The 112045-nt window shown below is 71.0% G+C and carries 114 protein-coding genes and 1 tRNA gene (2 of these 115 only partly in view); 76 read left to right on the top strand and 39 right to left on the bottom strand.

The features are described from left to right. The 7 genes from HS041_RS22510 to HS041_RS22480 form a co-directional block, all read left to right on the top strand. Positions 1–70, top strand: partial view of a hypothetical protein gene (locus tag HS041_RS22510; protein ID WP_196442795.1) — the 3' end only. It extends 317 nt beyond the left edge of the window; only the last 70 of its 387 coding nucleotides appear in the window; its start codon lies off the left edge, out of view; the stop codon is at positions 68–70. Positions 71–181: 111 nt separating this feature from the next. Beyond that, entirely contained in the window at positions 182–322 is a 141-nt protein-coding gene (locus HS041_RS22505; RefSeq protein ID WP_196442794.1) for a hypothetical protein, read from the top strand. An 88-nt stretch (positions 323–410) separates the two neighbouring features. Next, positions 411–2249, top strand: a complete 1839-nt coding sequence (locus tag HS041_RS22500; RefSeq protein WP_230879633.1) for a UvrD-helicase domain-containing protein — start codon at positions 411–413, stop codon at positions 2247–2249. 2 nt (positions 2250–2251) lie between these two features. After that, on the top strand, positions 2252–2731 hold the full coding sequence (locus HS041_RS22495; RefSeq protein ID WP_196442792.1) for a hypothetical protein: 480 nt from the start codon (positions 2252–2254) through the stop codon (positions 2729–2731). Beyond that, complete coding sequence (locus HS041_RS22490; protein WP_196442791.1) at positions 2728–3498, top strand: hypothetical protein; 771 nt, start codon at positions 2728–2730, stop codon at positions 3496–3498. The genes HS041_RS22495 and HS041_RS22490 overlap by 4 nt, the downstream gene beginning before the upstream one ends. Before the next feature lie 105 nt (positions 3499–3603). Continuing rightward, positions 3604–4221, top strand: a complete 618-nt coding sequence (locus tag HS041_RS22485) for a hypothetical protein (protein WP_196442790.1) — start codon at positions 3604–3606, stop codon at positions 4219–4221. Positions 4222–4308: 87 nt separating this feature from the next. Then, positions 4309–6984: a phage/plasmid primase, P4 family gene (locus HS041_RS22480; RefSeq protein ID WP_230879556.1), complete on the top strand. Its 2676-nt coding sequence runs from the start codon at positions 4309–4311 to the stop codon at positions 6982–6984. A 193-nt stretch (positions 6985–7177) separates the two neighbouring features. Here the strand turns inward: HS041_RS22480 and HS041_RS22475 are convergent, their stop codons facing one another. Beyond that, positions 7178–7354 (bottom strand): hypothetical protein, encoded by a 177-nt coding sequence (locus HS041_RS22475; protein WP_196442789.1) that lies wholly within the window; start codon positions 7352–7354, stop codon positions 7178–7180. Between the two features lie 199 nt (positions 7355–7553). Between HS041_RS22475 and HS041_RS22470 the strand changes: the two genes are divergently transcribed. From HS041_RS22470 to HS041_RS22430, 9 genes are all read left to right on the top strand, one after another. Next, complete coding sequence (locus HS041_RS22470; protein ID WP_196442788.1) at positions 7554–8246, top strand: hypothetical protein; 693 nt, start codon at positions 7554–7556, stop codon at positions 8244–8246. Next, positions 8243–8677: a hypothetical protein gene (locus HS041_RS22465; protein ID WP_196442787.1), complete on the top strand. Its 435-nt coding sequence runs from the start codon at positions 8243–8245 to the stop codon at positions 8675–8677. The genes HS041_RS22470 and HS041_RS22465 overlap by 4 nt, the downstream gene beginning before the upstream one ends. Before the next feature lie 118 nt (positions 8678–8795). After that, the gene (locus HS041_RS22460) at positions 8796–9278 is read left to right on the top strand and encodes a hypothetical protein (RefSeq protein WP_196442786.1); all 483 of its coding nucleotides are present in this window, start codon (positions 8796–8798) and stop codon (positions 9276–9278) included. Continuing rightward, the gene (locus tag HS041_RS22455) at positions 9275–10549 is read left to right on the top strand and encodes a PBSX family phage terminase large subunit (RefSeq protein ID WP_307845418.1); all 1275 of its coding nucleotides are present in this window, start codon (positions 9275–9277) and stop codon (positions 10547–10549) included. The genes HS041_RS22460 and HS041_RS22455 overlap by 4 nt, the downstream gene beginning before the upstream one ends. Before the next feature lie 86 nt (positions 10550–10635). Then, positions 10636–10908 carry a hypothetical protein gene (locus HS041_RS22450; RefSeq protein ID WP_196442785.1) on the top strand — a complete coding sequence of 91 codons (273 nt, stop codon included), beginning with the start codon at positions 10636–10638 and terminating at the stop codon, positions 10906–10908. Further along, complete coding sequence (locus HS041_RS22445; protein WP_196442784.1) at positions 10908–11339, top strand: hypothetical protein; 432 nt, start codon at positions 10908–10910, stop codon at positions 11337–11339. The genes HS041_RS22450 and HS041_RS22445 overlap by 1 nt, the downstream gene beginning before the upstream one ends. Positions 11340–11352: 13 nt before the next feature. Beyond that, positions 11353–12915 carry a hypothetical protein gene (locus tag HS041_RS22440; RefSeq protein WP_196442783.1) on the top strand — a complete coding sequence of 521 codons (1563 nt, stop codon included), beginning with the start codon at positions 11353–11355 and terminating at the stop codon, positions 12913–12915. Positions 12916–12982: 67 nt separating this feature from the next. After that, on the top strand, positions 12983–13219 hold the full coding sequence (locus HS041_RS22435) for a hypothetical protein (RefSeq protein ID WP_196442782.1): 237 nt from the start codon (positions 12983–12985) through the stop codon (positions 13217–13219). Positions 13220–13237: 18 nt separating this feature from the next. Continuing rightward, a complete protein-coding gene (locus HS041_RS22430) occupies positions 13238–14437 on the top strand; it encodes a phage minor capsid protein (RefSeq protein WP_196442781.1) in 1200 nt (399 codons plus the stop codon). Here the strand turns inward: HS041_RS22430 and HS041_RS22425 are convergent. After that, positions 14434–14793 carry a DUF732 domain-containing protein gene (locus tag HS041_RS22425; RefSeq protein ID WP_196442780.1) on the bottom strand — a complete coding sequence of 120 codons (360 nt, stop codon included), beginning with the start codon at positions 14791–14793 and terminating at the stop codon, positions 14434–14436. The genes HS041_RS22430 and HS041_RS22425 overlap by 4 nt on opposite strands. A gap of 190 nt (positions 14794–14983) precedes the next feature. On the opposite strand from HS041_RS22425, the gene HS041_RS22420 reads away from it, so the two are divergent. The 22 genes from HS041_RS22420 (at position 14984) to HS041_RS22315 (ending at position 30605) form a co-directional block, all read left to right on the top strand. Continuing rightward, positions 14984–15568 (top strand): hypothetical protein, encoded by a 585-nt coding sequence (locus HS041_RS22420; protein WP_196442779.1) that lies wholly within the window; start codon positions 14984–14986, stop codon positions 15566–15568. A 55-nt stretch (positions 15569–15623) separates the two neighbouring features. Beyond that, entirely contained in the window at positions 15624–16841 is a 1218-nt protein-coding gene (locus HS041_RS22415) for an SU10 major capsid protein (protein ID WP_196442778.1), read from the top strand. A gap of 42 nt (positions 16842–16883) precedes the next feature. Continuing rightward, positions 16884–17189 carry a hypothetical protein gene (locus tag HS041_RS22410; protein ID WP_196442777.1) on the top strand — a complete coding sequence of 102 codons (306 nt, stop codon included), beginning with the start codon at positions 16884–16886 and terminating at the stop codon, positions 17187–17189. A gap of 3 nt (positions 17190–17192) precedes the next feature. Continuing rightward, positions 17193–17543, top strand: coding sequence for a hypothetical protein (locus HS041_RS22405; protein WP_196442776.1), 351 nt, complete (start codon positions 17193–17195; stop codon positions 17541–17543). 80 nt (positions 17544–17623) lie between these two features. Then, positions 17624–19312, top strand: coding sequence for a hypothetical protein (locus HS041_RS22400; RefSeq protein WP_196442775.1), 1689 nt, complete (start codon positions 17624–17626; stop codon positions 19310–19312). A 9-nt stretch (positions 19313–19321) separates the two neighbouring features. Beyond that, a complete protein-coding gene (locus HS041_RS22395) occupies positions 19322–19714 on the top strand; it encodes a hypothetical protein (RefSeq protein WP_196442774.1) in 393 nt (130 codons plus the stop codon). Continuing rightward, entirely contained in the window at positions 19714–20031 is a 318-nt protein-coding gene (locus tag HS041_RS22390; RefSeq protein WP_196442773.1) for a hypothetical protein, read from the top strand. The genes HS041_RS22395 and HS041_RS22390 overlap by 1 nt, the downstream gene beginning before the upstream one ends. After that, entirely contained in the window at positions 20028–20375 is a 348-nt protein-coding gene (locus HS041_RS22385; protein WP_196442772.1) for a minor capsid protein, read from the top strand. Before HS041_RS22390 ends, HS041_RS22385 begins: the two co-directional genes overlap by 4 nt. Next, positions 20372–20785, top strand: coding sequence for a minor capsid protein (locus tag HS041_RS22380; RefSeq protein WP_196442771.1), 414 nt, complete (start codon positions 20372–20374; stop codon positions 20783–20785). Before HS041_RS22385 ends, HS041_RS22380 begins: the two co-directional genes overlap by 4 nt. Then, positions 20782–21240, top strand: a complete 459-nt coding sequence (locus tag HS041_RS22375) for a phage tail tube protein (RefSeq protein WP_196442770.1) — start codon at positions 20782–20784, stop codon at positions 21238–21240. Before HS041_RS22380 ends, HS041_RS22375 begins: the two co-directional genes overlap by 4 nt. Before the next feature lie 3 nt (positions 21241–21243). Beyond that, on the top strand, positions 21244–21768 hold the full coding sequence (locus HS041_RS22370) for a hypothetical protein (RefSeq protein WP_196442769.1): 525 nt from the start codon (positions 21244–21246) through the stop codon (positions 21766–21768). A 152-nt stretch (positions 21769–21920) separates the two neighbouring features. Then, the gene (locus HS041_RS22365; protein WP_196442768.1) at positions 21921–23999 is read left to right on the top strand and encodes a phage tail protein; all 2079 of its coding nucleotides are present in this window, start codon (positions 21921–21923) and stop codon (positions 23997–23999) included. 3 nt (positions 24000–24002) lie between these two features. After that, positions 24003–24242 carry a hypothetical protein gene (locus tag HS041_RS22360; protein WP_196442767.1) on the top strand — a complete coding sequence of 80 codons (240 nt, stop codon included), beginning with the start codon at positions 24003–24005 and terminating at the stop codon, positions 24240–24242. 9 nt (positions 24243–24251) lie between these two features. Beyond that, on the top strand, positions 24252–24725 hold the full coding sequence (locus HS041_RS22355; RefSeq protein ID WP_196442766.1) for a hypothetical protein: 474 nt from the start codon (positions 24252–24254) through the stop codon (positions 24723–24725). Between the two features lie 65 nt (positions 24726–24790). Further along, a complete protein-coding gene (locus HS041_RS22350; protein ID WP_196442765.1) occupies positions 24791–25246 on the top strand; it encodes a hypothetical protein in 456 nt (151 codons plus the stop codon). Position 25247: 1 nt separating this feature from the next. After that, entirely contained in the window at positions 25248–25454 is a 207-nt protein-coding gene (locus HS041_RS22345; RefSeq protein ID WP_196442764.1) for a hypothetical protein, read from the top strand. A gap of 3 nt (positions 25455–25457) precedes the next feature. After that, positions 25458–26165, top strand: coding sequence for a hypothetical protein (locus tag HS041_RS22340; protein ID WP_196442763.1), 708 nt, complete (start codon positions 25458–25460; stop codon positions 26163–26165). A 10-nt stretch (positions 26166–26175) separates the two neighbouring features. Beyond that, positions 26176–27246, top strand: coding sequence for a hypothetical protein (locus HS041_RS22335; protein WP_196442762.1), 1071 nt, complete (start codon positions 26176–26178; stop codon positions 27244–27246). 141 nt (positions 27247–27387) lie between these two features. Beyond that, positions 27388–29079, top strand: coding sequence for a hypothetical protein (locus tag HS041_RS22330; RefSeq protein WP_196442761.1), 1692 nt, complete (start codon positions 27388–27390; stop codon positions 29077–29079). Then, on the top strand, positions 29080–29493 hold the full coding sequence (locus HS041_RS22325) for a hypothetical protein (RefSeq protein WP_196442760.1): 414 nt from the start codon (positions 29080–29082) through the stop codon (positions 29491–29493). Between the two features lie 85 nt (positions 29494–29578). Beyond that, the gene (locus tag HS041_RS22320) at positions 29579–29818 is read left to right on the top strand and encodes a hypothetical protein (protein ID WP_196442759.1); all 240 of its coding nucleotides are present in this window, start codon (positions 29579–29581) and stop codon (positions 29816–29818) included. 7 nt (positions 29819–29825) lie between these two features. Continuing rightward, the gene (locus HS041_RS22315; protein WP_196442758.1) at positions 29826–30605 is read left to right on the top strand and encodes a peptidoglycan recognition protein family protein; all 780 of its coding nucleotides are present in this window, start codon (positions 29826–29828) and stop codon (positions 30603–30605) included. A gap of 1 nt (position 30606) precedes the next feature. On the opposite strand, the gene HS041_RS22310 is transcribed toward HS041_RS22315, so the two are convergent. After that, the gene (locus HS041_RS22310) at positions 30607–30945 is read right to left on the bottom strand and encodes a winged helix-turn-helix domain-containing protein (protein ID WP_230879555.1); all 339 of its coding nucleotides are present in this window, start codon (positions 30943–30945) and stop codon (positions 30607–30609) included. A gap of 35 nt (positions 30946–30980) precedes the next feature. Between HS041_RS22310 and HS041_RS22305 the strand changes: the two genes are divergently transcribed. After that, a complete protein-coding gene (locus tag HS041_RS22305) occupies positions 30981–31232 on the top strand; it encodes a hypothetical protein (RefSeq protein WP_196442757.1) in 252 nt (83 codons plus the stop codon). A gap of 109 nt (positions 31233–31341) precedes the next feature. Here the strand turns inward: HS041_RS22305 and HS041_RS22300 are convergent, their stop codons facing one another. The 4 genes from HS041_RS22300 to HS041_RS22285 all read right to left on the bottom strand — a co-directional run bounded on the left by HS041_RS22300 (position 31342) and on the right by HS041_RS22285 (position 35538). Continuing rightward, positions 31342–31824 carry a hypothetical protein gene (locus tag HS041_RS22300; RefSeq protein ID WP_196442756.1) on the bottom strand — a complete coding sequence of 161 codons (483 nt, stop codon included), beginning with the start codon at positions 31822–31824 and terminating at the stop codon, positions 31342–31344. 544 nt (positions 31825–32368) lie between these two features. Further along, positions 32369–34195: an FtsK/SpoIIIE domain-containing protein gene (locus HS041_RS22295; RefSeq protein WP_196442755.1), complete on the bottom strand. Its 1827-nt coding sequence runs from the start codon at positions 34193–34195 to the stop codon at positions 32369–32371. Beyond that, positions 34192–35211: a hypothetical protein gene (locus HS041_RS22290; RefSeq protein WP_196442754.1), complete on the bottom strand. Its 1020-nt coding sequence runs from the start codon at positions 35209–35211 to the stop codon at positions 34192–34194. Before HS041_RS22290 ends, HS041_RS22295 begins: the two co-directional genes overlap by 4 nt. 84 nt (positions 35212–35295) lie before the next feature. Then, positions 35296–35538, bottom strand: a complete 243-nt coding sequence (locus HS041_RS22285; RefSeq protein ID WP_196442753.1) for a hypothetical protein — start codon at positions 35536–35538, stop codon at positions 35296–35298. 206 nt (positions 35539–35744) lie between these two features. Here HS041_RS22285 and HS041_RS22280 point away from each other — a divergent pair, with 206 nt between their 5' ends. After that, entirely contained in the window at positions 35745–35999 is a 255-nt protein-coding gene (locus HS041_RS22280) for a winged helix-turn-helix domain-containing protein (protein ID WP_196442752.1), read from the top strand. Between the two features lie 302 nt (positions 36000–36301). Here the strand turns inward: HS041_RS22280 and HS041_RS22275 are convergent, their stop codons facing one another. Beyond that, positions 36302–37993 (bottom strand): serine/threonine-protein kinase, encoded by a 1692-nt coding sequence (locus HS041_RS22275; protein WP_196442751.1) that lies wholly within the window; start codon positions 37991–37993, stop codon positions 36302–36304. A 191-nt stretch (positions 37994–38184) separates the two neighbouring features. Between HS041_RS22275 and HS041_RS22270 the strand changes: the two genes are divergently transcribed. The 7 genes from HS041_RS22270 to HS041_RS22240 all read left to right on the top strand — a co-directional run bounded on the left by HS041_RS22270 (position 38185) and on the right by HS041_RS22240 (position 45632). After that, entirely contained in the window at positions 38185–39339 is a 1155-nt protein-coding gene (locus HS041_RS22270; protein WP_196442750.1) for a CaiB/BaiF CoA transferase family protein, read from the top strand. A 13-nt stretch (positions 39340–39352) separates the two neighbouring features. Beyond that, a complete protein-coding gene (locus HS041_RS22265) occupies positions 39353–40519 on the top strand; it encodes a cytochrome P450 (RefSeq protein ID WP_196442749.1) in 1167 nt (388 codons plus the stop codon). Between the two features lie 139 nt (positions 40520–40658). Further along, entirely contained in the window at positions 40659–43004 is a 2346-nt protein-coding gene (locus HS041_RS22260; protein WP_196442748.1) for a hypothetical protein, read from the top strand. A 100-nt stretch (positions 43005–43104) separates the two neighbouring features. Next, complete coding sequence (locus tag HS041_RS22255; RefSeq protein ID WP_196442747.1) at positions 43105–43950, top strand: ABC transporter ATP-binding protein; 846 nt, start codon at positions 43105–43107, stop codon at positions 43948–43950. Beyond that, positions 43947–44780 carry an ABC transporter permease gene (locus tag HS041_RS22250; RefSeq protein WP_196442746.1) on the top strand — a complete coding sequence of 278 codons (834 nt, stop codon included), beginning with the start codon at positions 43947–43949 and terminating at the stop codon, positions 44778–44780. The genes HS041_RS22255 and HS041_RS22250 overlap by 4 nt, the downstream gene beginning before the upstream one ends. Before the next feature lie 25 nt (positions 44781–44805). Then, positions 44806–45045: a helix-turn-helix transcriptional regulator gene (locus HS041_RS22245; RefSeq protein WP_196442745.1), complete on the top strand. Its 240-nt coding sequence runs from the start codon at positions 44806–44808 to the stop codon at positions 45043–45045. Continuing rightward, positions 45042–45632: a hypothetical protein gene (locus tag HS041_RS22240; protein ID WP_196442744.1), complete on the top strand. Its 591-nt coding sequence runs from the start codon at positions 45042–45044 to the stop codon at positions 45630–45632. Before HS041_RS22245 ends, HS041_RS22240 begins: the two co-directional genes overlap by 4 nt. A gap of 94 nt (positions 45633–45726) precedes the next feature. On the opposite strand, the gene HS041_RS22235 is transcribed toward HS041_RS22240, so the two are convergent. Continuing rightward, the gene (locus HS041_RS22235; RefSeq protein ID WP_196442743.1) at positions 45727–46194 is read right to left on the bottom strand and encodes a GyrI-like domain-containing protein; all 468 of its coding nucleotides are present in this window, start codon (positions 46192–46194) and stop codon (positions 45727–45729) included. 134 nt (positions 46195–46328) lie between these two features. On the opposite strand from HS041_RS22235, the gene HS041_RS22230 reads away from it, so the two are divergent. From HS041_RS22230 to HS041_RS22215, 4 genes are all read left to right on the top strand, one after another. Then, positions 46329–47768, top strand: coding sequence for a GuaB1 family IMP dehydrogenase-related protein (locus HS041_RS22230; RefSeq protein ID WP_196442742.1), 1440 nt, complete (start codon positions 46329–46331; stop codon positions 47766–47768). Positions 47769–47857: 89 nt separating this feature from the next. Further along, entirely contained in the window at positions 47858–48472 is a 615-nt protein-coding gene (locus HS041_RS22225; RefSeq protein WP_196442741.1) for a YflT domain-containing protein, read from the top strand. Between the two features lie 180 nt (positions 48473–48652). Continuing rightward, complete coding sequence (locus HS041_RS22220; RefSeq protein ID WP_196442740.1) at positions 48653–49087, top strand: hypothetical protein; 435 nt, start codon at positions 48653–48655, stop codon at positions 49085–49087. A gap of 203 nt (positions 49088–49290) precedes the next feature. Continuing rightward, positions 49291–49698, top strand: coding sequence for a VOC family protein (locus tag HS041_RS22215; protein ID WP_196442739.1), 408 nt, complete (start codon positions 49291–49293; stop codon positions 49696–49698). 44 nt (positions 49699–49742) lie between these two features. Here HS041_RS22215 and HS041_RS22210 read toward each other — a convergent pair whose 3' ends face one another. The 5 genes from HS041_RS22210 to HS041_RS38575 form a co-directional block, all read right to left on the bottom strand. Further along, entirely contained in the window at positions 49743–50738 is a 996-nt protein-coding gene (locus HS041_RS22210) for a LacI family DNA-binding transcriptional regulator (protein ID WP_196442738.1), read from the bottom strand. Positions 50739–50877: 139 nt separating this feature from the next. Beyond that, complete coding sequence (locus tag HS041_RS22205; protein WP_196442737.1) at positions 50878–51834, bottom strand: carbohydrate ABC transporter permease; 957 nt, start codon at positions 51832–51834, stop codon at positions 50878–50880. After that, positions 51831–52805 (bottom strand): carbohydrate ABC transporter permease, encoded by a 975-nt coding sequence (locus HS041_RS22200; protein WP_196443495.1) that lies wholly within the window; start codon positions 52803–52805, stop codon positions 51831–51833. Before HS041_RS22200 ends, HS041_RS22205 begins: the two co-directional genes overlap by 4 nt. 115 nt (positions 52806–52920) lie before the next feature. Continuing rightward, positions 52921–54279, bottom strand: a complete 1359-nt coding sequence (locus HS041_RS22195; protein WP_196442736.1) for an ABC transporter substrate-binding protein — start codon at positions 54277–54279, stop codon at positions 52921–52923. A 332-nt stretch (positions 54280–54611) separates the two neighbouring features. Next, positions 54612–57422 carry a glycosyl hydrolase gene (locus tag HS041_RS38575; RefSeq protein ID WP_307845417.1) on the bottom strand — a complete coding sequence of 937 codons (2811 nt, stop codon included), beginning with the start codon at positions 57420–57422 and terminating at the stop codon, positions 54612–54614. 340 nt (positions 57423–57762) lie between these two features. Between HS041_RS38575 and HS041_RS22180 the strand changes: the two genes are divergently transcribed. Beyond that, positions 57763–59100 carry a GH1 family beta-glucosidase gene (locus tag HS041_RS22180; RefSeq protein ID WP_374058874.1) on the top strand — a complete coding sequence of 446 codons (1338 nt, stop codon included), beginning with the start codon at positions 57763–57765 and terminating at the stop codon, positions 59098–59100. Between the two features lie 52 nt (positions 59101–59152). Here HS041_RS22180 and HS041_RS22175 read toward each other — a convergent pair whose 3' ends face one another. After that, positions 59153–59920 (bottom strand): SDR family NAD(P)-dependent oxidoreductase, encoded by a 768-nt coding sequence (locus HS041_RS22175; protein ID WP_196442734.1) that lies wholly within the window; start codon positions 59918–59920, stop codon positions 59153–59155. Positions 59921–60059: 139 nt separating this feature from the next. Between HS041_RS22175 and HS041_RS22170 the strand changes: the two genes are divergently transcribed. Both HS041_RS22170 and HS041_RS22165 read left to right on the top strand, forming a co-directional pair. Further along, positions 60060–60434, top strand: coding sequence for an FKBP-type peptidyl-prolyl cis-trans isomerase (locus HS041_RS22170; RefSeq protein WP_196442733.1), 375 nt, complete (start codon positions 60060–60062; stop codon positions 60432–60434). Between the two features lie 158 nt (positions 60435–60592). Further along, the gene (locus HS041_RS22165; protein WP_196442732.1) at positions 60593–62116 is read left to right on the top strand and encodes an ATP-dependent DNA ligase; all 1524 of its coding nucleotides are present in this window, start codon (positions 60593–60595) and stop codon (positions 62114–62116) included. 30 nt (positions 62117–62146) lie between these two features. Here the strand turns inward: HS041_RS22165 and HS041_RS22160 are convergent, their stop codons facing one another. Further along, complete coding sequence (locus tag HS041_RS22160; RefSeq protein ID WP_230879553.1) at positions 62147–62785, bottom strand: DUF1707 and DUF4870 domain-containing protein; 639 nt, start codon at positions 62783–62785, stop codon at positions 62147–62149. A gap of 144 nt (positions 62786–62929) precedes the next feature. Here HS041_RS22160 and HS041_RS22155 point away from each other — a divergent pair, with 144 nt between their 5' ends. After that, positions 62930–63268: a hypothetical protein gene (locus tag HS041_RS22155; RefSeq protein WP_196442731.1), complete on the top strand. Its 339-nt coding sequence runs from the start codon at positions 62930–62932 to the stop codon at positions 63266–63268. 26 nt (positions 63269–63294) lie between these two features. On the opposite strand, the gene HS041_RS22150 is transcribed toward HS041_RS22155, so the two are convergent. Beyond that, complete coding sequence (locus tag HS041_RS22150) at positions 63295–64422, bottom strand: DUF4192 domain-containing protein (RefSeq protein WP_196442730.1); 1128 nt, start codon at positions 64420–64422, stop codon at positions 63295–63297. A gap of 407 nt (positions 64423–64829) precedes the next feature. On the opposite strand from HS041_RS22150, the gene HS041_RS22145 reads away from it, so the two are divergent. Next, positions 64830–66377, top strand: coding sequence for an AfsR/SARP family transcriptional regulator (locus tag HS041_RS22145; protein WP_196442729.1), 1548 nt, complete (start codon positions 64830–64832; stop codon positions 66375–66377). A gap of 52 nt (positions 66378–66429) precedes the next feature. Here HS041_RS22145 and HS041_RS22140 read toward each other — a convergent pair whose 3' ends face one another. From HS041_RS22140 to HS041_RS22115, 6 genes are all read right to left on the bottom strand, one after another. After that, complete coding sequence (locus HS041_RS22140; protein WP_230879552.1) at positions 66430–67305, bottom strand: NAD(P)-dependent oxidoreductase; 876 nt, start codon at positions 67303–67305, stop codon at positions 66430–66432. Between the two features lie 236 nt (positions 67306–67541). Further along, the gene (locus HS041_RS40125) at positions 67542–68981 is read right to left on the bottom strand and encodes an ankyrin repeat domain-containing protein (RefSeq protein ID WP_196442727.1); all 1440 of its coding nucleotides are present in this window, start codon (positions 68979–68981) and stop codon (positions 67542–67544) included. Positions 68982–69267: 286 nt separating this feature from the next. Then, the gene (locus HS041_RS22130; RefSeq protein ID WP_196442726.1) at positions 69268–70095 is read right to left on the bottom strand and encodes an EI24 domain-containing protein; all 828 of its coding nucleotides are present in this window, start codon (positions 70093–70095) and stop codon (positions 69268–69270) included. 80 nt (positions 70096–70175) lie between these two features. After that, on the bottom strand, positions 70176–70769 hold the full coding sequence (locus HS041_RS22125; RefSeq protein WP_196442725.1) for a Maf family protein: 594 nt from the start codon (positions 70767–70769) through the stop codon (positions 70176–70178). A gap of 134 nt (positions 70770–70903) precedes the next feature. After that, positions 70904–71755 (bottom strand): hypothetical protein, encoded by an 852-nt coding sequence (locus tag HS041_RS22120; RefSeq protein WP_196442724.1) that lies wholly within the window; start codon positions 71753–71755, stop codon positions 70904–70906. Positions 71756–71985: 230 nt separating this feature from the next. Then, on the bottom strand, positions 71986–72684 hold the full coding sequence (locus tag HS041_RS22115) for an aminoacyl-tRNA hydrolase (RefSeq protein WP_196442723.1): 699 nt from the start codon (positions 72682–72684) through the stop codon (positions 71986–71988). A 696-nt stretch (positions 72685–73380) separates the two neighbouring features. On the opposite strand from HS041_RS22115, the gene HS041_RS22110 reads away from it, so the two are divergent. The 5 genes from HS041_RS22110 to HS041_RS22090 all read left to right on the top strand — a co-directional run bounded on the left by HS041_RS22110 (position 73381) and on the right by HS041_RS22090 (position 79927). Beyond that, entirely contained in the window at positions 73381–75084 is a 1704-nt protein-coding gene (locus tag HS041_RS22110; RefSeq protein ID WP_307845416.1) for an ABC transporter family substrate-binding protein, read from the top strand. A gap of 140 nt (positions 75085–75224) precedes the next feature. Continuing rightward, positions 75225–76733 carry an ABC transporter permease gene (locus tag HS041_RS22105; protein WP_196442721.1) on the top strand — a complete coding sequence of 503 codons (1509 nt, stop codon included), beginning with the start codon at positions 75225–75227 and terminating at the stop codon, positions 76731–76733. 16 nt (positions 76734–76749) lie between these two features. Then, positions 76750–77733, top strand: a complete 984-nt coding sequence (locus tag HS041_RS22100; RefSeq protein ID WP_196442720.1) for an ABC transporter permease — start codon at positions 76750–76752, stop codon at positions 77731–77733. After that, positions 77733–78896, top strand: a complete 1164-nt coding sequence (locus HS041_RS22095; RefSeq protein ID WP_196442719.1) for an ABC transporter ATP-binding protein — start codon at positions 77733–77735, stop codon at positions 78894–78896. The genes HS041_RS22100 and HS041_RS22095 overlap by 1 nt, the downstream gene beginning before the upstream one ends. Continuing rightward, complete coding sequence (locus HS041_RS22090; RefSeq protein WP_196442718.1) at positions 78893–79927, top strand: ABC transporter ATP-binding protein; 1035 nt, start codon at positions 78893–78895, stop codon at positions 79925–79927. Before HS041_RS22095 ends, HS041_RS22090 begins: the two co-directional genes overlap by 4 nt. A gap of 73 nt (positions 79928–80000) precedes the next feature. Here the strand turns inward: HS041_RS22090 and HS041_RS22085 are convergent, their stop codons facing one another. Further along, a complete protein-coding gene (locus tag HS041_RS22085) occupies positions 80001–80603 on the bottom strand; it encodes a TetR/AcrR family transcriptional regulator (protein WP_230879551.1) in 603 nt (200 codons plus the stop codon). A 191-nt stretch (positions 80604–80794) separates the two neighbouring features. Here HS041_RS22085 and HS041_RS22080 point away from each other — a divergent pair, with 191 nt between their 5' ends. The 3 genes from HS041_RS22080 (at position 80795) to HS041_RS22070 (ending at position 86162) form a co-directional block, all read left to right on the top strand. Then, positions 80795–81187: a DUF3224 domain-containing protein gene (locus HS041_RS22080; RefSeq protein ID WP_196442717.1), complete on the top strand. Its 393-nt coding sequence runs from the start codon at positions 80795–80797 to the stop codon at positions 81185–81187. 105 nt (positions 81188–81292) lie between these two features. Then, complete coding sequence (locus HS041_RS22075; RefSeq protein WP_196442716.1) at positions 81293–84601, top strand: AfsR/SARP family transcriptional regulator; 3309 nt, start codon at positions 81293–81295, stop codon at positions 84599–84601. Between the two features lie 31 nt (positions 84602–84632). Continuing rightward, entirely contained in the window at positions 84633–86162 is a 1530-nt protein-coding gene (locus HS041_RS22070; RefSeq protein WP_196442715.1) for an MFS transporter, read from the top strand. Between the two features lie 73 nt (positions 86163–86235). On the opposite strand, the gene HS041_RS22065 is transcribed toward HS041_RS22070, so the two are convergent. Both HS041_RS22065 and HS041_RS22060 read right to left on the bottom strand, forming a co-directional pair. Then, positions 86236–86973, bottom strand: coding sequence for a maleylpyruvate isomerase family mycothiol-dependent enzyme (locus tag HS041_RS22065; protein ID WP_196442714.1), 738 nt, complete (start codon positions 86971–86973; stop codon positions 86236–86238). Between the two features lie 179 nt (positions 86974–87152). After that, positions 87153–87887, bottom strand: coding sequence for an NAD(P)-dependent oxidoreductase (locus tag HS041_RS22060; RefSeq protein ID WP_196442713.1), 735 nt, complete (start codon positions 87885–87887; stop codon positions 87153–87155). 105 nt (positions 87888–87992) lie between these two features. Between HS041_RS22060 and HS041_RS22055 the strand changes: the two genes are divergently transcribed. Together HS041_RS22055 and HS041_RS22050 are read left to right on the top strand one after the other, a co-directional pair. Continuing rightward, a complete protein-coding gene (locus HS041_RS22055) occupies positions 87993–88673 on the top strand; it encodes a TetR/AcrR family transcriptional regulator (RefSeq protein WP_196442712.1) in 681 nt (226 codons plus the stop codon). 707 nt (positions 88674–89380) lie between these two features. Beyond that, entirely contained in the window at positions 89381–90076 is a 696-nt protein-coding gene (locus HS041_RS22050; protein WP_196442711.1) for a hypothetical protein, read from the top strand. Between the two features lie 60 nt (positions 90077–90136). On the opposite strand, the gene HS041_RS39805 is transcribed toward HS041_RS22050, so the two are convergent. The 4 genes from HS041_RS39805 to HS041_RS22030 form a co-directional block, all read right to left on the bottom strand. Next, a complete protein-coding gene (locus HS041_RS39805; protein WP_196442710.1) occupies positions 90137–91192 on the bottom strand; it encodes a transposase domain-containing protein in 1056 nt (351 codons plus the stop codon). Between the two features lie 276 nt (positions 91193–91468). Next, positions 91469–91541: transfer RNA gene (locus HS041_RS22040), tRNA-Ala, on the bottom strand. An 82-nt stretch (positions 91542–91623) separates the two neighbouring features. Continuing rightward, positions 91624–93135, bottom strand: coding sequence for a vWA domain-containing protein (locus HS041_RS22035; RefSeq protein WP_196442709.1), 1512 nt, complete (start codon positions 93133–93135; stop codon positions 91624–91626). Positions 93136–93235: 100 nt separating this feature from the next. Then, the gene (locus tag HS041_RS22030) at positions 93236–93769 is read right to left on the bottom strand and encodes a TIGR03086 family metal-binding protein (RefSeq protein WP_196442708.1); all 534 of its coding nucleotides are present in this window, start codon (positions 93767–93769) and stop codon (positions 93236–93238) included. A gap of 64 nt (positions 93770–93833) precedes the next feature. On the opposite strand from HS041_RS22030, the gene HS041_RS22025 reads away from it, so the two are divergent. Next, positions 93834–95621, top strand: coding sequence for an asparagine synthase-related protein (locus HS041_RS22025; RefSeq protein WP_196442707.1), 1788 nt, complete (start codon positions 93834–93836; stop codon positions 95619–95621). Between the two features lie 118 nt (positions 95622–95739). Here the strand turns inward: HS041_RS22025 and HS041_RS22020 are convergent, their stop codons facing one another. After that, positions 95740–96222: a rhodanese-like domain-containing protein gene (locus HS041_RS22020; RefSeq protein ID WP_196442706.1), complete on the bottom strand. Its 483-nt coding sequence runs from the start codon at positions 96220–96222 to the stop codon at positions 95740–95742. 149 nt (positions 96223–96371) lie between these two features. Here HS041_RS22020 and HS041_RS22015 point away from each other — a divergent pair, with 149 nt between their 5' ends. The 3 genes from HS041_RS22015 (at position 96372) to HS041_RS22005 (ending at position 98961) form a co-directional block, all read left to right on the top strand. Beyond that, entirely contained in the window at positions 96372–97358 is a 987-nt protein-coding gene (locus HS041_RS22015; protein ID WP_196442705.1) for a helix-turn-helix domain-containing protein, read from the top strand. 361 nt (positions 97359–97719) lie between these two features. After that, entirely contained in the window at positions 97720–98520 is an 801-nt protein-coding gene (locus HS041_RS22010; RefSeq protein WP_196442704.1) for a hypothetical protein, read from the top strand. Positions 98521–98658: 138 nt separating this feature from the next. Then, a complete protein-coding gene (locus HS041_RS22005) occupies positions 98659–98961 on the top strand; it encodes a putative quinol monooxygenase (protein WP_196442703.1) in 303 nt (100 codons plus the stop codon). Positions 98962–99101: 140 nt separating this feature from the next. On the opposite strand, the gene HS041_RS22000 is transcribed toward HS041_RS22005, so the two are convergent. The 3 genes from HS041_RS22000 to HS041_RS21990 form a co-directional block, all read right to left on the bottom strand. Then, complete coding sequence (locus HS041_RS22000) at positions 99102–100139, bottom strand: serine hydrolase domain-containing protein (protein ID WP_196442702.1); 1038 nt, start codon at positions 100137–100139, stop codon at positions 99102–99104. A gap of 381 nt (positions 100140–100520) precedes the next feature. After that, positions 100521–101375 carry an ABC transporter permease gene (locus tag HS041_RS21995; RefSeq protein ID WP_196442701.1) on the bottom strand — a complete coding sequence of 285 codons (855 nt, stop codon included), beginning with the start codon at positions 101373–101375 and terminating at the stop codon, positions 100521–100523. Continuing rightward, positions 101372–102439, bottom strand: a complete 1068-nt coding sequence (locus HS041_RS21990; RefSeq protein WP_307845415.1) for an ATP-binding cassette domain-containing protein — start codon at positions 102437–102439, stop codon at positions 101372–101374. Before HS041_RS21990 ends, HS041_RS21995 begins: the two co-directional genes overlap by 4 nt. 72 nt (positions 102440–102511) lie before the next feature. Between HS041_RS21990 and HS041_RS21985 the strand changes: the two genes are divergently transcribed. Continuing rightward, the gene (locus tag HS041_RS21985; RefSeq protein WP_196442700.1) at positions 102512–103321 is read left to right on the top strand and encodes a TetR/AcrR family transcriptional regulator; all 810 of its coding nucleotides are present in this window, start codon (positions 102512–102514) and stop codon (positions 103319–103321) included. A 48-nt stretch (positions 103322–103369) separates the two neighbouring features. Here HS041_RS21985 and HS041_RS21980 read toward each other — a convergent pair whose 3' ends face one another. Beyond that, positions 103370–103792: a MerR family transcriptional regulator gene (locus tag HS041_RS21980; RefSeq protein ID WP_196442699.1), complete on the bottom strand. Its 423-nt coding sequence runs from the start codon at positions 103790–103792 to the stop codon at positions 103370–103372. A gap of 24 nt (positions 103793–103816) precedes the next feature. On the opposite strand from HS041_RS21980, the gene HS041_RS21975 reads away from it, so the two are divergent. After that, complete coding sequence (locus HS041_RS21975; protein ID WP_196442698.1) at positions 103817–104404, top strand: class I SAM-dependent methyltransferase; 588 nt, start codon at positions 103817–103819, stop codon at positions 104402–104404. A 51-nt stretch (positions 104405–104455) separates the two neighbouring features. Beyond that, a complete protein-coding gene (locus HS041_RS21970; protein ID WP_196442697.1) occupies positions 104456–105715 on the top strand; it encodes a serpin family protein in 1260 nt (419 codons plus the stop codon). Positions 105716–105753: 38 nt separating this feature from the next. On the opposite strand, the gene HS041_RS21965 is transcribed toward HS041_RS21970, so the two are convergent. Both HS041_RS21965 and HS041_RS21960 read right to left on the bottom strand, forming a co-directional pair. Then, complete coding sequence (locus tag HS041_RS21965; protein ID WP_196442696.1) at positions 105754–106587, bottom strand: SCO6745 family protein; 834 nt, start codon at positions 106585–106587, stop codon at positions 105754–105756. Between the two features lie 201 nt (positions 106588–106788). After that, the gene (locus tag HS041_RS21960; protein WP_230879549.1) at positions 106789–107529 is read right to left on the bottom strand and encodes an SAM-dependent methyltransferase; all 741 of its coding nucleotides are present in this window, start codon (positions 107527–107529) and stop codon (positions 106789–106791) included. A gap of 124 nt (positions 107530–107653) precedes the next feature. On the opposite strand from HS041_RS21960, the gene HS041_RS21955 reads away from it, so the two are divergent. Together HS041_RS21955 and HS041_RS21950 are read left to right on the top strand one after the other, a co-directional pair. Further along, positions 107654–108469, top strand: a complete 816-nt coding sequence (locus tag HS041_RS21955; RefSeq protein ID WP_196442694.1) for a YndJ family protein — start codon at positions 107654–107656, stop codon at positions 108467–108469. 72 nt (positions 108470–108541) lie between these two features. Beyond that, the gene (locus HS041_RS21950) at positions 108542–109075 is read left to right on the top strand and encodes a DUF1990 domain-containing protein (protein ID WP_196442693.1); all 534 of its coding nucleotides are present in this window, start codon (positions 108542–108544) and stop codon (positions 109073–109075) included. Between the two features lie 133 nt (positions 109076–109208). Here the strand turns inward: HS041_RS21950 and HS041_RS21945 are convergent, their stop codons facing one another. Next, on the bottom strand, positions 109209–110159 hold the full coding sequence (locus HS041_RS21945; RefSeq protein ID WP_196442692.1) for a diacylglycerol/lipid kinase family protein: 951 nt from the start codon (positions 110157–110159) through the stop codon (positions 109209–109211). A 412-nt stretch (positions 110160–110571) separates the two neighbouring features. Here HS041_RS21945 and HS041_RS21940 point away from each other — a divergent pair, with 412 nt between their 5' ends. Continuing rightward, positions 110572–111993 carry a phytoene desaturase family protein gene (locus HS041_RS21940; RefSeq protein ID WP_196442691.1) on the top strand — a complete coding sequence of 474 codons (1422 nt, stop codon included), beginning with the start codon at positions 110572–110574 and terminating at the stop codon, positions 111991–111993. On the opposite strand, the gene HS041_RS21935 is transcribed toward HS041_RS21940, so the two are convergent. Beyond that, positions 111990–112045, bottom strand: partial view of a TetR/AcrR family transcriptional regulator gene (locus HS041_RS21935; RefSeq protein ID WP_307845414.1) — the 3' end only. Its footprint extends 622 nt past the window's final position; the window shows 56 of its 678 coding nt (coding positions 623–678); its start codon lies beyond the right edge, outside the window; the stop codon is at positions 111990–111992. The two genes, HS041_RS21940 and HS041_RS21935, sit on opposite strands and share 4 nt — an antisense overlap.

Raw genomic sequence — 112045 nt, 5'->3', positions numbered from 1 at the left:
GGATGCGTTGGCGCAGCGGGTGGAGGAGTTGCAGGCGGCGAATCTGCGCCTCTACAAGATCCACATGTAGCACCCCGCGAGATGTCCGGATTGCGTCGGTGATTCATATTGCTTCCTTCTGCTTCATTTTGATACATTCTAGTGGAGCAGAACGAAGCACCCACTCGCCCCGGAGGCACCCATGGACACCGCCACCATCCTCGTCGCCCTCGACATCGAAGCCGCCGCGTCCACGTGCACCGACCACGGCCGCCCAATCCGCCTCTGCATCGCCTGCAACATCGCCACCTCGACCGGCACGCCGACGGTGATCGCGGCCTGACGCTGCGTCCGAGCCGCTCTCCCCGATCGGGGGCGGGAGTGCGGTTCCACGGAACGCCAGACCCTCAGCTCAAGGAGTTCCCCACGTGATGTTCACCCAGCCCGGGGCCGTATTCGCCCCGCCGGCCCCGGCCGCCCCCACCGGGCCGCCGGTCTTCGAACACCCGCCCACCAGCGAGCAGGCCAACATTCTCGACGCCGCCGCCACCGGGCGGGACCTCGTCATCGAGGCCGGGGCCGGAACCGGCAAGACGTCCACGCTGAAGATGGTGGCGGCGGCCCGGCCGGACCACCGCATGCTGTACCTGGCCTACAACCGGGCTATCGCCCAGGACGCGGCCGCCTCATTCCCAGCCAGCGTGCAGTGCTCCACTGCGCACTCCCTCGCTTTCCGGGCCGTCGGCCACGCCTACCAGCACCGCCTCAACGGCCCGCGCGTCCCGGCCAGGGAAACGGCACGCATCCTTCGCATCCCCGCCGTCCTCGACCTCGGCGCCAAGGCGCTCACCAGCGTCAAGGTCGCCCGGGTCGTGATGGATGCGGTCGCCGCGTTCTGCCACTCCTCCAGCGACACCCCCGCCTGGTGGAACATCCACCAGATCCCCGGCCTGGAGCGGGAGGAGATGACCCGGCTCCGCCAGCAGGTGCTGCCCATGGTTGATCGCGCGTGGGAGGACCTGACCCGGCCCGACGGCCGCCTGCGGTTCACCCACGACGTCTACCTGAAGCTGTGGGCCCTGGCACACCCGGAGCTGCCCGCCGACGTCGTCATGCTCGACGAGGCGCAGGATGCGAACCCGGTCATCGCCGCCCTCGTCGACGAGCAGGGATCCCAGCGCATCCTCGTCGGAGACGAGTCGCAGGCCATCTACGGGTGGCGCGGCGCGGTCGACGCGATGGCCTCGTTCGACGGGGCCCGGCTGCGTCTCTCCCAGTCGTTCCGGTTCGGCCAGCAGATCGCGGACGAGGCGAACGAGTGGCTGCAGCTGCTCAACGCGCCGCTCCGGCTCACCGGCAACCCGGCCATGAACTCCCGGCTGGAGCGGATCCCGGCCCCGGCCGCCGTGCTGTGCCGCACCAACGCGGGCGCCGTCGGCCAGGTGATCGCCGCCCTCGGCGCCGGACACCGCCCGGCCCTGGTCGGCGGAGGCGACGACATCCGGCGGCTGGCGAAAGCCTGCCAGGACCTCCGGACAGGCCGCGGGACCGAGCACCCGGAACTGATGGCGTTCGCCTCCTGGCAGGAGGTGCAGGACTACGCCGAGCACGACTCCGGCGGCCAGGACTTGAAGGTGTTCATCAAGCTCATCGACGGCCACGGCCCGGAGCGGATCATGCGTCTCGTCGACCAGCTCGTCACCGAAGACGCTGCCGACGTGGTGATCAGCACGGCGCACAAGGCGAAGGGGAGGGAATGGTCCACGGTGCGGCTCGCGGCGGACTTCCCGCCGCCGTACGACCCCGTCACCGGGCAGCTCGTGTCCGCGGAGGCGATGCTCACCTACGTCGCCGTCACCCGGGCCCGCGAGGCCCTCGACTGCCACGCCCTGTCCACCAAGGGCGGCCAGGAGACCACCACGGCGGCCGAGCCGACCCTGTTCGACGTCCTCGTCCCCGACCCGGAGCCGATCGAGACCGACCTCCCGGCCGACCTGGTCGGATGGTTCAACCTCGCCCGCGAAGCCCGCATGAACAAGGCGCGGTGGGCGGAGGTCGAAGCGGCCGCCGCCGAGAAGATCAAGGACCACCTCGCCGCGCGCGGCCTCGACGAGGCCACCGTCGGCGGCCGCCCGGCCGTGTCGTGGAAGACGTCGAAGCCCGGCTACCAGCTCGACGCCAAGGCCCTCCAAGCCGACCACCCCGAGATTTACGAGGCCTACCTGAAGGCCAAGTCCCCGGCCCGCCCCTTCAAGCTCCTCGGAGACTGACCATGAGCCCCGGTCCCAAGCCCGTCTGCGCCAACCCGGACCACTCCCGCCCGGCCGCCGCGATCGCCCGCCTGTCCTGGCCTGACGCCCGTTTCAAGCCCACGACGGCCTGCGTTGGCGACATGCAGTGGCAGGTCCGCACCGCGCTGGACAATGGCCGCGCGGTCCTGGTCGAACCGGCCGGGCGGCCTGAGAAGCCGGTCGTGACCGCGATCAAGGAAGTGGCGAAGCTCCACCGCAGCGCCTACTCCGAGCCGGTCTGCGCGATCCTGCTGGAGGCCCCGGACCACCCGTGCTACGAGTCGCTGCCGGAGACGCTGGAGGAGCGGCGCAAGCTGCCGGCCCGCTTCCACGTCCCGCGCTGGACGGAGACGGGCATCCCGCAGCTGTGGGTGTGCGCGGTCTGCTGGGACGAGGGCAGCGTCACCCAGTGGCCGTGCGAGGCCGCGAGGGAGCATGGCGGCGAGGTGTTCGCCCGATGACGGGCTTCTCGCAGCCGGACGCGGGCTGGGCCACCCAGCCTCTGTCTGGCCTCGCCGCCACCATCGCCACCAACGTCGTCCAGACCGTTAAGCAGGCCGGCGCCAACGCGCCCAGATCCCTGCAGCGGGTGATCGGGCCGTCGGAGATCGGCGTCCCCTGCGTGCGCCGCCTCGCCTACAAGATGCTCGACTGGCCCGAGACCAACACGGCCGGTGACCCCTGGGCATCCATCATCGGCACCGCCGTCCACTCCTGGATGGAGGAGACGTACGCCGCCGAGAACCGCCGGTTGGGCCGGGAACGGTACGTGATCGAGCGGCGGCTGCACATCCGCGGCCAGATCTACGGCCACGCCGACCTGTACGACCGCGACCTCCGGGTGAACAACGACTGGAAGTGCGTCGGCGAGGACCGGCTGAAGAAGTACCGGAAGGACGGCCCCGGCGACCAGTACCGGATCCAGGCCCACCTGTACGGCCTCGGCCAGGAGAACGCCGGCGAAACCCCGGAGCACGTCGCCATCACGTTCCTCCCCAGGGGCGGCCGGATCGACGGTCTGCACGTCTGGACGGAACCCTATGACCGCAGCGTGGCCCTGGCCGCGCTCGAGCGCATGGACAACGTCTTGACGGTGCTGGACGTGCTCGACGTCGAGGCGCATCCGCAGAACTGGGCGCAGCTCCCGGCCACCGAGAGCTACTGCACGTACTGCCCCTGGTTCCTGCCCGGCAGCACGGACCCGTCCAAAGGTTGTCCGGGCGCGTAACATCCCGCTCCATTTTCATGCTCCATATTGCTTCACTATGCTTCACTCTGTACCATTTACCTACCGGGTCACCCCCGACCCGGATCACGGAAAAGGATCACGTTCATGTTCGCTCAGCCCTCCGCCCCCGGTTCCGACTTCAAGGTCTCGGACTACGTCGGCCACCTCTTCCTCATCTACCCGCGCGAACTCCGCCAGGGCATCGTCACCAGTAACGGCCCCGCCGACGCCATCTCCGCCGATCTCGTCCTCCTCACCGACCCCAACGGGCCCCGCGCCGAGACCGGCGTCCTCATCTTCCAGAAGATGCTCATCGGCAGCCTCAAGGGCAAGATCGGAGCCGACCCGGTCCTCGGCCGTCTCGCCCGCGGCGTCGCCAAGCCCGGCCAGACCGCGCCGTACGTGCTCAACCCGTTCGACGACAACGACGCCGCCTACGCCACCCAGTACCTCAACTCGGTCGGCGGCAACCCGTTCCCGCAGGCCGCACCGTTCACCGCCCCGGCCCCCGCGCCGCAGGCTGCCCCGGTCGCCCCCCTCCCCCAGGCAGCCCCGGTGCCGCAGCAGGCGGCCGCCGCCTACCCCGCCCCCGCTTACCCGGCACCGGCGCCCGCGCCGCAGGCCGCGCCTGTCCCGGTCCCGGTCGGTGCGGGCACCGCCGAAGCACAGGCCGCCGCAGCCGCCCTCGGCATGCAGCTCCCGCCCGCCGCCCCCGGCATGTAGGAGCCCAGATCGGCCCCCTGAGACGACGCGCGGACGTCTCAGGGGGCTTTCCCCGTCCCACCCGGAACCACCCCCGAGGGGAACCTCTTGAACCACGAGCAGCTGCTGCTCCAGACGGCCCGGGACCTCCACGCGGCCGGCCTCTGCGTCCTGCCCGCCGCCGCCGACGGCACCAAGCGCCCCGCCGGAGTCTGGAAGGCCTACCAGGAGCAGCGCCCCACCCCCGAGCAGGTCGAGCAGTGGTTCACCGCCGGGAGCGTGCACGGACTCGGCGCCATCACCGGCGAGGTATCCGGCAGCCTGGAGATGCTCGAGCTGGAAGGCCGCGCCGTCATCGAAGGCCTCGGCGCCGAGATGACCGCTCTCGCCGACGCGTCCGGCCTCGGAGACCTCTGGCGACGCGTCACCACCGGCTACCTGGAAACCACGCCGTCCGGCGGCGTGCACATCCTTTACAAAGTAGACGGGCCGGTCGCCAAGAACACCAAGCTCGCCCGCCGCCCCTCCACACCCGAGGAACTCGCCGCCTGGAAGTCCGAGCAGCAGGCCAGCATCGACGCCGAACCCGACACCGAGGTCCGCGCGAAGCGGCAGGCGACCCTCGACAAGGTCACCCGCGGCGAACAGGTCCCCCAGGTGCTCGCCGAGACCCGCGGGGAAGGCGGCTGGGTCGTCCTCGCCCCGTCGACCGGCCCGACGCACCCCACCGGCCGCCCGTGGACGCTCGTCGCCGGCGGCCCCGCGACCATCCCCACCATCAGCCCGGAGGAGCGCGATGCCCTCCACCACCTCGCCGGGGCGTTTGACCGCATGCCCCACCCCAGCGAGCAGCAGGCCCCGGCCGCCGCCGCGCCGACGTCCCCCCTCTTCTCGCAGCCTGGCCGCCCGTACGACGATGACGGCAGCGTCTCCCCCGGCGACGACTACAACGCCAAGACGAGCTGGGACGAGATCCTCGGCGTGCGCGGTTGGACCCGCATCTACACCGACTCCGCCAAGGTCACCTACTGGCGGCGCCCCGGCAAGAACCACGGCATCTCCGCCACCACCGGCCGCAACGGGGCCGACAACCTCTACGTGTGGACCACCTCGACCGAGTTCGAGCAGGAACGCCCCTACGACAAGTTCGGCGCCTACGCCCACCTCGAGCACGCTGGCGACCACTCCGCCGCCGCCCGAGCCCTCCAGGCGCGCGGGTACGGCGTGCGGGTCGAACCCACCCGCCCGGCCCCCGCCGTACCGGCCCCGGCCCCGGTGGTCGACGGCAACCTCGCCACCGTCCACCAGCTCGACCCGCCCGCGCCGCGGCTCACCGTCGTGGAGACGACGTACGCCCTCTCGGACGACGGCAACGCCCTCGACCTGGTCGAGCGGCACGGCGGCATCATCCGGTACTGCCCCGAACGCGGCCGGTGGCTCACCTGGGACGGGGTGCGCTGGGAATGGCAGCCCTCCTCTGGTGGCCTCATCCGCGAATACGCCAAGCAGGTCGCGAGAGGATTGCCCGAGGACGACAAGGCCGCGATCGCCCACAAGAAGAAGACCCTGTCCGCCAACGGCACGTCCGCGATGCTGCTCCAGGCCCAGACCGACGTCCGGATCGTCGTCGGCCTCGACGACCTCGACGCCCACCCCTGGGAACTCAACACCCCCGCCGGAATCGTCGACCTGACCACCGGGCAGCTCGGTCCCGCCGACCCGACCCGGCTCCACACGAAGGTCACCAGCGTGGCCCCGGACCTCGACGCCGACATGAGCAGGTGGGAGGAGTTCCTCGCCGACACCTTCGGCGCCGACCTGGAGCTGATCGCCTACCTGCAACGCCTCGTCGGCTACAGCGCCACCGGCAGCGTCGCCCAGCACGTGCTGCCGTTCGCCATCGGCTCCGGCGGCAACGGAAAAGGCGTCTTCCTGGAAAGCCTCACCGCGGTTCTCGGCGACTACGCCACCACCGCCCCCAGCGGATTCCTCATGGCCAGAAACGGCGTCCAGCACGAGACGGAAATCGCCCGACTGGCCGGGATGAGAATGGTCGTCTGCTCCGAAGTAGACGAAGATGCGCGCTTCGACGAAACGAAAGTCAAGCAGCTCACCGGCGGCGACTCGCTGACGGCTCGGTTTATGCGTCAGGACCATTTCACGTTCACGCCCACCCACCATTTGTGGCTCATGGGCAACCACCAGCCAGCCGTTAGAGCGGGCGGCAGGAGCTTCTGGCGACGCCTCCGCCTCATCCCGTTCCTGCACGAGGTCGAGCCCGAGAAGATGGTCGACGACCTGCAAGGGATCCTCGCCCGCGACCACGGACCGGCCCTGCTCGCGTGGATCGTGCAGGGTGCTGCCCAGTACGCCGCCGGAGGCCTGCAGGAGCCCGCTACCGTCATGGCCGCCACCTCGGGTTATGAGGCCGACCAGGACACCGTCGCCCGGTTCGTGAGCGAGTGCTGCCACCTGGCCGCCAGCGATCAGGTGCAGATCAAGGGGCCCCGTCTCCGGGAGGCGTACGAGAAGTGGTGCTTCTCTGAGGGGGAGACCCCCGTCAGTGCGAAGCGGCTCACCCAGGAGCTCGCCAGGAGGTTCAACGTCGGGCAGACCCGCAACGCGGCATCCCGGTCATACACGGGCATCACGCTCCTGGCCATGGACGAGGAGGAAGTGTCATCGGCTCCGGCGTCCGCCCCGAACCTGTCACAGCCCGGGATGTCCCATAGGGACGAGAGGCCCGGATTTGAGTCCGACAAGATCGGCGGCCCGGGATGGTGACCCCGAAGGCGATGACGGTTTGCGGTGACACATCCGTCATCGTCGAAAACCTATCTCTGAGCTGGGAGAATGCTCGTTTTCGATCTTCGTCGATGACAGATGACAGATTTCCTCTGGTTATCGCCCCACGCGCGGGCGCACACACACGCATGTGGGAGGGGAACGACAGAAGAACTGTCATCTGTCACAACCGTCACCGGGGCCAGAAATGATCACCCGGGCCGCGATCCTCGACGCCTGCCCCCGATGCGGCACCCAGACCCTCCTCGGCCACGACCAAGGCCTCCCCATCCGCGCCACCGCGGCGCCCCTCGACCGCGAACAGGAGCTCGCCGAGATCCTCGCCGGGCGACAGACGTACGACGTCCACCCCCTCGGCCTCCCCAGGAAGCCGTACCTGTTCTATCGGGAATCATTCCGATTCCGCGGCTCCCGAGAATTCCCTGTCGTTGCCGACCACCGCTGCCCGCCCGGAGCAGCCGCACCCGCATTCCACCCGCCGCCCATTCCGCTCGTTATCCCATACGGTTCCCCAATCCCTGATGAGCCCCCATTCTGAGGAGACCGCAGTGCGCGAAGAAGTGATAGCGGACCTGGAATGGGTCATCGAATACTGGGAGGACCTCGTCGAATCCCGAATTCCCGGCACCCGACGCCCCTGGCGGCAACCCACCCTCTCAGCCGCAGCCCGGGAGGCGAGAGACGCCCAGGCGCGCGTCGAACGGTTCGAGCGGACCGCGCTGTCCCTCGGTGAGTCGCCGGCGCCCGTCGACGTCGAGATCCTCACCACCGCGCTCAGCCTCCTGGTCGCCGCCGACGACCTCGCCGCCGAGATCGCCCCCACCGTGATGTGCCCGACCCTCCCCCCGCCCGGTCCCGGCGACCTCGACGCCCGCCCCTACCTCCGGCTCGTCGCCGGCAACCTGACCGAGGAGTTCTCCGAGCACGTGGGCGAGACGGCCCGGTGGATGGTCGACCAGGTCGCCCGCGCCCTCTGCCTCGTCTACGACGGCCAGACCCTCGACGTCGAATGCCCGTGGTGCTCGGAGATCGGCGTGTGGCGGGTGCGGGAGCTGCCCGGTGGGCTGGTGGCGATCGTCTGCCACGGGGTGTGTGAGCCGCCGGCACGGGAGGTGGGGACGTGGTGGGGAGGGCAGCCCGTCTGGCCAATCGCGGACTGGGAGCGGCTCTCGAAGCACGTCCAGGCTGCCGACGAGAAGCGTGCGCATGAGGCCAAGGAGCAGAGGAGGATGGCGTCGTGAGCATCCCCATCTGGCTCGAATACGCCAATGCCATCGGCACCTTGACCGCGGCGGGGTTCGCAGCCTGGACGATCAGGCAGTCCGCCAAGAGCAGCGCGGAGAACCAGCAAGCGCTCATCAGAGAGCGACGAATCGACTTCGAGCTCGGGATCCTCGCCGAGCTGGCCGAGCTAAATGCGAACGAAGAAATGGGCAACAACCGAACGATCCGAATTGGCACAAAAGCGTCGATGTTGCCCATTGACATGATCCCGATAACCCGGGCAGCCGTGAAGCTCGAAAGCACACCTGAGGCCGAAAAGATCGTGCAGGAGAAGATTGCAGACAAGCAGATCAGCCCCTTCATTAGAGAGTCGAACTATCTAAAAGAGGAGATCTCTCGCGAGGTGTTGAATGCAATCACCAGTCGGCTCTCGGAACGCGGGCGTTGACCTTGCTTGACGCGGGTTATCCACAGGCCCCATAATTGAGCCGTTCTCGGCATGCCCGAAAACGTCTTCCAGCCCCGCCACCGCGCGGGGCTTTTCCATGTCCCGGGGGTGAGCGCGTGTGCCCCGAGGGACTCCCATCGACGAGACGAAGCGCGACGCGATCCTCGCCGACATCAAGACCGGCCAGAAGAGCCGCAACGCCATCGCCCGCGACCACGACGTCAGCGTCGGCACCGTCACCAACATCGCCAAACGCTCTGGGCTGACCAGCGCCTTTGACCGGTCATCGACGAAGAACGCGACTGAGGCGGCCCGGCTCGACAATGCCGCCCTCCGCGCCGCCACCTCCCGGAGGTTCCTCGAGGAGGCGAACCGGTTCCTCGACGACCTCCACCAGCCGATCACGGTGTGGAACTTCGGAGGGAAGGACAACACCTTCAACTCCGTCGAGGTGCCGGCCCCGTCCACGGCCGACAAGCGGAACCTGATCGTGTCCGCGGCGACGGCGCTCGACAAGCACCTGGCCGTGGAGAAGCACGACTCCTCCGGTGAGTCGCATGCCGCGGTCGACCAGTGGCTGGAAGGGATGACGGGCCTGTGATCGTCACCCCCCTGGTCGGCAAGCAGCGCGAGTCCGTGCAGCTGGCCACCGCCCGCCTGAACATCTGGGACGGCAGCGTCCGGTCCTCGAAGACGATCTGCTCCCTGCTGAAGTGGATGAAGTTCGTCCGGGAAGCACCGTCCGGCCCGCTGCTCATGGTCGGCAAGACCGAGCGCACCCTGAAGCGCAACATCATCGACCCGATGGTCGAGATGCTCGGCGAAGCCCGCTGCAAGTTCGTGGCCGGCCGCGGCGAACTCCACCTCCTCGGCCGCCTCATCTACGTCGTCGGCGCCTACAACGAAGGCTCCGAGGACAAGATCCGAGGGCTCTCCCTCGTCGGCGCGTACGTCGATGAGGTGTCGACGATCCCCGAGTCGTTCTTCGTCATGCTGCTCACCCGGTTGTCGATCCCCGGGGCGCAGCTGTTCGGCACCACGAACCCCGACGGCCCTCAGCACTGGCTGAAGACCGGCTACCTCGACCGGGCCGCACTCCACCTCGACATCCACGGCCAGCTCCACCGCGACGTCAGCGACGAACCGCTGAACCTCCACCGCTTCAGCTTCCAGCTCTCCGACAACCCGAACCTCACCGCCCAGTACGTCGCCGACGTCTCCTCCGAGTTCACGGGCCTGTGGTACCGCCGCCTTATCCTCGGCGAGTGGTGCCTCGCGGAAGGTGTCGTCTACGAGTCGTGGGATCCGGCCCGGCACGTCGTGCAGGAGCTACCGCAGATCACGCGGTGGCTGGCGATCGCAATGGACTACGGGACGACGAACCCGTTCCACGCGGTCACGCTCGGCCTGGGCGTCGACGGGCGGCTGTACGTCGGGCATGAGTGGCGCTGGGACTCCAAGAAGCAGCGCGGTTCGCTGACGGACGCCGAGTACTCCGAGCGCCTGCGCGCCTGGGTGACGAGCTTGGGGATCACGCCGGAGTACACGATCGTCGACCCCTCGGCCGCGTCGTTCCGCGTGCAGCTGCACCGCGACCAGTGGACGTCCACCATGGCGGACAACGAGGTGATCGACGGCATCCGCCAGGTCGCCTCCCTCTTCGCCACCGGCCGACTCCTCGTCCACGCCGGATGCAAAGAGCTGATCCGCGAGATTCCCGGCTACGCCTGGGATCCGGAAGCCAGCGAGAAGAAGGGCGAGGACAAGCCGATCAAGTTGAACGACCACGGCGTCGACGCCCTGCGGTACGCGGTGAGGACGACGCGGAACATGTGGTCCGGCCAGCTCGCACCGCCGAGCAAGGCAGCCTGAAAATCGGACATTTCTCCGGTTCAACTTTCGGGAATGTCCATTCTCGGTAGTTCACTTTTCAGCCCACCCTCCCCCTTGGAGCACCCTTGAGTCAGAGGCCGATCACCGGCGACATCGTCCGCTACCGCGGAAAGATCGGCTTCCACGCCGTGCGCGCCGCGATCGTCACCGCCGACGTCACTACCCTCGACCCGCGAGGCGTCGCCTCCGGAACCGTTCCCGCGCTCGACTCTCCGCGCCACGTCCACCTGTGGGTGTTCACCCCGGGTGAGAAGGGCGGGTTCGCTGAGTTCAACGTCGGCCCGGGGGACGGGCCGGGTGAGTGGTCGCCGCAGCCGACCGCACGGCCGCTCGTCTGATGGCCCGCTTCCGCAAGACGCCCATCGAGGTCGAAGCGATCCAGTGGACCGGCGACAACGAAGACGAGCTGATCGGATTCACCGGCGCCTTGTTCCAGGCCCTCGACCCCGAGGACCGCAGCGACGACCCGGACGCCACCGGCTCCGTCTTCGACGTCCTGCACTCCACGTGGGTGCTCGTCTACACCGGCCAGTGGGTGGTCAAGGGCGTGAAGGGCGAGTTCTACCCGATCGCCGAGGACGTGCTCGCTGAGACATACGAGCCCGCCGAGAGCGCCAGTCTCCCCATCGAGATCCGCCAGCTCGTGCACGCCGTTGACCAGATGCGCGACGGCTGGGTCGAGGCGGACCACAAGCGCCGCCACGAGTTGTGGCGTGCGGTGCGCCGGGCCGACGACTCCATCTGGTTCTTGCAGAACCCGTCCGTCTGAAAGGAGCGCCCTCATGCCGCTGCCGAGCGGCGGCACCTGGCCGCCCAAGCCCCTCGACCCCATCTACGCCCAATACCAAGTCCTCGACGCCTGGTACCGCGGCGACGAAGAGCAGCTCGCCGCCCTCTACGGCGACCCCACCAGCAACCCGGGCGCGACCCCGGCCAACCGGCCGTCCACGTACCGGGGCGGCATCGTCGGCACCATGGCCCGCTGGTTTTGGGGCGCCCCCACACCGTCCGGCGAGAAGCGCACCAAGCTTCACGTCCCGGTGGCGAGCGACATCGCCACCATGTCCGCCGACCTGCTCTTCTCCGAGCCACCCTCGCTCACCGTCGAGTCGCCGGAGACGCAGAAGCGGATCGACGAGCTCATCGAGAACGGCCTCCAGGCCACCCTCCTCGAAGGCGCCGAAGTCGGCGCCGCCCTGGGCGGCTACTACCTCCGCGCCGTCTGGGACTCACAGATCGCCCCGACGCCGTGGCTCGCCGCAGTGCACGCGGACGCAGCCGTCCCCGAGTGGCGATGGGGTCGCCTCTGGGCGGTCACCTTCTGGCGTGTCATCGAGCAGCCCGACGACCAGACCTGCCTCTTCCACCTGGAGCGGCACGAGCCCGGCGCCATCCTCCACGGCCTGTACCGGGGCACCCGCGGCGACCTCGGCCGCCAACTCCCCCTCACCGCGCACCCAGAGACCGCCAGCCTCAACCCGGTCGTCGCCACCGGCCTGCCGGACCGGTGCACCGCCGTCTACGTGCCGAACATGCGGCCGAACAGGCAGTGGAGGAACCTCCCCGCCGGCGCGAACCTCGGCAGGCCCGACTTCGACCAGCCAGTGCTCGGCCTCATGGACGCGCTCGACGAAACGTGGACCTCGTGGATGCGCGACATCCGCCTCGCGAAGGCCCGCCTCATCGTCCCCTCGTCCTACCTGCAAAGCCAAGGCAGGGGGCAGGGCGCTTACTTCGATCCGGAGCGGGAGCTGTACGAGGCGCTCTCCGTGCTGGGCGGCGACGACCGCATGGAAATCTCACCCCAGCAGTTCGCGATCCGGGTGATCGAGCACAAGGAGACACAGGCCGAGATCCTCGCCGCCATCCTGAGGGCGACCGGCTACAGCGCCCAGTCCTTCGGCCTGTCCGGCGAGGTGGCGATCACCGCGACCGAGGTGTCCGCGAAGGAACGCCGGAGCCTCACCACCCGGGGACGGAAGGCGGTCTACACGACGCCGGAGCTGTCCAGCGCGGTCGAGATGCTCCTCCAGCTCGAAGCCTCGCTGTTCTCCTCCGGGGTCGTCCCGGAGCGACCGAAGATCGTGTTCGGCGACAGCGTCAGCCCGGACATCATGCAGCTGGCCCAGACCGCCGAGCTCATGCGCCGGGCCGAGGCAGCCTCCGACGAGACGCTCGTCCGCATGCTGCATCCGGACTGGGATGAGCCGCAGATCGAGGCGGAGGTGCAGGCGATCGCCGACGCCCGACCGGCCGTGGTCGAGGATCCGTTCACGCTCCCCGGCGAGATGACCGGGCCCAACCAGGAGGAAGAGCAGGACGGGCCACCAGTCCGTGAGGAATGATGACGGTATGTCAGCAACCACCTATCAAGGCCCAGCCACGTTGATCGTGGGCGGCCAGGAGTCTTCGGTGGCCGTTGTCCTCACCGAGGACAACGAGCGCCGTGGCTACGGCAGCCTCCGCTCCTGGCAGGCGACCCTGTCCGGGCCACACCCCATGCCGATCCCGGACAACGCGGTTCTTCGCCTGCCAGACGGCAGGGAGGGCCGGGGAGTCCTGGCCGACGTCCGGTTCAGCTCAACTTCGCAGGGCCAGTGGAGCGGACTGCTGGCGGGCTCCGGCCCGCCGCCCGGCCGCGAGGAGTAGCGCGTCGAGGAGGTCCCCATGGCGGTGGACCAGGACCTCCTCGACCAGATCGCCGCCACCATCGCCGACCTCTACCGAGACGTCGAAGCCGCCCTCATCACCATGGTCGCGGCCGAACTCCGGAAGGGCCTCGACAGCCCGACGCAGGAACGCCGCCTCGACGCAGTCCGCAAGCTCCAGGCCGCCGCCCGGCTCCTGCTCGCCTCCCTCCAGGCCGCCCGCGCCGGCACCGTCCGCGACACCATCGCCCGCGCCTACCGGGACGGGTACGGCAGCGCGATCGCGGATCTCCCCGAGCGCTGGTTCCCGAAGTCGGGGATCGGGCAGGCCGCCCGGGACGCGCGCGATGAGATCCCCAACGCCCACCTGCTGGAGAACATCGCCCAGGCCCTGCACCGGGATCTCGGCCGGGTCGACGGCAACATCCTCCGCGCCCCCATCGACGCCTACCGCGCGGTCCAGGCCGGGGCGGCGGCGCGCATCGCCTCCGGCATCGTCACCCGCCGCGAAGCGTCCCAGGCCGCATGGCAGCGCCTGATGGATCAGGGCATCACCTCGTTCACGGACCGCGCGAACCGGCGGTGGAGGCTCTCCTCCTACGTCGAGATGATCGGCCGCACGAACATCGCCCGCGCCGCCATCCAGGGCCAGACCGACCGGCTCGCCTCCCTCGGCATCGACCTCGTCTACGTCTCCGACAACGTCCAGGAGTGCAAGCGGTGCCGGCCGTTCGAGGGCCAGGTGCTCCGCCGCGACCACGGGCCCACCGGGCGTATCCAGGTCGAGCACGCCACCCGCGACGACGTCATGGTCACCGTGCACGTCCTCGACACGCTCGACGGCGCCCGCGCGCGCGGCTTCCAGCACCCGAACTGCCGCCACTCCGTCTCGGCCTACCTGCCCGGGGTGACGAAGCCCGCGAAGCACACCGCGGACCCCGACGGCGAGCGCCAGCGCCAGAAGCAGCGCGCGCTCGAGCGGAAGATCCGGGCCGCGAAAGAGCAGGCGCTCGGCGCGCTCACCCCCGAAGCCAAGAAGGCCGCAAACGCGAAGGTCCGGGCCGCCCAGGCAGAACTCCGCGCCCACCTCGCCGCCCACCCCAACCTCAAACGGCTCACCTACCGCGAGCAGGCCGGGGCCGGCAACATCCCGCGCGCGGGCGGACCGAAGGGTGGACCCGTCGTCGATCTGCAACCGCCCGTGCAGCAGCGCCTTTAGCGGCACCATGCCTTCACTGCGGTGACGACCTGGTCAGCTTGGCCCTGATCGATGACAGCGTCCCCGCCCGACAAGGCCTGCACCACGTAGATGTTCAGCGTGGTGCCCTCGTCTCCTCGTAGGATCCGCTCGCACACCGCGCGGCCGCGCCTGATCGCACGTTCCTCGTGCATCACCAGGCCCGGGTTGATGCTGCGTAGCGCGGCCAGGTAGAAGGCGCGCTGGTCGGCATCCGGGGACGGCACCGTGCTGGACACGGCCGGCCCCGCTCCCTCCTGCTCGTGCTCGCCACCGTCGACGAGTTTGACGAGGCCGCCGAGCAGGGCGAGCACGAGTACTACACCGATCAGCACCATGATCCCGAACCCTTTCCTGCGCCGCCTTGGCGGCGGCGGGGCACTTACGAGGGTCGGCTGGTCGTACGGCGAAGGCTGCTGCATTCGCGCACCATACGCCCCACCCCTCATCTTTCGTCCCGAATCCTCGGTGACGGATGCCCGAAACGGCCCGCACGGGCCAACCCCGATCCCGCACGGGAGACACCGCATGTCCGAGAACACCCCAGAGCCCACCACTCAGGGCACCCCGCCCACCGAGCAGCCCGCCGCCCCGACGGCCGCGCCTCCTGCACAGGAGACCGGAACCGACTGGGTCGCCGAAGCCCGCAAGTGGGAGAAGCGCGCCAAGGAGAATTCCAAGGCCGCCGAGGAGCTGGAGAAGCTCAAGACCGAGGCCATGTCCGAGCAGGAGAAGGCCGTCGCCGCCGCCCGCAAGGAAGGCGAGACCTCAGCCATCGTCAAGGCCGGCCAGCGCGTCGCGCGCGCCGAATTCAAGGCCGCGGTCGCCGCCAAAGGGCTCGACCTGGGCGAAGCACTCGACCTGATCGACACCACGAAGTTCGTGGACGACAAGGGCGACGTCGACGAAGCCGAGATCAAGAAGGCCGTCGGCAAGCTGGCCAAGGTCGCCGCACCCAAGGCGCCCTCATCCTCCGGCGGGGACTTCGGAGGCGGCAACGGCGGCGGCCAGACGCCGAAGGGCCTGCGTGAGCAGATCGCCGAGGCCGAAGCCAAGGGCGACTGGAAGACCGCGCGGACCCTCAAGACCCAGCTCATGCTGACCACCCAGTAGACCGACAGGGCCAGGCCCGAACGCCTGCCCGACCCTCGAAGAGAGAGGATGACCCATGGCGGGCATCACCGGGCAGGGCGACACCTTCGACCTGCCGAACTACGTCGGCGAACTCTTCGCCGTCACCCCCACCGACACGCCGTTCCTGTCCGCGATCGGTGGGCTGACCGGCGGCGAGTCCGCGGACGCCACCCTGTTCCAGTGGCAGGGCTACGACCTCCGCGACGCCTCCTCCACCCGGCAGCGCCTTGAAGGTGCGGACGCGCCCACCGCTGAGGCCCGGGTCCGCTTCAACGTCAACAACGTCGTCGAGGTCCACCAGGAAGCCCTCGAACTCAGCTACACCAAGTTGGCGTCCACCGGCCAGTTCGCGTCCACCGGTTCCTCGCACACGGGCGCGCTCGGCCTCCGCGGCTCCAACCCGGTCGTCAACGAGCTCGACTGGCAGATCGACCAGCACCTCAAGCAGATCGCGAGGGACGTCGAGAAGTCGTTCATCACCGGCACGTTCAACAACCCCTCCTCGAACGCGACCGCGCGCCGGACGCGCGGCATCCTGGAGGCCACCTCCACGAACGTGTCCACCCAGGGCACCAGCATCGGGACCGCGGTCATCGAGGCCGACGACGAAACGTTCACCATCGCCGCCCACGGCCTGTCCAACGGCGACGCCGTCTCCCTCGCCTCCCTGACCGGCGGCGCCGACGGCACGGTGTTCACCAACACCCTGTACTACGTGATCAACACCGCGACGAACACCTTCAAGCTGGCCACCCGGCCCGGCGGCAGCGCGATCGCGTTCTCCACCGACGGAGGCGCCGCGGTCTACGAGGCGACCCCCCTCACCGAGGCGATCGTCCTCGACCTGATGCAGACCGTATGGGAGGCCGGCGGCATCCACGAGGGCGACACCGCGACCCTCATGGCCAACGCCACCCTGAAGCGCGGCCTCACCAAGCTGTTCATCACGAACAAGAACTACCAGGAGATGTCCCGCACCATCGCGGGCGTCTCCGTAACGACGATCGAGACCGACTTCGGCCGCGTCAACCTGATGCTGAACCGGCACATGCCCACCTCCGCCATCCAGGTCGTGTCCCTGGAGGAGTGCGCGCCCGTCTTCCTGCCGATCCCTGGCAAGGGCTTCCTCTTCGTCGAGGAGCTCGCCCGCACCGGCTCTGCGGAGAAGCGGCAGATGTACGGCGAGATCGGCCTGAAGTACGGCAACGAGAAGAAGCACGGCAAGATCCTGCACGTCGGCGCCCCCGCCTGACCGATGGCCATCTTCCGCTGTGCACGCTTCCCTGTCGGGGAGGTGCCGATCCGCACCACGGCCGGGCTGATCCTGTTCCGGGACGGCCGGGCCGTGGTGGAGTCTCCCGAACTCGCCCAGGCGCTGCGCGAGGTGCCGGCCGTGTTCGGGATCACCGAGGAGGGGGCCGGGTCTGAGGCTCGCAGCCCGGCCCCTCCCCGGCCTGCGAAGTCCGCGCCCGTCAAGGCGTGGGAGGACTGGGCCGTCTCCCGCGGCATGGACCGCGGGCAGGCCGAAGACGCCACCAAAGCCCAGCTCATCGCGCTGGCCGATGATCTGCTCGCCGACGAGCAGGAAGAACAGGAGTAGGTCATGGCGCGTACCGCTCTCAGTGCGACCACGCTCACGGAGGCCGGGATCGACCCTGGCGACGTCGACACCGCCGCCGAGCTCACCGACGGCAACTCGTTTGTGTGGGCGGCTCACCGGCTGCTGTACGTCCTCAACGGCGACGACGCCGCCCTCACAGTGACGATCCCGACTCCGGTCACGGTCGGCCGCGGCAGCCTCGCCGTTGCCGACACGACCATCACCATCCCCGCCGGCGAATACCGGCTCGCGGGCCCTTTCGGCCAAGAACACCGGCAAGCCGACGGAACCGTGCACGTCAACTACGCGGGGACGACGCCGACCGGCGTGATGGTCGCCGTCCTGGACGCGTAAGCGTCCCCACGTTCGCGCGGGCGGGTGAGGGGCTGAGGGTGCGCGTAGCCCGCCCGCGTACAACCACATAGGGGGACACGGTGACGACGATCACCAACACGCTGGTCGACGCATCAGGCACCCCCGTGCCGGACGTCACCGTCACGGCCCGGCTCATCGCCGCGAGCGGTCTCCTGACCGCCGGTGGAGAGATCATCCAGGCTGCGTCCACCACCACCGATGAGAACGGGGAATGGTCCCTCACCCTGACTCCGGTGTCCGCGCTCGCCTACTCCACGGGCGCGTACTACCTCATCGAGGAGGGGACGCGCCGTCACACCATCACCGTCCCCGCGACCGGCACCCACCCTCTCGCCGACGTCATCGCCGAAGTGCCGACGGAGCGGGCAGAGGTCGGCCTGTCGCAGGCGGACGCCGACGACCGCTACCAGCAGCTCGACGAGCGCGGGCAGCCGGACGGGTACGCGTCGCTGGACGCCGACGGCCTCGTCCCGTCCTCGCAGCTCCCGGCCACCGCGTCCGGGGTGTCCTCGGTCAACGGTGAGACTGGCGTCGTCGTGCTCACCGCGGCGGACGTCGGCGCCGCGACCTCCGGCCACACCCACACGGGCGTCTACGACCCCGCCGGGACCGCAGCCTCCGCAGTCACCGCGCACGAGGCCGACACGACGAACGTCCACGGCATCGCTGACACGAGCCTTCTGGAGACCACGGCAGGCGCCACAGCCAAGGTGAGCACGCACGCGGGGGCGTCTGATCCTCACGGGGATCGGGCCGCCGCGACGGCTGCTCTCGCCTCGCATGCTGCCGACACCACCGATGTGCACGGCATCGCCGACACCTCGATCCTGGAGACCACCACGGGGGCGGCCTCCAAGGTGAGCACGCACGCGGCAGCCAGCGACCCACACGGTGACCGGGCCTACGCCGACAGCGCGATCGCTACGCACGCCGCGGACACCACATCCGTCCATGGGATCGTGGACACCTCGGCCCTGGAGACGACCAGCGGGGCGACCGCGAAGGTCTCCACGCACGCGGCCGCGACGGACCCGCACGGGGATCGCGCCTACGCGGACACCTTGGCCGGGTCCCTGCTCGCCAAGGCGCTCGTCGACGCGAAGGGCGACATCCTCGTCGCCAGCGCGGCGGACACGGTGACCCGGCTCGCGGTCGGCACCAACGGCCAGATCCTCCAGGCCGACAGCGCCGAAGCGACCGGCCTGAAGTGGGCCACCCCGCCCGCGCCCGGTCACCCGATCGGCATCTACGGGTTCATCGCCGCCAGCTGTATGCCGCATGAGGCGACCGCGGGCGGCACCCTGGGCGGCGGCACGCTCCTTCTTCAGCGGGTGTACGTCCCGCCCGGGCAGGCACTCACCACCGCGTGGGTGGCCATCGGCTCAGCGGCCACCAGCCCGACGGCAGGCCAGAGCCTCTTGGGCGTCTACGACGACGCAGGCAACAAGATCGCCGAGACGGCAGACACTCCGGGCCTGGTGACCGCGGCCGGCTGGAACAGCGCCGCCTACGGGACACCCGTAGCCGCCCAGTCCGCCGGCCGGTACGTGTGGCTCGCCGCCCTCGTCCCCACCTGCAGCGTGCAGCCCGGATACCGGTGGACGGCCAGCGCAGGGTCCGTGGACATCCTCAACCGGGCGGGCGCCCTCAAGAGCGTGTTCCTGGGTAGCCAGACCAGCCTCCCGGCCACGGTGACCTACACCTCGGCCAGCAAGGCGCTGTCCATCTACATGCTGGCCGTCTCCTAGGAGGGGATCATGGCGTACGCCACCGTGGACGACCTCGCCCCCTACGTCACCAGCATCCCCTCCAACGCGACTGTGCTCCTCGACCGGGCCACCCGGCTCATCGACCAAGCGCTCCTCACGAGCGTCTACGACGTCGACGACGACGGCGCAGCGACCGACGCCACCGTCATCGCCGCGCTCCGAGCTGCCGTCTGCGAGCAGGTCACACAGTGGATCGCCGTGGGCGAGGACGGCACCGGTGCGCTGGCCGAGTGGGGGGACGTCGCGATCGGCTCCGTACGGCTCGGCGGACGCTCCACGGCCGGGGCAGGTGGGGGCTCTGCCGCCACCCGCCTCGCGCCACAGGCCGCCATGATCCTGCACCAGGCCGAGCTCCTCGGCCACTCCCCTTGGACGTACTGATGGCCGACCTGCCCGCCTACCTGCTCCGGCACACGGTGACCGTCGAGCCGCTCACCGGGGAGGGCCCGTACGGGCCCGAGTACGGCCCGGCCGCCGAGGTGCGCTGCTTCATCGACGACAAGCGCCGCCTCGTCCGCGACAAGACCGGCGCCCAGGTCGTCTCCGAGACCACCGTGTTCATGCCGCTGGCCACCACGTGCCCGGTCGGTTCCCGCGTCACTCTGCCGACCGGCCGGGAGAGCACCGTGCTCACCTCGCTCCGACGGGACGGCGGCGGCCTCCCCACACCCGACCATCTGGAGGTGAACCTCCAGTGACCCGAGCCCGCCTCAAGCTCAACACCGCCAAGGTGCGGGCCGCCCAGCGCGCCGGCGCCCTCCAGGGTCTCAAGCTGGCCGCTGAGCACCTGCTCCAGACCTCCCGGGCGATCGTCCCGATCGAGGAGGGCACCCTGGAGCGGTCCGGCGTCGCGAGCGTGGACGAGGGCAGTCTCCGCGCTGCGGTGAGCTACGACACGGTCTACGCCGTGCGGCAACACGAGGAACTCACCTGGCGGCATGACGCCGGACGGACGGCGAAGTACCTGGAAACGCCGATGGCAGACGAGGCCGGGACGATGGGCGAGATCATCGCCGCCCAGATCCGCCGGAGCCTGCGATGACGCTCCTCGAAGAGCTCGCGCAACTCACCGAAGACCTCGGCCTCGGCAGCTTCCCGGGCTCGATCTTCCTCACCCGGATGCCCCCCAGCCCGGACACGTGCATCGTCCTGGCCCGGTACGGCGGCTCGGAGTCCTCGCTCAGCGACGACTACGACGAGCCCCGCATCCAGGTGCGGGTCCGGGGCCCGGCCGCCGACGTCCGCACCGCCGAGGTCCTCGCCGAACGGGTCTACGACGCGCTGCATGGGCTCGGCTCCCGCACCTTGGCCAGCGGCACGTGGCTGCAGCTCGCAGTCGGTATCCAGTCCGGGCCCGTTTTCATCGGCCAGGACTCCTCCGGCCGCCCCGAATTTGTGATCAACGTCCGCTGCGAGGTCAGCCGGACATCCACGAACAGGAGCAGCACGTGACGCAGCGGAAAATCAACGCCCGCGACATGATCGTCGAAATCCTCGACGATGACGACACCACCTACCTCACCATCGAGAACCTCGCAGCCGTCAAGCCCAACAAGGGTGAGAACGAAGAGGTGGCGGACACCACGGACTACGACTCCGAGGGCGTGCATGAGCACGAGGTCATGCAGCGTGGCGCCACCATGGAGATCGAGGGCCACGAGAAGAAGGACCACCTGACCGGGGCGCTGCAGCCGGGCCGGGCCCGCGTCGAAGAGATGGCCGGTGAGTCCAAGGTCGGCGCCGACTCCCTGGCGACGATCCGTTTCCGGCACGTCATGGACACCACGTGGAAGATCTGGCGTTGCACCGTGACGCTCGGCGAGTCGGGTGGCGGCCACAACGACAAGAGTGCGTGGGCGGCGACGTTCACGAAGAGTGGTCCGACCACCACGGCGGCGGTGAGCTAGCCCATGACCAACAGCGCACCCTCCCCCGAGCACGACGACCTCGACGAGACCGAAGCCGAGCAGCAGGACCAGCACGAGTCCTGGGACGCGTTCTGGGCCGAGATCCAGCGCGAAGAGGCCGATGCCCGCGGCGAAGCGGCGATCGAGGTCATCCGCGGAGTCGAGGTCGTCGTCCCGCATGATCTGCCGATGCGGTTCGACCGGCGCCTGGAACAGGTACGGGACTCGTCCACCGACGGCGACGTCAAGGCGCTGATCACCGAACTGTTCGGTGCCGATGTGCTCGACGCCTGGGTGGACGCCGGGATGACGGCCCTGGAGTTCCGGGTCGTCGTCGCCTGGGGGCTCGCCCAGGGCCGCGGCCGGGACCTGTCGTTCCGGGCTGCCTACGACCTGGTGAAGAAGCAGTCGGAGGGAAAAGCACCGAAGTCGACCCGGGCGAGCGGCGGATCCGGCGGCTCTGGTGGGCGATCGAAGCGGACTTCCGGCGCGAATACCAGCTCACGCCGCCGGGGATCGCGGGCCTGACGCACCGCCAGTTCGGCGTCCTCCTGGCCGGCCTCTCCCCGGAGTCCCTGTACCACCGGATCACCGCGTCCGAGCCGGTCGAACTCTCCGGCGAGGCGGCCCGCTCCTACATCAACACCTTGTGACGCGAGAGGCGGTGACCTCTCGTGTCCATGACCGTCGGCGAGCTGGTCGGCTACATCGACATCGACGACCAGGGATTCGGCGCCGCGCTGGTCGCGGCTGACCGGGACATGCGGCGCCTGGAATCCACCACCAGCAGCGCGACTAGCTCCATCGAGAACACCGTCACCCGGGCCTTCGCGTCCGTGGCGGAGGCGATCGGTGAGGGCCTGGACCCGGACGAGGCGTTGACGCTGTTGGCGACTCTGGTCGACGGCGTCGAGGAGACTCTCGCCGAGGTCGAGGACGAGGCCCGGGAGGCCGGTCAGGCGATCGGCGACGGCATCGGAGACGGCGCCGAGGAGGGCTCCTTCCGGCTCGGCAGGGCGATGCGGTCCGCGATCGGCGTCCTCGGCACCGTCACGACCGCGGCCCGCACCACCGCTACCACGGTCGGCCTGATCGGCGCCGCTGCGGCGCTCGCGTCCCTCGGCGTGATCGGCCTCGCGGCTGGCCTGGGCGGTCTGCTGACGATCGGCGTGGCCGCGCTGGGCGCGACTCTGGCCGCCTCCAAGGAGGTCAAGAAGGAATTCGCGGAGGTCGGCAAGGAAGCACTCGCCGCCTTCAGGGAGGCAGCGAAGCCGCTGCAGGGGCCGATCCTCGAAGGACTCGGCAGGCTGCAGGAGAAAATCCGGCCGTTCGCGAAAATGCTCGGCGAGGTCTTCACCAAAATCGGGCCCCTCGTTGAGAAAACCTTCGACGTTGCCATCGACGTCATTGACAAGCTAATCGAGAAATTGCCCGGCATTGTCGAAAAAGGCATGCCGATCGCGTCCTTTTTTCTCGACGTGCTCGGCGGCGCGATCACCGGATTCATCGACTTCGTTGACTGGGGACTTGAGCGCTTCAACGCTTTCAAAGCCGCTTTCTCTGAAAACTCCACGCTCGGTACGTGGGGTGCGAAGGCTGGCGAGATCATCGGCCAGGTCAAGGGCTTCTTCTCCGACGTCTTCAGCTCCATCCGGACGTGGATTGAAGAGAACAAGACCACAATTCAGGGCTGGGTTGAAGGGTTCCAGACTGGGTTCGGTCACCTGCTCGATGCGGTCTCATCTTTCGTCGAGATGGCCAAAGCATTCTGGGCCGAATTCGGCACGACGATTCTTGACACCCTCGGCGGGATCATCACCGCGATCGTCGGCCTCTGGGAAGGTCTCACGCAGGCCATCGGCGGCATCTTCGAGACCTTCGCCGGGATCTTCTCCGGCGACTGGGAACGCGCCTGGGAAGGCATCAAGCAAATCGGCGAAGGAATTTGGACCGCCATCAAGGGCCTCGTCGAGGGGCTCGGTACGGCCCTGGTCGCAATCCTTCAGAAATGCTGGGAGCTAATCCGGGAAGGCGCTTCCGCGGCCTGGGAGGGCATCAAGTCCCTGCTCTCGTCCGCGTGGGAGGGCATCAAGTCCGCCGCGTCCTCCACATGGGAAGGCATCAAGACCCTGGTATCGAAGGCGTGGGAGGGGCTGAAGACCGCCGTTTCCGACGGCGTCACCGCGGTCGTCAAGTTCATGACGGAGCTCCCCGGCAAGATCAAGTCCGGGCTCGGGAACCTTGGCAGCCTGCTCGTCCAGGCGGGCCGGGACCTGATCGCGGGTCTGGTCAACGGCATCAAGAACATGGCGTCTCAGGCCGTCGAGGCCGCAAAGGGCGTCGTCAATGACGCCGTCCAGGGCGCCAAGAACCTGCTCGGCATCGCGTCGCCGTCGAAGGTGTTCACCACCATCGGAGAGCAGACGATCCAAGGCTTCATCGGCGGTGTCCTGGCCAGCGAGGGCGCCGCGGTGGACGCCGTGAAGGGTGTCGTCGGCAAAGCGATCTCGGCGGCTCAGGCTGCGACCGGCACGATCGGCGGCGGCCTGAACGGCATGCCCGGCAAGAAGATGCAGATCAACACGATCCCCGGTGACGCCGGGAGCGGCGGGTTCGCATCCGAGCACACCGCCGGCGGCGCCCAGGGGACATACGGCTCCGGGGTGACGGTGAACATGCACGACACGGTGATCCGCGAAGAAGCCGACATTCACAAAATGGGCAGCGAGGCCGCGTTCCTCGTTATGGGAAGGGCGTAACCGATGGCATGGGATCCCGAGTCCGGGCAGACGTTCGGCGAGTGGGCGCGCGGCGGGGCACCGCTCGGCGAAGGCCGTACCGCCGAGGTCATCGCGAGCGGCCAGACCTGGGCCACCAAAGACCAGGTGCTCGTCGACACCCGCCGCCGCAAGGCCGTTCAGGACCAGCTCGGGAACGTCGTCACCCACGAGACCACCGAGACCGGCAAAGAGCGCAAGCACGTCCGCATCAACCTCAGATAGGAGGATCTCGTGGCACTGCAGGACGGGGTGTTCTCCGACACCTGGATCAAGAAGATGCGCGGGACCATCTCGTTCGACCTCGGCGACACCACACCTGGCACTTACGTCGGCGCCCTGTTCACGGGCAGCGTGTCGGCCGGGACGATCGACTTCGACGCCGTCAACCCCGCCTACGGTTCCGGTGTGTTCGCCTCCAACGAGGCGTCCGGGCCTGGGTATACGGCCGGCGGCGAGGACCTCACCGTCTCCAGCTTCGCGGTGCTCGTCGGCTCCGCCAACAAGGTCGGCTGGGTGCTCAACGACATCCTGTGGACCGGGACGACGATCACCGCCGAAGGGCTGCTCATCTACATCCCCGGCCTGTCGGATCGGGCCCTGATGTACAGACACTTCGGCCAGGCATACCCCACCAGCGACGGCAACTTCGAGGTCGGCTTCCACGCCGACGGCGCGTACCGCGAACGCCTCCGCGCAGCCGCCTGACCAGCCCTAACGACGTCACGACCCCGCCATAGTGCGGGGTTTTCGCATGTAAGGAGGGGCCTGGAGTGGCTACCTACACCGTGGAAACCAACGGCGATGTCGCGCTCACCGCGGCGACCGCCAAAACAATCATGTCGGCGATCAACGCCGCAAACAGCATCCTCAAGCTCGTCGAACTGTCGGTGTCGTTCGATGGGACCACCGCGAACGCCGAGCCGGTCACCGTGGAGCTGTGCTCCTCAACGGAGGCCGGTGCAGGTACGGCGACCTCGCACACGCCTGCGCAGGTGTCCGGGCCGACCCGCACCATTCAGGGCACGGCGAAAAGGAATTTCACCGCCGAGCCGACCGTGTTGACGGTGCTCAAGCGCTGGCTCGTCCACCCGCAGTCTGGCTTGCTGATCCAGTTCCCGTTGGGTCGGGAGCCGATGCAGGTCGTCACCGCCGACGCGCTCGTTGTCCGCTGCACCGCCCCGGCCGGCGTCAACGTGCAGGGCTACATGGAGATCGAGGAGGGCTGACATGGTGACCCTGTACTGGCGATGGGCCGACTCCGCCGAGCACACCGAACGCTCCGCCCACTACGAGAACACCGCAGCCGCGCGCGCGCAGGCTGAGCACGATCTCGCCCTGTGCGAGGCGGCCGACGACTACAGCACGGCCCCGGTGCGGATCGTCGACGCCCGGGGCCGGACCACCTGGAGCGCGCCGATCCCTGACGGCCGGTGATCCGTGGCCATCGAGATCGGGACGTCACCGGCGCTGGCCACCGGAACAACGACGACCGTCACCACCGCGGCGTTCTCCCCGCCCGCCTCCAGTCTGCTGGTTGCCGCGGTGGGGGCGGTCTCCGGCACCGTACCGGTCGTCTCCGGCGGCGGGCTGACCTGGACGCGACGGATTCAGCAGAGCGACAGCGGCGGCGGGTATGCGGAGATCTGGACCGCGCCATGCCCGTCCGGAGGCAGCGGCATCACTGCCTCCGTTGCCCTCACCTCGGCTGAGGGGTTCGGCCAGCTCGGCGCGCTCAAAGTGGATGTCGTGACCGGCGCGCACGCTACCTCGCCGATCGGGCAGAGCGGCAGCGGCAACACCGCCACGAACAACGCGACCGTCACCGGCTACACCTCGTCGGCGGCAGGGTCCCGGGGTTGGTGCAGCGCCATCGAGGCGACCGGCCCCGGCACCCCGTCATCGACTGATGATGAGTTCGCGTGGCTGCTGACCCTCGGGGGGTTTTTCAACTACTCCGGCATGGCTGTTCGCAAAGCGAGCAGCACCCCGGCGGCTGGCTCCAGCGTCACCTTCAACTTGGACGCGGCTGGCACGGGTGGCATCAGTTGGTGGTGGGCGGCGCTGGAGATCCTGCCCGCCCCTGAGCGAGGACCGATCCGTGTCGTGCAGTCCCTCTCCGCTGTCCATCGCTCAACATCCTGGTAGGAGGTGAGCCGTGGCCCGCCACGGACGCGGACACCCCACCCGGCCATTCCTCGGCCGCCCCGCCCCCCACCTGAACCAATCCGTCGGCCTGCCGGCGTTCGAGATCGAAGCGGAGTTCCCGCCGCTGACGGTCACGACGCCGGACGCGTGGGTCAGCCTGCCGGCGTTCGAGATCGAGGCTGAGTTCCCGGCCCTGTCGTTCTCCTACGGGCAGACCGTGAGCCTGCCTGCGTTCGAGATCGAAGCGGAGTTCCCGCCGCTGACGGTCACGACGCCGATCCTGCCCGGAGCCAACATCACCGGCCCGGGCCAGATCGAATGGAACGGCTTCCTCCTCGGCTCCGGCACGCCGTACCGGTGGCGGGAGCTGACCGGCTGGAAAGACCTGCCTGGCATCACCTCTGGGAATGTGTCCCGGCCGACCGGGCACGGCTCCTACCCGGGCCGTCCGTACGGCCAGGAACGCATCATCAACTTCTCCATGCTCATCAAGGACTCCCGGGACGAGTTCGAGCAGACCATCGAAGACCTCGAAGACGTCACCGGCATCCCCGAGTCCGAAGAAGAGCTTCCGTTGGTCGTCCGGGAGCTGAGCACCCCCTACCTGGTGTACGCCCAGATCCGGCAGCGCACCCCGGGCCCGATCGACAAGCGGTACCGACTCGGCCTCGCCCAGGGCGCGGTCCTGCAATGGGTCGCCTCCGATCCGCGCCGGTACGGGCTGACCCGCAACGGCGTCACTGTCGCCCGCGATGTCCCGACCGAACTCCTGAACGCCGGCAACACGAGCACGCATCCGCTGATCCGCATCGAAGGCCCCGTCGAAACCCCAACCCTCACCAACACCACCCTGAACCGGGTGATCTCGTTCGGCCGATCCGTCCTGGTCGGCGAGACCCTGGAAATCGACCCGGTCAACGCCACCGCCCGCATCGGCGACACCTCCGTCATGGACGACCTCGCCGGATCCGTCCCGGTCGTGGACTTCGTGCTCGCCGCTGGCACCAACGCGATCCTGTTCGAGGCCGACTCCGGCGGCGACAACGGCGCCGACTTCCTGTGGCGAGACGCCCGCACCTGAGAGGGGTGGCCCGTGGCCGCGATCATCCGCTCCGTGCAGGCCACCCCCGTCCACGGGTCCGGCACCGTCTCCCGCGGCACCGCCCAGGCCGGAGACATCCTCCTCGCCATCCATTCCGTGGACGGCGGCACCCTCGGTGAGATGTCCATCTCCGGCGACTGGGAGCCACTGAAGTCCATCTCCGGCGGATCCTGGGCTGGCACCGAGGTCTGGGTACGGACCGCCACCAGCTCGGAGCCAGAGCTGTACTCGGTGACGCAGCGCTCGACTGCGGACGGCACGGTCACCATCGCCGCCATCCGGGGCGGCAGTACGACCGGCATCATCGTCGAGCCCGCGACCGGCACCACCGCACCGACCGCGACCCCGTCGTCGGCATCCGGCCTGGAACTGCGGTATGCGGCCGGTCTGACGTTCGCTGGCGGGTCGATCTCCTGGCAGGCGCCGACCGGCTACATCGAACGCTCCGACGTCCAGTCGTCGATATGGACGAGCTCGGTACTGGCCACCCGCTCCCTGGCCTCATCCAACCCGGTCGGTGCGACGACGCTCACCCCGTCGACGAGCCTGTACGTCTCCCACGCCCTCACCATCATCGTGCCGTCGTCGGGCGGATCCGGCTCCGGAGGGCCTCCACCGACGCCGCCGACGTTCCCTGCGTTCGTACCCGCGCGCGGTTCAGCGCTCTACCGGTACACCATCCATGACCTACTGACCGGCGCGTACGTCGACGACATCTACCCCACCGGCGTCTCCTTCGATAAGCGGATCGGCGAGGCCGGCCAGTTCACCGCGACCCTGCCGATTCCGAACGCGGCCGTCGCCGAGGTCGTCTCCCACATCATCCCCCGCACCCCGTCCGACCTGTCGAAAGGCCCGGGGAAGTTCGTCATTCACGTGCTGCGTGACGGCGACCTGTGGGGGATCTATTGGCTGACCGCGGCCCGCCCGGCGAGGGCTCGCGGCCAGAAACCATCGGTTGCGTTGCGCGCGTCCACGCTGGACGCCTACCTCATGCAGGTCGCCCTCTCCGAAGACCTCACCTTGGAAGACGACCAGATCGTCAACGCCCGCGACCTGATCTCCCACATGCAGACCGACCCGGACGCCAACATCGGCCTCGCTCTACAGACCGGGTCGTCCGGCGCGGTGCGGACTCTGGCCGGCAAGGAAGACGAGTTCTATGGCCAGGTCCTGGCCAACTTTGCCAAGGTCAGCGGCGGGTTTGAGTACATGATCAACCCGACGCAGACCGACTCCGGCATCGAGCGTCGCTGGGTGTGGGGATACCCGACCCTCTCCTGGGGCGGTGAGCACGTCTTCCAGGAGGGCGAGCACGGCGGCGACATCATCGAATGGGGCGAGGAGATCGACGTCCTACGCGGCGGCGGCACCCGGGTCCGCGTGCGTGGCGGCACCCCGCCCGCGTCCGATGTCACCCAGGACTCCGGGCCAGTCACCACCGCCTGGACCGAGTCGACGGCGCATCTGGCGGCCGGGTGGGCGCGCATGGACCGCATCCTCGACCACCCCGGCTCCAGCACGGATCCGACCACGTTGGAGGCGTATGCGGCCCGGTGGCTGGCCACCTCTGCCGGCGCCGCCTGGGTCCGCTCGGTCACCGTGGCGCTCGGCTCCCGGCCGACGATCCACCCGAATCTGCTCGGCGATCAGGCCCGTCTGATCATGACGAACGAGTGGCACCCGCGCGTGAGTGGTGCTGCCTCCTACGACATCTCCGAGCGGATCATCGGCCTCGGCATCAAACCCGAGGCCAAGGAGACCGGCAAAGAGGAAGCAACCCTCATCCTCGAATCGTCGACGGAGGCGTGAATGGACCAGTTCCCCGCCGAGGAGTCCCGCATTATCCGGGAGCTGCAGCGCCGCATTGAGCGCCTGGAGACCCTGGTCGGGCAGGTGAAAGGTACCCCGGTCACGCAGACGTCCGGGCCACTCTTCATCCCTGATGGCACACCATCGACGCCGTCCGGCGGCGCCTACCTGTTCTCTGAGGGCGGCGTGTTCAAGTGGCGGTCCTCCGGTGGCACCACCTACTCGGGGATCCCGCCGACCGTGCCGAAAGCGTCGTTCGTGTCGGATCCGAACCCGATCAGCGCGGGCGGTGCACCCGGCGCGTACAGCAGCGCGCACTCCGAAGCGCTGCGGACCGATATCACCCACCTGCGCACGAAGTACATCGCGCTGCGTGATGCGCTGGTGTCCGCGCCGCTCATGTTCCCGGTATAAGGACCGCTGTCCCAGACCAGGGGTGCCCGCCTGCAGGGGGAGCAGGCCGGCACCCCTACCCCTCTCCATCCCCCCTGGGAGCGCCATGTCGGACCCGCTCGGCCCCATCCAGATCGGAGCACGCGAGATCTACGACCAGCTCGTGTCGACGGACCGGAAGGTCGACACGATCATCGCGGCGCACGCCGAGGTGATCAAAGATCTGGGGGACCACGAGTCGCGGATCCGCGCCCTCGAGCGGGGCCGCTGGCCGCTCCCGAGCTTGGCCGCCCTGTTCGGGTTGGCCTCCCTGATCGTCGCCATCCTCTCCCTCACCTTGAAATGAGGCGGCCATGGATCTTGTTTCCCGGTCCGAGTGGAAGGCCCGTTCCCCGCGGAACCGGCTGACTCCGCTCCCGTCCGCGCGCGGCACGAAGATCCATTTCGTCGGGTCGTACGTGAACCCGGCGCTCCTGCAGGACTGCGGCCGGTGCACCGCCCTCGTCCGCTCCATCCAGGCACACCACATCGACGGCAACGGCTGGTCGGACGTCGCCTACAACCTGCTCGTCTGCCCCCACCGCCGAGTGTTCCTCGGCCGCGGCCCCGGCGTCCTCTCCGCAGCCAACGGCAGCGGGCTCAACCAGGGCCACTACGCCGTCTGCGCCCTCCTCGGCGACCGCGGCCTCGTCCAGCCCACCGCCGGGATGCTCAACGGCCTCCACGACGCCATCAACTACCTGAGGCGGCACGGAGCCGGCCGGGAAGTCCTCGGCCACCGCGACGGCTACAACACGACCTGCCCCGGGCCGGTCCTGTACCGGTGGCTGCAGATGGGCATGCCGGTCGGCGCCCAGAGCCCCTCTGCGCCCTCCAAGCCGTCCAACCCCACCAAGCCCACGGCTCCCAGGTTTCCGGGCCGCCTACTCGCCTACAGTCCCGGCAAGCCGCTCGCCCGCGGCGAGGACGTCGAAGCGCTCCAGCGTCGCCTGAAGGCTCTCGGCTACACGATCGACGTCGACGGCGTCTACGGACCCATGACCGCGGCCACGATCCGCGTCTTCCAGCGCACCGTCGGCCTTGTCGTCGACGGCATCGTCGGGCCCCGCACGTGGGCCGCCGCCTGGCGGTAGCTCAGCCCTTCTCCTCGAGCGCGGCGACCCGCTCGGCGAGCTCGGCCAGCATCTGCCGCATCTCCGCCAGCTCGGCGAGCACGTCGCCCGCGGGCGCGGCCGGAGCCTCCCGCACGAACACGCCCTTCCCCTGCTGCCCAACCACCACGCCCTGCGTCCGCAAGACGCTGATCGCGGACTTCACCACGCTCGCGGAGACGTCGAACCGCTCACACAACTGGGCGATCGACGGCAGCGCCGCGCCCGGCGGCAACCGGCCGTCCCGGATCTCCCGGCTGAGCTCGTCGACGATCTGCCGGTAGGCCGGCTGACCGGTCTTCTCCACCACGTGCGCTCCCATCTGTCTGTCCCTATCCTCCACCGAAAAGAGGGATCATGAACGACGCCACCAAGCGGTCCATCCGCACCATCCTGCAGAGCGCCGTCGGCCTGGCCGTCGCCCTGCCGTTCATCGTCGAGGCGGCCGGCATCTCCGAGGCGCTGCCCGCGGTCGCGGGTGCGCTCGCGGTCGCGGGTGGGTTCGCCCGGGTGATGGCGCTCGACGTCGTCCAGCGGCTCCTGCCGTCGTGGCTGCGCACTTCGGACGTGTCCGGCCGGCATGCGGGCGGCCAGGACCAGACCTGGTAGACCTACGGCCGCCCCCGGGCGTACCGTGAAGGTGCGGCCTGCGGACCGTAGCCTTGGGACGTAAGAAGCCCCCGCTCCTCCCTGATGGGAGAGGGCGGGGGCTTCTTCGTCATTCCACGATCTTGTCGAGTGCCGCCTCGAACGCGGCCGCGTCCGCCGGCGGCAGCTCCTTCGACACGCGCACAACCACGTTGCCTTTCACGTAGTCGTATTCGGCGAACAGCGGGGAGCTCTTGGCGATCCCGCTGATGTACTCGGCGCGCTCCTCTGCCTCGCCCGCGTCCGCGAACACCTCGACGCTGCCGCCCCGACCAACGTCGCCCTCCGTCGTCCCAGCCGCCTTGGCGACGCGCTGATCATCGAACGCGGCTTTCGACGTGTAGCCGCCGGGCCGGCCAAGCAGCTTGTTCGGGTCGGTGGCGTCGGTGTAGGTCACCGTGTGCGTGATCGGTAGGCCCTGGGCAGCGAGCTGTTCGACGACGGCGGCGGCATCGAGGTCGGTCGAGCTGCCGCCGCACCCGGTGAGGATGGTGGCCAGGATGGCTGAGGCGATGACCGCGTTCGCCCGGGCGGTGGAGCGGGTAGACATCATGTCCTCCGTGACTATGAGGGGGAAGCTCACACATACACGCGGAGCGATCCATCTCGCGGGCATTTCCTCCGATCCGACTCCGGATTGTAGCCATGCCATCACCCCGTGACGTATCGTGCGGAATGCCGCGCGTAGCCGTGGGGGTGGTTTCCGCGATGAGAAAGGGCCCTCGATCACCTGATGGAAGGTGGTCGAGGGCCCTTTCTCGCGTGCCCAGAGGCTTACCGCTTCGTCTCGCCCTTCCCGCCGCACCGGCCACACGCCCCGTACGCCTGCCCGTTCCACGCCGACCGGCGCTTCCCGGACCCTCCACAGCGGCGGCACGTCCGCGTCGGGTGCCGCCGCCGGTCCCACGCCCACCAGACGCCCAGGGCCACGATCACGATGAGGATGAGCTCCATGTCCTTCTCCTGCTTCCCGGCCCTCTCCAGGGGCCGTTTCGGGGGGTGCTTGAGAGGGTCGACCGGGTCGACCGTGCAGGTCACAGCCGGTCGACCCGGGGTCGACCCATGACGGGCGGTCGACCCCGGGTCGACCCGGGTCCCTAGACCGTGGTGAGCGCCGCTTCGAGATCAGCACGGCGGTATCCGTTGCGGGTCCGGCCGTCGAGTTTCACGTCGACCGGCGTGATGCCGTACGGCTTGAGCACCTCGGCGATCCGGGTGGCTGTCCACCCCTCGCCGAGCGCCTCCGCGAGGTCCGCCGAGTGGATCCGATCGGCCTCGCCCATGGCGGCCAGGACCAGATCGACCGGATGCTCCTCGACCACGGGCGTTGTCTCCCGGGCGGGGAGGGTGCCAGCCGCCCGGCGGAGCTCGTAGGCGACCGCGGCCACGTCTTGCAGATCGGTGCCCTCATCGTCGAGGTAGTACGACCGGAGGCGGGCCGGGTCCGCGCCGTCTGCGTCCAGGATCCCGACGCCACGGTGTGACCGGGGAATCTCGGAGGCGTCGTATCCGGCGCCGACCGCGCCCGGACCGAGAACGGCGTTGGAGGCGACGCTGTCCGCGCACCGCATCGCCCACCTGAGGCTGCAGACGCCCTTGAGCTTCGGCGGAATGCCCTCCTTCGTGGTGCGCTGCGTGGCGAGCACGAGCAGGATCCCGGCCGCCGGGCCGCGCGAGGCGATGTCGACCATCGCCTCCACGATCTCCTCCCCCTGCGGCGAGGACACGTAGTACCGGGTCTCGTCGACGACGGTGAGTTCCACGTCGATGCCGAGCTGGCGGCACAGCTCCGGAGTGAGCCGGGTGGGGCCGCCCACCTCGTCGAGCATGTCGAAGATCTGCTCCATGCGCGCCTGCATCTTCTTCAGATGGGCGAGCAGGGCCGGGGCGTTGCGCTTGACCGCGGTGTGAGCGATCCGCCTCCACGGCCGGTGGTCGCCGGCGCCCTTCCCATCGAACAGGTGCATGCGGACGGTCGGCGCCAGGGCGGCCGCCGACAAGATCCCGTTGACGGCCGCGGACTTCCCGGCGCGCGGCTCCCCGGCGACGATGAGGGACGCGTCGACGAGGCGCAGCCGCTCCTCTTCGCCGCGGCCGTTGACTCCGGCCGGGATGCCTCGCCAGAAGTCCCACGGTTCGGTCCGGCCGATGAACGGCGACGGGTAGACCTTCAGGAACGGATCGTCCTTGCAGACGAAGATGGCGAGCTGGCCGGCGTGCTCGTCGAGCGGGGAGAAGAACACCTGTGACTCGCCGACGCCGAGCGCGGACGCGAACGCACCTTCCTTGCCGAGACAGGTCCGGGCTCGGTCCCCCGGAGTGAGCTGCAGGACGGTCGACCAGCCGCCGCCCTCCGACAGGACCGGGGAAGCGAGCTTCATCCCGTCCGCCCTGCCGAGCTTCGCAGCGATGGCGGCCTTGACGACGAGGTCCTCCTTCGGCGTCCCGCCCTTCTTTCCGGGGAATGCGAACGGGGCCGGCCGGGCGGAGATCCGCTTCTTCACCTCTACCGCAGTGCCGGCCGTGGCGATCGCCCCGGCGGCGATCAGCGCGGCGGACCCGCCCACCGTGTAGGCGCTGACCGCGGATCCGAGCACGTAGCCGGAGCCGACCATCCACGCCGTACGGCGCCGCCGCGTCCTGACGCTCTCCAGGAATTTGAGGTCTTCGGCGGCCTTGTAGTCCTCCGCCTTCACCCACCGCCAGTAGATCCGGCCGAGCTGCGCGGTGCCGGCGACCGGCGCGGTAGCCGTACGCCACGTGAACCGTACGGTGCGCCGTGCGGGCTGGGCCTGCCGGACGCGGTGGAGGGCCGTACGGACCCGTGCGCCCGTACGGCGGCGCGGCTTCTCCCAGAACTCCGGGGCGGTGCGGGGCCGTACGAACTCCTCCGTCACGGGCTGCTCGATCGTGGGCGCGCTCATGCCACCGCCTCCGTACGGGCATCCGTACGGAACACAGCCGTACGGGCGGCCCGTACAGCCTTCTCGCACCACGACTTCGACCGGCCCGTACGGGCCATCAGCTCGGCGTAGTCCGGGCCCCACCGGTCCCCGCGCTCCGCAGCGGCCAGGATCTCCCCGGTGACCGTACGGACGAACACGTCCCGGTCCGCCAGGACCGGAGCTGTCTCCGTACGGTCCGCGGTACGGTCTGCCTCCCCGGCCGTACGGGGCTGGTACTGGAATGCGCGGACGATACGGAGCGGGCGGGGCTCCTCTGTACGAGGGATGCCGGGCAGGTACCGGAACGTACGGGTCGGGATCCGTACAGGCTCCTCCGTACGGGGGGCCGTACGGAACACGAACGCCCGCCGTACGGTGGCCTCCCGTACGGGCCCCGTACGGTCCTCTCCCGGCTCCGTGCGGGCGGCCGCGTCGTACGCTCGCCGTACGGCGTCGGTGATCTGCAGGCGGAGTGTCGTGATCGCCTCCGCGGCGACGAACACGATCGCGGGCGGCACAGAGTGCAGCAGGATCTGCGCCGGGTCGAGAGCGGTCCACGCCTCCCAGGTGTTCATGGCGTAGGTGGCGCCGAGAGCGGTCCACTTCGTGCGGCGCACCCAGGCGCCGGCGGTGATGCCGTGGCGGGCGATGACCTGCTCGCCGAAGAGCGTGCCGACGAGGACGAGGGACACCATCGGGTCGAGGAGCCATGCGACCCACCAGGCGATCGATTGAAAGGGGGCGTCGCCGGCGGCAAACGCCTGGACGTTCGCGGCGGTGAAGGCGAGGCCCATGATGAGGCCGGTCCAGATGAACCGGTCGACGCGGGCCCGGAGGCGTTCGATGCGGTAGGCGATGACGTCGGGGTTGGTGTCGTAGGCGCGGACGTCGGCGGCGGCCTGGGCCGCACGCGCGAGCTTCTCCGCGGCGGTTTCCCGTTTCCTGGCCCGGGCCAGGCTTGGCACGCGCGTGGACGTGCGAATAAGGTCTTGCATGGTTCGGACTCCTACGTCGATTAGGTGTCTGAGCTGGAAGAACCCCCACTGGCGTTGGCGCGCCGGTGGGGGCCTTCTTCATTTTCAGGGCCGGGACGGGAGGCGACTCCGGGCATCGGCCAGGAGGATCTCGTTCCATACCGCCAGGGCGGTGTTCAGATTGCCGCGGCCGGCCTCCAGGATGCGTCCCTCATGGTGTTGGAGGACGAGCCAGAGGCCGCCCATGGCGCAGAACTCGTAGCGGGTGTCGAGGTTGGCCTTCACGCGGAGGACGGCGCCAGTCCGCAGGAACGGGGTCCAGTGGATGCCGAGCCTGTCGGTAGCCATGAGGCCGTCACCTCCATGAGGGGGGCGCGGAGGTGGAGGTGACGGCCTACACCTCCGCGCCGATCGGGGCGGCCGCTGTCCCTCCGAAAGGCGGCCGCGCCCCGATTACATCACAACTGCTATGCCCTGCTCTATACCGCAGTGCATAGCTGTGCAGTTCTAGCCGGTGAAGGACCCTGCTGGGTGATCTTCTACGCTGCGGTTCCATGATCGAATGGCGTGCCGATACGTCCCGCTGGATGCAGGTGGCGACCGTCCTCCGCAAGCGGATCGAGAGCGGGGAGTATCCTCCCGGTCGGCTCATCTCCGAGCGTGGCCTGGTCGAGGAGTTCGGCGTCGCCTACACGACGATCAGGAAGGCGACGAAGCACCTCCGCGAGGAGGGGCTGATCTACACCCGCCCGTATCTGGGATCGTTCGTGGGCCCGGAGCCACCGGCGGAGGAGAGCGGGGAGGCGTGACAGATGTGTCATCACCTCAACCCGTGACCTGACCTGGGGAAATACCACTCCCGGGCTCTCATCTGTGACAGATGACAGATTTCTTCTGATTATCGCCCCCGCGTGCGCGCGCATACGCATGCGGAGGAGGAACGACGACGGATCTGTCATCCGTCATCGGCCCCCCGAGCAGGCACACAACCAGAGACGTTAATTTTCCTATACGCTGCTCCGCTCCGAGCTGGCTATCCTGGGGTTTGTACGTAGCTCCCAGCCGGATAAACCGGGGAAAACTCTTCGCAGAGGTAATGCCGTCCTGCCCCTCAGGTCACATGTCTGCGCACCTCGAAACTTTCCAGCACGGCCTCGGCCGTGGCCTCCAGGGCGGGCCACTCCTCGGCCGGAGTGGTCCAGGTCAGGACCATGGCGGTCGCGCCGACCTCGATGAAACGCCGTTTCTCGCGGTAGGTCACCCCGGGCGAGCCCCAGCCCTCCCCCTCGGCGCCGTCCCTCAGCCGCCAGGTGAACTCCCAGTCGAGGCTCTCGCCGTATGAACCGGTGACGGGGCTGGTGCGCTCCTCGACGATCTCGATCCGCTGCTCCAGCTCCTCCTTCGTGCTGTCCCGGACGGACTCCAGGTCGAAGAACGAGCCGAGCCCTTCCACCGACATCGCGGCACCGCCCCCGGGACGCGTCCACCGCACGCCCTCCGAGCCGACGGGCTCCGTCGTCCAGCCGGAGGGGCGTTCGATCGACCAGTCGCCCCGCTCCGTGGTGGTCAGCCTCGGGACGGCGTCGGCCGTGGGGGTCGGTTCGGACTCCGGCTCGGGCTCGGGCGAGGGAGAGCGCCGCTTCTTCACGCCGCCCTCGCCACGCCCGCGCTCGGCGCGCTTGCTCTCGGTCCTCTCCGGTTCCGCGGACGCCTCGGCGGCCACCGACGTGTTCTCCCTGAGCATGATCAACCCGGCGGTGCCCGCGCCGGCCAGGAGCAGCGCCGCCACGACGACCAGCGCGAGCGGGCTCCGCCGTCTCCTCCGCGAAGGCGGCACCCCGGTCCTGCCGTCCCGGACTGCGCGGGAGGGACCGGAACGCTCCGGAGGGCCCGGTTCCGGATCCCGGTGGCCCCCGTCCCGGTGGGCGTGGCCGATCGGGCTCGTGTGCTCTCGCGCCGCCGGGCTCCACGCGGTACGGCGGGCGTCGGCCGGGTCCCCGGCCGCCTCCGCCAGCAACCGGTCGGCCTGCTCGGCGGTGAGCCGGTGAGCGGGCTCACGCTGGAGCAGGCCGTACAGGACCTCGTGCATCTCCGGGGGCACGCGGCCGAAGTCGGGCTCCTCGGTGAGCAGCGCCCCCAGGGTGGCGATGGCGTCGCGGCGCTCGAAGGGAGCCTGCCCGACCAGCATCGCGTACATCGTGGCGCCGAGCGCCCACAGGTCCGACCAGGGGCCGGCGGGCGTGCCCGTGGCGCGTTCGGGCGCCAGGAAGCTGGGCGAGCCGGTGACCATGCCGGTCTGGGTGAGCGAGGCGTCGCCCTCCACGGTGGCGATGCCGAAGTCGGTGAGCACCGCCCGGCCGTCGGAGGTGAGGAGGATGTTGCTCGGCTTGACGTCGCGGTGCAGGATCCCGGCCTGGTGGGCGGTGTGCAGCGCGGCCAGCACCTGGCGGCCGATCCCGGCGACCTGCCGCACCGGCAGCAGGCCGGCCTCGTCCAGCCCCTGGGCCCTGACCAGCTCCATGACGATCCAGGGCCGGCCGTCCTCCTCGACCACGTCGTAGACGGCCACGATGCCCGGGTGGTTGAGCTTGGCGGCGGTCCTGGCCTCCCGCGCGGTGCGGACGAGCTGGCGCTCGTGCTCGGCCGGGGAGAGGTTCGGCGGAAGCAGCACCTCCTTGACCGCGACCGAACGGTTGAGGAGCATGTCGTGCGCCTCCCACACCGCGCCCATGCCTCCCCGGCCGAGCTCATGCTGGAGCCGGTAGCGCCCGGCGATCTCCCGTCCCCCGTGCGGGTGTGCCATCCGTGTCCCCCCGGTGCAGATCTGTCGAGCCGCAAGTTTCCCATACGCCGCACCTGTCAGGCAGGGCGTCTTGCCAGGCCGAGCCGAATGTTGTTCTACTTGCCCCGCAGGGGAATTGTGCACGACCAAGCGATTGCTTGTTTATCGTCCGCCCGGCTAGAGTCGGGTCTGCGCTTCGGAGGAGAACGCCCATGGATCCCGTGACCGAGCGAGCCGGCGACCGCGGCAGGAAGGGTCCGCTGGCCGGAGTCCGGGTGCTGGAGCTGGCCGGTCTGGCCCCCGGCCCGTTCGCCGGGATGATGCTCGCCGACCACGGCGCGGAGGTGCTGCGCATCGACCGGGTCGCCGCCGTGACCGCCGCCGGGGACCGGCCGCGCACGGATGTGATGGACCGCGGCAAGCGCACCGTCGGCCTGGACCTGAAGTCTCCCGAGGGGGTCGCCGCCTTCAAGAAGCTCGCCGCCCGCGCGGACGTGGTCATCGAGGTCTTCCGGCCGGGAGTCGCCGAGCGCCTCGGCATCGGCCCGTCCGACCTGCACGCGGTCAACCCCCGGCTGATCTACGGGCGGATGACCGGCTGGGGCCAGGACGGCCCGCTGGCCCCGACCGCCGGGCACGACATCGACTACATCGCGATCTCCGGCGTGCTGTCCATGCTCGGCCGCCAGGGCGAGAAGCCCACCCCGCCGATCAACATCCTCGGCGACTTCGCGGGCGGCGGCCTGATGCTGGCCTACGGCGTGCTGCTCGCCCTCGTCGAGCGGGAGCGGACCGGCCAGGGCCGGGTGATCGACGCGGCCATGGTGGACGGGGCCGCGACGCTGTTCGCGATGTTCTACCACGGCGTGCAGAGCGGCTTCTGGGGGCCGCGCGGCAGCAACCTCCTCGACACCGGCGCGCCCATGTACGACACCTACGAGACCGCCGACGGCAGGTTCATGGCGGTGGGCTCCCTGGAGCCCCAGTTCTGGACCGAGATGGTCTCCCTCATGGGCCTTTCCGACCTGCCCGACCGCAACGACCGAACCCAGTGGCCCGCACTGCGCGAACGACTGGCCGAGGCCTTCCGCTCCAGGACCCGCGCCGAGTGGGAGGCGGTCTTCGACGGCTCGGACGCCTGCGTCTCGCCCGTGCTGGAGATGTCCGAGGCGGGTGAGCACCCGCACAACAAGGTCCGGGGCACGTTCGTCGAGGTCGGCGGGGTCCGGCAGCCCGCACCCGCGCCCCGCCTGCTGGGCGTCTCCGAGCAGGACCTCTCCCCCGCGACCCGGCTGGACGACCTGTCCTCATGGGGGCTGCCGGAGGAGACCGCCGCCGAGCTGCGCGAGGCGGGAGTACTCGCCTGACGAAGGGAAAGCCATGGATCAACCGGTCAGGATCGACCTGCTCGACGGAGACATGTACGCCGGGGACCCCGGACCGGTCTACGCCTGGCTGCGCGAGAACGCGCCGGCCTACTTCGACGCGGGCAACGGCCTGTGGGGAGTCTCCCGGCACGCCGACGTCTCCGCGGTGGAGCGGGACGCGAGGCTCTGGTCCAGCACCGGCGGCTACCGGCCGCAGCTCCCCAGCGACCCGTCGATGATCGGGATCGACGACCCCGAGCACGCCGAGCGCCGCCGCCTGGTCTACAAGCGCTTCACCCCCCGGTACGTGGCCGAGAAGTACACCGGCCGGATCCGGGCCGTGGCCACCGAGCTGATCGACGAGGCGCTGGAGAAGGGCACCGTGGACGCCGTCCCGGCGCTGGCCGCGCCGCTGCCCGGCCGGATGATCGGCTGGCTGCTGGGCTTCCCCGACGAGCGCTGGCCGGAGCTGGTCCACTGGTCGGAGACGACGATCGTGGCCGGCGGCGGCCTGCGCTACGTCACCCACGAGGCGGCCGTGGCGGCGGGCGAGTTCGCCACCGCCGTGCTGGAGCTGGCCGCCGACCGGCGCGGCTGCCCGCGCGACGACCTGACCTCGATCTGGGCCGGGCAGCCGGACTACGACGACGAGCGCCTGGCCAACGATGCGCTGCTGCTGCTGGACGGCGGTGCGGAGACCACCAGGACCGTCATCGCCACCGCGATCGACGCTCTGATCAGGAACCCCGGGCAGTGGGCGAGACTGCGGGAGGATCCGGGACTGATCGAGAACGCGGTCGAGGAGTTCGTCCGCTGGACCACCCCCGTCCTCAACATGTGCCGGACCGCCACCCGGGACACGGTCCTGGCCGGTCAGAAGATCTCCGAGGGCCAGCAGGTCCTCATGATGTACGGCTCCGCCAACCGCGATCCGGCGGTCTTCACCGACCCCGACGTCTTCGACGTGACCCGCGCCCCCGGCGGCCACATCGCCTTCGGCCTCGGCACCCACTTCTGCCTCGGCGCGGCGCTGGCCCGGCTGGAGCTGCGGATCTTCTTCGAGGAGTTCGTGCGCCGGGTCGGCTCGGCCGCCTGGGCCGACGACCGGGGTCCGCGCATCCTGCCCAACGCCTTCGTCCGGGGCGTCACCTCCTTCCCCGTCACCTTGGAACCGCGCTGACCGTCATCGCGGAACGGCGCCGGCGGGCGCGTCCGGGACCGTGACCGGCGCCCGGTCCCAGGCGTTGCAGTGATCCGCAAGTGGCTCTCCACTCCGCCCGGGAATCATGTGCCCCCTTCGATCATGAAAGGGGTGTGATGTGAGATCTCCAGCGTTTCTGCTGAGCCTGGGTACGGCCGGCGTCCTGGTCGCGGGCCTGCTGGCCGGGCCCGCCCAGGCCACGGCCGCCCAGGCCACGGCCACTCGAGGTACGGCCGCCCAGGGCGCCACCGCCCAGGACACCGTCACCCAGGACACCGCGTCCGGATCCACGGCCGAGGCCGGCGGCACGACCGCCACGCCCGCGGTCAAGGTGGCCGTGGGCAAGGTGAAGGCGGGCCCGGCCCGCTACACCGGGGAGTGCCCCACCACCGTCGGCTTCTCCGCCGTCATCTCCGCCAAGGGCACCGGCCTCGTCAAGTATCGCTGGGCCCGCGGTGACGGCAGCCACGGAGCCGTCAAGACCATCAAGGTCCGCGGCGCCAAGAAGGTCACCGTGCGCGACCGCCAGAGCTTCGACTGGGACGTCCGCGGCTGGCAGGCCGTACAGATCATCGGCAGGAAGGGCCTGTCCGGGAAGGCGTACTTCACCGTCTCCTGCACCGGCGGCAAGCCCGTCGTCTACGACGGCGTCAACCCGCTCCCGCCCGCGCCCCCCTCTCCCGCGCCGACCGGCAAGCCGTCCCCCGGCCCGACCGGCCGGCCTCAGGAGCCCGCCTACGCCGCCGCGTCGGTCACGGCCACCCCGGCCGCCTACACCGGTCCGTGCCCCACCACCGGCCAGCCGGTCCGCTTCGATGCCCTGATCCAGGTCAGCCGGGTCCCGGCCCGCGTCGCCTACCAGTGGATCGACAGCGCCACCGGTGCGAGCGCCGTGCAGCACCTCGACTTCGCCGCCACCGACGCGCGCAGCCGTACCGTCTCGCTGACGCATCCGGTGAAGGCCACGACCACCGGCTGGAAGGCCGTGCGGATCGTCAGCCCCGAGGGCTACGACTCCCTGCGCGCCAACTACGCCGTCACCTGTGAGCGGCCCGAGCCCGGCCTGACGGTGACCCCCACCGCCACAGTCGACAAGCCCGCCCACACCGGCGCCTGCCCGACCACTCTCACCTTCACCGGCAAGATCTCCGTCAGCAGGACCCCGGTCGAGGTGAGGTACCAGTGGCGTGACAGCCAGGGCGGCGCCGGCCCCGTCGGCACGCTCTCCTTCACCGGTGAGCCGGGAGGCAAGGACGTCGCTCCGCACACCATGACGGTCGCCTACGACCGCGAGGTTCCCGTCGTCAGGGGATCGGGCACGCTGAGGATCCTCTCCCCTGCGGTCGCCACCGACAACGCCCAGGCCGCGTTCACCGTGACCTGCACCGGCGCGCCGTCCTCCCCGCCCCCCTCCTCACCGCCGCCGTCCTCTCCCCCGCCGTCCTCTCCCCCGCCCTCGGCGACGACCGCGTCGGACATGAAGGTCGAGCCCTCCGGCTACACCGGCCCGTGCAACCAGACGGCGTACGGCCTGCAGCACATCGTCTCGGCGAAGATCACCGTGACCAAGCCGATGACCGTCAAGTACCAGTGGATCAACCAGCAGGGCCCCTGGCCCGGCCCTGACCCGTTCTCGGTGACCTTCGACGCGCCCGGCAGCAAGACCGTCACCAACAACTTCTTCCGCAAGACCAGCCTGAGCGGCACGATGCGCCTCAAGATCGTCGATCCGGCCGGCGGCGGCGAGACCGCCGACGCCTCGTTCAACACGGTCTGCACCGCCGAGCCGCCGGCCACGACCGCCTCGGACATGAAGGTCTCCCCCGTCAGCTACACCGGCCCCTGCACGACACCGGCCGACGTGGAGCGCTCCGTCTCGGCGAAGATCACTGTGACCGGGCCGATGGCCGTGAAGTACCAGTGGGTCGACGAGCAGGGCCGCCCCTGGTTCAGCTCCGGCCCGTTCTCCACGACGTTCCACTCCGCCGGAAGCAAGACCGTGGCCAACGGGTTCAGCTCCGTCGCGACCGCCAGGGGCTCCGTGCGGCTGAAGATCGTCGACCCGGCCGGCGGCGGCGAGACCGAGGCCGTGGCGTTCAGCACGACCTGCGTGAACCCGACGGTCTCCGGTGCGGGCAAGGAGCGCACGGACGAGAACGAGGAGTGCGGGGCCAACCGGCCCGCGGTCTTCCAGGTCAGCGCGAAGGTCACGGCGGCCGACGGCCCCGCCTCCGTCGGCTACCGCTGGTACCGCAAGAGCAACGAGACCCGGAACCAGTGGGTGTTCTTCGGCGGCGGGACCGTCTCCTTCGACGGCACCGGCAAGCAGGAGAAGACCGTCACCGGCCGGTACAGCACCCAGCGGTCGGAGAACGGCTCCTTCAAGGTGGAGCTCCAGTCCCCCTACGAGGGATCGAGCCAGACCACCTTCCTCGTGACCTGCCGGTCGAGGCACGACCGGTGACCGCGTAACTCCGGCAAGCGGGCGGTGCACCCGTTCCAGGTGTACCGCCCTTTGTCATAGGAGTTGATTCATATGTAGTACTTCTACTACATTCGTCAGCATGAGTACTGCGGTGAGCGTGCGCGGCCTGCGGATGTCGTACGGCGCGGCCGACGTGTTGCAAGGCGTCGACCTCGAGATCCGGCGGGGAGAGATCTTCACCCTCCTCGGCCCCAACGGGGCGGGCAAGACGACCACGATCGAGATCCTGGAGGGCTTCCGGAAGCGGTCGGCCGGCGAGGTGAGCGTGCTCGGCACGGACCCCGAGAAGGCCACCGACGCATGGCGGGCCAAGCTCGGGATCGTGCTCCAGAACTGGCGGGACCACTCCCGATGGGGAACGAGGGAGCTCATCGTCCACCTGAGCGAGTTCTACGACGCCCCGCACGACCCCGACGAGCTGCTGACCGCCGTCGGGCTGGCCGAGCAGGCCGGGCAGCAGGTCGGCCGCCTGTCCGGCGGGCAGCGCCGACGCCTGGACGTCGCGCTGGGCATCGTGGGCCGCCCCGAGCTGCTGTTCCTGGACGAGCCGACGACCGGCTTCGACCCGGAGGCCCGCAACGACTTCCACCGGCTGCTCGCCAAGCTGGCCGCCGACGACGGCATGACGGTGCTGCTCACCACGCACGACCTGGTCGAGGCCGAGAAGCTGGCGCACCGGACGGCGATCCTGGCCGAGGGCCGGATCGCCGTCTGCGGGACCCCCGCCGAGCTGGCGCAGGCCGTACAGGCCCCGTCGCAGGTGCGCTGGCTGGAGGACGGCCGCGAGCAGGTCATGGCCACACCGAACCCCTCACAGACGGCGTGGGAGCTGCACAGGAGGTTCGACGGGCCGGTGCCGGGGCTGGAGATCCGGCGGCCGTCCCTGGAGGAGAGCTATCTCGGACTGGTCGGGAGGAACGCGTGAACGCCAAGGCGCTGCGCATCGGGATCAAGCGGGGCTGGACCGAGCACATGCACCTGCTCAAGACCCGCAAGGAGCTGATCGGCACCCTCATCGGCACGGTCGGGGTCTTCGCCGCCCTGACCCTGTGGATGGGCGACTCCACCATCGAGGAGACGGGGGTCTCCAGGATCACGTTCATGATGGTGGGATTCCTGGCCTACACCGTCTTCGGCACCGCGCTGATGACCTTCCCGATGGCGCTGGTCACCGACCGGGAGGAGGGCACGCTGCTGCGGCTCCGCACCATCCCCGGCGGCATCTTCGCCTACCTGGCGGGCCGGGCGACGACCGCCCTGTGCCAGATCGCCGTGCAGAGCGTGCTGATCGTCGCCACCGGTGTCCTGCTGGGCGGCGCCCCCCTGCCCCATGACTGGCTCACCCTGGTCTGGGTGCTGCTTCTGGGCACGGTCGCGACGATCCCGCTGGGTGCGGCGATCGGCTCCCTGCTGCCGAGCAAGAACGCCGTGGGGATCGCGACCCTGCCGATGCTGGCCCTGGTCTTCACCTCGGGCGTCTTCTTCCCCGCGACGATCATGCCCGAGGCCCTTCAGTGGGTCGCCCAGGCGTTCCCGCTCTACTGGCAGGGGCTCGGGCTGCGCGCGGCGTTCCTGCCCGACGCGATGCTCGCCGCCGAGATCGCCGGGAGCTGGCGCCTGCCGTACGTCGCGGCCGTGCTGGCGGCCTGGACCGTGGCCGGGATGCTGCTCGCGCCGCCGCTGATCCGCCGGGTCACCCGTCGGGAGTCCGGCTCGCGGCTCGCCGCGCGGCAGCTCGCCGCGCAGCGCTCGTGACCGCCCGGGCTGGGAGACTGCTGCGATGGGCGCGGAAGAGGTCTACAACCGGATCCCGATGCTGAGGGCCGAGCGCGGCGTCTCGCGCAAGGAGCTCGCGGCCGCGCTCGGGGTCCACTACCAGACGATCGGTTACCTGGAGCGGGGCGAGTACAGCCCGAGCCTGTACCTCGCCCTGCGCATCGCCGAGTATTTCGAGGTTCCCTTGGAAGTGGTGTTCGCGTTGAAACCGTTCCCCCGGCTGGGCAGCGAGGTCAAGCGATGAGCGAGCGCGAGGGCGCCCGGCAGGTGCGCTGGGCGGAGCTCAAGAAGATGAGCTGGTCGGAGTACCGGCAGATGAACCTGAGCCGGGCCGACATCATGCAGCTGGACATGCTGCCCGGCTGGTACGCCACCCGGAAGCGGCGGCGCTGGCTCGCCGGGGCGGGGATGTTCTCGCTGGCACTCCAGTGGATCAACGCGGCCGTCTCCTGGGCCGCCGAGCCCGACGACGGAGGCAACTGGATCATCCTGACCCTGCTGGCGGTCATGATGGTGATCTACCTCCCGGCCGTGACACTGATGAACATCGCCACCCGGGGCCTCGTCGAACTGACCGAGCGCCATCTGGACGAGCGGCAGGTGGGCGAGCGGCTGCGCGCCACCACCATCGCCCACCGCATCACGACGGGCCTGCTGGCCGCCTGCTTCGTCACGGCGGTGGTGGCGGGCGTGGGCGGCGAGGGCGACTACGTGGTGCCGGAAAGGGCGGTCATCATGCTGATCGTCGCGCTGGCGATGACCCACCTCGTGCTCCCGCTGATCGTCTCGACCTGGCGGCTGCCCGACCCGCTCCCCGACGACGAGGAGTGACGCCCGCGAGCACGCCGTCCCGCCGGGGCAGGACGGCCCGGCAGGCGAGACGGCCCGGGAGGCGTCGCCGCACCCGGGGAGGCCCGGCGGCCGGTCAGCTCATCGGCGGGAAGACGGCGACGTAGAGGTCCACGCCCTCCGGGTGGTGGACCTCCAGGTCGGTGCTGAAGGCCCGGGGCGGGGTGCCGCCCGATTCGGTGTGCTTCCACAGACGCTGCCACGCCTCGATGAGAGCACCGGGCATGGAGCCCCGGGCCTCCAGCTTCAGCGCCGGCACGGCGGGCACCCGCACCGCGACCATGCCCTCGGGCAGCGCGGCGGCGGTCCGCACCGCCACCCCGACGATCTGGGTGTAGGAGCCGTGGTGGTCGCTCTCGTAGTCGGTCAGGACCGCGTAGAGGTTCTCGTCGACCCGCCCCGGCACGTGCGCGAAGGCGCCCGGGGCTCCCGCCCGCTGCCAGAGCGCGGGCAGCCTCGCCCGTGACGGGTCCATCTCGTCGGCGTTGGAGGTCCGTACGGCATGGCCCACCACGAGCGTCTCCTGCCGTTCAACAACGATCACAGCGCCTCCTCTGACCCACCCCGATAAAACACGCGAATGGGATCTTATCCGCAGCATGTGCGGGCGATCCTCTTGGCAGGGACGAAACCGGGGAATGAACACCCGCAACCGTTCACCGCATAAGGTAGACCCACGTGAAGTTCCTCAACGACATGGCTCCGGCCTACGACCTGACCTACAGCGACGTCTTCATGGTCCCGTCGCGCTCCTCGATCGGCTCCCGGCTCGCCGTCGACCTGTCCACCTCCGACGGCACCGGCACCACGATCCCCATCGTCGTCGCCAACATGACCGCGGTCGCGGGACGCCGGATGGCCGAGACCGTCGCCCGGCGCGGCGGCATCGCCGTGATCCCCCAGGACATCCCGATCGACGTGGTCGCCGACGTCGTCGACTGGGTCAAGAAGCGCGACCTGGTCCACGACACCCCGCTCACCCTCGCCCCGCACGACACCGTCGGCGCCGCGCTCAGCCTGCTGCCCAAGCGGGCCCACGGCGCGGTCATCATCGTCGACGGCGGTGACCGCCCGATCGGCGTGGTCACCGAGGCCGACTGCCAAGGCGTGGACATGTACACCCAGCTCTCCCAGGTCATGTCCGACCACCTGCTCGCCCTGCCCGCCGGGCTCGACCCGCGCGAGGCCTTCGACCGGCTCCACGAGGGCCGCCACCGCCTCGCCCCGATCGTCGACGGCGGCGGCCGGCTGGTCGGCATCCTGACCAGGACCGGCGCGCTGCGGGCCACCCTCTACAAGCCGGCCGTCGACGCCTCCGGGCGGCTGCGGATCGCCGCCGCCGTCGGCGTCAACGGCGACGTGGCCGCCAAGGCCAAGGAGCTCCTGGAGGCCGGGATCGACTGCCTGGTCGTGGACACCGCCCACGGCCACCAGGAGAAGATGATCGGCGCCCTGAAGGCGGTCCGCGCGCTCGACCCCGGAGTGCCGGTCGCCGCGGGCAACGTCGTCACCGCCGGCGGTGTGCGCGACCTGGTCGAGGCCGGCGCGGACATCCTCAAGGTGGGCGTCGGCCCGGGCGCCATGTGCACCACCCGGATGATGACCGGGGTCGGCCGCCCGCAGTTCTCCGCCGTGCTGGAGTGCTCGGCCGAGGCCCGCCGCCTGGGGCGGCACGTCTGGGCCGACGGCGGCGTGCGCCACCCCCGCGACGTGGCGCTGGCCCTGGCCGCCGGTGCGGCCAACGTGATGATCGGTTCCTGGTTCGCGGGCACCTACGAGTCCCCCGGCGACGCTCGCACCGCCGCCGACGGCCGTAAGTACAAGGAGAACTACGGCATGGCCTCGGCCCGCGCCGTGAAGCTCCGCACCGCCGAGGACTCCCCCTTCGACCGCGCCCGCAAGGCGCTGTTCGAGGAGGGCATCTCCACCTCCCGGATGTACCTCGACCCCCTGCGGCCCAGCGTCGAGGACCAGATCGACGCCATCGTGGCCGGACTGCGCTCCTCGTGCACCTACGCGGGCGCGGCCGACCTGGAGGAGTTCCACGAGCGCGCGGTGGTCGGGGTGCAGAGCTCGTCGGGCTACACCGAGGGGATGCCGCTGCACCAGAGCTGGTGACGAAATCCCGTCCCCGGGGTGCGCATCCTCGTGCGCGCCCCGGGTAGCCCCCTGTTTTCGAGCACCCCCACTCGGAAGGGCGAAACGACATGAACCAGCTATCCGTCGGTATGGACACCCCGGTCGTCGTCGACCGCAGGACCCTGGTCGGATACGACAACTACCTGGCCGCGCAGCGGACCGTGGACACCCTCTCGGACGCGGGCTTCCCGGTCGAGAACCTGGCGATCGTCGGCAGCGACCTCCGGCTGGAGGAGACGGTCACCGGCAGGATGACCAACGGCCGGGCCGCGCTCACCGGCGCCGGAAGCGGCCTGGTCTTCGGCCTGGTGGTCGGGATGTTCCTCGGGCTGTTCACCTCCACCACGCTCTCGTTCTTCATGCTCGTGCTCTGGGCGGGGCTGTGGGGCGCGGTGATGGGCGCCGCGTTCGGGTTCATCAACCACTTCTTCACCGGCGGCAAGCGTGACTTCGCCTCGCGCAGCGCGATCGTCGCCGGCCGCTACGACGTGCTGGTCGCCGCCTCCCACTTCGACCACGCCCGCGCGGTCATGGAGGGCGCCCCCGTCCAGGCCGACACCGTGGTCGTCGAGGCCCCGCCGTCCGCCGGGCCGTACGACCCCGCCGCCGGCCGCCCCGCCACCCCGCCGGCGGACCCGCAGACCGCCTCGTCTGTCACCGCCCGGCAGCGGCCCGATTCCTGATCGCGTCCCCGTCGCGGCCGTACCGGGTGAGCTTTTCTTCCACCCGGTACGGCTTTCACCATCCCAGCCGAAATCACACGTAGCGATCAACAGTGAGCCGTGCGTAGTCTTGCCTCACCGCTCAGGCGCTCCCTCCAACGCCGTCGGTGCCCCCGTATACGACGATGGCAAGGACAATCGGTGAAGACCAAGCTGAACTACCGCGTGCACACGATGGAGAGCGACATCGCCTCGCTCCGGGCCGACCAGCTCATGCAGCGAGACGTGTCCACGGCCACCCTCGCCGTCCTCGGCGACCTCCGGACCCTCACAGAGCAGCTCCACACGACGACCGAGGAACTGCGCAGAGGACAGGAGGAGCTGAGGAACGGACAGTCCGAGCTCCGTACGACCGTCGAGGAGCTCCGCACGACGACCGACGAGCTCCGCAGAGGGCAGGACGAGCTCCGCGCCGAGATGCGCGCCGGGCACTCCGAGCTCCGGGAGGAGATCATCACGGTGAAGCGCTCCGTCGGGAACCTCGAGCTCTCCATGAAGCGGGTCGAGGGTGACGTGGCCGAGCTCAAGGCCGGTCACCTCGAGCTGCGCAACCTCGTCTCCGGAATGATCAGGTAAGACGCGCGGACGCGGCGCCCGCCGGTGCTCTCAGGGGCGCGGAGCACCGGCGGCGTCCGTCCACCGCCGGGCCGGCCGGACGGCCGCCTCGTCGCCGCCGGAGAACCGGGACGCCACCGGCGACCGCTCCCGTGAGCGACACCTCCCCGAGCCGTCCCGTGAGGACTATGATCACCTCCACCGGAGCGGGAAGGGGAAGCGGTATGAACTGGACCCTGGAAGTGGTGATCGTCCCCGTCTCGGACGTGGACCGGGCCAAGGACTTCTACTCCCGGCAGCTCGGCTTCGCCGTCGACCACGACACCACGATCGACGAGAACACCCGCATCGTCCAGCTCACCCCTCCCGGGTCGGGCTGCTCGATCGTCATCGGGAAGGGCGCCGTCCCGGACATGCCGCCGGGCTCGCTCCGCGGCCTGCAGCTGGTGGTCCCCGACATCCGCAAGGCCCGCGCCCAGCTCGTCGAGCGCGGCGTGGAGGTCGGCGAGGTCCAGGTCCTGGGCAAGAGCCCGACCCCCACGCCCGACCCCCTGGACAACGTCGGGTTCGTCTTCTTCAGCGACCCGGACGGCAACGCCTGGGCCGTGCAGCAGATCTCCTCCCGCGGGTAGGACACGCTCCCGGCCGCATTCGGAGCCCCTGCTTCCGGCGCGTGTCAGGCGGAGTCGCGGACGACCAGGTCGGTGGGGAGGATGACCGGGTCCTTGGAGCCTCCGGACGACAGGCCGAGCAGGAGGCGGACCATGGCGGCGGCCTGCTCGACGACGGGCTGGCGGACCGTGGTCAGCGGCGGCTCGGTGTAGCGGGCCGCCTCGATGTCGTCGAAGCCCACCACCGCCACGTCGTCCGGCACCCGGCGGCCCGCCTGGCGCAGCGCCTGCAGCGCGCCGATCGCCATCAGGTCGTTGGCGACGAAGACCGCGTCGAGCTGCGGGTCGTCCCTCAGGAGCTGGCGCATCGCCACGGCCCCGGACTCGCGGGTGAAGTCGCCGACCGCGACGATCGAGCGGTGGTCGGAGCCGTGCATGACCTCGCGGTAGCCGGTCAGCCGGTCCTGACCGCCGATCATGTCCTGGGGGCCGGCGATGGTGGCGATCCGGCGGCGGCCGATCCCGATCAGGTGGCGCACGGCCGCGGCGGCCCCGCCCACGTTGTCGTTGTCGACGTACGGCAGCTCCACGGGCACCGCGGGCCTGCCGTAGGAGACGGCCGGGACGCGCATGCGGGTGATCGCGGCGGGCAGCGGGTCGGCGCCGTGCATCGAGATGAGCATGACCCCGTCCACGTGACCGCCGGCGATGTAGCGCTCCACGCGGGCATGGCTGCGGGCCGAGCCGGACAACATCAGGACCACCTGCTTGTCGGCCGCCTCCAGCTCGGCGCTGGCGGACCTGATCACCGTGGAGAACATCGGGTCGTCGGAGAAGACCCGGGTGGGCAGCTCGGAGACGACCAGGGCGATGGAGTCGGTGCGCTGGTTGACCAGGGTGCGCGCCGCGGCGTTGGGGACGTAGCCGAGCTCCTCCACGGCCCGCATCACCACGTCGCGGATTCCCGGGGCGACGGTCGGCTGGCCGTTGACCACCCGGGAGACGGTGGCCCGGGAGACCCCCGCGCGGGCGGCGACCGCCTCCAGGGTGGGGCGCTTCATCCCGGCTTCCTCCGTAAACCTAAGTTGGCACGACCATAACCCATCCTTACCTCTTCCGACGCCCGGTCGGCGCAGCGGGCGGGATGCGGGGCGGGCGGCGCCGGGCTCGCCCCACGTCTCGTGCGCGAGGTCCGGACGATCATCCCTTCACGCTGCCCGCCAGCAGGCCGCGGACGAAGTACCGCTGCATCGACAGGAAGACGACCAGCGGGATGACCAGCGAGACGAACGCCCCGGCGGTCAGGCGCTGCCACTCGTTGCCGCGGGTGCCGGCCATCTGCGCCAGCCGTACGGTCATCGGGGCACTGTCCGCGGTGCCGCCGGCGAAGATCAGTGCCACCAGCAGGTCGTTCCAGACCCACAGGAACTGGAAGATGCCGAAGGTGGCCAGCGCGGGCGCGACCAGCGGCAGGACCAGCCGGCGGAAGACCACGCCGTGGGTGGCGCCGTCCACCCGGGCCGCCTCCATCAGCTCGCCCGGCAGCTCCGACATGAAGTTGTGCAGCAGGAAGACGCCGAGCGGCAGCGCGAAGCAGGTGTGCGCGAACCACACCTGCGCGAAGCGGGCGGGTCCCTCCAGGTTCCAGGCGGGCAGGATCTGCGTCCCGAAGACCGAGACCCCCTCGGAGAAGAACGACAGCAGCGGGACCAGCGACATCTGCAGCGGCACGACCTGGAGCGCGAAGATGCCGATGTAGACCCAGTTGCGCCCGCGGAACGGCACCCAGGCCAGCGCGTACGCCGCGAAGGCGGCGAAGGCCAGCGGGAAGAGCACCGACGGGATCGTGATGACGAGCGAGTTGACCAGGAAGCTGGCCATCTGCCCCGACGACGAGGAGGTGCCGAACAGCACCTCCTGGTAGTTCTCCAGGGTGATCTGCGGATCCGAGAAGAACGTCCACCAGCCGGTGCTCTTGATCTGGTCCTCGGGCCGCAGCGACGACAGGAACAGGCCGAAGGTCGGCGTGGTCCACAGGACCGCGATGACGATCGCCGCCAGGCTGGCCGTCCTGCTCGTCAGCCGCTTCCTGACGCGCCCGGCGGCGCTCTCCTCCCCGGGCCGTACCGCCGCGACGGTGCTTGAAACGGTCGTCATCGGGCAGCCTCCCGGCGCTGACGGATCTGGTAGACGACAATCGGGGTGACCAGCACGAACAGGAACACGGCCAGCGCCGCGCCCTTGCCGGTCTCGCCGTACCGGAACGCCTGGTTGTACATCTCGTTGGCGATGACGCTGGTGTCGAACTGGCCGCCGGTCATGGTCCGGACGATGTCGAAGAGCTTGAGCGTGCCGATCGACTGGGTGACCAGGACCACGACCACCGCCGAGCGGATGCACGGCAGCGTCACCTGGAAGAACATCTGGACCGGGGAGGCTCCGTCGAGCCTGGCGGCCTCGACGATCTCGGCGGGAATGCCCTTGATCGCGGCGGAGAGCACCACGGTGGCGAAGCCCGCCTGGATCCACACCATCACCACGATGAGGAACAGGGTGTTGAGCGGCGGTTCCAGCAGCCACTGCTGGGGGGTGCCGCCGAGGGCCACCACGATCTGGTTGAGCAGGCCGATCTGGTCACTGCCCTCGGGGCGGTAGGCGTAGACGAACTTCCAGATGATGCCCGCGCCCACGAAGGAGATGGCCATCGGGAGGAAGACCAGCGACTTGGCGATCGACTCGAAGCGGGTGCGGTCGACGACGACGGCGTAGAGCAGGCCGACCGACGTCACCAGGATGGGGACCAGCGCGACCCAGACGAGCGTGTTGCGGAGCACCGTCACCGCTTCGGGCTGGGTGAACATCCACAGGTAGTTGTCCAGCCCCACCCACCGGCTGCCGTCGCCGTTCATGAACGAGAGCAGGGTGGTGCGCACCGCCGGCACGATCAGGCCGATCGCGAGCAGGATGAGCGCCGGGGCGAGCAGGATGGTCGCGTGCAGCCGGGCCCGCTGCCGCATCGGGGCGCGGTCGAGCAGCAGCAGCAGGAGCGCGACCACCGCGCAGAACGCGACGACGCCGAGCAGGAGCTGCACCAGCTTCGGCTGCTCCGCGGCGAAGTCGAAGTCCAGGTTCATCGGATGGAACTCCCGGAAAGGATCGTGCCGGTACGGGAGCGTCCGGCTCCGCGGGGTCGTCGAACCCTGCGCGGAGCCGGACGCCGTGGGAGGCCCTGAGCCGTGGAGGCTAGGACTTCGGCCAGGAGGCCTCGATGTAGTCGAGGACCGTCTTGGTGTCCTTGCCGTTGATCCAGTCGGTCATGCCCTTCCAGAAGGTGCCCGCGCCGACCGCGGCCGGCATCAGGTCGGAACCGTCGAACCGGAAGATCGTGTTCGGGTCCTGGAGCATCTCGATGGAGAGCTTGTCGATCGGGTTCTGCGCGTTGGCGATGTCGACGCCCTTGTTGGCCGAGACGTACGTGCCCAGCTTCATGCGGGCGTTGGCGTAGTCGCCGGTGGCCAGGTAGGCCTGGACGGCCTGGACCTCGGGCCGGTCGGCGAAGGCGCCGACGAACTCGCCCGCGCCGAGCACCGGCTTCTTGGACGGGTCGTTGCCGGGCAGGTAGAAGGCGAAGACGTCGCCGTCCTCGGCCACCTTCGTGCCCTCGGGCCAGAAGTTGGCGTAGAAGGAGGCCTGGCGGTGCAGCGCGCACTTGCCCTCGGTGATGGGCACGCCGCCCTCCTGGAAGGCGGTGCTGGAGATGCTCTTGACCGGGCCGTAGCCGCCGTTGACGAACTTGTCGTTCTTGAGGATCGAGCCGACCTTGTCGACCGCCGCGACGACCTTGGGGTCGTTGAAGGGCAGCTTGTGCGCCACCCAGTTGTCGTACTCCTCCGGGCCGAGCTCGCGCAGGAGGATGTCCTCGATCCAGTCGGTGGCGGGCCAGCCGGTGGCCTCACCGGACTCGATTCCGGCACACCAGGGCTTGACGCCGGTGCCGGCGATCGTGTTGCTGAGGGTCATGAGCTCGTCCCAGGTCGTGGGGACGGTCCAGCCCTTCTCGGCGAACATCTTCGGCGAGTACCACACGAAGGACTTGACGCTGGCGCCGAGCGGGGCGGCGTAGAAGGTGCCGTCCACCGTGCCGTACTTCGCCCAGTCCGCCGACCAGTTCTGCTCGGTCAGCTTCTTCACCTCGGCGGGGGCGGGCTTGAGCTTGCCCGCCTTGGCGAAGCGCTCCAGCAGGCCGGGCTGGGGGAAGAAGGCGAGGTCCGGCGGGTTGCCGCCGTCGGTGCGGACCTGGATCTGGGCCTCGAACTCACCGGTGCCCTCGTATGTGATCTTCATCCCGGTGCACTTCTCGAACGGCGCCCAGGTCTCCTGGAACAGGTCGGCCTCCTTGTCCCGGATCGGGGAGTAGATGGAGACCTTCTTGCCCTCGTGCTTGCCGAACTGGGCGAACGGCGCGCACTCCGCGGACGCGCTGTCGCCGCCGTCCGCCGCCGGCGCCTTCGGATCGGACGAGCCGCATCCGGTGGCGACCAGCGCCAGGCTCATGCTGCCCGCGATCAGGGCGGCGCGTACGGGACGAGAGAGGAGTGACATGGACCCTTCCTCCATTACTTTGCCGGGTCTGCCCCGTCTGGCAGGGCTGACAGAGCCACCTCGCGATGTCCGCGGGAGGCCATCGCGTGACCGCGCGCCTGCCTCGGTGACCGGATGCTCACACCTATGTGAGAGCGCTCTCTGAAGCCTTGTCGGCCAACGATCTGATGTCAATGACCGTGATACTACGGTTACGCATTGGTAATCTGCGCTGCCGCCTGCGGCGCGGCGAGTGGCGGCTCTTTTTGAGAGCGCTCTCGAAGCGGGGCGGGCGGAGCCCCGTGCGGGCTCCGCCCGGGTGACGCGCGGCGTGCCGTACGCCACCTATCAGATCAGTCCGAAGCGAAGGTGAACCAGTTTAAATTGACGAAATCGGCGGGCTGCCCGCTGCTGAAAGTGATGTAGACGGTGTGCGTCCCCATCACCCCCGAAATGTTCGCCGCGACCGTCCGCCAGCTCTGCCAGCCTCCGGTGTTCGCCACCGCGAAGTCGCCGACCGGTGCGGCCGTGGGGCTGTCCAGCCGGACCTGGACCAGCCCGCTGACACCCGCGCCGGCCCCGGAGGCCACCCTGGCCCTGAACTGCCGTGCCGCCTCGTTGCCGAAGTCGACGCCGTCGAACCGCAGCCAGTCGCCGTTCGAGACGAAAGCGACGTTCTTGCCGCCGCCGGTGTCGGAGGTGTCCTCCAGGCCGGTCCCCGACTGCGCCTGGTAGCCCTCCGCCTGGATGGTGGAGCGGGCGTCGACCCTCCCCGGCTGCGTGGGCGTCGGTGTGGGACTCACCGTGGGACTCACCGTGGGGGTGGGACTCACCGTGGGACTCGACGTGGGCGTGGGAGTCGGGCTGGGACCGCCGCCTCCTCCCGGCTCGGTCCCGCTGCCCGCGGGGCCCCGCCAGGCCATCGCCCTGGCCGGTACGGCGAGCGTCTGCCCGTCGGAGAAGCGCACGGTGACCGCGCTGCCGGAGACGTTGTAGGCGACGTAGGTCTTCCCCGCGGCCTTGCCCAGCACCGCGTAGGCCGGCACGTCCGCGGTGACCGAGTGGTCGGGCGTGCCCCAGGCGTCCAGCGCGGAGATCCAGTGGTAGGCGTGCGCCCGCGAGTCGCCGTCCTCCGGCGCGGGGTCGGCGCCGAGCCACAGCGACAGGGCGCCCGCCGGGTCGGCCATGGCCAGGAACTGCCAGATGACGTCGCGCCACTCGCTCTCCCGTCCGCCGTTGGAGGCCCGCAGCTCCTCGATGTTCTGCCGGATGTCGGCCTTCCACGCGCCGTTGTAGAGCGAGCCTCCGGTGATCGGCAGCATGTTGATGCCGTGGATCTCCTCGGCGTTCGCCGTCCACCAGGTGGAGTAGCCGCCGCCCGCGCCCCACACCATGCCCAGCGTGTCGTGGCCGTAGGAGGACGGGAAGACCGCGCCGTCGGCGTCGAACCAGTACTCGCCGATGGCCTCGCGCTCGGTGGTGTACTGGTAGATGCCCATGTCGCGCAGGGCGGTGTCCCCGGTGGCCTGGCCGAGCAGGATCGCCGCGGCGTTGAACATCATCGACTCCGACGACGACTCCTGGTTGTTGCCGTGCGCGAAGCCCGCGTGCCCCGACGCCCAGGCGTGTCCGGCGTAGGGGTCGAAGTTGCGCAGGAACGGGAACCGGCCGTCGGACCTGTCGTAGTTGGCCGCGTCCTTGACCAGCAGCTTCAGCATGCCGCCGTACTGGGAGTCGGAGGCCCAGGCCGGGTCGTGCTGAGCGATCATCGCTCCGGCCAGTACGTAGTAGCCGTAGTGGAAGTGGTGGTCGTTGAGCTCCCGGTCGGTGCCGTAGCCCGCCGGGTAGCCGATCAGCGTCTTCCAGGCCGGGTCGTAGGCGAACAGCCGCGAGGTCTCCCCCGCGCCCGCCGTGAGCCAGTCGGCCAGCCGCTCCTTGACCAGCCGGATCGCCTTGTCCCGGCCCGCGGTGTGGCCGATCTGGTTGGCGACCGGGATCAGCGCCGCCAGCCGCCACAGGGCCTTGCCCGTCCAGTAGGTGTCGGTGGCGCCCTTGTACGGGTCGGCCGCGTTCAGCTCGGCGTCGACGGCCGCCCGCAGCCTGGCCCGGTCCGCGCCGGGCGCGAGCGGCAGGGCGGGGAGCACGCCGTTGAACGTCGCCGTCGTGGTGAACGAAGCACCCTCGCGCAGCCGCATCTCCCCGCGTGGCGAGACGTAGCGGTGGGCCGTCACGGCATCGGCGGAGTTGGTCCACTGATGACGGTAGAGCGCTTGCAGGGTGCCGGTCTGGGTGCCCTGCCGCGCGGTCGTGGTCGCGGTGTACGTGGCCCGGAGCCGAGCGGCGGCCGCATCGTAGGACCAGCTCACCCGGGTGTCGGTGACGAAGGAGTAGGCGTACTTCTCAAACAATGGGAGCGCTCCCCGAGAGGGCAGCGCGGCCACCGAGAAGAAGGCCGCCGGGGCGCTCGCGGAGGCCGTACCGGTCAGCGTCCAGGCGGCCCCCGAAGGGGCGAACAGGGCGTAGTCACGGCCGTTGACCGTCACTCCGAGTACATTCCCGCCGTTGTGCCAGACGCTGGCCGGGCCGGTGAAGGTCACCAGCGCGCCGCCTCCCGCGGCCTCGGCGTAGACGTACGGCGAGCCGTGCCCGATCGTGGCCCTCAGCGTGCGGGTCCCGTCGCTCCAGCGCGGCGTGACACTCCAGTCACCCCAGCCGTCCACCTCCGTCCTGGGCGCGTTGAGGCCGGTGACGCCCACGTTGAGGTCGCCCTGGTGGACGAACTCGTACATGCGCCCGTCGGAGGAGATCGCGGGCGTGTTCGGGTGGCCGACGCTGATCCCGCCCGCGTTCGCGTGGAAGGACAGGGGGTGGGCGTACATGTTCTCGGAGTACGGGTTGCCCGCGTACCGCTGGAAGACCAGCGAGGACCACCAGTCGTTGGTGGGCACGGCCCGGCCGGCCATCCGGCTGGTGACCTTCGGGGTGACGGCGGCGCCGCCGGAGTCGGACGGGCCCGCGGCGCCCGCCGGCCGGGCGGGCGCGTAGCCGCCGGCGCCGATGTCGACGGCGGAGGCGGGGGCGGCCAGGACGATGGAACCGGCCACGGCGGTGGCCGCGATCGCCAGCGCGGCGATCACTCTGCGCAAGGGGGGTGGGAAGCGCACGGATACCTCCTCGGGTACCGGGCTGCCGGCGCCGCAGGGGCCGCCGACGGAGACAGTGTTCAGAGAGCGCTCTCTGTGGCCGAACCGTAACGATGCAGGGACTTCCCGTCAACGCATTCTCGCCACCGGCTCCCGGCAGGTGTCGGGACACCCGCCTTGACATGCCCGTCCGGGTGCCGTGATGCTGTCTGAGAGCGCTCTCTGCCGTTCGGGGCGAGGCGGGGCTACGGTGAGGCGAAAGGGGCGGTGAGACATGACCCTGTCCACAGGGGTGTCCACGGCGACGGTCACGGGGATCGCAGACACGACGACTTCGGAGGAGACCGCGGGAACGGGCGACCTGACCTTCCCTGCCGGTTTCCTCTGGGGAACGGCCACCGCCTCGTACCAGATCGAGGGAGCCGCGCGCGAGGACGGCCGCGGACCGTCGATCTGGGACACCTTCTCCCGCACCCCCGGCAAGGTCGTCGGCGGCCACACCGGCGACGTGGCCTGCGACCACTACCACCGCTACCGCGAGGACGTGGCGATGATGGCCGAGCTCGGGATGCGGGCCTACCGCTTCTCCATCGCCTGGCCCCGCATCCAGCCGGACGGCTCCGGCCCGGCCAACCCGCGCGGCCTGGACTTCTACGAGCGGCTCGTCGACGAGCTGCACGGCCACGGCATCACGCCCATCGTGACGCTCTACCACTGGGACCTGCCGCAGAGCCTGGAGGACCGGGGCGGCTGGACCAGCCGCGAGACCGCCGAGCGCTTCGCGGAGTACGCCGCGATCGTGTACGGCAGGCTCGGCGACCGGGTCGAGACCTGGACCACGCTCAACGAGCCCTGGTGCTCGGCATTCCTCGGCTACGGCGCCGGGATCCACGCCCCCGGCCGCACCGACACCGGTGCCGCCTTCGCCGCCGTCCACCACCTGCTGCTGGGCCACGGCCTGGCCACCGCCGAGCTGCGCGCCGCCGGGGCCCGGCAGGTCGGGATCACCCTCAACCTCGCCCCGATCAGCGGGTCCGACCCCGAGGCCGTCGCGCACATCGACGGCCTGCAGAACCGGATCTTCCTCGACCCGGTCCTGCGCGGGGAGTACCCCGCCGACGTCGTCGAGCGCGCCCGCAGGTTCACCGACTGGTCCTTCGTCCGCGACGGCGACCTCGACCTCATCTCCGCCCCCGTCGACCTGCTCGGCATCAACTACTACAGCCCCACCACGGTCGAGGCGCGGGCCGGGCAGCCCGCCAACCCGGTCCACCCGGGCAGCGAGGGCATCGCGTTCGTCCAGGGGGGCGAGGAGAAGACCGCGATGGGCTGGTCGGTCGTGCCGTCCGGCCTGACCGAGCTGCTGACCAGGGTCGCCCGCGACTACCCCGGGACCCCGCTGGTCATCACCGAGAACGGCGCCGCCTTCGACGACGTGCTCGCCGACGGACGGGTCGCAGACGAGCGGCGGATCGCCTTCCTCGACGGCCACTTCCGCGCCGCGCACGCCGCGATCGCCGCCGGGGCCGACCTCCGCGGCTACCTGGTCTGGTCGCTGATGGACAACTTCGAGTGGGCCGAGGGGTACGGCAAGCGCTTCGGCCTGGTCCACGTCGACTACGCCTCCCAGCGCCGGGTGCCCAAGGACAGCGCCCTGTGGTACCGCGAGGTCATCCGGAACAACGGCCTGCGCGCCTGACCCGGGAAAGGGGGCGGCCCGGGACGTGGCGTCCCGGGCCGCCCCTCCGCGTTCAGACCCTTCGCCAGCCGCCCCCGGCGTGGATGCCGCCGTCGACGTGCAGGGTCGTCCCGGTGACGAAGCCGGCCAGCCGTCCGGCCAGGAACACCACCGCCGCCGCGGCGTCCGCCGGATCCCCGAGGCGACCGAGCGGCGGCAGCCGTACCGGCTCGAAAGGCAGCGGGGCGGCCAGCATCATCTCCCGGACGGCCTCCTCCCCTCCGGTCGGCAGCGCGTCGGGCGCGACGGCGTTCACCCGGATCCCGCGTGGGGCCAGCTCCAGCGCGAGCGAGCGGGTCAGGCTCTCCACCGCCGCCTTCATCGCCGCGTAGACCGCGAACCCGGGCGCGGCCTGGTGCGCCTCGCTGGAGGTCACGTTGACGATCGAGGAACCGTCCGGCATCAGCGGCAGGAACTGTCGGATCACGGCGGTGACCTGGGTGAAGTTCTCCGCGATCAGCGCGCTCTCGCCGTTCGGCGACACCTCGGAGAAAGCGGCGTGGAAGGTCCCCCCGGCGTTGTTGACCAGCAGGTCCACCCGGCCGAACCGCTCGCGCACCCCTTGGGCGAACACCTCCAGCGCCACCGGGTCCCGCACGTCCATGGTCATGGTGAGGGCCTCACCGAACCCGTCGATCGCATCCCGGTCGCAGAGCGCCACCTCGGCGCCGAAGCCCACCAGGGTCTCCGCGACCGCCCTCCCGATCCCCCGGGCGGCCCCGGTCACCACCGCGGCCTTCCCGGTGAGCAGGACGTCCTCCGGCACGTACGGCTTGCCCATCACACCTCCAGGCGATCTCCCCGAGCCTACGACGTGAACGCCGTCGCGTCCCCTTGCCGCTCATCCGCGCGCCGGACCCCGTAGAGTCGTCCGGCCGGTCGGAAATCGACCGGCCGATATCCGACCAAGGAGAAACCACGTGGCACTGGAGAAGCCGGAGATCGACTTCCCGGAGGGCGACGCGCCCGCGGAGCTGCAGATCGTCGACATCGTCGAGGGAGACGGCCCGGAGGCCAAGTCTGGCCACCAGGTCAGCGTGCACTACGTCGGCGTCGCCTTCTCCACCGGTGAGGAGTTCGACGCGTCCTGGAACCGCGGCCAGTCCTTCGAGTTCACCCTCGGCGAGGGCCAGGTCATCGCGGGCTGGGACCAGGGCGTCGCGGGCATGAAGGTCGGCGGACGTCGCCGCCTCACCATCCCGCCCCACCTGGGCTACGGCAACCGCGGCGCGGGCAACCGCATCAAGCCCGGCGAGACCCTCATCTTCGTCGTGGACCTGCTCGGCGTCAGCTGAGCCCCGGGGTGCCCGGCCGCAGGCCGGGCACCTCCGTCCCGGTGCGGCGAACCGTCGCGGAGACGCCCATTGGCTTTACGTTGTAGATCAATAACGGATCCGGCGGATCCGGGGGGCGCTCTCCCGGAATGTCACCCCGGGCTCATAGTCTGATCCCTGTGCTGTTGATCGATCTCGCGCGCACCTCGGCGGCCGTGGCCGCCGACTCCGCCCGGCTGGCCAAGATCCGTCATCTCGCGGAGCTGCTCGGCCGGGTCGGGCCGGACGAGGCGGAGATCGCCATCGCCTATCTCTCCGGCGAGCTCCCCCAGCGGCAGGTCGGCATCGGCTGGGCCGGGCTGCAGGACCTGCCCGACCCGCGGCTCGCCGCCACCGCGACCCTGCGCCAGGTCGACGACCTCCTCAGCCGCGTCAAGGCCCAGGCCGGGCCCGGCTCCCAGAGCGCGCGCAAGGCCCTGGTCGCCGAGTTGTTCGCCGCGCTCACCGGCCCCGAGCAGGCCTTCCTGTCCCGGCTCATCCGCGGCGAGCTGCGCCAGGGCGCGCTGGACGGGGTGATGGTCGAGGCCGTCGCGAAGGCGTCGGGGGCGCCCGCGGCCGAGGTCAGGCGGGCGCTGACGCTGCGGGGATGGCTGCCCGCCGTGGGCGCCGCCGCGCTGCGCGGCGGGATCGAGGCGCTACGCGCCTTCCGTCTGGAGGTGGGCCGCCCGGTCTCGCCGATGCTCGCGCAGAGCGCTCCGTCCGTCACCGCGGCGCTGGAGAAGCTCGGCGGCCCGGCCGCGCTCGAGTGGAAGCTCGACGGCGTGCGGATCCAGGCCCATCGCTCCGGCGACGCGGTCTCCGTGTTCACCCGGACCCTCGACGACATCACGGCCCAGGTACCGGAGGTGGCCGAGGCGGTCCGCGCGTTGCCGTCGCGGGATCTCGTCCTGGACGGCGAGGTCATAGCGCTGCGGCCGGACGGCCGCCCGGAGCCCTTCCAGGTCACCTCCGGGCGCGTGGCCAGCCGGGCCGACGTGGCCAAGGCCCGCCGGACGGCACCGCTGAGCATGTTCTTCTTCGACGTGCTCCGGGTGGACGGGGCCGACCTGCTCGACCTGCCCGGCGAGGAGCGTCACGCGGCGCTGGCCCGGGTCGTCCCGCCGGAGCTGATCACTCCCCGCCTGGTCACCGGTGACGCCACCGGCGGCGAGGCGTTCTTCGCCGAGGTGATCAGGAGCGGTCATGAGGGCGTGGTGGTGAAGGCACTGCAGAGCCCCTACGCCGCGGGCCGCCGCGGCGCGGGCTGGATCAAAGTGAAGCCCCGGCACACGCTCGACCTGGTGGTTCTCGCCGCCGAGTGGGGCAGCGGCCGTCGCGAGGGACGGCTGTCCAACCTCCATCTGGGCGCCCGTGACCCCGGCGGCGGCTTCGTCATGCTCGGCAAGACCTTCAAGGGCCTGACCGACGAGCTGCTCGCCTGGCAGACCGAACGCTTCCTGGCACTGGCCGAAGGTCCCACCGACGACTGGACGGTCGTGGTCCGGCCCGAGCTCGTGGTCGAGATCGCCTTCGACGGCGTCCAGCGCTCCAGCCGCTACCCGGGCGGCATGGCGCTGCGCTTCGCCCGCGTCATCCGCTACCGCCCCGACAAGACCGCCGAGCAGGCCGACACCGTGGAGACGGTCCGCGCCCTGATGCCGTGAGGCGGCCCTCATTCCGTGAAAGGCCGCGCCTCACTTCACCAGCCGCAGCGTGAACGGGTAGCGGAACTCCCCCTCGCCCAGCGCCGCCACGCCGCCGACCACCGACGCCACCACGCCCCCGATCCAGAGCACGGGCAGCAGTACGGCACCCACGAACGTGATCGCCAGCAGGATGGAGGCCCCGATCAGCGTGAGCTGGAAGTTGAGCGCCTCCACCGCGTGCCTGCGGATGTAGGGCGAGGTCTTGCCCGCCGCGAGCAGCATGATCAGTGGTCCGAACAGCACCAGCCCGGTCAGCGGGAGCAGGTGGGCCGCCGCCGCGCCCAGGCGGTCTCCGGCGCTGTCCGCCCTCGCGCCGCGGTGGGCCTGCCCCTGCACGGCCCCTCCCTGCGAGAAGGGGTACGGCATCGGCATGGGCGGGCGGGAGCCGTACAGCTCCTGCATGATCGGCATGAGGTCGCCGTGGACCCGGGCCGTCATCGCCCGTTCCAGCCGCTCGTCGAACTCGAGCTTGTCGAAGCGCCCTTCCGCGTATGCGGCCTTGACGTGCTCGACCACCTGCTCGCGGTCCTGGTTGCTCACCCGGAGGTCGGCGTAGCCGGCCCTGGGGCCCGCTGCCGGCACGCCCCCGTGCCACGGATTCACCGACGGTGTCGCTGTGCCTGCCATGGAACCGACCTTCTCCTCGTCGCCGCTGTGACCTCCATGTTCATTCAATGCAGAGGTCCCGCACATCCGGGTTGTCCCTTATGTGTCCCTTAGAGTCCCCTTGCCGCCCACCATGGAAGCCCTCAGGGATGTATAAAAAGGAGCATGAGATGGCGAGACCGCTATGGTTTGAGGCGTCTGCGCGGGCCGAAGATCGCCAAATTCGATCGTGAGGCGAACGACGCCGACATCGAGGCGCTCATCGCCTTCGCAAAGTCACGCCGGGGTGTGGAGTTCTACGTCGAGCCGGAGACCTTCGCGACCGACACCACCGCGGTCGCCGTGGCCGACGACGGCGAGTGGACCCGGCGCCGGGTCGGCTCCCCCGCGGTGATCGGCAAGGTGGCCCGAAGCCTCGCCCTCCCGGTCTACGACGTTCAGCTCACCGGCTACCCGCCGCGGATGCGCGCCTACAACGAGCGGCGCAAGCGCGAAGAGGCCTGACCGGCCAGGACTCATCCGGCAGGTGCTCATCCGGCCAGGGCGACCGGGCCGGGACGGGGCTCCTCCAGCAGCACGATCATCGGAAGCAGCCAGGCCGCTCGCGCACCGCCCATCTCCTGGTCCAGCTCCTCGGGGCTGGGCATCCTCTCCCGGAGCGCGTGCGGCGGGAGCAGGTGGCGCAGCGCCTGCATGAGCAGGTTCGCCATGGAGTATCCAGGATCGACGTCGTGCGCGCGGACCAGGGCGATCCCCGCCAGCGCGCAGTCACCGCCGCGCCAGGCGGCCATGCCGAGCAGTGACGCCGCCGGAGGCACGAACCTCGGCTCCAGCCGCCGGGTGAGATCCCGCCACAACCGGACGTGGGCGTCACAGGTGTCGTCGGTGATCAGCGTCCAGGCCTCGTCGCGGATCCGGATCACCGCGAGGTCGAGCCCGAGCCTGGCCGCCTCCTCGTCGTCGAGCCGCCCACCCGAGGCGTATGTCCCGATGGCCGCGTGGACCCGGGCCACCCCGTCAGCGACGAGCTCCGCCGCGAGCCCGTCGGCGTCCGCGCACCCGGCGATCCTGCCCCGGAGCTCCGCTGCGACACGGGCGGTGGCCCGGCGCATGGATGCCCGTTCCGCCCCGCCGGCCGGGGCGAGCGAGCGCTCCAGAGCCGCGCGGTCGGGCAGTGCCACCAGCCCGTGCACGGTGGCCTGGGCCGCGATCGGGCCGGCCTCCCGGTCGTAGGGCGTGCCGGAGGGGGGACAGCACTCGGCCAGCGAGCAGAGATAGGACCAGTAGAGGTCTTCCTCCGCCCGGAGCACGTCGAGGACCGCGATCCCGCTCCCGCGCAGCAGCTCGATGACCGCGTCGGCAGCCGGGGTCACCAGCGGGCCCGGGCCGTAGCCGACGGCGATGACCTGGGTCACCTCCTCCTTTCGCAGCAGGGGGAGGATCCGGCTGAGGCCGGCAGCGGCCAGCGGCAGGTCCCAGCGGACGGTCAGGTGCACGCTGCCCCGGGGCGGCTCGCCCTTCAGGCCGATGAGGACGAGGCTGTCGGCGGGGTGGAATCCCAGCAGGTAGGGCACCGCACCGAGGACGTCCTGGGTGGAGCGGAGCAGGAGACCGGGTCGAGCGAGCGGAGAGCCCCGATCAGAGGCGTCGGTTGTCATGGCCTGGAGTCTGGCCGGAGCCCGGCCTCGCGATTTCCCCCGAACCGGGTTCTGTGGACGGCGCGGCCGGTCCGCCCCTCCTGTGGAGAAGCCGCCGCCCGACACCCCTGGGAGTCCGACGCCCCGAGGTCTGTTCGAATCCCGGATCTTCAGGAGAGCCGGACGGCAGCACGCAGGAGAACCCGCGACCTCATGATCCGGACGCCGAGCAGCCTCTGGAGGCGTTGCGCGGCAAGGCCGTCTGGACCGGAACCGTTTCCGCACGGCCGGCATGGACGCCTCGGAGGCGAACGCTCACTGGCGCACCACGCCGGCCGGCTCAGCCGTACGCCAGCGCTGCGGCTCCGCTGAATCCGGACCAACAGGTATGATCAAGACATGGCGGCCCCCGACCCCGGACAGGTGTGATGCGTTTTCGCATGCTGGGCCCTCTGGAGGTTCGGGACGGACAGCAGGTGGCCGTACTCGGCGGCACCAGGCAGAGGTCGGCACTCGCCCTGCTCCTGCTGCACGCCAACCGGGTCGTGGCGACGAGCAGGCTGCTGGACGCGCTCTGGCCTGCGGGCGAGGCCCCGGCTTCCGCACGCAAGATCCTGCAGAACGCCATCTCCGGCCTGCGCGGGACACTGACCGGCGGTGACTGGGCGGCGGGTGGGGCGGTGCTGGTCACCCGGCCGCCCGGATACATGCTCACGGTCGATCCCGAGCAGGTCGATCTCCACGTGTTCGAGCGGCTGGCCGCCCGGGGCCGTGCCCATCTCGCCCGGGGCGGGTACGCGCAGGCCGCCGAGACCCTCCGGGAGGCGCTGGACCTGTGGTGCGGCCCCGCGCTCGCCGACCTGGCCGAGACCGGCATCGTGTGGCCGGAGCTGGCGGCGGTGGAGAGCGCCCGGCTCGACGCGATGGAGGACTACTTCGAGGCGGCACTGGCCTGCGGCCGGCATCATGAGGTGATACGCGAACTCGAGGCCTTGGTGGAGAGCGAGCCGCTGCGCGAGAGGTCCTGCGGCCACCTCATGCTCGCCCTCTACCGGTGCGGGCGCCAGGCAGACGCCCTGGAGACGTACGAGCGCACGCGCACCGCCCTGGTCGAGGACCTGGGCGTCGATCCCGGCCATGACCTGCGATCGCTGCAGCGGGCGATCCTCAACCACGATCCTTCCCTTCGCCTGGCCGTGGCCGGCGAGTTTCCGGCGCCGGTCGAGGCGGCGGGTTCCGCCTGGAGCGGCACGGGCTTCCTGGAGGAGTGCCTGGCCGGGCATTCGCTGCCCATCGTGGATCGCGAGCACGAGCTGGCCGTCGTCCAGGGGATGCTGGAACGGGCCAGGCACCGGCGCAGGCCGCACCTGGTGACGGTGCTGGGCGGACCGGGGCTCGGCAAGACGCGGTTCCTGATCGAGGTCGAGCGCCGACTCGTCAGCCAGTCGCAGACCGCCCGATATCTGGTGAGCCGGTGCCCGGCCACCGGCGTCACGATCCAGAGCCTGGGCGGAGCCGCCCGGCTGCCGGCGGAGGTGCTTTCCCCCCTCGAGGGAATTCTGGCGGCGGGCGGCGTCCAGGACGCCGTCCACATGGCGGCGGTGTGGAAGGAGTTCCTCGCCGGGCACCCCCTGGACCTGCCGCTGGTCCTGGTCATCGATGATCTGCACCGGGGGCCGGACGCCCTGCTGGAGTTCGTGGACGGGCTGGCCGCCGGCTCGGATCCGGTCCCCGTGCTGGTGGTCGCGGCCGCCCGCTCGGACCTGCTGGACCGCAGGCCCGGCTGGAGCGGTGGCAGGCCGGACTCCGCCGTGCTCACGCTGGACCGGCTCTCCGACGCGGCGGTGGACCAGCTGCTCGACTTCCTGTGGCTCACCGGCCCGGTGGAGCCGCACTCCCCGCCCGGTGACCGGCGCGACCACCTGCGCGGGCTGCTGCAGGCGGCCGCTCGGACGCCGGAGCCGGAGAGCCGTTGAGAGGGGAAAGGCAGGTCAGGTCCGGCCGTGACCCCCTTGGCGGCGCCGGGTCCTACCGCTCGCGCATCTGCTCGATCAGCCGGGCGTAGCCGTCGGAGGCGTGGCCGTCGGCGATCGCCCGCTCGACCATGGCCTTGGTCCGGCCGGGCAGATCGACGTCGACGCCCCGGACCCGGCTCTCGTGGATCAGGTGGCCGAGCGGTGACAGGTGGGTCTCCAACGTCGCGTCGTGCGCCGCGTATTCACCCGCGTCGATCTGTTCGGCCATGGCGGGCAGGAAGGAGGCCACCCCGCCGAGCCAGCCGGTGGCGAACGGCAGGAACGCCGTCGCGGGGATCTTCTCGGTGCCGACCAGCGCCACGGCGTGCAGGAAGCCGTTGAGCGTCGACCACATCATGTCCAGCAGGGCCACGTCGTACAGTGCCGGCACGCCGGTGTCGGGGCCCAGGTAGGTGCTGCCGCCGCCCAGCCGTTCCAGCACCGGCCTGCTCTCCTCGAAGAGCTCCTGCTCCCCGCCGTAGAGGATGACCGCCTCCGGCGTGCCGATGCCCTGCGGGGTCATCATGATCGCTCCGTCGAGGTAGCGGATCCCGTGCCCGGCGGCCCAGCCGGCGAGGGCGCGCGCCTCCTCCGACGTCCCGGAGGTCAGGTTGACCAGCACCCGGCCCGCCAGCGCCGCACCCACCGGCTCCAGGGTCTCCCGTACCGCGTCGTAGTCGCGGACGCAGACGACGACCACCTGCCCGGCCGCGACCGCGTCGCCGGCCGTGGCGGCGCGCACCGCGCCCCTGCCGACGAGGTCATCGCCCCTGCCGGCGGAGCGGTTCCAGACGGTCGTCGGGTGACCGCCCGCGAGGAACGCGCCGGCCAGGGCGGCCCCCATCATGCCCAGACCGAGGACGGTGACCGCTGGACGCTCGCTGCTCATGCGCATGCTCCGAATCGTTCGAGTGGATCGCGGAAGGACGAGCGGCTTCTCGGCGCTCGCCCGAACCGGGCCGATGACGCGGCCGGTTCCGATGGCTCAACCCTGCACGGTCGCGTCCATCGGGCGTCCACTGCTCCCGTGCCCCGTTCCGGTGCCTCGCGGGCAGCCGATTACCGGTCCGTTACCGCGCGGGCGCGGCTTCCCGGGGCCGTCCTGGCCGGTCTCCGGATGCTTTGTCAGTGAGCCGGCCGCTCCTGGCTCAAGAACTCCGCCACCTCGGCCTGGCCGGCGAACTGCGCCCACTCCAGCGGCGTGGCATCGTAGTCGGGCTCCCGCAGTGACCGGTCGGCTCCCAGCTCCAGAAGCGCTCGCACCATCGGCAGGTCGCCTGCCCGCGCCGCCTTGTGCAACGCCGTCGACGGCAGGCGTGCGTTCACGTCGAAGCCCAGCGCGAATGCCAGCCGTACGGCCGCCACTCGGCCGTACTCCGCGGCCTTGATGACCAGATTCCGTCGCCGCGTCAGCAGTTGCCCGGCCAGGCCCGGATCGGCGCTCAGCAGTCGCTCGGTCTGCTCCCGTTCCCCTCGCATGATCGCCGCCTCTGCGGCGTCCAGCCCGCGTAGTGCGCCGGAGGCCCCCGCGTCGGCGAGGATTCGCGCGACCTCCGTATGCCCGCCGAGCAGGGCCAGTTCCAGTGCCGTGTGCTCGCCGAAGAACGGATGCCCGTCGCCCTTGGCGTCTGCGGGCGCGCCGTGCGCCAGCAGGCACCGTATCCGGCGTGCCTGGCCGCGCAACGCAGCTGCCAGCACGGTGTTCTCCAGCATTCGGGCCGGCGAGTCCTGAACGCGTCCCAGCCTGGCCGTCCACGGCCCGCCGTCCCCGCGGCCGAGCCCGGACTCCAGCAGCAACTCCAGGTAGCCGGTGTCGTCGCCCAGGAGCCCGCGGTTGTACAGGGCCGTGCCGTCGTTGGCGTCCGCCCCGGCCGCCAGGAGCAGCCGGGCCAGGTCGAGGTCCCGCGGATGCGGCGGTTGCCTCAGCGCTCCCCCGCCCAGTGCTCCGGCCAGTGCGGTGAACGGCGGTCCCTGACCCTCGGGCAGGTAGCCGGCGTTCGGATCGGCTCCCGCCGCCAGCAGGACCCGTGCCGTCTCCACGGCGTCGGCCTGCGCCACTCGTGAACAGGTCAGATACAGCAGCGGTTCCCAACCGAAGGGGCCGCCGTATGCCTGGGCCGATGCGGGGTCGACCGCGACCGCGCGGGCTATCCCGGCGGCGTCGCCCACCGCCGCCATCGTCCACACCGACGCGTCGGCTGTCCGGGGATGGGCGGCCAGCAGCCGCGCCGCATCCTCGGGGCCCGCGAATCCGTGGTAGGCCGGGCAGGCCAGCCGCAGGAATTCGGTCGCGGGGTCGGCCGAGGGGTTCACCTCGTGTGGCCGCCGTGCGAACGTGCTCACCATCTTCAGGTGCGCCCGCAGCTGCGACCAGCTCGTGAAGCCGTACTTGCGGGCCACCGCCAGCTGCGCGCCGGCCAACCGCAGTTCCGACAGATCTCCTGGATACCACCCGCCCGCCGTCGCGAGCGCGCGGAGCTCGCCCGCACGTACGCCGCGCAGCAGTTGCTTGGCCTCGTTCTTCAGGTGGTCGAGGCTGGGGTTTTCGGGCAGACGGTTCGCCACGGACATCTCCCTTTCGGTTATGCCCGACGTCCGCGTCTTCGGGCCGAAAAGGAGGAACAGCACCGTACTGAACACGTTGGTGATCGGGTGGGCTGAGCCCTTTCCGCGGACCGGTCGCGTCCCGAAACGCTAACCGGAAGCGTATCCCATCCCGTCTCGGGGTGTCCGCCATCGCGTCCCGGTCTCTCCCCTCGCCGTCGACGGACGTCCACGCCGTCCGCACCGAGCCCGGCGGCGACGTCCCGCCGCCGGGTGCGGGATCGGGGCACGTTCGCCCGGCGGCGTCTCAGAAGGCCCGCGGCGGGAGCCGCCCCGGCGGAGGGGAGCTCGGCGGGACGGCTCCCGGCGCGAGGGTGCCGGGCGGGGGGACGGGCGCCAGCCGTACCCGGACCATGACGGCCGCGCCGGCGACGGCGGCGGGCATCGCGATCACCGCGCCCAGGGGGATGAGGAAGAGCAGGAAGAGCAGGACCCCGAAGCCGAGGGCCGTGGCCCTGTTCGCGCGGAGCACCGCGAAGCGGCTCTTCCGGGCCAGCCCCCTGCGCTCCATGGCCAGGGCGGTGAGCTCCACGGTGAGGAAGAAGCCCGAGACCAGCGCGCCCAGCACCGGGACGACCGTCTGCCCGATCACCGGCACGAACCCGAGGAAGAACAGCGGGATCGTGAACAGCAGCACGTATCCCAGGGTGACCAGGCTGTCCTTGATCGACCTGAGGATCGACCTCCACAGCGGCAGCTCGTGGCCTCGGGGCACCCCGCCGTAGGACTCCTCCACCTTCTCGGAGAGCTTCTCGTAGAACGGCTCGCCGAGGACCAGGGTCACCGCGGCGAAGGTCACCACGGCCAGCACGAGCCCGGCCCCGAAGACCACCACGCCGACGAGGAAGCGGAAGGTGTTCCTGGCCGCCTCGGCCCATCCGTCGGCGAACGGCGTCATCCAGTCGGCCAGCTCCCCCGCGTTGACGCCGAGGAAGTAGAGCCCTGCCGCGTAGAGCACGAACACGATCAACGCCGGGATCAGCCCGAACAGCCACCACCCGGGGTTTCGCGCGACCCAGCGCAGACCCTGGAGAAAGAACCCGATGCCGTCCTTGAAGGAGCGGATTACACCCATGCCGTGAAGGCTAGCGGGATCGGCCGATCACCGCGTGACGGCGGCCGCGGCCGGGGGACGACGCCGGAGCCCGGACGGTGTCAGGGGCTCCGCCAGAGGCTCGCGACGGAGACGCCGAGGTCGGCCAGCAGGCGACGCAGGAGGGGCAGGGAGATGCCCAGGACGTTGCCGTGGTCGCCCTCGATGCCCTCGACGAACCAGCCGCCGGGACCGTCCAGGGTGAAGGCGCCCGCGACGTGGAGGGGCTCGCCGGTGGCGACGTAGGCGGCGATCTCGTCGTCCGAGGGGGTGCCGAAGCGGACGGTCGTCGCGCCGACCTCCGCGGCCTCGCGGCCGGTGCGGGTGTCGATCACGCAGTGCCCGGTGAGCAGCCGGCCGCTCCGGCCGCGCATGCTCCGCCAGCGGGCGAGGGCGTCCTCGGGCGAGGACGGCTTGCCGTGGGCCTTCCCGTCGAGCTCCAGCACCGAGTCGCAGCCGACGACCAGGGCTCCGGAGAGGTCCCGCGCCACGGCCGCCGCCTTCGCCCTGGCCAGCGCGAGGCAGAGTTCGGCCGGGGTGGTGGCGGTGAAGGCGTCCTCGTCCACGCCGCTGACGATCACCTTGGGATCGAGTCCGGCGCTGCGGAGGAGCGCGAGGCGGGCGGGTGAGGCGGAGGCGAGCACGATCTGGGTCACGCCGCCTGAGCCTACCGGTGGTTCACCGGCCGGGTACGGCGCTCTCGCGCGCCGCCCGCCTGTCCCGGACCCCCGGGAGCGGCCCGTCCCGTACCGCCCGCTGCCTCCGGGGATCCCGGGCTCCGGGCGAGGACCTACCGGCCGGCTCCGGACCTGACGGAGGACATCGCGGTGTTGATGTCCCGCCAGCGGTCGCGCTGGCTGTCGGGGATGGTCACGAAGACCATGGCGGGCTTGACGGCCGGGGCCTCCGTCTCCGTCAGCGCGACGGCGGCCATCGAGGAGCGGGCCTTGCCCTTCACCTTGTACTCCACCCGGTAGGCGAGCAGCCAGCCGCCCTCGACCGGCTGGGAGGCGGTCCACCGGATCCTGGCGCCGCGGGGGTGGTGGTTGAGCGTCCAGCGGGCGGCCAGGAGCGCGGTCCCCTTCATGGTGGCCTGCGGCAGGGTCGGGACCGGGCAGCTCACGAGCATCGCCCGGTGGCCGGCGCCCTTCACCTCCGGGAGCACCTGCTTGGTCGCGAACGGCGAGGCGCCGTACGGCTTCCACGGCTTGCCGAACCGGATCAGCGAAACACCCGACTTCTCGTCCTGGACCCGGCGCTTGGAGGAGAGCGGCTTGCCGGGGAGCCGGGCGAGCCGCGTGTCGTCCGGCAGCTCGGGGACGCGGGGATCCGCCAGGGCCGCGGTGACCGCGCTCCCGTCCGGTACGGGAGTGGAGGAGGCCGCCGGCGAGGGCGATCCCGACGGCGATGTCGAGGATGAGGCCGAGGGCGGCGATGACTGCGCCGTGGTGGGACCGGGCGAGGGCGCCGCGGCAGATGGCGCGGCGATCTGCCCCGGCGTCACCTCGCCCGGTTGCTCTGCGGAGTCCGGGGAGATGATCGCCACCACGGCCGCGACCGCGGCCGCGATCACCGCCACGGCCCCGGCCAGGAGGCGGTAGACCACCCGCATCCGCAGATCGCCGATGCGGGAGCGCTTCACGGGCGGGTCCGAAGGCGCTCGTAGCGGTGGGGCGGCGACGGCCTCGGTCGATCCGGACGTCTCCACCGCGGCGGCCGTATGCGCCGGAGCGACACCGGTCCCCCGGGTCCCTTCAGTACCACCCAACCCATCGAGCACGATCGGGAGCGTACGACAAATCCCGTTTTCGTGTGCGGGATACCCATCACACTTCGGGAACGAGTGGCTTCCTCTTTCCTCTTCGCACGAGGTCAGGGCGATCTGAGCGGTCCGGAGCCCGCCGGGCGGAAGCCGCCCCGGCGCAGCCACGGGGCGTCCGCCACGACCGTGCACGAGCCGGGCTCGATCTCGGTGAACCCGGCGTCGCGCACCATCGGCAGACCCGCGCCGGACAGCTCGGCCCACCGCTCCGGTCCGGCGGTCCGTACGGCGAGCGCGAACCGCCGATCCCGCCAGTGCGCCCGGGCGGCGCCGTCACTGCCCCACCAGGCGAGCTGGGCCGCGTGGCCCGCCTGGGCCATGGCCTTGCCCGCCGACATGGACAGGCCGGGATTGAGCCAGAGCACCACGTCGTCACCGGCCGGCGGGCCGGGCTCGGCCGGGTCGTCCAGATCGGTCCCGGAGACCTGGAGCCTGGCCAGGTCCCGGGGCCAGGCGTCCAGCGGGACCGGCGGGTGGACGCGGACCTCGGCGGTGCGGTGCGCGACCGTGATGCCGGGCAGGTCCACCGCCCTGCGCCACTCGGCCCCGCGCGCCCGCCGTACGACCTTCCTGATCCCGACGGCCTCCCAGCTCCGCACCGCCTCGGCCCATTCGCCGCCCTCCGACGCCCGGGGGTCGTCGAGCAACGCCAGCACGGCCAGGGCGGACGCCTCCAGCGCGTCGCTCCGCTCCGGCGGGGCCGCCCGCTCCACCCGGACCACCAGGGGAAGCACCTTCTGATCTGTCACGCCTCCAAGAATGCCTTCCCGGAGACGGCGGTCGTCACCGGCGGGCGGGCCCGGAGGCAGGCGGACCGGGCGAGACCCGCCGCATCAAGCAAGGAACGGACAACAAGGGATAGAGGCGACAGAAAAGGCTACAAGTCGTAAACTTGCCACAAAAATGATACATAAGGCACGACTTCACCGTCCACCCTCTCTCCTGCCTCCCCGCGAGGCGGAGGAATTCCACGTCAGACCCCTCCCCCTCTCGGCATCCCCGCGTCGGCAGGCCCCGTGACGGGAGCCCTCCGATCATCGGCGACCGGCAAGAGCGGATGCGGGGCGAAGGACACGGAGAGTCATCGCCAATCCACACCCTCGCCAGGCCCGCAAACAGGAAAGCATCCAGCCAAACGGGAAAGATCACCTTCCCGAGACCCTGGTAGACTACTCTCTGTCATCTCATATACTGGGACGATTCGGGCAAACGTTACGTTTTTCCTGATCCTCACCTATTGCGGTGTTTCAGGCTTCACGCCCGAGTTTGTTACAGGTTGGGGCGCTGCCGGTCTCAGGTCTGCAACACCCCTGTCGTCCTACTTGTCCAGAAGAGAGTTGCGGTGCTCAGCTTTGTTCGACATAGCTGGCGGCTGACCTCAAACCGGATAACTAAGGAGTGCTGCCGTGTTCCACACGCGGACATCTGGCAAGTTTCTAGCTGTAGTGGCAGGAGGTGCACTCCTGCTGAGCGCCTGCGCGGGCGAGGACTCTGCGAACAAGCCCGAGGCATCGGGCTCGGCCTCCGCCTCCGCTCCCGCGGCCTCGACGATCACCTATGCCTACGAGCAGGAGTTCCACTCCTACAACGGCAACACCGCCGCAGAGAACGCCACCCGCAACAACGGTCCGCTCCAGCGCGTGCTGGCCGGTTTCTGGTTCTACGGCGAGAACGGCGAGATCACGCCGGACAAGGACTTCGGCTCCTACGAGAAGACCTCCGACAGCCCGCTGACCGTCGAGTACACCTTCAACGACAAGGCGGTCTGGTCGGACGGCACGCCGATCGACTGTGACGACGCCCTGCTGTTCTGGGCCTACAAGTCCGGCAAGCTGCCCGCCTTCTCCACCGCCGGCACCACCGGTGTCGAGGACGTCAAGCTGCCCGAGTGCAACAAGGGCGAGAAGAAGTTCACCTTCGTCTACAACAAGCCCTTCGCCGACTGGCACGCCAACGGCCCCGGCGCCACCGAGCTCCTGCCGGCCCACATCGTCGCCAAGCAGGGCGGCCTGAGCGAGGACGAGTTCATCGCCGCGGTCAAGGCCACCGACAAGAAGAAGCTCGAGAAGGCCGCCAAGTTCTTCAACGACGGCTGGATCGCCGAGGGCGCGCTGCCCGCGGCCGACCTCATCCCGGCCTCCGGCCCGTACAAGCTCTCGAAGCTGGACGCCGGCCAGTCGCTGACCTTCGTCGCCAACGACAAGTGGTGGGGCACGCCGGCGGCGACCCCGACCATCGTCGAGCGCTTCATCGCCCTGGACGAGCAGGCCCAGGCGCTGCAGAACCGCGAGGTCCAGATCATCGAGCCGCAGCCCGGCCCGGACGTTCTGAACCAGCTCAAGGCGCTGGAGGGTGTGAAGGTCAACAACACCACCCAGTACACCTACGAGCACCTGGACTTCAACTTCGACTCCAGCGAGTTCAAGGACAAGGCGCTGCGTGAGGCCTTCGCCAAGTGCGTGCCCCGGCAGCTCATCGTGGACAACCTGATCAAGCCGGTCGCGCCCGAGGCCAAGACCCTCGACATCCGCAACGTCGCCCCGTTCCAGAGCAACCACGCCGCCGTCGTGCAGGCCAGCGGCGGTCCGGGCGCCTACGCCCAGCAGGACATCGAGGGCGCCAAGGCGATCCTGGAGAAGGCCGGCAAGACCGGTCTCGAGGTCAAGATCGGCTACCAGACCCCGAACCCGCGCCGTACCTCCGAGGTCCAGCTGATCAAGGACTCCTGCGACAAGGCCGGCTTCAAGGTCGTCGACGGCGGTTCCGAGGACTTCTTCGGCACCGTGATGCCCGCCGGCAACTTCGACGTGGCGCTGTTCGCCTGGGCCGGCTCCTCGCTGGTCAGCGGCTGGGGCTCCACCTACACCACGCCCACGAAGTGCGACGGTGAGAGCAAGGGCAACAACAACGGCTGCTACTCCAACAAGAAGATCGACGAGCTCGTGAAGAAGCTCAACGCGACCGTCGACGTGGCCGCTCAGGACCCGATCCTGGCCGAGATCGAGAAGATCCTCTGGGCGGACCTGGCCACGATCCCGCTGTTCCAGCACCCGGGCCTGAGCGCGTGGGACGAGACCGTGCAGAACGTGATCCCCAACCCGGCTCAGTCCACCATCACCTGGAACATGGACAAGTGGAGCGCCGCGTAGTCCGCTTGGCCTAAGTCCTATAACCGCGCGTGCGGTTGACGGAACACCCACCACCCCAGGGCCGGGGCCGGAGGAGCACAAGCCCTCTGGTCCCGGCCCTGGTCCGCACCTACAGTCCCTCACACAACAGGAGGTGACGAATGATCGTCTTCATCGCGCGGAGACTGGTCATCTCGTTCTTCGTCCTCCTGGCGGCCACCGTCATCATGTTCGTTCTCACGGCGCTCTCGGGCGACCCGTTGGAAGACCTCCGCCAGGACAACAGCCCGAACCGCGCCGCCAAGATCGCGGACCGCACCGAGCGCATGCAGCTCGACGACCCGCTCCCCGTCCGCTACCTGAGCTGGCTGGGCAACGTCGTCCGCGGTGACCTGGGCGTCAACCGCGACGGCCACGACGTCGGGGTCATGCTGGGCGACGCGTTGTCGGCCACCCTCCAGCTCGTCGTCGCCGCCACCGTGATGGCCATCATCATCGGCATCGTCATCGGCATCGTCTCGGCGCTCCGCCAGTACAGCGGCTTCGACTACAGCGTCACCTTCGCCGCCTTCATCTGCTTCTCGCTCCCGGTCTTCTGGGTCGCGGTGATGCTCAAGCAGTACATGGCCATCGAGTTCAACAACTGGCTGAAGGACCCGAGCATCCCGCCGACGGTCATCGGCGCCCTCGCCCTGCTCGGCGGCCTGGTCTTCGGCGCTCTCACCACCGGGGACCGCAGGCGCCGCCTGCTCTCCTTCGCCGTGGGCCTCGCCGTCACCGGCGCGCTGTTCACGCTGCTGTCGGTGACCCGCTGGTTCGCCGACCCCGGCTTCGGCCTTCCCCTGCTGCTCGCCATCTCCCTCGCCGCCGCGGTGGGCTTCACGGTCCTGTCGGCCGGGCTGAACCCGCGCGGCCCGCTCTACGCCGCCCTCGGCGCCGCCGTGATCGGCGCGCTCGCCTCCGAGGTGCTCACCCCCGTGCTCTCCGACCCGACCTGGCTGGAGATCTTCGGCCTGGCCCTGGTGACGGTCGCGGTCTGCGCCGGCCTGGGCTACGCCCTCGGCGGCCTCCAGCGCCGCCAGGCGGTCAGCGCCGCGGTGCTGACCGGCCTGTTCACCGGCGGCGTCATCTTCGTGGACCGCATGCTCCAGGCGTTCAACGACTACAGCGCCGCCGTGCGCGGCCGCCCGATCTCGACGATCGGCGCACGCACCCCCAACTTCGAGGGCAACTTCTGGCAGATGAACCTGGACTCGGCCAGCCACCTGCTGCTGCCGAGCATGGCGCTCATCCTGATCTCGCTGGCGACCTACACGCGATACAGCCGGGCGAGCATGCTGGAGGTCATGAACCAGGACTACGTGCGCACCGCCCGCGCCAAGGGCCTGCCGGAGCGGACCGTCGTGGTCAAGCACGCCTTCCGCAACGGGCTCATCCCGATCACCACGTTGATGGCCGTCGACTTCGCCGGCGTGATCGGCGGCGCGGTCGTCACCGAGACCGTCTTCGGCTGGGAGGGCATGGGCAAGATGTTCATCACCGCCCTCGACCAGGTCGACCCCATGCCGGTCATGGCGTTCTTCATCGTCACGGGGACCGCGATCGTCGTCTTCAACATGATCGCCGACATCCTCTACGCCTACCTCGACCCGCGCATCCGGCTGTCCTGAAATCGGAGAACCACTCATGACGCTCAATGCGCAGGCAAAGGGGCCTGGCGCCTCCACCGACCCCCAGGGCATGACGATCGTCGCCCGGACCCAGGGTCAGATGGTCCGCCGCCGCTTCTTCCGGCACCGTGCCGCCCTCGCCGGGATGATCATCTTCGGCTTCGTGGTCATCCTGGCGTTCAGCTCCATCGGCTTCCTCGGCGTCCCCGGCTGGTGGGACAAGAGTTACCTCGGCACCGGCGCCCTGGTGAACCAGGGCAGGCCGACGCTCAGCGTGGTCCCGCAGTTCCTCGGCGGGGACGGTCTCCACCTCGGCGAGCACCCCTTCGGCCAGGACAACCTCGGCATCGACTACTTCGCGCTGACCATGCGCGGCGCCCAGCAGTCGCTCATCGTGGCGCTCATCGTCGGCGTCGTCGCCACCACCGTCGGCACCGTGGTCGGCGCCGTGGCGGGCTACTTCCGCGGCGGGGCGGAGGCCACGCTGATGCGCCTCACCGACGTGATGATCACCATCCCGGTCATCATCATCGCCGCCGTGGTCGGCCAGATGACGGGCAAGAGCGGCGCCGTCGCCCTCGGGCTCTTCCTCGGCCTGGTGCTCTGGCCGACCCTGGGCCGCCTGGTCCGCGGCGAGTTCCTCTCACTGCGCGAGAAGGAGTTCGTCGAGGCCGCCCGCGCGGCCGGCACCTCGGCCCAGCGGATCATCTTCCGGCACATCCTGCCGAACACCGTCGGCGTGATCATCGTCGCCGCGACGCTCTCCGTCGCCAGCGCGGTGCTTCTGGAGTCGGCCCTGTCGTTCCTCGGCTTCGGCATCCAGCCGCCGGACACCTCCCTCGGCCAGCTGATCAACAACTACCGCAGCGCGATGACGGTCCGTCCGTGGCTGTTCTGGTGGCCGGGTATCTTCATCATTGCCATCGCCCTGTCCATCAACTTCATCGGCGACGGCCTGCGTGACGCCTTCGACCCCCGACAGACCCGGGTGCGTGCCTAATGACGACTCCCCCGAACGTGCCGATCGAGCCCCACGCGATCGACCCGCACATCTACGACAACGCCTCCCACGTCGTCGACTCCGCCGAGGAGGTGCACGTCGGCCTGACCCTGGACGCCGTGCGCCCGCCCTCGCAGGAGGAGATCCTCCGGGTCGAGAACCTCACCGTGGAGTTCCCCACCGAGGACGGCGTGGTCCACGCGGTCCGCGGCGTCTCCTACACCGTGCGCGAGCGCGAGGTGCTGGGCATCGTCGGCGAGTCCGGCTCGGGTAAGTCCGTCTCCTCCCTGGCGGTCATGGGCCTGCTGCCCAGGAGCGCCCGGATCAAGGGCCGGATCCTGTTCCGCGGCGACGACATGCTGAAGATGTCGCCCCGCAAGCAGCGGGGCCTGCGCGGCCGCAAGCTCGCGATGGTCTTCCAGGACCCGATGACGGCGCTGAACCCGGTGCACACGATCGGCGACCAGCTCGCCGAGGCCGTGCTCGCCCACGAGCTGATGCCCCGCAAGACCGCGCTGGCCCGGGCCCGGGAGATGCTCGACCTGGTCGGCATCCCGCAGGCCGAGTCGCGGCTGCGCAGCTACCCGCACGAGTTCTCCGGCGGCATGCGCCAGCGCGCGATGATCGCCATGGCGGTCATCAACAACCCGGACGTGATCATCGCCGACGAGCCGACCACGGCCCTCGACGTGACCGTCCAGGCGCAGATCCTGGAGAAGCTCCTGGAGGTCAAGGACGCGGTCAACGCCGCCATCGTGCTCATCACGCACGACCTGGGCGTCATCGCGGGCATGGCCCACCGGGTCCTGGTCATGTACGCCGGGCGCCCCGTCGAGCTCGGCGAGACCGACCCGGTCTTCGAGGAACCGCGCATGCCGTACACCGCGGGCCTGCTCGGTTCGATCCCGTCGCTGGACAAGAACAGCGGTTCGGCCCGGCTCCGCCCGATCAAGGGCACGCCGCCGTCGCTGATCAACATGCCGACCGGCTGCCCCTTCTCCCCGCGCTGCCCGCTCGCCACGGACATCTGCCGGACCGAGGAGCCGCCGCTGGCCGAGACCGACAGCGGTGGGCACTTCGCGGCCTGCCACCACTGGGACCGGCTGGCCGCGGCCGAGGACCCGACCGAGTTCTTCCGTACCGAGAGCGAGACCGTGGCATGAGTGTGCAGACCCAGGAGACGCCCGCGCCCCAGCGGGAGCCGGACACGGGCGACCACCTGCTCAAAGTCCAGGACCTGGTGATGAACTTCCCGGTCCGCGGCGGCGGTTTCCTGCGCCGGGTGGTGGCCCACGTCCAGGCCGTCAGCGGGGTGTCCATGCACGTGGACGAGGGCGAGACCCTCGGCGTGGTGGGCGAGTCCGGCTGCGGCAAGTCGACGACGGGCCGGGCGATCCTCCAGCTCCACAAACCGACCTCGGGCTCGGTGCGGTTCCAGGGCAAGGAACTCATCGGGCTCTCCGCCAAGGAGATGCGGCCGGTCCGGCGGGACATGCAGATCGTCTTCCAGGACCCCTACGCCTCGCTCAACCCGAAGCTGCCGGTCAACGACATCATCGCCGAGCCGCTGAAGGTCCACGACCTGTGGAAGAACAACGGCCCGGACCGGGTCGCCGAGCTGCTGCGCCTGGTCGGTCTCAGCCCCGAGCACGGCAACCGCTACCCGCACGAGTTCTCCGGCGGCCAGCGCCAGCGCGTCGGCATCGCCCGCGCCCTGGCGCTGGAGCCGAAGCTGCTGATCCTGGACGAACCGGTCTCCGCGCTGGACGTCTCGGTCCAGGCGGGCGTGGTGAACCTGCTGGAGGACCTGCAGGAGCGGCTGGGCCTGGCGTACGTGTTCATCGCCCACGACCTGTCGGTGGTCCGCCACATCTCCGACCGGGTCGCGGTGATGTACCTCGGCAAGGTCGTCGAGACCGGCCCCCGGGACGATCTCTACGACCGCCCCGCCCACCCCTACACGCAGGCGCTGCTGTCGGCCGCCCCCACGGCCAACCCGAAGGAGGAGCGCGCCCGCGAGCGCGTCATCCTCACCGGCGACGTGCCCAGCCCGCTGAACCCGCCGAGCGGCTGCCGTTTCCGCACCCGCTGCTGGAAGGCTCAGGAGATCTGCGCCGTCGAGGAACCCGCGCTCGTCGACCGGGGCAACGGCCACCCCGTGGCCTGCCACTTCGCCGAGGTCGTCACCCGCTGACCCGCGCACGGAGGCGAGCCGTACGGGAGTTTCCGTACGGCTCGCCTCCGTTGTCGGGGCTCCGGGGCGCGCCTCACGGCGGCGCGAACGCCCCGGCCCTGGCGGCGGCCAGCGCGGCCTCGGCGGCACGGCGGACGGCGGGCTCGTCGAGGATCTCGCCGGTGATGAACAGCCGGTAGTACAGCGGCGCGCAGGCGGCCCGCACGACGTCGACCGCATCCGTGCCCTCCGGTACCTCGCCACGCTCGACCGCCCGGGCCACCGTCTCGGCGGCCAGCCCGTGGTGGGCCTCGAAGAAGCCGGTCAGTGCCTCGCGGCCCTGCGGGGAGCGGAGCGCGGCGAGGATCAGGTTGCGGGGGGTGGCGCCGCCGTCCGGACCGGTGAAGCCGGTGTAGATCATCCGGGTGATCGCGTGCAGGTCGTCGCGGAGCGAGCCGGTGTCGGGCACCTGCCACGGCTGTTCGGCGGCGCGCGAGAGCACGTCCGCGACGAGCCCGTCCACCCCGCCCCACCTGCGGTACAGCGTCGCCTTGTGCACCCCCGACCGGCCCGCCACGCCGTCCGCCGTCAGCCCGTCGTAGCCCTCGCTCGTCAGCTCCGCCAAGGTCGCGTCGAGCACGGCCGTACGGACCCGGGCACTGCGTCCGCCGGGCCGTCTGATCGGCGTTTCGGGCAAAGTCGGCTCCAGTCGTGTAGGAATGCTGCCAGCATGAACATATTAATGCGATCGATTTCGCCTTAAAGGGTCCGGGCATGCTTGACGGACGCCCTCCACCGGGATCGTGACCGTACCTGACGCGAAATGACAGGTATGGGAGGTACGACAGGGAGGAACGGACCGCACGGAACGACCCGAGAGGACCCCGCATGCCCCGCGCCACCGGCACCTTCACCATCGACGGCTGGGAGCCCCAGCCCTACGACGAACGCGAGGGTGCCACGCTCACCCGCGTCCACGTCACCAAGACCTTCCACGGCGACCTGGAGGGCGCCAGCACCACCGACATCATCACCGCCGTGGGCCAGGCCGAGGACTCGGCGGCCTACGCGGGCTTCGAGCGCTTCACCGGCACCGTCCACGGCCGCGAGGGCACCTTCGTGCTCCACCACACGGCCACCAGCCACGCCGGGGAGTCGTCCTTGAGCTGGACGATCCTCCCCGCCTCCGGCACCGGAGAGCTCACCGGCATCCGGGGCGGCGGCCAGATCGTCAACGACGAGGGCCACCACTCCTTCCACCTCGACTACGAACTCGGTTGACCTCCTCCCGGTTGGATCCGCAGACCTGAGCCCTCACGAGTCCGGTACCGGGTGCCCGTCCGGCGTCCATCCCTAAAGATCCCGGACACCTGAGACAATCCACCCATGTGGTTCGGTGTCCTGGGGTCCACGGAGGTCCGGCTCGGCGACCGGCGGGTCGTGGTCGGCGGGCCGAGGCTGCGCGCCCTGCTGGCCCTGCTGCTCCTGGACGCGGGCCGGGTGGTCAGCACCGAGCGGCTCGTCGGCGGCCTGTACGGCGACGCCCCGCCGAGCGGCCCCGCGGGCGCGCTCCAGGCACAGGTCTCCCGGCTGCGCCGCCTCCTCGGTGACAGGGGCGGCGAGGAGGGCGACGGGAGGCCCATCGCGGGAGAGCTCGTCGTGCACCACCCGGCGGGCTACCTGCTCGCCGTCGACCCCGGGCACGTCGACGCCCACCGCTTCGAGCGGCTGGCCGCCGAGGGCCGCGCCGCCCTCACCGCGGGAGACCACTCCCGGGCCGCACACACCCTGCGTGAGGCGCTCGGCCTCTGGCGCGGCCCGGCCCTGGCGGACGTCGGCGAGGCGCCCTTCGCCGCGGCGCAGGCCGCACGACTGGAGGAACTGCGCGTCACCTCTGCGGAGGACCACGCGGAGGCCGTGCTGGCGCTCGGCGGCTACCGCGGCCTCGTCTCGGAGCTGCGGGAGCTGCTGACGGCACACCCGCTGAGGGAGCGGCTCGCCGGGCAGCTCATGCGAGCGCTGTACGGTTCCGGCCGGCAGGCCGACGCACTCGCCGTCTTCGACGACTGCCGGCGGCGGCTCGCCGAGGAACTGGGCGCCGACCCCTCCGCCGAGCTGGCCCGCATCCACCTCGCGATCCTGCGGGCCGACCCCTCCCTGGAGGCCCCGGTCACTGCGGCGGCCCCGACGTCGGTCTCGGCGTCGGTCTCGGCATCGGTCTCGGGGGCCCCGGCGGACCCCGCGCCCCCGCCCTCCCTGCGAGGAGCGCCCGTCCCGCTCACCTCGCTGGTCGGGCGGGCGGAGGAGCTGGAGCGGATCACGGCGCTGCTCGCCCGGGGCCGGCTGGTCACGCTCACCGGTCCCGGAGGCACCGGCAAGACCCGCCTGGCCGCAGAGATCGCCGGGAACCGCCCCGGTGACAGCTGTTTCGTGGAGCTGGCGCCACTCGGCGGCGGGGCGGAGCTGCCGCAGGCGGTGCTCGGCGCCCTCGGCGTCCGCGAGACCGGCGTGCTGGCGGGACCGGGCACGCAGCCGGTCGCCCCCGATCCGGTGGGCAGACTGGTCGCGGCGCTCGCCGGCCGGGAGGTCCTGCTGGTGCTGGACAACTGCGAGCACGTGGTGGAGGCCGCCGCGGGCCTGGCCGGCCGGCTGCTGGGCGCCTGCCCGGGGCTGCGGGTCCTGGCCACCAGCAGGGAGGCGCTCGGCATCACCGGCGAGAGTCTGCATCCCGTCCCTCCCCTGGCGCTCCCCTCTCCGGGCGCGCCTGCGGCCGATTCGCCGGCGGTGCGGTTGTTCGCCGACCGGGCCGCGGCCGTCCGGCCGGACTTCGCCGCCGACTTCGCCTCGCAGGAGACCACCGTCGCGGCCGTGACGCGCATCTGCCGGGCCCTGGACGGCCTGCCGCTGGCCATCGAGCTGGCCGCGGCCCGGCTGCGCTCCCTGACGGTCGCCGAGGTCGCCGCCCGCCTGGACGACCGCTTCGCGTTGCTGTCGCGCGGCAGCCGGACCGCCCAGCCCCGGCACCGGACGCTGCGCGCGGTGGTGGAGTGGAGCTGGGAGCTGCTGGACGAGCGGGAACGCACGCTGGCCCGGCGGCTGACGGTCTTCACCGGCGGCGCCACCCTGCAGGCGGCCGAGCGGGTCTGCGCGGTGGGCGACACCGACGGCGTCCTGGCCTCCCTGGTCGACAAGTCCCTGGTGGAGATGGCCGGCGGCCGCTACCGGATGCTGGAGACGATCCGGGCCTTCTGCGCCGAACGGCTGGCCGAGGCGGGCGAGGCCGAACGGCTGCGCCGCGCCCACCTCGACCACTACCTCGACCTCGCCGAGACCGCCGATCCGCACCTGCGCCGCGCCGGGCAGCTGGAGTGGCTGGCCCGGCTGGACGCCGAACGCGACAACCTGCACGCCGCACTGCGCCGGGCCGCCAGGGGCGGGGACACCGGGGAGGCGCTGCGCCTGCTCGCCGCGCTGACGCCCTACTGGTGGCTGCGCGGGCTGCGCAGCGAAGGCGCCGCACAGGCCCGCGAGCTGCTGGGGGTGATCGGCCACGAGCCGCCCGCCGGTCTCACCGACGAGTACGCGCTGTGCGTGATGACCGTCGCCGCGGGCGGCGGCTCCGGCCCCGAGCTGGAGGCGCATCTGGAGGCCACCCGGAAGATCATGGAACATCGCGACTCCATGCCCCGCCAGCCGTTCACCAGCGTCCTGTGGGCGATGGTCGCCGGCCCGCCGGACCGGGACACCGGCCTGGAGATGATGCGCCGCTGGGAAGAGCTGGAGCCGGAGCCCTGGCTGCGGGCGATCAGCCTCTTCGGCTGGGGATACTTCCAGTTGTTCGACGGCAAGCCGGTGGAGGCCGAGGATTACTTCGCCCTCGCTCTCGCGGACTTCCGGTCCCTCGGTGACCGCTGGGGCCTGGCTCAGACGCTCTCCGGGATGGCCGACCTCGCCGACTGGCGGGGGGACCGGGCCAGGGCCGCGGCGCTGACCGACGAAGCGCTCGGCCTGGCCGAACAGCTCGGCGCCACCGTCGATGTGGCCGAGTTGCTCCGGCGCCGCGCCGACGGCAGGACGCGGGACGGGGACCTGGCGGGGGCCCGCGACGACTACGAGCGGGTGGCCGAGCTCGGGCACCGGGCGGGCGCCTGGGAGCTGGTGGCGGGCGCGCGACTCGGACTGGGCGAGATCGCCCGGTTCCACGGCGAGCTGGACGAGGCGCGCCGCCTGTGCGAGGCGGCGCTCACGGAGTGCTCGGCGGGGTGGTTCGATGCCGGCCAGACGCGGGTGCTCGTCCACGTCGCGCTCGGCTGGATCGCCGTGGCCGAGGGCGACGCAGCCGAGGCCCTCTCCTGGTACCGCCGGGCGCTCGCAGCCGCGCTCGACCACCGCCACCTCCCCGTGACGGCCCGGATCGCCGAGGGCCTGGCCGGGGTCGCGATGCTGGAGGGGGACGGCGAGCGGGCGGCCCTGCTGCTCGGGATCGGCACGGCGCTGCGCGGGACGGTCCTCGCCGGGGACCCCGACGTGGCCCGGGTGAGCGCGTGGTGCCGCGCCGGGATCGGCGAGGCCGCCTACGCGGCGGCCCACGCGCGCGGCACCCTGCTCGCCCGGCCGCCCAGGCCCGCCATCCTCGGCTCGCCGCAGGCGGCGCTGACCGTCATCGGCGAGCAGCTGTCAGCGCTCGGTGAGTGAGCCGTCAGCGCCGCCGCCGACGCTGGGTGCCATGAGAAACGACTCCCGCAAGTGGGGCACGCTGGTGATCGCGTGCCTGGCCATGCTGCTGCTCTCCATCGACCTGACCGTGCTGCACCTGGCCACCCCCAAGCTGGTCGAGGACATGGACCCGTCGGGGTCCCAGCTGCTGTGGATCGCCGACGTGTACGGCTTCGCGCTGGCCGGGCTGCTGGTGACCATGGGCAACCTGGGAGACCGGATCGGCCGACGGCGGCTGCTGCTGACCGGAACGGCCGCGTTCGGCGCCGCCTCCCTGCTGACGGCCTACGCGCCCAGCCCCGAGCTGCTCATCGCGGCCAGGGCGCTGCTCGGCGTGGCCGGCGCCACCATCATGCCCTCGACGCTCTCGTTGATCCGCAACGTGTTCACCGACGCCAAGGAGAGGACCACCGCGGTCGGCATCTGGAGCAGCATCGGCGCGGCGGGTTTCGCGCTGGGCCCCGTGGTGGGCGGCGCGCTGCTGAACGAGTTCTGGTGGGGGTCGGTCTTCCTCATCAACGTGCCGGTGGTCGCGGTGATCCTCCTGGCCGGTACCGCCGTGCTGCCCGAGTCGCGCAACCCGAATCCGGGCCGGATCGACCTGGTGAGCGTGCCGCTGTCCGTCGTCGGCGTGATCGCGGTCATCTACGCGCTGAAGGAGGCCGCCCACGGGGGCGTCGGCCGGATCCCGGTGGTCGTCGCGGCCGCGCTCGGCGTCGTCGCCCTCGCCGTGTTCGTCCGGCGGCAGACCCGGCTCGCCGAGCCGCTCATCGATGTCCGGCTCTTCGGCAACCGCGCCTTCTCCGCTTCGGTCGGCTCCGCGCTCGTGGCCATGTTCGCGATGCTCGCGATGTCGCTCGTCTTCGCCCAGTACTTCCAGCTCGTCCTGGGCTGGTCCCCGCTGGTCGCGGGTCTGGCGGGGCTGCCGGGCGGGGTGGGGGCGGCCGTCGGCGGGTCGGTCGCGGGCCCGCTGGTCATGCGCCGGGGCCGCGCCCAGACGGTCGCGCTCGGCATGGCCCTGGCCGCCGTGGGGTTCGCCCTCTACAGCCAGGTCGGCCTGGACCTCAACTACGCCTACCTGGTCGTCGCCATGATCGTCACCAGCACGGGCATCGGGCTGACCTTCGCCGTGGTCAACGACACCATCATCGCCACCGCGCCCCGGGAGCGGGCCGGAGCCGCCGCCGCGATCTCCGAGACCGCCCACGAGATGGGCGGCGCCCTGGGCATCGCCGTACTCGGCACCGTGCTGAACAGCGCCTACGCCGCCCGCCTCGTCCTCCCCGCCGGCCTTCCCGCCGGAACCGCTGAGCAGGTACGCGACACTCTGGGTGACGCCCTGCGCATCGCCGCGGAGCTCCCCGCGGACCTCGCCCCCGCCGTCGCCGGGGCCGCCCGCCAGGCGTTCGTCGAGAGCATGCAGGCGACCGTGCTCACCGGCGCGGGCGTCCTGCTGGTGCTCGCGGTGGCCGCGCTCTACGCGCTGCGGGGCGTGCCGAAGGAGCTCTCCGACGACGTCGCCGAGCTCAGCCACGCGTGAGCCCGGCCGGAAGACGTCCGGAAAAAGGGCAGGGGCTCCGCCCACCGGCCCGCGGGCGGTCCGTCTCCTCCGGTCAGGCCAGGCAGCGGAGCTCGGCTCTGAGCTCGTGGTCGAGCCCGTCGTCGAGCATCCGGTCGAGCGGGTGGCCGGCCGGCAGCCGGCCGACCGTGGCCTCGACGAACACCGGGGCGGGCACCTGCGCGCTCGTCCCCCGCGCGCACACCCAGATCCGCTCGGCGGTCACCTCGACCTGGACCTCCGGATGCTGTTCGGCGAGCGCGAACACGCCCACCTCGGCCCGCCACCAGATCCGGCGGTCGAACTCGCCGGCCCCCACGGGCGCGCCCACGTCGTCGGCGTGGGTGGCGTATTCGGAGGCGTAGTGGAAAGCCTGCAGGCCCACCGGGTACGGCCCGGCCGAGGTCGGCAGCAGCGCGTCGCGGCCGAGGGCGCGCATGCGGCGGCGGGTCTCGCCGTTGCCCTGGCGCCACTCGGCGAGCACGTCCTCCACGGGCCGGTTCCGGCGGCGCCGTACGCACCAGTCGTTGAAGCCGGCCACGCCGCCCTGGATTCCTTCGTGCTCCAGCCTCGCGAAGAACCCGTCGATGTCGTCGTCCAGGCAGGCGTGGTTGTACATCTCCTCCCCCGCGAGGTGGGCCAGGACGTCGCGCACCGACCAGCCGGCACACCGGGAGGGCCGGTTCCAGTCCTCGGCGCCGAGACGTGAGAAGTGACGGTCCAGGCGCTCCGCCTCCGTGTCGAAGAGATCGAAGGGGTTGATATGTGACAATATGTCCGATTTTTCGTTCATGCTAGAGGTGATACCCCCACATCCCTCCACCGGAACGGCGCCCGTGACCACTCAGCTGAGCGTGCCGGACCAGCCGGTGAAGGCGTGCTCCGCCCGCGCCCTTCTCCACCGGCCGCGGGCGGTCAGCCGCGTACCCAATCGCGGCGGCGGCCATCTGGCCGACGTGCTTGACCGGCCGCTCACGCCGGACCGGCGGCGTGGGCGAGGGCCGACGGGGTCAGCCGGCCGACGATGGCCGGGGCCTCTTGGACGAGGGCGTCGTTCTCCACCGCTTCGACCATGAAACGGGCGTAGTCCACGCGACGGGTCATGTTGCTCGCGAGGACAGGGTCGCCCACGTGCCGGCTCCACACCGGCAGGCCCTGGCCCTCACCCTCCTCCAGGTCGCTGCCACGCACGACCGTCCAGCGGGCGTCACTGGCGAAGATCCTCCGGCACGCCTCCACCTGGTCGTCGACGTCCACGACGCGGACGAGCTTGGCCAGTCGCCCGAACACGGCCGCGAACGCCTTGAACTTCCAGGTGTACACGTCCTTCCCATCGCGGGTGATGTGCCAGCCGCAGGAGAACACCAGACGGGCGTCCGGAGGCGCGTGGTCGAGCACGGCCTGGGCCGTACCGGAGGCGTAGTGGTTCATCCCCCACGGCACCAGCACCGTGAGCACGGCGTCGCATCCGCTCACCGCCCGGGCGATGACCGCACGGTCGTCGGTCGCTCCGGGGATCACCGTGATCCGTCCCTCGAACCCGGCGAGCTTGCTCACGCTCCGCTCCCGGCAGACGCCCACGACCTCGTACCCGCGGTCCAATGCGTGCTGCACCATGTAGCGCCCGAGCTTCCCGGACGCGCCGACGATGCACATCCTCTTCCCCGTGCCCGGCTTCCCCGCTCCGTCGAGACCGATGGGTTCCATGCCCCTCTCCTCTGCTCGCCGCCGTCTCTGCACTTACGCCGTAAGGGTAAAACCTTGCGGTGTAAGGTTGTCAAGCCGTCCAAGCAATCCAGACAGGAGGACCTCGTGCCCGCGGAGACAGCCGGCAGGCCCGCACCCCGCCGCACCACGCTCAGCAAGGAGACGGTGCTTCGCACGGCGGTCGCCCTGGCGGACGAGGCCGGCACCGGCGTGCCGAGCATGCGCAGGCTCGCCGAGCGGCTCGGAGTCGAGGCCATGTCGCTGTACCACCACTTCCGCAACAAGGACCTGATCCTCGACGGCATGGTCGACCTCGTCTTCGGCGAGATCGAGCTCCCGCCGGACGACGTCGACTGGCGGACCTCGATGCGACGGCGGGCGGTCTCGATGCGCGGCGCGCTGATCCGCCACCCGTGGGCGATCAGCCTGATGGACTCACGGAAGAACCCCGGCCATGCGACTCTGCGCCACCACGACGCGGTCATCGGCCGCCTGCGGTCGGGCGGCTTCTCGATCGCCGGTGCGGCACACGCGTTCTCGGTGCTGGACAGCTACGTCTACGGGTTCACGCTCCAGGAGCTCAGCCTGCCCTTCACCTCATCCGCCGGCCTCGAGGACACCGCGGACTCGATCCTGAAGCAGCTGCCTCGTGACGAGTTCCCGCACCTCACCGAGATGATCACCGACCACGCCCTGAAACCTGGCTACGCGTACACCGAGGAGTTCGGCATCGGACTCGACCTGATCCTCGACGGACTGCAGCGACGACGCGAGAGCTGGCCGTAACCCGTCAGCGGACGAGCCGGGGCGTACAGGCGACCCGCGGCCCGGGTTCCGCCCGACACCCTTGCGGGAGGTGAACCGCTCCGGCCTTCCCGGACGACCAGTGATCGTTCGCCGCGGCGCCCGGCGGTACGGCCGCCGTACGCAAGATCCGAAGCGGAGGCCATTCCCTTTGTTGTCATTCGCGCACGATAAAATCTGAGCTTTTTTGTAAGCGGGCGCTTGGCCCCCTTTTTACGGGTGGAGCTTCAAGCCCTTTTCACCGGGACCGCGAGCGGAAAATGCCGGGCCCTCATGACTGGCGCATCCGGCGTCTTTCCGCAGTGCCGCAAGACGCCGGGAGAAGACGGGTCCCGTGCGCATCTCCCGCCCCGCCGGCCAGGATGTTGACTCAGGCGCTTGGCCCCTTTTCACAGGGCGGACGCTCTCGCGGAGAGGTGGGGCGCCCGGGGTGCCGCGGAGGTCATGGCCTTTCACCCGGCCTGTCGGCCGCGGGGGCGGGCTCCGGCGACCTCCGGGCCGCCGGATGCGGCCGACTGGAACGAGCCAGAAGCGACAGGGATTCCGCAACAGAGCGCTTATCTCAACATTATTCGCCGGAGGTGAATCCGAATATGATCGATGGCCATTCGGTTCAGTTCTCCGATATTGACGGAGAATGCACTCGTCTTTATTCTCGGAGTAACCGGCATATCGCATTGGAGTGGCCGATGAAACGCCTCAGGAATCTCACTGCCGCCGTCCTCCTCGCCGTCACGGCGCCAATCCTCACCGCGGCCCCCGCCGGGGCGGCCACCACCACGATCCACAGGGACAACGCTGCGGGCGCCGCCTACACGGGCAAGGTGCGGGCGACGCTGATCGCGCCTGTGTCGGTCTCCACCTCGCTCGGTACCGCCACCTGCAACACCGGCAACATCGATGCCGCCGTCCAGTCGAACGGCACCGCCCTGAACGTCTCAGGCTTCTCCTTCAGCAACAACCCCGGACCGGCGTGCCCGAACAGCGCCGGCGGCCAGTCCACCGTGAGCGCGGTGGGGCTGCCGTGGAACGGGGGGAACGTCACCTACGGCGCGGTGAGCGGTGGGCGTGACGCGACGGTGACGCTCACGAATGTCAGGGTCTCCTCGACGACCACCGGCTGGTTCGGCACCATCACCTGCGTCTACCGGGGATCGGGGGCCTCCGACAGCATCACCCTGGACGGCTTCAACGCCGACAACGCCGCCCGCCCCGACGCCTCCGTCAACCAAGCGCAGGCCAGGGCCGTCAACTCGAGTCTCTCCAAGGTCAGCGGAAGCTTCCTGTGCCCCGGTACGGCCAGCTACAGCGCCACCTTCCAGCTTCTCGGCGAGACCGTCGCCGGATCCGGCGTCTACGACCAGAAGCTCCACATCACCTCCTGACGGCGTTCGCCGCAGCGGTACCGCCCCTCCCCACCCGGTGGATCGGCCCGCCTCCCCGCCTCACGCGGGAGGGGCGGGCCACAGCGGCTGCGACCCCTCCGTCCACAGTGCCAGCGCGCACATCGCCTGGTAGACGCAGAGCAGCGCCCACACCTCCTGGGCCACCGTCTCGGCGCTCCTGGAGCGCAGCACAGCCGCCGGACCGCACCGGACGGCCCAGGCCATCGCACCTGCCATGTCCCACCGCCCGGCGTATCGTGCCGACAGTTCGGCCGCGGGGGCCTGCCCTGGATCGGTCAACGTCGTGACCAGCCAGTCCGAGCCCGGCCGGGGAACGACTCTGACGGGTGCGCCTCCCGTCGCGGCGGGCCATGCCAGATACGAACCGTCCCCGAGGCGGTGCTCCAAGGCGAGCCCGTCGGCCCCGGCGATCCCCCACAGCAGGTGCGCGCCGGTCGCCGCCGCCGTGCGCCACAGCCCGAACCCCTCGGGACCGAACCGGGCCAGCAGCAGTGTGCCCGGTCCCAGCCTGCGCAGCGCCCGCGCCGCCAGCGTGTGCCGCTCCACCGCCGAGCCCGCGAACGTCGCGTCCACCAGCGTGTGGGTCCCGTTCTCCACCACCGCCACGACCCGGACGCGGGGGAGAAGCCCCTCCCCGTCCGGGCGGCCGAACGCCGCATTGTCACGGGTCCCCGGTACGGCCAGCATCATGTCGTCCATCGCGACCGGCCGCAGTCCGGCCAGGCCCACGTCATGGGCGCGGAACGCGGGGACGGCCACCCGGTGCAGAAGCGCCCGCAAGGGCTCCGCGCCGAGCCGCGCGCGGGCCCTGCTGATCGCCGATGTGCTGGGCGCCTCCCACCAGGGGGCCCTGCGGGAGCGCCACGCGAGCCCGTTCAGGAGTACGCGCATGACCTGGTCGTAGTTCCTGTCGGGGAACATGCACAGCGCCAGGACGTAGTACATCGTCAGATGGGCCGGCAAAGCTCGTCGCCGCCTGTCCGCGCACCCGCTGGCCCGTATCACCTCGTCGAGCAGGGACACCGGGAAGGCGGATGTGAGAACGCTGATCGACAAGTGGTCCGCCAGCCGTTCCTCACCCGGCCGGGTCCTCACATCCCTGATCGTGCCCGTGTGCGTGCCGGGGTAAGCAGCGACCGGGTGAATCCCTGATTTCTTGGCGGCGTGCGCTGGAGTCCGCGGCGGGAATGCGCGAAATCTGAGTGTCGCCCGTATCTGAGTGTCGCCCGCGCTGCCCGCCGCGCGTCCGTCGCAGCGGGTACTGAGCGGGCCGGCGCTCCACCGGCCGCAACGACCGAGATCCCGTCCGATCGATCGATCGGACGGGATCTCGTCAATCCTCTTCAGGCCGTCTCGGGAACGGCCGCGAAGTGGAGCTATGGGGATTCGAACCCCAGACCTCCTCCATGCCATGGAGGCGCGCTACCAGCTGCGCCATAGCCCCTTGCCGTGGACCGCCGGGCTCTCACCCGGCGGCACCACGCCAGTCTATAGGACATCGCGCCGCGCCCCGTAACCGCCGGACGCTAACCGAGATCCCCGGCCCGTCTGATCAGACCGGCCAGCTCGGTCACCATCGGGTCCTCGGTGCTTTCGGCCAGGCGGGCGGCGTGCCCGGCGAGGTCGCGGACGCCCGCACCGGCCAGCGGCTCGCGGCCGCGGAGATGCTCGGCGAACGCCGCGGCCACCACGTCCACCTGGAACCTCGGTGACGCCCCCTCCCAGGGAGAGTCCGACAGCTCCCCCGCCTCCAGGGACCGGCTGGTCTCGGCGGGCCGCCGGGTGTCGGGATCCTGCCAGCGCACGGTCGCGGTGGCCACCTGACCGGAGGCCCCGCCGCGCAGCCGCAGGCGGTAGAGGGCGGTCACCGAGTGGCCGGGGCCGATCTCGCCGCCGTCCTTGGCGTCGTCGCGGAAGTCCCCGGCCGCCAGCGTGCGGTTCTCGTAGCCGATGAGGTGGTAGGACTCCACGACCTCGGGGTTGAACACGACCTGCGCCTTGGCGTCGCGGGCCCGCAGGTCGAGGGTGGTGGCGAGCTGCTCCACGAAGACCTTGCGGGCGTCGTCGACCGAGCCGACGTAGACCGCGGCGCCGTCGCCGTTGTCGGCGAGCTGCTCCATCAGGTGGTCGCCGTACTCGCGGCCGACGCCGACGCAGAGGAGGGTGATCTGCTTTCCGGCGGACTCCTCGACCCGGTCCAGGATGCCCTGCCAGCTCGTGTCGCCGGTGTTGGCCAGACCGTCGGAGAGCAGGACGACCCGGTTGGTGGCCACCGGCCGGAACGCCCGGGACGCCTCGGCGTACCCCGTGGTCAGCCCCGCCTCCAGGTTGGTGGAGTCCTGTACGGCGAGCCGCTCGACGGCCGCGTGCAGCGTCTCCCGGTCCGTCGCCGGGGTCATGGAGACGACCGTCTCCGCCTCGTCGCTGAAGGCGACGATCGAGATCCGGTCCCCCGGTCCCAGCTGGTCGACGAGCTTGTGCAGGGCCTCCCTGACCAGGTCGAGCCGGCCGGGCTCGCCCATGGAACCGGACACGTCCACCACGAAGGTCAGGTTCGCCGGGCGGCGCGTCTCCGGGTCCTCCCGGCGGGTCTGCAGGCCGACGCGCAGCAGCGCGGTGCCGTTCTCGGCGGTCCGGGCTCCGTCGACGTGCACGGCGAAGCCGTCGCCCTCGGGCTCCCGGTAGTCCTGGCGGAAGGAGTTGACGAACTCCTCCGGCCGGACCCCGGCGGGGTCGGGCAGCCGGCCCTCGCCGAGGAGCCGCCTGGCGTAGCCGTAGGAGGCGGTGTCCACGTCGAGGGCGAAGGTGGAGATCTGCTCGGCGGAGGTGTCCCGGTCCTCGCGGGCGGTGTCCGTCTCCTCCGACGCCTCCGGCTCCTGACCGGTCGCGCTCCGGGCGGGCGCCTGGGACGGCGCCGCCCGGTCCGGGTTCATCTGGCCGGACGCGGGCTTGGTGCTCCCGCCGTCCCCTCCTCCGCAGGCCGCGGCGAGCAGCAGGGCGAGGACGGCGAGAGCGATGACGAGCGGGCGTGACTTCATGGTCGCCTCCGTGGGGTGGGGGTCACCCACTACGACGACGACGCCTCCGCGCGGGCCGGGCGCTTGACCCAAGCGAGCGCGAACCGTGCCCGGCGCGTGATCAGGGTTTCCAGCCGGGGTCCCGTCCGCTGAGCCCGAGCGCCCGGTCGAACGGCGGGGCGTCCGCGGCCACGGCGACCTCGTCGCCGAAGACCCCGTTCTGCCGCGCCATCGGCGCCATCTGCTCGGCGTAGACCGCCATGGCCTCAGCGGTCTCGGTGTCCACCTCGTAGTCCTGCCCGGTGGCCCTGGCCAGGTCCCAGCCGTGGAAGACCAGGTCGCCCAGGGCCATCTGGAACACCACCGTCATGGGCAGCCCCATCGTGGGACTCTCGCCCTCGAACGCCTCCTGGTGCGACCATGCCGAGACCATGCCCCGGACGCGGCTCTCGCAGGCATCCGGCTCGTTGTCCTCCGGCGGCATGGGCTCCTTGCGGGCCAGCGCCTCGAACAGCAGCGCCACCCAGGACAGGTGGCCGACCAGGGTCCGGACGTCGTACTCGATGCAGGGGGTCGGCAGCCCGAGCTGGTCGTCCCGGATCCCGCGGACCACGTTCACCGTGCGGTCGGCCGCACGCGACAACATCTCGTTCATGAAGGCCATCATTCCCCTTCGTCTCCCCGTCGTCCTGAAGAAACGCGACATATGATCCGTGATCATGCGCGTATACCTCGGACTGGCCGCCAGGCGTCCCGGGACGGAGATCCCGCCCGCGGTGCTGCACACCGTCAGGGGCGCGATCGAGGCGTCCTTCCCGGTCCCGCCCGAGGTGATCAGGGGCCGCGAGTGGCACCGCCCGGGCGTCTCCCTGTTCGCGTGGACCAACGAGCCCGACGACTCCCGGCGGCCCCCGCTGCTGGTCACCGGTGCCGACCGGGTGACCGGGATCAACGGCCACCTGGCCGAGCCGGCCGAGGTGGAACGGCTCGCCCAGGCTCCGGAGCCGCGCACCGGCGCGGTCGGCGGGTGCTTCTCGGTGTTCCGCGCGACCGGCGACGAGCTTTCCGCCGCCACCGCGATCAACCGGGTCTGCCCGGTCTTCCACGCCGAGACCCCCGAGCTGTACGTGGTGGGCAGCCGGGCGCTCCTGGTCCACCTGGCGTGCCGCGGCGACCGGGTCGAGTGGGACGTCCTCGCCCTGCAGACGATGATCCGCCAGGGCTTCTTCGTCTCCGACGAGACGCCCTACGCCGGCGTCTCCGCGCTGCCGCCGTCGGCGACGATCACCATCAGGGGCGGGCGCCGTACGATCACCGAGACCCCGCTGCCCGCCGCCGCGCCCCCGCCGTCCTCGCGCAGGGGGAGGAAGGCGCTCATCGGGGAGGTGGCCGACGCGCTGCTGGCCACCGTCGCGCCGCTGCGCGAGGCGGGCGAGCCGGTGAACCTGGCGTTGACCGGCGGACGGGACACCCGGGTGCTGGCCGCCCTGCTGCACGCCGCCAAGGTGCCGTTCCGGGCGACGACCAACGGGCTCGACGACCATCCGGACGTGGTGCTCGCCCGGCGGATCGCGGGCGCACTCGGCGTCGAGCACACCGTGATCCCCCCGGCCCGCGCCGAGAAGAGGGACGCGGTCGTGGTGGAGCACCCGCTGATGCGCGCCTACGAGACCCTGCGCGCCTGCGAGGGCATGACCTCCGCCTACGAGTCGATCGTCGGCTACCTGCCCTACAGCGCCAAGCCGACCATGTCCGGGCAGAGCGGTGAGACCCTGAGGGCCGGGAGCCTATTGCTCCTCCAGAGCGACCTGAGCCCCAAGGCGCTGCGCCGGCGGATCGACACCACGTTCTTCCTGAAGGACGTCCCGCTCTTCACCGACGCCGCCAACGAGCACGCGCGGGAGCTGGCACGGCCGTGGCAGGAGCGGGCCGACGCGATGGAGGCCCTCGACCACATGTACGTCTGGTACAAGGTCGGCCGCTGGCAGGCCAGCGCGCGGGCGGGCGCACTGCGCCGGGGTGACCCCGTCCGGCCGTTCCTGGACAACCGGGTGGTCCGGGCGGCGCTCGGCCTCGACCAGGCCTGGCGGCTCTCGGAGGAGGTCATCTACGAGCTCATCGCCGCCTTCGCCCCGCCGCTGCGGAACGTGCCGATCGAGGGCAGGCCGTGGCGCTTCATCGCCGGCCGGGAATACCGTCCCTGGCAGCGCAGGCCGGAGTTCCTGACGGCGCCGAAGACCGGCGGCGGCTGGAGCTGGCGGACCAGCCCGGGCGAGGAGCTCAGCGCCGTGCTCCGTGAGCACGTCCTGGGCCACCTCGACCTGCTGACCCCCGTCGTCAAGCCCGACGAGGTGCGCAGGCTCTTCGCCGATCCCGTCGTCAAGAAGCCGGGTACGGCCTGGCACCTGTACACGGTGACCTGCATGCTGAGCGGCGTCCACCCCGGTCCGGGCGCACGACGGGCTCCCGAGGGCCTGGAACCGGTCCACGTCCCGATCCCGTCGTGAGCCCGGGCTGAGCCCCCGCTCACCGTGCGCGTCCCCCGGGAGGGAGAGACTCCCCTGCCGACGTCGCCTGCGGCTGACCGGGTCGTTCTGCGGGCGCCGGAGGCACCGGGAAAACGGGTCAGCAGGCGCAGGCGACGCCGGAGACGGGGGCGGTCAGCGGGTCGACCGGAGAGCGGGAGACCCCGCTCGCGGTCGCGACCGGGAAGCCCTCGCGGGCCCAGTACTCGAAGCCGCCCAGCATCTCCTTGACCGGGTGGCCGAGCCTGGCGAACTCCAGGGCGGCGCGGGTGGCGCCGTTGCAGCCGGGGCCCCAGCAGTAGGTCACCACGGTCGCCCCGGCGGGCACCGCCTCCGCGGCGCGGGCGGCGATCTCGGCGGTGGGCAGGTGCACGGCGCCCTCGATGTGGCCCTGGTCCCAGCTCTCCCGGCTGCGGGAGTCGACCACGACGATGCCCGGGACGCCGGCGGCCAGGTCGGCGGCGACGTCGGAGACGTCGGTCTCGAACGCCAGGCGGGCGGTGAAGTGGGCGAGCGCGGCGGCGTTGTCGGCGGCGGGGACCGCGGTGACGGCGGACACGGCGGCAGCGGTGGTGGCGGACATCTGCTGTGGCCTTTCGGTCGGGTTGACCGGTGGGACCGGCAGGTCTGCCGGGCCGGTCGTGCGTGATCACCGGTGACAGGAGAAATGGTGCCGTCCCTCCGATGACCGCCAACAGTGGCATGAACGCCGCTTATCGCTAAGATCCCGCCATGCCGCTCCCGTTTCCGGACCTGCCGCGCACCCGTCGCACCGTCTCCGTCCTGGCCTCCGACGGGATGGCCCCCTTCGAGCTGGGATGCGTGGTGGAGATCTTCGGGATCCCCCGGCCCGAGCTGGACGTGCCCTGGTACGAGCTGGCGGTGTGCGCCGAGACCCCCTCCGACCTGCGGGTCGTCGGCGGCTTCACCATGCGGGCCGGGCACGGCCTCGACGTGCTGGCCGCCGCCGACACGGTGATCGTCCCGGGAGTGCCGGACGTGCGGGGCGAGGTCTCCGCCGCAGTGGTGGCGGCGCTGCGCGCGGCGCGCGACCGGGGGGCGAGGATCGTCTCGATCTGCTCGGGCGCGTTCGCGCTGGCCGCCGCCGGGCTGCTGGACGACCGGGAGGCCACGACCCACTGGAAGTACGCCGGACTGCTCCAGCGGAGGTTCCCCCGGGTACGGGTGAACCCCGACGTGCTCTACGTGGACGGCGACGACGTGCTGACCAGCGCGGGCAGCGCGGCCGGGCTGGACCTGCTGGTCCATCTCGTGCGCAAGGACCACGGGCCGGGGGTGGCCAACACGGTCGCGCGGAGACTGGTCATCCCGCCGCACCGCGACGGCGGGCAGGCCCAGTTTATCCAGGCGGCGGTCGCCCCGGTGACGGACGACGACGCGGTGGCCGCCGCGATGACCTGGGCTCTCGGCCACCTCTCCGAACCCATCACGGTCGCCGGCCTGGCGGAGGTCGCGCGCATGTCGCAGCGCACCTTCATCCGGCACTTCGGCCGCCAGACCGGGACCAGCCCGCTGCGCTGGGTGATCTCCCAGCGGGTCGCGGCCAGCCTGCCCCTGCTGGAGTCCACCGCCGCGCCGGTCGAGGAGATAGCCGTCGCGGTCGGCTTCGACAGTCCGGTGACCTTCCGTCATCACTTCACCAGGGCGATGCACACCTCTCCGTCGGCCTACCGCAGGGCCTTCCGCCCTCCGGCGTGACGCCGTACGGGCGCCCGCCCCCGATCGCGAGATCCGCAAGGCGCCGTGACATCGCGGCTGCGTCCGTGCCCGGCGGCGGGTCCGGCACCGCCGTCGCCCGCCTCATCGCTTCCTGTCGAATCGGGCTTCGCCCGGACGAAGCGAACATCAAGCAAACACACCACCTCCGGAAGATACTTCGCAAATAGGACATACACTCCTTAAAGTCTTCGTGTGGCCGCCGCCTCGCCGTGTCCCCGTGTCCCCGTGTCGCCGTGTCGCCGAGGACCGCACGACGACGCCGAACCGACCGGGCAACCGGCACACCCGCCGCACGTACTCGGTGGCCCCCTCCTCCGATCTCCTTGCTGGAGCCACGCCCATGCGCATCCTGTCCGTACTCGTCGCCGTCGCTCTGGTGTCCGGCCTCACGGGATGTACGGCTGCCCGTGAAGTTCCCGGGCGGGCGGCACCGGCCTCCGCCCCTTCTCCTCCGGCTCCTGCGCCCTCGGCGGAGACATCCGCCGAGGAGCCCGAGCGGCCGCGGGCGCACCGCACCTCGACGGAGCACTACGAGGGATCGGGCGACAGGCTGATCCCGATCCCGCCGACCCGGGAGATCGGGCTCGTCACGGTGACGGCGCACGGCAGGGGAAGCTTCATCGTGCAAAGCGTCGACGCCTCGGGCGACGACGTCGAGTTCCTGGCCCGGGGAGAGGGCCACCACCGGGGAACACGGCTCTTCAACAACCTGGAGACGGCCGAAGACATCACCGCGCTGCGCGTCACCGCCCGGGGATCGTGGCGGATCACGCTGGACCCGCCGTCGTCCGCCACGGTCTGGAGAGGCCCGCAGATCACCGGCTCCGGAGACGCCGTCATCCGGCTGCACCGCAAGGCCGAAGGGGCCGAGAGAATCACCTCGGCGTTCACCGGCGACAGCAATTTCATCGTCGAGGGCGCAGACGAGGACGACTCGGCCCTGCTGGCCAACGAGATCGGCAGCTGCGAGGTCGAGCGGGCGCTGCCGGACGGGACGTTCCTCGTCATCGTCACGGGAGACGGCCCCTGGACGCTGCGGCGCACCGGCCCCGGGCCTCGTCTGACGGCGACGGGCCCGCCCGCACGCGACGATCACGCTTCCGCGGGGCAGGCCGGCGGCAGGACGACGCCCCGTACCTGACCTCTCAGGTCAGGTACGTCTGAGGCCTGTCCTGTGAACCTTCCTCTGACAGGCCGTCGACGAAGCCCTCGACGGCGTGGCGGACGAACGCCGATACCGGTTGGAGCAGGGGCGTGAGAGCAATGCTAGGTTCGCCGCATGTCCAACCCCCTGCGAGCCATCGTTCTCATCGCCACTCAGCCTGGGCGAGGGGCCGAACAGATCGCCGCTTTCGCTGCGCTGGCTCCGGTGGTTCGCGCCGAGCCCGGTTGCCTGCGCTACGACCTGCACTCCGTCGACGGCGACCCGGATCGCTTCGTCCTGCTTGAGGAGTGGGCGTCGGCGGAGGCACTGCGCGAGCACGACGCCTCGGAGCACATGCTCGCTGCCGATACCGCCAACAAGGCGTTCCGAGCCGGTCCGGCCGAGGTGATCCTGCTCAGCGGCGCGCCTGTGGCCTGACGCTCCCGGCCTTGGACGGCTCTCCGGCGGTGCCGGCAGGGCTCCGGCGCGGAGCCGACGGCGGCGCGCCCGGAGGCGGAGCACCGGGACAGCAGACCACTGCGCAGGCGGATCCCTTCGGCCCGCCCCCCGTGCAGGCCCTAGGAGTGCTCCTGCTGCAGGGTACGGAGGAGGTCGAAGGCCTGGCGGTCCGCCGAGCGCTTCGTGTTGCTGAGTACGACGACGCCCACCCCCTTCTCCGGGTCGAAGCCCACGAACGAGGAGAATCCGCCGGTCATCCCGTTGTGCCAGAGCTGAAGGTGGGCGCCCTGGCGGGGGTGCAGGCGCTGCCCCATCCAGCCCAGATGAATCCAGGAGAAAGGGCTGATGCGGTGCTCGACCTCGCGGCTGAGCCGGACCGCCTCGGCGAGCTCGCCGGTGTCACCCTCCAGCTGGGCACGGACGAAGGTGACCATGTCGGCCGCCGTCGACCGCAGCCCGCCCGCCCCCGCCAGGTCCGCGAGATGCCACGCCCCGGCGGGCCGTCCGCTCCCGGTGTGCCCCGGGGCGAGGCGTGCCGGGCGGTCCCCGTCGACCGTGATGCCGGTGTCCTTCATGCCCAGGGGCGAGCAGATCTCCCTGGCGACCAGGGTTTCGTAGTCGGTCCCGGCCCGCTGGGCGAGCGCCAGCCCCAGCAGACCGGCGCCGAGGTTCGAGTAGCGGAACCGGCGCCCGGGCACGGCGCCCAGCCGGGTCCGGGCCAGCCCGCGCAGCAGGGACTCGGAGGTGCACCCGGCGTAGGGGTCCGGCGTGGAAGGACGCAGCAGCGCCGGCAGCAGCATGCCCTTGGGCAGGCGCGGCAGGCCCGAAGTGTGGGTGGCCAGGTGACGCAGGGTGATCTCCCGGCCCTCACGCGACGGGACCGCCGTCCCCTCGGGCAGCAGCGCGGCCAGCGGCTCGTCCAGGGTCGTCGTGCCGGCCACGGTCATCCGTGCCAGGGCCAGCGCCGTGAACACCTTCGTCACCGAGCCGATCTCGAACAGCGTGCCGGCATCGGGCGCGCCGTCGTACCCGCCGCCCGTCCGCCCGGCGCCCACGACCTCCGTCGCGCCACCGGCCACCGCGGCGACCACCACACCCACGTGCTTGGCCACCAGTTGGTCAGCGGTCTTCCGTACAACAGCACCCAAATCCGTCATATGTCGATTATCCGGTATTCAGACGACAATCCTCCAGCTACCAAAGTCTCAACCCCTCCTCCGAAAGGAGACCCTCACGGCTCGATCCCGAAGCGGGTGAGGAGATCGTCCAGGTATCCGACCAGGTCATGACCGAACCGCTCCAGCGCCCACCGGCCCGCACCCGGGATCGGCGTGGACGCCGTCGACGAGCCCGGGTGCCCGGGCGTCGGCGAGGGCCGGATGGCGATCGGTGACGGCCTGGACTTCCGCGGGGAGCACGGTCATGCGCCGTGATCGCAATCCACCGTGATCATCCGCAACCCGCGTTCCGCCGGACGGGCCGCCTTCCCTCGAACCGGGCGGGCACGCAGGCGGGCCGGGCGGCCGCGGCCGCCCCGATCACCGCCTGGCCCTGCGGTAGCGCCGGACGGAGAGCGGCAGGAAGACGGCCACGATCACCAGGGGCCAGACCACGGCCATGAGGACCGCGTTCTGCGCGAGCCAGGAGTCTCCGCCCAGACCGGGGTTGCCGAACAGCTCTCGGATCGCGGTGACCGTCGAGGAGACGGGGTTCCACGCGGCCACGGCGCCGAGCCATCCCGGCATCATCTCGGGGGCGACGAAGGTGTTGGAGATCATGGTGAGCGGGAACAGCAGGGCGTAGAAGTTGCCCGCCGACTCCGCGTTCTTCATGATCAGACCGACGTAGATGCCGACCCAGATGAACGCGAACCGCAGCAGCAGCAGCAACCCGACCGCGGCCAGGGTCTCCGCCGGGCTCCCGTGTGCCCGCCAGCCCACGACCAGGCCGCAGGCGACCAGCACCGCGAGGTCCATGACGGAGTTGATCATGTCGGCGACGCTGCGCCCGACCACCACTCCCGACCGTGCCATCGGCATCGACCGGAACCGGTCGGTGATGCCCTTGTCGGCGTCCGTGGTGACGCCCATCATCGTGTTGCCGATGCCGAACATCATGGTCATGCCGAACATGCCGGGCAGCAGGAACTCACGGTAGTCTCCCCCGCCCTGCACCACCATGGCGCTGCCGAACACGTAGCCGAACAGCAGAACCGAGACCATCGGATACATCAGCCCCCACATGATGTAGGCAGGCTCGCGCACCCAGTGGATCAGGTAGCGGCGGGTGACGGTCCAGCTGTCGGCGAGCGCCCAGCGGGCCCGGGAGAGCGGGGTCTCCGGAGGCGCCTGGAGCGGCACGGCCCCCGGGGCCGAAGGGGTGGCGGTGGTCATACGGTCATCTCCTTCTCCGTCTGGTCGCGGGCGCGTTCCGGCCCGCCTCGGTCCGCCCGGCCGGCGGCGCGTCCGGGCTCGCCCCCGTCCGCACCGCCCCCGCCCTCCCCTGCGGTTTCCGCCCGGTGCCCGGTGAGCCGCAGGAACACCTCGTCCAGGGTCGGCCGCCGCAGCGCGATGTCCTCCACCGCGATCCCGGCGTCTCCCAGCGCGCGGACGGTCTCGGTGAGGGTGGCGACGCGGTGCCGCGCGGGGGCGCTGATCCTGCGGGTGTCCGGCCGCGTCTCGGGCTCGGCTCCGCAGATGCGCGCGACGATCCGCGCGGCCCCGGCCAGCTCCCCGGCGTCGGTGACGACCAGGTCGATCCGGTCACCGCCGATCATGGATTTGAGCCGTTCCGGAGCCCCCTCGGCGATGACCCGGCCGCTGTCGATCACCGCGATCCGGTCGGCGAGCCGGTCGGCCTCGTCCAGGTACTGGGTGGTCAGCAGGACCGTGGTGCCTCCGGCGACCAGCGAGCGGATCGCCTCCCAGACCTCCATGCGGCCACGCGGGTCCAGGCCGGTGGTGGGCTCGTCGAGGAAGAGCACCTGCGGGGCCATGATGAGGCTGGCGGCCAGGTCGAGCCGGCGGCGCATGCCGCCGGAGTAGTGCTTGGCCGACTTGCTCCCCGCCTCGGCCAGCCCGAACAGCTCCAGCAGCTCGTCCGCGCGGCGCCGGGCCCGGGCCGCGCCGAGGTGGTAGAGCCGCCCGAACATCTCCAGGTTCTGCCTGCCGGTGAGGATCTCGTCGACCGCGGCGCTCTGCCCGGTCACCCCGATCCGGTAGCGCACCTGCGCCGCCTGCCGTGCGACGTCGAACCCGGCGACCTCGGCCCGGCCGCCGTCGAACTCCAGCAGCGTGGCGAGGATCCGCACCGCCGTCGTCTTCCCGGCCCCGTTGGGGCCGAGCAGTCCGCAGACCGTGCCTTCCGGGACGGTCAGATCGAACCCGTCCAGCGCCCTGGTCTGCCTGTATTCCTTCCGCAGTCCCTCGGCGACGATCGCCGCTGCCTTCTGGGCCACTCCGGTCCCCCTTACTGGGTACGCTGTACGAAGTTATGCGTACAGGATACGCAGTTCTAGGATTGACGCAAGATGACGACGGAATACAGCGGTCGCGGAGATGTGGCGTTCAGCCTCAAAGTGATGTGGGGCGGCGAGGAGCGGCCCACGCGCGGGCCCCGACCGGGGCTCAGCGTGGCGCGGATCGTCGAGGCCGCGATCCGGGTGGCCGACGCCGAGGGGCTGTCCGCGCTGTCGATGCGCCGGATCGCCACCGAGCTCGGGGTCGGCACCATGTCGCTCTACCGCTACGTGCCGGGCAAGGCCGAGCTCGTCGACCTCATGCTCGACACTGCCTACGGCGAGGACCTCGACCCGGAGCGCGACCCCGGGCAGGAGGCCGAGCGGCTGCGGGCCGGGGGGTGGCGGGCCGGGCTGGAGCAGATCGCCCGCGGGTCGTGGGCGCTGCACCTGCGCCACCCGTGGATCCTCCAGGTCTCCCAGGCCCGGCCGGTCCTCGGTCCCAGCTCGATCACCGGCCTGGAGATCGCCATGCGCCTGCTCGACGGGATCGGCCTGGACGATCTCCAGATGATGAAGGTGATCACACTCGTCGACAGCTACGTGACGGGCACGGCCCGGCTCGTCGTGGAGGCGGGCCAGGCGGCGCAGCGCACCGGAGTCAGCGATGAGGATTTCTGGGACGCGCAGGGACCGTTCCTGATGCGGTTCCTGAGCGACGAACGGTTCCCGACGCTGGCCCGCGCCGCCGCGGCGGGCGTGTTCAGCGGCGACGACGGCGACGGTTTCGGCTTCGAGTTCGGCCTGCAGCGCGTGCTGGACGGCATCGAGGCCTTCGTCGCGGCGGCCGGCCGGGACCGTCCCGCACCCGGGTCCGCGTGACGGCGCTCCCCCGCACCCCCGGCGGGCGGGCGCCCTCGTGCCCGCCGGTCAGGCGTGCTCGTGCGGAGGCCGGGCCGGGCCGGTCCCGAGCATGACCTGGAACTGCGGACAGTCGAAGAAGTCCTCCGCCGGACAGTCCAGCACGTGCTCGATCATCTCCATGGACGCGCGCAACCGCTCCATCCGCCGGGCGAGCTCGGTCCGGTGCCGCACGAGGATCTCCCGCCTGCGCTCCCCGCTCCCGGCCGTCACCAGGTCACGGATCTGCTCCAGTGAGGCGCCCGCCTCCTTGGCGCGCACGATCAGCGCGACCCGGGCCTCGTCCTCGGGGCCGTAGCGGCGCCTGCCGTTGCCCTGCCGGGCCGGGCTGAGCAGGCCCATCGCCTCCCAGTGACGCAGGACGTGGGTGGCCAGGCCGTACCGGCCGGCCAGCTCGCCGATCTCGAGCCGCTCTGCGGCTGTTGACTTCATGTTCACATTAACGTGCAGAGTGGGGTGGAGATCAATCCCCGGGAGAAAGCGATCGGCATGTCCTCCTTCGAAGGCCGCGACGGCGAGCGATACGACCGGCGAGCGGGCCGCCTCAACCGCACCCTGTTCCGCAAGATCTGCCGGGAGGTCGCCGCCGTGGCGCCGCGCGACGGCTCGGTCCTCGACGCGGGAACCGGCTCCGGTCACCTGCTGCTGGAGCTCGCCCGGCTCCGCCCGGACCTGCACCTGACCGGCATGGACCTGTCGGCGGACATGATCGCCATCGGCCGCCGCCACGTGCGCGAGGCCGCCCTGGAAGGGCGGATCTCCCTGGACGTGGCCGACGTGGCCGAGCTGCCCTATCCGGACGACCGGTTCGACGTCGTCGTCTCGACGCTGAGCATGCACCACTGGGAGCGGGTGGACCGGGCCGTGGCCGAGTTCGCCCGGGTGCTGAAGCCGGGGGCGCCCCTGCGGATCTACGACTTCCGCTTCACCTCCTCCCGGAAGCTGGCGGAGGCCGTACAGGACCGCTTTCCCGGACGGCCGATGCGGCGCACACTGGTCCGCGCCCTGCTGCCGTTCCCGGTCTTCGCCGGGTACGCGGTCTGACCGGGCCTCGCGGCCGGTGAACCGTACGGCGGCCGCGGACGTTTGAAGGACATGCACCGTCGCGTGTTCACCACCGCCCTGCTGGCCCTCGCCGCGCTCGCCGCGTGCGGCGGCGCGCCCGAGACCCGCGTGGTCACCGCCGCGGGGGTGAGACGGGAGACCCCGTCGGGAGCCCCGGTCGCGAACCTGCGCCCCGGCCTGGCCGCCTTCGGTCACGCCCTGTTCGCCGCGACCGCCAAGCCGCAGGTCAACGTGGTGCTGTCCCCGCTGAGCATCGCCTACGCGTACGGCATGGCCCGGGCGGGCGCGGACCAGGTGACCGGGGCCGAGCTGGACCGGGTCTTCGGCTTCCCGCCGGAGGGACCGCATCCGGCGTTCAACGTGCTCTCCCGCGTGATCGCCACGACCGACGGGCCGCCGCCCGCCCCCGACCGGGACACCCCGCGCGACGCGCAGGAGGAGGAGCCGCGACCGCCGGTGGTCAGCCTCGCGGGCGGCCTGTTCGTGCAGGACGGGCTCGCCGTCCGGCCGGAGTTCCTGCGCGTGCTGGCCGCCCAGTACGGCGCGGGCGCCCGCCAGGTGGACTTCACCGGCGGCGCCGCCGCCGACGCCGTCAACGCCTGGGCCGAGGAGCAGACCGCCGGACGGATCAGGAAGGTGTTCGACCGGCTGGATCCGGAGACGAAGCTGGTCCTGGCGAACGCGCTCTACCTCAAGGCCGACTGGACCGTCCCGTTCACCGACCCGCCGGAGGAGGGCGCGCCCTTCACCCGGGCCGACGGCACGACGGCACGCACGACCCTGATGCGCCTGGAGGCGGAGTTCGCATACGCGAGCGGGCCGGGCTGGCAGGCCGTCGAGCTTCCCTATGCCAGGAGCGAGCTGGCCATGTGGGTCCTGCTGCCGGAGAGCGGCGGCTCCCCCGGCGACCGGCTCGCCCCCGGGGCGCTCACCGAGGTGGCCGGGGGGCTGAAGAAGACGAGGGTCAGGGTCGCCATGCCCCGCTGGGACTTCTCCACCGGCTTGGACCTGGAGGAACCGCTGGCGGGGCTCGGGTTGAGGAGCGCCGGCTACTCCGGCATCGCCGACGGCCTCTTCCTGGACCAGGCGGTCCACAAGGCGAACGTCACGGTGGACGAGTGGGGCACCGAGGCCGCCGCCGTCACCGGTCTGGCCTTCGCCGTCTCGGCCCCGCCGCCCGCCGAGGCCGAGTTCCGCGCCGACCGGCCGTTCGCCTTCGCGATCGTCCACCGGCCGACGCAGGTCCCGCTCTTCATCGGCCAGGTCGCCGACCCGACCGTGACGGGCTGACGACCGGTCCGGTTGATCGGATCGGAGCCGGGACCGACTCAGCCGCCGATGTTCAGCAGGCCCGCGCCCACCACGGCGCGGCCGAAGGTCCGGGCCAGCTCGGCCAGGCGGGCGAGCTCGTCGTCGGAGAGCACGGCGTAGGCGGGCACGGACAGCTCGTCGGTGCGGTCCTCGATCCGCTGCCGCAGCGCGCGCCCCTCCTCGGTGGGCTCGTCCCCTGCCAGCAACCCGCGCTCACGCAGCGACTGCTCGGCCGCCGCCCACTCCTCCTCCGGCCAGGCGCGGCTGAGCTTCAGGAAGATCGTGGGCGCCCCTCCGCTGGCACCGTGCAGGACCAGCGACTCCAGCGGGCCGACCCCTTCGGCGAGCAGGGTCGCGACGTGCCCGTCGCCCCGGAACTCGCGCAGCAGCGTCTGGGCGTGCCAGAGCTCCAGCAGCGGATCCGACGGCCAGGGCAACGTGGCGTGCGCGGCGAACAGCGGGCGTCCCTGGGGGTGCTCGCAGGCGCGCTCGGCCGCCCGCCTGGCCAGCGCGGCCGTCTCGGCGAGGCCGGGGAGCTCGTGGATCCCGGCCCGGCGCAGCGCCGCGCCGGCGGCGTCGTAGCGGGCCTGGAGAATCTTCTCCGGGGTCACGATCTCCCAGGCCGCGGGGAGCGCCCGGCGGACGAGTGCGGGGCAGAAGTTGTAGAAGGTCGCGATGACCAGCTCGGGCGAAGCGGCGCCGAACGCGGCCGACCGGGAGGCGAAGTACCCGGCGTGCACGTCGAGCCCCAGCGCGGCGTAGCGCTCGGTGGCCTCGGGGACGAAGTACACCATCCCGTGGAGGGGTTCCAGGCGGCGCCAGGCCTGGCGGGCGAGCTGGACGTCGGTCATCGTTCCTCCGGGGAGTCGGTCGGCCGGGACGGGCCGTTCCGGGCGGCTGCGGACCCGGCGGGCCGGGTGTTCCGATCGGATCGGACGGTCGCCGCCGGGCGCCGGGACCACCGCGCGGTCGCGCTCCGCGCGAAGGCCTCCCGGCTGCCCGGCACTTTCCGGAACGTAATTCTAGAACGTATTTCTACTCACCGGTAGCCGTCAACGGCGGCGCAGCACGAAGACGCCCCAGCCGAGGTACCGCCTGCCGTACTCCACATGTGACCTGCGGCAGCGCTCCAGGAACGCGCGCACCTCCGCCGCCTCGGGGTCGTCGGGGTTGGCCCGCAGCCAGTCGCTCAGCGTCCACCACTGGCTCGCCACGTACCGGTCCCAGCTGTCGGGGTCGGCCAGGACCATCTCCAGCACCTCCATCCCGGCCGCCTCGAACCGGTCGAAGGTCCCGGCCAGCGAGAGGAAGTCCGCCGGACCGAAGCCGAACGCCTCGTAGGCCTCGGCGGGCGGCTCGGAGGTCCAGTACGGCTCGCCGACGAGGAGGATCCCGTTCTCGGCGAGCGCGGGGAGCATCAACGCGATCGTCCCCTCCACCCCGTCCCCGATCCACGTCGCCCCGAGGCACGACACGACGTCGAAGGCGCCCGGTTCGGCCCGGTAGGCCCCGGCGTCCCCGTGCTCGAACCGCACCCGCCCGGCCACCTCCAGTTCGGCCGCCCGCTCGTGCGCCGCAGCCAGGAAGACCTCGCTGACGTCGACCCCGACCCCCTCGATCCCGTGCTCGGCGGCCCAGCGGCAGAGCATCTCGCCCTTTCCGCAGCACAGGTCGAGCAGGCGCATGCCGGGCCGGAGCCGCGCCACCTCGCCGAGCAGGGCGAGCTTGTCGTCGGTGAACGGGTTGAGGATGCGGTGATCGCCCTCGGCGATCTCGTGAAAGCGCAATGACATAGCCGCCATGCTTCTCTCTCCGCGTCTCGCCGCCAACTGAATTATCCCTCCCGCCGGCGTCCTCCTTCCGGGTGCTACGGTGAGGTGACCAGTTTTTGAACGCGTTCAAAACGTGGAGGGCGGTATGCGTCCCCTGATCGACACGGTTCTGACGACCGGGATGCTCGCGGTGGTCCCGGCCGGGCTGCGGCTCCTGCGGGTCCCGCACCGGCTGCTGCGCGCGTGGTGGCTCGGCGCGGTGCCGGGCGCGCTCTCGCTGTGGCTGGAACGCGGCCCCTGGGCGGCGGGAGCCGCGTCAGCCTACGCGCTGGCCACCGTCTGCCTGGCCGTACAGGCCCCGATCCGGCTGCGGACCCGGCCCTCCCCCTCTCCTCGCGAGATCGCCGCGCTCACCGCGCTGGTCACCCCCGCGATCGCCGCCGTCGCCCTGGTCGCCGAACGCGCCGGGTATCCGCTGTGGGGTTTCTCCCTCACGATCCTGTCGCTCACCGTGGCGCACTTCCACTTCGCCGGCTTCGCCGCCGCGCTGGTGGCCGGGCTGACCAGCCGCGCCGCCGGGGACGGCCCGCTGTCCCGCGCGGCGGCGCTCAGCGTGCCGGGCGGGACGCTGCTGGTGCTCGGCGGCTACTTCGCGGGCGACTGGGCCGAGCTGGCCGGCGCGGTGGTGCTCACGGCGGGCATGTGGCTGGTCGGCTGGCTGACGCTGGCGGAGGTACGGCGGGGCGGCCACGACCGGATCACCGGCGCCCTGCTCACCTTCTCGTCCCTGGTCCTCGCGGTCTCGATGGTGCTGGCGCTGAGCTGGGCGCTGGGCGAGGCGACCGGCCTGCCCAGGCCCCCGCTGGACTGGATGATCGCCACCCACGGCCTGCTGAACGCCTTCGGGTTCGCCGTGTGCGCGATCGCCGCCTGGCTCAGGCTCCGCCCCCGACCGCTCTGACCCGCTCCCGGCCCCTCCGCCCGTCCCGCACCGGCCTGCCCGATCCGCCCGCACTTCCCGGAAAGGACCACGATGGACCCGCTCCAGCGTTACCTCGGCGCCGCCTTCAGCTATCCCGACGTCGGCCTCAGCCACCCCGACACCGACGCGTTCCGGGCCGGTGCCGTACCGCCCGGATACCGGCGGGTGCGCCACCGGCGGCTGCTCGGCCCCGAGGTGAGCCTGGAGCGGGCGGCCGAGATCCTGCTGACCTGGCAGGCGCACGCCCGGTGCGGTCTGCGGCCGGTCGCCTCCGCTCCCCGGGCGGCGGCCGGAGTGACCGTGGTCTCGCAGCTCGGCCTGGGACCGCTCCGGCTGCCCGCGCCCTGCCGGGTGGTGTGGGCGGTGGAGGAGGACGGCCGGGCGGGGTTCGGCTACGGCACGCTGGCGGGGCATCCGGCGAGCGGGGAGGAGGGGTTCCTGCTGGAGCGCGACCCGGCCGGGCGGGTGCGGTTCACCGTCCACGCCTACACCCGCCCCGGCCGCTGGTACACCCGGCTTGCAGGCCCCGTCCCCGGCCTGCTGCAGAACGCGTTCGCCCGCGCCTACGCCGGAGCTCTGCGCTGACACCCGGTGTCGTCCGGCGATCTCGGCCCCGGGCGGTCCCTCCCCGAAAGGCCGGGCCCTGACACCGTGTGCCGTCCGACCGGTCCGGGCCGCACCGGGCCGGTCGGGACCGCCGGGCCCCGGCCCTCGGGGCTCAGGCCGCCGCGGTCTTCTTCCGCCGGGAGCCGGAGGGCTCCTCGGAGGCGGCCCGGCGGGGGGCGCGGAGGATGAGACCACCGGGGACGACCTCGGCCTTCAGCCGGGTCACCGTGCCCTTGGCCCCGCCGTCCAGCTCGTAGGCCATGGGCCTGGCCAGCTTGACGGTGACCTTCCGGGCACGGGTCATCCGGACGAAGGGCGACTCGTCGGAGCGGCTCACGCTCATCCGGCCGAGCGTGCGGGCCCACTGGATCGGGCCCTCGGCCGTGGTGACGCCGACCTCCAGCCAGCCGTCGTCCGGCCGGGCGTCGTCGAAGGCCTCGATGCCGCCGGTGATCGTGCCGACGTTGCCGAACAGCACGCAGCTCGCCTCACCGTCGAACCACGTCGTCCCGTCCACCTTGATCCTCATCGGGACGAGCTCGCCCCGGACGTGCCGCAGCCCCGTCCAGAAGTAGGCGGCCCGGCCCATCCGGTCCTTCAGCCCCCGGTCCGCGTCCTTGATCATTTCCGCGTCGAACCCGACCCCGGCCATGACCGCGAAGTGCTCCCCGTTGACCCTGCCCAGGTCCAGTTTCCTGTCCTCGCCGTGGAAGGCGATCCGCACCGCCTCCGGCAGGTCCTCGGGGATGCCGAGGTTCCTGGCGAACATGTTGGCCGTACCGGCGGGGATGATCCCCACAGCCGTCCCGGACCCCGCGAGCACGTCCACGCAGCGCTGGACCATGCCGTCTCCGCCCCACACCAGGACCAGGTCCGCGCCCTTCTTCATCGCCTTCCTGACCTGCTTGGGGGCCTTCTTGCTCTTGGGCACCTCGTACCAGAGCAGTTCCCCGACGCCCTGGTCGGCCAGGAGCCTGCGCAGCTCGTCCAGACCTCCGCCGAGCGACTTCCGCTGATGGGCGACCACCGCGACCGTACCGGCCCTGCGCTGATCCTTCGGCATGGTGACCCTCCCGCAGCCGTCCTCACGATGACCCACGGCTGCCCCGGCCCGCAAGATCCAAACCTTGCCGCGATCACCCGCGCGCCCGTCCGGCCGGGGGCGCGGGGGGTGAGCACCGGGCGGCGAACGCCACCGCGCTCCGTTTCGAGGTGGCCGACGACGGCGCCGGATTCGCCGCGGAGGAGCATGGACACGGGTTCGTCGACATGCGGGACCGGCTGGGCGCGATCGGCGGCAGGCTCGCCGTGGGGTCGCGTCCCGGCGCCGGGACCCGGGTGTGCGGGGAGACACCGCCGGCGCGGCCGGGCGGGGAGCGTGAGAACCGCCGGGCACCGGGGCCGGGGCGGTCGGTCTCCGGACCTTCGGAGCCGCGAGAGCCGTGAGGCCGTCGAGGAAGGGATCGGGAGAGAGCATGGGTGCGGACGGGTTCGACGCGGTGGTGGTCGGTTCGGGGCCCAACGGCCTGGTGGGGGCGCTGACCCTGGCCCGGGCGGGGCGGCGGGTGCTGCTGCTGGAGGCAGCGGAGCGCCTCGGCGGCGGACTGCGCAGCGAGGAGCTGACGCTGCCGGGATTCGTGCACGACGTGTGCGCGACGGCGCTGCCGATGGCCGCGGTCTCGGCCGCATTCCGCTCGCTCGGCCTGCCCGTCGACTTCGCCCATCCGCCGGTCCCCGTGGCGCACCCCCTCGACGACGGCTCCGCCGTGCTGGTGCACCGCGACCCGGAGCGGACCGCGGCCGGTCTCGGCCGGGACGGGCGGGCCTGGCGGGCCGTGATCGGGGCGACCGCCCGCGCCGGGACCCCGCTGGTGGACACCCTGCTGGCGCCGCTCGCCCTGCCCCGGGCGCCGCTGGCCGTCGCCCGGTTCGGGGCGCTCGCGGTGCAGCCTGCGACGGTGCTGGCCAGAGCGGCCTTCCGCACCGTCCCGGGCCGTGCCGTGCTGGCGGGGATGGCCGCCCACTCCATGCTGGACCTGCGCTCCCCCATCACCGGCGGCTTCGGGATGATGCTGGCCGCTCTCGCCCACCACGCGGGCTGGCCGGTGGTGCGCGGTGGCTCGCAGGTGCTGGCCGATCTGATGGCGGCCCGGCTGCGTGAACTCGGCGGCGAGGTCGTGGCCGGGCACCGGGTGGCCTCCCTGGCCGGCCTGCCGCCGGCGGAGACGGTCCTGCTGGACGTCACGCCGCGCCAGTTCCTCGCCATGGCCGGTGACCGGCTGCCGCCGCGCTACGCCCGCCGGCTGGCCCGCTACCGGTACGGGCCCGGCGTGTTCAAGCTGGACTGGGCCCTGGACGGGCCGGTGCCGTGGAAGGACCCGGCGGTCGGCCGGGCCGGCACGGTCCACCTGGGCGGCACCCTGGAGGAGATCGCGCTGAGCGAGGCGCAGGTCGCCCGCGGCGTCCATCCGGAGCGGCCGTACGTCCTGCTGGTTCAGGCGTGCGTGGCCGACCCGTCCCGCGCTCCGGCGGGACGGCACACCCTGTGGGCCTACTGCCACGTGCCCAACGGCTCCACGGTGGACATGACGGAGGCCGTCGAGGCCCAGATCGAGCGGTTCGCCCCCGGCTTCCGGGAGCGCGTCCTGTCCAGGCACACCCTGGACTGCCTCGCCATGCAGGACCGCAACGCCAACTACGTCGGCGGCGACATCGGGGCGGGCCTGGCGGACCTGCGCCAGTTCGCGGGCCGCCCGGTGTACTCGGCGCGTCCCTGGCGCACCCCCCTGCCCGGTGTCTATCTGTGCTCGGCCGCGACCCCGCCCGGCCCGGGCGTGCACGGCATGGGCGGCTACCAGGCCGCCCGGCTGGCCCTGCGCGGCGGGGCGGCGTCCTAGGTGTACTCAGTCATGACGTTGGTGACACTGGCCTGGATGCCGTCGAGAAGCC

It is taken from the genome of Planomonospora sp. ID67723 (assembly GCF_015711605.1).
In the GTDB taxonomy this organism is placed as follows: domain Bacteria; phylum Actinomycetota; class Actinomycetes; order Streptosporangiales; family Streptosporangiaceae; genus Planomonospora_A.
Note: the sequence above shows the minus strand (reverse complement) of the source record. Positions and strands in the feature narration are given on the sequence as shown.

Excerpts from the sequence above, each read along its gene's own strand:
- HS041_RS22505 (WP_196442794.1), top strand. The coding sequence starts at position 182 with ATGGACACCGCCACCATCCTCGTCGCCCTCGACATCGAAGCCGCCGCG.
- HS041_RS22500 (WP_230879633.1), top strand. The coding sequence starts at position 411 with ATGTTCACCCAGCCCGGGGCCGTATTCGCCCCGCCGGCCCCGGCCGCC.
- HS041_RS22495 (WP_196442792.1), top strand. The coding sequence starts at position 2,252 with ATGAGCCCCGGTCCCAAGCCCGTCTGCGCCAACCCGGACCACTCCCGC.
- HS041_RS22490 (WP_196442791.1), top strand. The coding sequence starts at position 2,728 with ATGACGGGCTTCTCGCAGCCGGACGCGGGCTGGGCCACCCAGCCTCTG.
- HS041_RS22485 (WP_196442790.1), top strand. The coding sequence starts at position 3,604 with ATGTTCGCTCAGCCCTCCGCCCCCGGTTCCGACTTCAAGGTCTCGGAC.
- HS041_RS22445 (WP_196442784.1), top strand. The coding sequence starts at position 10,908 with ATGGCCCGCTTCCGCAAGACGCCCATCGAGGTCGAAGCGATCCAGTGG.
- HS041_RS22440 (WP_196442783.1), top strand. The coding sequence starts at position 11,353 with ATGCCGCTGCCGAGCGGCGGCACCTGGCCGCCCAAGCCCCTCGACCCC.
- HS041_RS22430 (WP_196442781.1), top strand. The coding sequence starts at position 13,238 with ATGGCGGTGGACCAGGACCTCCTCGACCAGATCGCCGCCACCATCGCC.
- HS041_RS22425 (WP_196442780.1), bottom strand. The coding sequence starts at position 14,793 with ATGGTGCTGATCGGTGTAGTACTCGTGCTCGCCCTGCTCGGCGGCCTC.
- HS041_RS22420 (WP_196442779.1), top strand. The coding sequence starts at position 14,984 with ATGTCCGAGAACACCCCAGAGCCCACCACTCAGGGCACCCCGCCCACC.
- HS041_RS22415 (WP_196442778.1), top strand. The coding sequence starts at position 15,624 with ATGGCGGGCATCACCGGGCAGGGCGACACCTTCGACCTGCCGAACTAC.
- HS041_RS22405 (WP_196442776.1), top strand. The coding sequence starts at position 17,193 with ATGGCGCGTACCGCTCTCAGTGCGACCACGCTCACGGAGGCCGGGATC.
- HS041_RS22395 (WP_196442774.1), top strand. The coding sequence starts at position 19,322 with ATGGCGTACGCCACCGTGGACGACCTCGCCCCCTACGTCACCAGCATC.
- HS041_RS22390 (WP_196442773.1), top strand. The coding sequence starts at position 19,714 with ATGGCCGACCTGCCCGCCTACCTGCTCCGGCACACGGTGACCGTCGAG.
- HS041_RS22380 (WP_196442771.1), top strand. The coding sequence starts at position 20,372 with ATGACGCTCCTCGAAGAGCTCGCGCAACTCACCGAAGACCTCGGCCTC.
- HS041_RS22370 (WP_196442769.1), top strand. The coding sequence starts at position 21,244 with ATGACCAACAGCGCACCCTCCCCCGAGCACGACGACCTCGACGAGACC.
- HS041_RS22365 (WP_196442768.1), top strand. The coding sequence starts at position 21,921 with ATGACCGTCGGCGAGCTGGTCGGCTACATCGACATCGACGACCAGGGA.
- HS041_RS22360 (WP_196442767.1), top strand. The coding sequence starts at position 24,003 with ATGGCATGGGATCCCGAGTCCGGGCAGACGTTCGGCGAGTGGGCGCGC.
- HS041_RS22345 (WP_196442764.1), top strand. The coding sequence starts at position 25,248 with ATGGTGACCCTGTACTGGCGATGGGCCGACTCCGCCGAGCACACCGAA.
- HS041_RS22330 (WP_196442761.1), top strand. The coding sequence starts at position 27,388 with ATGTCCATCTCCGGCGACTGGGAGCCACTGAAGTCCATCTCCGGCGGA.
- HS041_RS22325 (WP_196442760.1), top strand. The coding sequence starts at position 29,080 with ATGGACCAGTTCCCCGCCGAGGAGTCCCGCATTATCCGGGAGCTGCAG.
- HS041_RS22320 (WP_196442759.1), top strand. The coding sequence starts at position 29,579 with ATGTCGGACCCGCTCGGCCCCATCCAGATCGGAGCACGCGAGATCTAC.
- HS041_RS22315 (WP_196442758.1), top strand. The coding sequence starts at position 29,826 with ATGGATCTTGTTTCCCGGTCCGAGTGGAAGGCCCGTTCCCCGCGGAAC.
- HS041_RS22310 (WP_230879555.1), bottom strand. The coding sequence starts at position 30,945 with ATGGGAGCGCACGTGGTGGAGAAGACCGGTCAGCCGGCCTACCGGCAG.
- HS041_RS22305 (WP_196442757.1), top strand. The coding sequence starts at position 30,981 with ATGAACGACGCCACCAAGCGGTCCATCCGCACCATCCTGCAGAGCGCC.
- HS041_RS22300 (WP_196442756.1), bottom strand. The coding sequence starts at position 31,824 with ATGATGTCTACCCGCTCCACCGCCCGGGCGAACGCGGTCATCGCCTCA.
- HS041_RS22295 (WP_196442755.1), bottom strand. The coding sequence starts at position 34,195 with ATGAGCGCGCCCACGATCGAGCAGCCCGTGACGGAGGAGTTCGTACGG.
- HS041_RS22290 (WP_196442754.1), bottom strand. The coding sequence starts at position 35,211 with ATGCAAGACCTTATTCGCACGTCCACGCGCGTGCCAAGCCTGGCCCGG.
- HS041_RS22285 (WP_196442753.1), bottom strand. The coding sequence starts at position 35,538 with ATGGCTACCGACAGGCTCGGCATCCACTGGACCCCGTTCCTGCGGACT.
- HS041_RS22280 (WP_196442752.1), top strand. The coding sequence starts at position 35,745 with ATGATCGAATGGCGTGCCGATACGTCCCGCTGGATGCAGGTGGCGACC.
- HS041_RS22275 (WP_196442751.1), bottom strand. The coding sequence starts at position 37,993 with ATGGCACACCCGCACGGGGGACGGGAGATCGCCGGGCGCTACCGGCTC.
- HS041_RS22270 (WP_196442750.1), top strand. The coding sequence starts at position 38,185 with ATGGATCCCGTGACCGAGCGAGCCGGCGACCGCGGCAGGAAGGGTCCG.
- HS041_RS22265 (WP_196442749.1), top strand. The coding sequence starts at position 39,353 with ATGGATCAACCGGTCAGGATCGACCTGCTCGACGGAGACATGTACGCC.
- HS041_RS22255 (WP_196442747.1), top strand. The coding sequence starts at position 43,105 with ATGAGTACTGCGGTGAGCGTGCGCGGCCTGCGGATGTCGTACGGCGCG.
- HS041_RS22245 (WP_196442745.1), top strand. The coding sequence starts at position 44,806 with ATGGGCGCGGAAGAGGTCTACAACCGGATCCCGATGCTGAGGGCCGAG.
- HS041_RS22240 (WP_196442744.1), top strand. The coding sequence starts at position 45,042 with ATGAGCGAGCGCGAGGGCGCCCGGCAGGTGCGCTGGGCGGAGCTCAAG.
- HS041_RS22225 (WP_196442741.1), top strand. The coding sequence starts at position 47,858 with ATGAACCAGCTATCCGTCGGTATGGACACCCCGGTCGTCGTCGACCGC.
- HS041_RS22215 (WP_196442739.1), top strand. The coding sequence starts at position 49,291 with ATGAACTGGACCCTGGAAGTGGTGATCGTCCCCGTCTCGGACGTGGAC.
- HS041_RS22210 (WP_196442738.1), bottom strand. The coding sequence starts at position 50,738 with ATGAAGCGCCCCACCCTGGAGGCGGTCGCCGCCCGCGCGGGGGTCTCC.
- HS041_RS22205 (WP_196442737.1), bottom strand. The coding sequence starts at position 51,834 with ATGACGACCGTTTCAAGCACCGTCGCGGCGGTACGGCCCGGGGAGGAG.
- HS041_RS22195 (WP_196442736.1), bottom strand. The coding sequence starts at position 54,279 with ATGTCACTCCTCTCTCGTCCCGTACGCGCCGCCCTGATCGCGGGCAGC.
- HS041_RS22175 (WP_196442734.1), bottom strand. The coding sequence starts at position 59,920 with ATGGGCAAGCCGTACGTGCCGGAGGACGTCCTGCTCACCGGGAAGGCC.
- HS041_RS22160 (WP_230879553.1), bottom strand. The coding sequence starts at position 62,785 with ATGGCAGGCACAGCGACACCGTCGGTGAATCCGTGGCACGGGGGCGTG.
- HS041_RS22155 (WP_196442731.1), top strand. The coding sequence starts at position 62,930 with ATGAGATGGCGAGACCGCTATGGTTTGAGGCGTCTGCGCGGGCCGAAG.
- HS041_RS22150 (WP_196442730.1), bottom strand. The coding sequence starts at position 64,422 with ATGACAACCGACGCCTCTGATCGGGGCTCTCCGCTCGCTCGACCCGGT.
- HS041_RS22145 (WP_196442729.1), top strand. The coding sequence starts at position 64,830 with ATGCGTTTTCGCATGCTGGGCCCTCTGGAGGTTCGGGACGGACAGCAG.
- HS041_RS22140 (WP_230879552.1), bottom strand. The coding sequence starts at position 67,305 with ATGAGCAGCGAGCGTCCAGCGGTCACCGTCCTCGGTCTGGGCATGATG.
- HS041_RS22130 (WP_196442726.1), bottom strand. The coding sequence starts at position 70,095 with ATGGGTGTAATCCGCTCCTTCAAGGACGGCATCGGGTTCTTTCTCCAG.
- HS041_RS22105 (WP_196442721.1), top strand. The coding sequence starts at position 75,225 with ATGATCGTCTTCATCGCGCGGAGACTGGTCATCTCGTTCTTCGTCCTC.
- HS041_RS22100 (WP_196442720.1), top strand. The coding sequence starts at position 76,750 with ATGACGCTCAATGCGCAGGCAAAGGGGCCTGGCGCCTCCACCGACCCC.
- HS041_RS22095 (WP_196442719.1), top strand. The coding sequence starts at position 77,733 with ATGACGACTCCCCCGAACGTGCCGATCGAGCCCCACGCGATCGACCCG.
- HS041_RS22090 (WP_196442718.1), top strand. The coding sequence starts at position 78,893 with ATGAGTGTGCAGACCCAGGAGACGCCCGCGCCCCAGCGGGAGCCGGAC.
- HS041_RS22080 (WP_196442717.1), top strand. The coding sequence starts at position 80,795 with ATGCCCCGCGCCACCGGCACCTTCACCATCGACGGCTGGGAGCCCCAG.
- HS041_RS22075 (WP_196442716.1), top strand. The coding sequence starts at position 81,293 with ATGTGGTTCGGTGTCCTGGGGTCCACGGAGGTCCGGCTCGGCGACCGG.
- HS041_RS22070 (WP_196442715.1), top strand. The coding sequence starts at position 84,633 with ATGAGAAACGACTCCCGCAAGTGGGGCACGCTGGTGATCGCGTGCCTG.
- HS041_RS22065 (WP_196442714.1), bottom strand. The coding sequence starts at position 86,973 with ATGAACGAAAAATCGGACATATTGTCACATATCAACCCCTTCGATCTC.
- HS041_RS22060 (WP_196442713.1), bottom strand. The coding sequence starts at position 87,887 with ATGGAACCCATCGGTCTCGACGGAGCGGGGAAGCCGGGCACGGGGAAG.
- HS041_RS22050 (WP_196442711.1), top strand. The coding sequence starts at position 89,381 with ATGAAACGCCTCAGGAATCTCACTGCCGCCGTCCTCCTCGCCGTCACG.
- HS041_RS22035 (WP_196442709.1), bottom strand. The coding sequence starts at position 93,135 with ATGAAGTCACGCCCGCTCGTCATCGCTCTCGCCGTCCTCGCCCTGCTG.
- HS041_RS22030 (WP_196442708.1), bottom strand. The coding sequence starts at position 93,769 with ATGAACGAGATGTTGTCGCGTGCGGCCGACCGCACGGTGAACGTGGTC.
- HS041_RS22025 (WP_196442707.1), top strand. The coding sequence starts at position 93,834 with ATGCGCGTATACCTCGGACTGGCCGCCAGGCGTCCCGGGACGGAGATC.
- HS041_RS22020 (WP_196442706.1), bottom strand. The coding sequence starts at position 96,222 with ATGTCCGCCACCACCGCTGCCGCCGTGTCCGCCGTCACCGCGGTCCCC.
- HS041_RS22015 (WP_196442705.1), top strand. The coding sequence starts at position 96,372 with ATGCCGCTCCCGTTTCCGGACCTGCCGCGCACCCGTCGCACCGTCTCC.
- HS041_RS22010 (WP_196442704.1), top strand. The coding sequence starts at position 97,720 with ATGCGCATCCTGTCCGTACTCGTCGCCGTCGCTCTGGTGTCCGGCCTC.
- HS041_RS22005 (WP_196442703.1), top strand. The coding sequence starts at position 98,659 with ATGTCCAACCCCCTGCGAGCCATCGTTCTCATCGCCACTCAGCCTGGG.
- HS041_RS22000 (WP_196442702.1), bottom strand. The coding sequence starts at position 100,139 with ATGACGGATTTGGGTGCTGTTGTACGGAAGACCGCTGACCAACTGGTG.
- HS041_RS21995 (WP_196442701.1), bottom strand. The coding sequence starts at position 101,375 with ATGACCACCGCCACCCCTTCGGCCCCGGGGGCCGTGCCGCTCCAGGCG.
- HS041_RS21985 (WP_196442700.1), top strand. The coding sequence starts at position 102,512 with ATGACGACGGAATACAGCGGTCGCGGAGATGTGGCGTTCAGCCTCAAA.
- HS041_RS21980 (WP_196442699.1), bottom strand. The coding sequence starts at position 103,792 with ATGAAGTCAACAGCCGCAGAGCGGCTCGAGATCGGCGAGCTGGCCGGC.
- HS041_RS21970 (WP_196442697.1), top strand. The coding sequence starts at position 104,456 with ATGCACCGTCGCGTGTTCACCACCGCCCTGCTGGCCCTCGCCGCGCTC.
- HS041_RS21965 (WP_196442696.1), bottom strand. The coding sequence starts at position 106,587 with ATGACCGACGTCCAGCTCGCCCGCCAGGCCTGGCGCCGCCTGGAACCC.
- HS041_RS21960 (WP_230879549.1), bottom strand. The coding sequence starts at position 107,529 with ATGTCATTGCGCTTTCACGAGATCGCCGAGGGCGATCACCGCATCCTC.
- HS041_RS21955 (WP_196442694.1), top strand. The coding sequence starts at position 107,654 with ATGCGTCCCCTGATCGACACGGTTCTGACGACCGGGATGCTCGCGGTG.
- HS041_RS21950 (WP_196442693.1), top strand. The coding sequence starts at position 108,542 with ATGGACCCGCTCCAGCGTTACCTCGGCGCCGCCTTCAGCTATCCCGAC.
- HS041_RS21945 (WP_196442692.1), bottom strand. The coding sequence starts at position 110,159 with ATGCCGAAGGATCAGCGCAGGGCCGGTACGGTCGCGGTGGTCGCCCAT.
- HS041_RS21940 (WP_196442691.1), top strand. The coding sequence starts at position 110,572 with ATGGGTGCGGACGGGTTCGACGCGGTGGTGGTCGGTTCGGGGCCCAAC.